Raw genomic sequence first — 80,828 nt, forward strand, 5'->3', positions numbered from 1 at the left:
CCAAAGCCGCCCGCGCCGCGCAGCACCCAGATTTCCTCCATCTCCGCGATCACCAGATCGGTCGGGGTCATCAGGGTCCGCTTGGCGCGCACCAGCGCAGCCTTGCCCGGTCCTTTGTCGGCGACATCGCCAATCTCTATCCGGCCATGCACCAACTGGCCCAGTTCCAACGGACGCAGCAGCCGCAAACTCTGCTCCCCGTGCAGGATGCGCGGCCAGTCCCAGCCCAGTTCGCCCGCCATCGGCCAGAAACCCGGTGTCCCCAGCACCAGCGCCATCGTCGGCAGCACTTCAAGGTCACGCTCGAACAGCAGATGCTGCTCGTCGATCGCACCCAGCCCGGCACCCACGCCCAGCGCGTAAAGGATGGCGCTGCGCGGATCGCAAATATCTTCCGCCGCCGGGACAGCAAAGCCCCGCAAACGATCAAGGTTCAACATCGGCACTCTCCCGGCAATGGCTCAGGACAGCTTGCGCTCGTCCAGACCCAGCCCGCGCCCGATAATTTCACGCATGATTTCGCTGGTGCCGGCGAAGATACGGCTGATCCGGGCGTCGGTATACATGCGGCTGATGCGATATTCTTCCATATAGCCCGCGCCACCGTGCAATTGTACGCACTCGTCCATCACCCGGCCTTCCAGTTCGCTGGTCAACAGCTTGGCCGCCGACGCATCCTCCGCCGTCAATTCGCCGGCGTTGAGCAGCAGGACGCATTGATCGACATAGGTTTGAAGCGCGTCCAGTTCGGCCCGCATCGACGCCATCTTGAACCGGCTGTTCTGGAACGCGCCGATCGGTTTGCCGAACGCCTTGCGCTCCTTCACATAATCTAGCGTGATGTCGAACGCGGTCTGCGCCGTCGCCATGAAGCCGATCGCGGCGACCAACCGCTCTTGCGCCAGGAAACGGGCCAGATATTTGAAGCCCTGCGTCGGATCGCCCAGCACATTGGCCTTGGGCACCTTCACGTCGTTGAAGAAGAGTTCAGCGGTATCCTGGGCTTTCAGACCCATCTTAGCGAGTTTGCGCCCGCGTTCGAACCCTTCCATGCCGCGTTCGACCACGAACAGGCCAAGACCGTGGCGGCTGTTGGGATCGGTGCGCGCGGCGACGATAACCAAATCACCCAATATCCCGTTGGAAATATAGGTTTTCGCGCCATTGAGCAGCCAATGGTCGCCCTGATCGGTGGCGCTGGTGCGCATCCCGGCCAGGTCGCTGCCGGTCGAAGGTTCGGTCATCGCGACGGCCAGGATTTTTTCCCCGCTGACGATGCCGGGCATCCAGCGATCCTTCTGTTCCTCCGTTCCCAGCTTGGCGATATAGGGCGCAACCAGATCATTATGCAGGTTGATGTAGAAGCCTACATCGCCATGCCGCATATTTTCTTCGATGATGATCTGTTCGAAGCGAAAATCGTCTATCCCCGCGCCGCCATATTTTTCGTCCGCCCAGGTGCACAGCAGACCGTTCGCGCCCGCCTTAAGATACAGGTCGCGATCCACCATGCCCTGCTCGCGAAAGCGCTCGGCATGGGCGCCGACTTCGGCGCCCATGAACTTGACCACGCTATCGCGAAACTGCTCATGCTCAGTTTCGAAAATCAGGCGTTTCATGCCGGAACCGGCTCCTTGACCGTGGTTTCGGTGGCGGCGGTGTAGAAATCTTCGCCCCTGGCCGCCTTGTCGCGCAACCAGGCGGACGGCAGGAAACGCGGACCGTAAAGCTGGGCCAGGCGGTCGGATTCCTGCACGAATTTTGCGATGCCGATCGTGTCGATATAGCTGATCGTGCCGCCGGTCCATGCCGGGAAGCCCCAGCCATAAATGGCGCCAAGGTCGGCATCCTGCGGCGTTTCCAGCACATTTTCTTCCAGGCAGCGGGCGGTTTCCATCGCCTGGGCATAGAGATAGCGCTGTTTCAGTTCCTCAATGTCCCAGCCAGCTTTGGTAGGGAAATGATCGGCCAATCCTGTCCACAGATGTTTCTTGCCGCCTTCGGGATAGTCGTAAAACGCTCCGCCCGTCTTGCGACCGGAGCGGCCAATTTCATCCTTCATCCGTCGCATGACGGCAACGCCGGCGGGCGGCGTGTAGGCGTCGCCCTCTTCCGCGATCGCCTGATCGACGATCTTGAGCGGCAGATCGAGCGTCAGTTCATCCAATAGAGCGAGCGGCCCGACTGGCATCCCCACTGCCTTTGCCGCATTCTCGATCACCGCAGGCGGTACGCCTTCGGCCAGCATCGCAGCGCCTTCGTGGATCAGCATCTGGAACACGCGGCTGGTGTAGAAGCCGCGGCTGTCGTTGACGACAATCGGTGTCTTGCGCAACTGGGCGATGTAATCGAGGCCCTTGGCCAGCGTCGCCTTGCTGGTTTGCTTACCCATGATGACCTCGACCAGTCCCATCCGCTCGACCGGCGAGAAGAAGTGCAGGCCGATAAACTGGTCGGGACGTCTGGAGGCCTGTGCCAGTTGGGAAATCGGCAGGGTGGACGTGTTCGACGCGAAGATGGCCGCTTCGGGCAACACCGCTTCGGCCTTGCGCGTGGTTTCGGCTTTGATCGCAGTGTCCTCGAACACCGCTTCGATCACCAGGTCGCAGCCGTCGAGGAGCGCGAAGTCGTCGGTCGGGGTAATACGGGCCAGGATGGCGTCGGCCTTATCCTGCGCTATCTGGCCCTTCTGCACCGACTTGCCCAGCACCTTGGCGGAGTAGTCCTTGCCCTTTTGCGCGGTCGCGGTGTCGCGGTCGATCAGCACGACCTCTATACCCGCATTGGCGGAGACATAGGCGATGCCCGCGCCCATCATGCCCGCGCCCAGCACGCCGACCTTCTTGACCGCGAATTTCTCAAAGCCTTCGGGACGGCGCGCGCCCTTTTCGGCGGCCTGCTTGGAAATGAAGGTCGTGCGGATGATGTTGCGCGCGACAGGATCGGTCAGCAGCCTGGCGAAATATTTGCCCTCGACGGTCAGCGCCTTGTCGAACGGCAGTTGCAGCCCCTGGAACACACAGTTGAGGATGGCGAGCGGCGCCGGCTGATTATAGCCGACCTTCGCTAGGCCGCCAGCCGCCATCATATAGGCGGCGGAGTCTTCCGGGACGGTCAGCCCTTTCTTCTGCGGCGGGGTCCACCCCTTGACGTCCCACGGCTTGACCGGATCGGGACCAGTAGCCAGCCAGGCCTTGCCCGCGTCGATCAGGGTGGCGGCAGGCACGACCTCATCGACGATCTTGAGCTTGAGCGCATCGGCAGGGCCGACCGAACGGCCGGAAAGCAGCAGGTCGAGCGCGGTTTTCATGCCCGCGATCAGACCCAGCCGTACCGTGCCGCCCGATCCAGGGAGCAGGCCCACATTGACTTCGGGCAGGCCGACCAGTGCCTTGGCATCGTCCGCCAGGATGCGCCGATGGCAGGCGAGCGCGAGTTCGAACCCGCCGCCGAGCGCCAGCCCGTTGATAGCCGCAACCCAGGGCTTGCCCGATTGTTCGATCGCGCGGTGCATGTCGGTCGCGCGCTTGGAAAAGGCGTAGGCTTGGCTGGGCGTCAGCGTACCGAAGCCGTTGACCAGTTGCTTGAGGTCGGCGCCCGCCATGAAGCTGGCCTTGGCCGATGTCAGGATGACGCCCTTGATGCTGTCGTCTTCGGCTATCTGCCGGGTCGCCGCTTCCATGTCGGCGATGAAAGCATCGTTGACGACGTTCATCGATCCTTCGGCGTCGAGGGTCAGGATCGCGAAGCCGTCATCGGCCTTTTGCAGTTGCATGGTCTTCATGGAATGTCCCGCTTCATGGTTCGCAAGGGCGCGTTCAGACGCGCTCGATAATGGCGGCCGTGCCCAGGCCGTTGGCGGCGCACAGCGTTATAAGGCCGGTTGACGCATCGCGCCGCTCCAGTTCGTCGAGCACGGTGCCCAGGATCATCGCCCCGGTCGCGCCGAGCGGATGGCCCATGGCGATCGCGCCGCCATTCACGTTGATCTTGTCATCGGGAATGTCGAGGTTGCGCTGGAAGTGCATGACGACGCTGGCGAAGGCTTCGTTCAGCTCCCACAGGTCGATGTCCTTTTCAGTCATGCCGCCGACCTTCAAGGCCTTGCGCGACACGGCGGTCGGCGCTGTCAGCATGATCGTGGGTTCAGACCCGATATTGGCATAGGCGCGGATGCGGCCGCGCGGCTTCAATCCGGCCTTTTCCCCAAATGCCCTGGATCCCACGAGCACCAGACCCGACCCGTCGACTATGCCCGAACTGTTGCCGCCATGATGGACATAGCTCAGCTCTTCGATCTGCGGATATTTCGCCTTCGCCACGGCTTCGAACCCGGCCTTGCCGAACCCTTCGAACGCCGGCTTGAGCTTGGCCAGGCTTTCGACTGTGGTGCCCGGACGCATATGCTCGTCACGGTCGAGGACAACCTCGCCTAAAACATCCGTTACCGGGACGATAGAGCGTTTGAAATAGCCCTGATCCCACGCATGGGCAGCCTTGCGCTGGCTTTCGACCGCGAAGCGATCGACATCTTCGCGGGTATAGCCGTCCAGTGTGGCTATAATGTCCGCACCGATCCCCTGCGGCGCGTAATAATTGCCGTAAGCAACCGCGGGATCGGATGTCCATGCGCCCGAATCATAACCCATCACCGTGCGACTCATCGATTCTACGCCGCCGCCGATTCCCGCGTCGATCATCCCGGCATGAACCTGCGCCGCGATCAGGCTGACAGCGTCCAGCCCGGTGGCGCAAAAACGATGGATCTGCTGTCCGGCGACGGTTTGAGCATAGCCGGCCTGCAATACGGCCGCGCGGGCCAGAACGCCGCCCTGCTCGCCGACCGGCTGGGCCATGCCGATGATGACATCGTCCAGCAACGCGGTGTCCAGATCGTTGCGGGTCTGGAGCGCCTTGAGCAATTGCGCGGCCATTTCGACCGACGTGATTTCGTGCAGCGCGCCGTCCGGGCGGCCCTTGCCGCGCGGCGTGCGAACATGATCGTAGATATAGGCTTCCATCGTAAATTCCCGACCCGTGATCCGATACTTTGCTGTGTCCGCTCTTGGCGCGGGCCGCCCTGTCCGCACCTATCCAACGAAAGGCGCATGGGCGCGCGGGCGCTGCAATCTGATGCCAAGACAGGATCGGCTGAAATTTAGGAGCGGGCTTTCGTGGGCATCAAGGGCGAGGACAGCGCCGCAATTCGCATAACGGCGACGACGCTGGGCGATCTGCTACTGGCAGGGTGGGACAAGGGTCGCGGCAAGGACGCACTGGTCTTTCCAGGCGAACGCAAAAGCTATGACGATCTGGTGGCGAGCGTCCTACGGCGCGCGCGTGGGTTGAAAGCGCTGGGCATCGGGCGGGGCGACCATGTCGGCATATTATTGCCGTCCAGCATCGAATTTGTCGAAACGCTGTTCGCCAACGCCATGTGCGGCGCGGTGTCGGTGTTGATGAATGCCCGCTACAAGGCGCCGGAAATGGCTTATGTGGCGCAAAATGCCGATTTGCGTGCAATCGTGACTAATGATCTGATCAGCGAGCATGTGGATTTCGGCGCGCGCCTGACAGAGGCCTTTCCCGACCTGTCATCGGCGGTCGATCCTGCCGCGCTGACGCTGGCGGAAACGCCCCTGCTTCGACAGATCATCATGCTTGGCGGACGCTCCGCCCCCGGTTTCATCGACCAAGCCATGTTCGATGCAGCGGCAGATGGCGTCAGCGAGATGGACATACATGACGCACGTTTGACGGTGCGTGTCCGCGACACCGCGATGATCCTCTATACGTCCGGGACGTCGGCCAATCCCAAGGGTTGCCTGCTCAGCCATGAGGCGGTGACGCGCGAGGCGAATAATCTTGCCCGCTATCGCTGGGGCTTCCAGCCCGACGAACGCGCCTGGTCGCCGCTGCCGCTGTTTCACATCGCCGCGATGCTGTGCATGCTGGGCGCGATGGATGTAGGCGGCACCTTCATCGGCCAGCCCCATTTCGACGCCGGGGAAAGCCTGCGCCAGATCGAGGCGGAACGGGTGACGATGATGTTTTTGCCCTTCGTCACCTTCCATCAGGCGATGATCGCGCACCCCGATTGGGACAAGACGGATATGTCGTCCGTCCGCCTGCAAAATAGCTGCTTTGCCTTCATGCCGGACCGGGTCGGCCGGGCCTATCGAGACAAGGCGCCCAACATGCTGCAAGTCGGCACCATGGGCATGACCGAAGCGACGGGGATCGTGACGACTGGCGGCCCGGCGATGGACCCTGAAATGGGCTTCAGAAAGCTGGGCTATCCGCTGGCCGGGATCGAGATGAAAATCATCGATCCCGACACCGGCGTGGAACGCGGCGTGGACGAGCGGGGCGAAATATTGATCCGCGGCTATAATCTGTTCGACGGCTATTATCGCGACCCGGAAAAAACCGCCGAAGCGATCGACCCGGACGGATGGTATCATAGCGCCGACATCGGATCGATCGACGCGGAAGGCCATGTGATGTTCCATGGACGTTTCAAGGATATGCTAAAGGTCGGCGGTGAGAATGTCGCAGCAGCGGAAGTGGAGGCCGTCCTGGCCAGCCATCCCGCCGTCCGGCTGGCGCAGGTCGTCGGCCTGCCCGACGATCGGCTGGCCGAGATACCGGCGGCCTATATCGAGTGCGATGGCGACGTGTCGGTGGAGCCGGACGAACTGATCGCCTACACCAAGGCGCGCCTGGCATCGTTCAAGGTGCCGCGCCACATCCGGTTCGTCGACGAATGGCCTATGTCGGCGTCAAAGATTCAAAAGTTCAAGCTGCGCGCGGCGTTGATGGACGAACTGGGCCTGAACGACTGACAGAAAAAAGAATTGGGAGAGCATATATGCGGGTCATCATCACAGGCGCGGCCAGCGGCATAGGGCGCGCCTGCGCGCAACTGCTGGCCGATGGCGGCGCGATTGCGGGCGAGCATCGGATGTTGCTGGTCGATCGGGATGCGGCCAACCTTCAGATCGTCGCCGATGCGATCGGCCCGGCGGCTGCGACGTGCGTGGTCGACCTGGCGCAGCTGGATTGCGGCGACCGGATCGTGGCGGCAGCGCTTGCGCATATGGGCGGGATCGACGCGGTCGTCAGCAATGCCGGAATCATCATGGGTGGCGCGCTCGTCGACCTCCCCGTCGAAGATTTCGACCGTATCTTTGCGATCAATACCCGGTCCGCCTGGCTGCTGGGCAAGGCGGCGCATCCGCATTTGAAAGTCAGCAAGGGCGCCTTCGTGGCCACCGCCTCCATGTCCGCGACCGCGCCGACGCCCGCGCTGGGTTTCTATTCATGCAGCAAGGCCGCCTTGCTGATGATGATCCGCCAGTTGAGCATCGAATGGGGACCGGACGGCATCCGATGCAACAGCGTATCCCCCGGCCCGACCTATACGCCGATGACGGCAGCGGGCTATGACGACAAGGCCCGGCGCGACCAGCGCGAGGCGAGCATACCGCTGGGCAAGCTGGGCATGGCCGAAGATGTCGCCAACGCCATTTTGTTCCTGATCGGGCCTCAAGCGGGACATATTAGCGGGATCGACATATTGGTCGATGGCGGAATGAGCAACATGCTAATGCCCGCCAGTGGCGGCGGAACCGGACAGAAGCGGCAGGACTAGAATGGGGTCAGGCCGCCTTCTCGCCCGGCAGGCGCATCGCGCCGTCCTGCGCATCGACCAGCAGGCGGGCGGTCGCCATCAGGTGATCGCCCAGCAGCGCCACCGCCCGATCGGCGTCGCGGCCGAGCGTCGCGGTGACGATATCGCGATGTTCATGGACCAGATCGCGCTCGCCGGTCGCCAGCGGGACGGTGAGGTAGCGATAGCGCTCCGACTGGGCGTAGAGCCAGTCGCGCATCCGCAGCAGCCAGGGGCTGTCGCAGGCGGCCACCAGCGCATGGTGGAACGCGCCATGGGCGTCGGCATAATCCTCGTTCAGGCGGGCAGGATCGGCGGGATCGCGAGTCGGCGTTTTGCTCAGGCGGTGGGCGGCGCTGACGATCGCGGACTCCCAGTCCAGCCCTCCGCTCATAATGGCGCGGCGCAGACATTGCCCTTCTATATCGCTGCGCACCGTTACCAGATCCATCAGGTCGCCGATCGAAATCGGCGTCGCGCGAAAACCGCGCGCATCATCCTGCGTCACGAAACCTTCGGACGTCAGGCGGGACAAAGCCTCCCGCACCGCGCCAAGGCTGAATCCGCGATTGTCGGACACATCCTTGATGTTGATCCTGTCACCCGGCACCAGCCGACACGTCAGCAGATCATCCCGCAACTGGCGATAGGCCCGCTCGGTCAGGCTCAATTTCTTCATCATCGCAGCAGTCATAGCAGCTTTGAAACCACAGGCAAATGCAGATAGTATATTTTAAATCTCAGAATATATTTCATATTGACCCGGATGGCGGCGGCCGCCACGGTGGCAGGGTATCAGGAGGACAAGAATCATGCGTTTGGCTAAGGTTTCGAAAAATGGGCAGATCGGTTTGGCGGTCGATACCGGGGCGGGCGTCAAGGTGCTGTTCGGCGATGCAGCGCTCTATGATCTGGACGCGCTGATCGCGCAGGGTGGCGATGCGCTGACTCAGGCGGGTGACGCGGTCGCGACCGGGGGCGAGGATGTCGCCATCGACGACCTGACGTTCCTGCCGCCACTGGTCAAGGCGCCCAAGATCCTGTGCCTGGGCCTGAACTATAAGGACCATGCCGCGGAGGGCGGTTTCCAGGTACCCGAATTCCCGACCGTGTTCGGTCGGTTCAATAGCAGCCTGATCGGCCATGGCGCCCCCATCATCAAGCCGCCCTGTTCCGACCAGCTCGACTATGAGGCCGAAATGGTCGCGGTCGTCGGCAAGGGCGGCAAGGACATAGCCAAGGACGACGCGCTGTCGCACATCGTCGCCTATTCGGTGTTCAATGACGGGTCGATCCGCGACTATCAGCTAAAGACACCGCAATGGACCGTCGGCAAGAATTTCGACGATACCGGCGCATTCGGGCCGTGGCTGGTGACGCCCGACGAACTGCCGGCGGGCGGCGCGGGCCTCAAGATCGAGACGCGCCTCAATGGCCAAACTGTGCAAAGCGCCAACACATCCGACATGGTATTCGACGTAGTCGACACGGTGGCGCTGCTGTCGACCTGCTTCACGCTGGAGGCCGGCGACCTGCTGGTGATGGGGACGCCGTCGGGCATCGGCCTTGCCCGCAAGCCCCCGCTGTTCATGAAGGATGGCGATGTGTGCGAGGTGGAGATCGAGAAAATCGGCTTGCTGGTCAACCCGATCAAGGCAGCCTGACAACGGGCGGGCGGCGGCATTGCGTCGCCGCCCAATCAGCCAAGGAGGACAGGATGAACGACAAGAGCATCGTGGGACGGCGCGCCAATGTGCTGGGCGTCCATTCGATCGACCATTTTGCGTTGGACGTGCCCGACCTGGAGGAAGCACGCCGCTTCTATAGCCTGTTTGGCCTTGACGTGCGCGACCGCGATGGCGCAATCGAACTCTATACTCGGGGCAACGCGCACCGCTGGGGCATCATCACCCAGGGGGGCACTACCAGGAAACTGCGCTATGTGAGTTTTGGCGTCTATGCCGATGAGATCGACGCCTTTGCCGCGCATCTCGATGGCTGTGGCGTGACTCAAATCGATGCCCCGGCGGGCGCGGAAGATAATGGTATCTGGTTCTACGGTTTTGACGGCCTGCCGATCAATGTCCGGGCGGCGGACAAGGCGACACCGGCGGAAAAGAGCCAATTTTCCTTTGTCAGTGCGCAACCCGGCAAGTCGGGCGCGATCCTCAACAGCCAGGCGCCCAAAGTCTATCCCCGCCGCCTGTCGCATTTCGCCATTTTCACCACCGACGTGAATGCGGCGATCGACTATTATGAAAAGACGCTGGGCCTGCGCCTGTCGGACAAGAGCGAACCGGCGGTCGCCTTTCTGCATGGGGTCCATGGCAGCGACCATCATCTCCTGGCGCTCGTAATGTCGGATCGGCGCGGAATGCATCATAATAGCTGGGACGTAGGGTCGGTCATGGAAGTCGGCCTGGGCGGTGCGACCATGGCGCGGGCGGGCTATGGACCCAATTGGGGTCTGGGCCAGCATGTGCTGGGCGCCAATTATTTCTATTATGTCCGCGACCCTTGGGGCAGTTTCAGCGAATATTCCGCCGACATCGACTTCATCCCGCATGATGTGGACTGGCCGTCGGCCAACCATGCGCCCGAAGACAGCATGTTCCTGTGGGGACCAGATCCGTTCCCGGAATTCATCCAGAATACAGAAGTTGCGGAGGCTGACCAGTCATGACCACATTCGTTTTACTCCACGGCGGCGGCATGGGCGGCTGGACCTGGAAATATGTCCGTGAACTGCTCGAAACACTGGGGCATAAGGTTTATACGCCGACCTTCACCGGCTTTGGCGAACGGTCGCACCTGATCGGCCGGGATGTCGGCAATGCCACGCATGTGCAGGATGTTGTCAACGTCTTGCGCTATGAGGATTTGCGCGATGTCGTGTTGGTCGCCCACAGCTATGCCGGGACGGTCGCGCCGGGGGTGATTGCGCAGATGGGCGATCGCATCGCCAGCGTGATCTACCTCGACGCCATCGTGCCGCATTCGGGCGAACGTATAGCATCGCTTATGGGCTATGTTCCCGAAGATCAGCTTGCTGGTCTGGACGCCATGCTGGACGCGGGCGAGGGACCAATCGGTTCTGGCGTCGATGCCATGCAGCGCGAGGCAGCCAAGACCCATCCCCATCTGATGGACCCGGATCGCGAAAAATGGCTGCTCGACAATCTGTCGGACCAGCCGATGAAGGCGACCGCCTGCGTCATTCCCGTCGGCGCAGAAACGATTGAGAAGCCAGTCGATTATATCGCGGCGGCGATAACCGTCATGACCGCGATGCACGATCGCGCGCGAGCGCTGGGCTGGACGATCCATAGTCATCCGGGCGATCATGCGCTGCTGGTGGGCGATCCCGAAGGGACCGTCGAACTGATCCTGAAAATCACAGCATCGAAGGGCGCGGCATGAACGTCGATGCGCTTTTTTCAGTCCAGGGTCGGGTCGCGCTGGTCACCGGCGGATCGAGCGGCATCGGTCGCCACATCGCCACCGGCTATGCGGCGGCAGGCGCCAAAGTCTATATCTGCGCCCGTACCGAAACCAAGGTCATGGCCGCCGCGCAGGCGATTAACGAAGCGACCGGCGGCACCTGCATCGGCCTGACGGCCGACCTGTCGACGCTCGGTGGTATCGACGCCCTGGTGGCGCAGATGGCTGCGCGCGAAAACGCGCTGCATATGCTCGTCAACAATGCCGGGACCATGGCGGATGCGCCAATCGACGATTATGGCGAGGATGACTGGGACCAGGTGATCGACCTGAACCTCAAGGCGCCCTTCTTCATACTCCAGAAATTCCTGCCGCTGTTGCGCGCGGGCGGAACGGCGGAGCGGCCGGCATCGCTCATCAACATCGGGTCTGTCGGTGCGCTCAAGGTCGGGCCAAAGGAAAATTACGCCTATCAGGCGTCCAAGAGCGCGATTCACTGGATGGCCAAAGGGCTGGCCAAAAGACTGGGGCGCGACAACATCACCGCCAATGTGATCGCGCCGGGCTTTTTCGAATCCGAAATGACCGTGATCGCGTCGGACGAGATGCGCAAGATGGTGGAAGCCATGGTCCCGCGCGGGCGCGTCGGCACGCCGGAGGATCTCGCCGGGGCCGCCATCTATCTGGCGTCGCGCGCGGGCGCCTACGTAACCGGATCGGTCATCCCGGTCGAAGGCGGCCTGTCGATCTGACGGCAGCTTACCCTATAGGACGATAGGTTCTCAATGCGCCCGACTGGTGCCTAACGGCCGGGCAAAGAGAACAGGAAAGACAATGGATTTTTCGCTCACCGAGGAGCAGCAGGCGTTTCGCGATATCGTGCGCCGCTGGGTGGATGCCGAGGCACCCAAGGACTGGATGCGCACGCTGGAGGCCGACGAGGAAAATTATCCCTACGCATTGTGGGACAAGATCGCAGAGCAGGGTTTCTTCGGAATCGGCATCCCGGAGGAGTATGACGGCCTGGGCGGCGACGTCATGATGCAGATGATCTTCGCGCGTGAATTTGCGCGGACGGCGGGCGGGTTGCTCTGGGTTTGGGGTCTGACATCCTTTGGCGGGGCCAAGACGATCAGTTCGGTCGGCACCGAAGAACAGAAGAACCGCTGGTTGCGGCCGATGGCGCAGGGCAAGTTGCGGGTCTCCCTTTCCATGACTGAACCAGATGGCGGCACCGACGTGCTGGGCGCGATGAAAACCTATGCCGACAAGGTCGAGGGCGGATGGAAGCTCAATGGCGCGAAGATGTGGACGACCGGCGCGAAGGCCGCCGACCGCCTGCTCGTCCTGGCGCGCACCGACAAGGATGTCGAAAAGAAACATCATGGCCTGACCATGTTCTTCGTCGATGCCAAAGCGCAGGGCATCACCGCATCGCTTCTGCCCAAGCTGGGGATGCGCGCGATGGGATCGTGCGAGGTCCATTATGAGGATGTGTTCGTCCCCGATGAGGATGTTCTGGGGGAGCCGGGCAAAGCCTGGTATGCGATGCTGCCGACGCTCAACAATGAGCGGATCATGGTCGGCGCGCAATGCCTGGGTGCCATCGACGGCGTGTTGGAGGACGCTGTGGCCTATATGCTCCAGCGCAAGGCGTTTGGCGGCATCATCGGCCGCTTTCAGGCGCTCCAGCATTATGTCGCCGACATCGCGACCTGGCAGAAAACCACCGAATTGCTGCTCAACAATGTCGCCTGGATGCAGTCCAACGGCATGAATTGCGGCGTCGAGGCAAACATGCTCAAGATGGTCGCGACCGAAAATGCGGTGAAGGCCGCCGACCTTGGCATACAGATCATGGGCGGCATGGGCTATTCGGCGGAAACCGACATGCAGCGTTACTGGCGGGATCATCGCATCCTGCGCATGACCCCGATCAGCAACGAAATGGTGCGCAATTCGATCGCCGAAAGCCTCGGCCTGCCGCGCTCATACTAGGAAACCGCCATGAGCGATCTCGACACCCTGCCCCCCGCCCCCAATGCTGCCGGCACATCGCTGGACGGAACCGCGGTATTTACCATCAATGCGGAGGAAAACGCCGCACTGTGCCGTTCGACGGGCATCGAACCGGCGAGCGACGGCACCGCGCACCCGATCTATTATTATATCGCCACGCAGGTCGCGATGGGCAAGACCGTGGCGGGCGTATGCGAGGCCTGCGAATTCGATGTCGATGACGGCCCGATGATGGGCAGCAGCGGCGTGCAGTTTGACGCCCCGCTGATGGTCGGGGCAAGCTACAAGGTGACGGGGGAAATATTGAGCCTGATCCGCAAGCGTAGCCGCAAGCTGGGCGTTATGGATGTGCTGACATACCGTCTGCGCCTGCATCTGCTGGACGGAACGCAAGTTCTGGAAACCGACAATGTGTGGGTTCTGCCGCGCAAGGAGTTTGCCGCATGAGCTATGCCGTCGGAGACACATTGCCGCCCTTCACGATCGAGAGCGTCAGCCCCGAAGCCATGAAACAATGGGCGATTTTCCTGGCGGACCCCAATCCCATCCATCTGGATGTCGAGGTGGTCAAGGCCAAGGGGCTGGGCGACCGCGTCATCAATCAGGGACCGGCCAATGTCGCCTATATGATGAACATGCTGATGCGCGCATTTCCCGGCGGGCGGATCAAGGCGATGGATTCACGCTTTCTGGACAATGTCTATGGCGGCGACCGCGCAACCGTGACCGGCACGGTCACAGCGATCGATGGCCAGGTGATAAGCTGCGCCTTCGCGCTGGACATAGATGGGCGCGGGACGGTCAATTCCGGCACGGCGACGATAGAAATCTAGAATTTTCGAGGAGAAGAATATGCCAAGCGGACCTTTTGCCCATGTGTGCATGGTCGTGCGTGACCTGGACACGGCGATCGTGGACTGGACCAAGATATTGCGCGTGCTGGACCCCGCCAGCCTGGAAAAGCGCCTCGTCAAATATGACGAATTTTCCAGCGGCGCCGATGCCGGCATGAAATGGGCGACCTTCGTCAACGACGGCGGTACTGAAATCCAGTTCATCCAGCCCGCTCCCGGCACGCCGATGGGCGACCGGCTCGACAAGGTCGGCGAACATGTCCATCATCTTTGCTATGCGACCGACGATGTGCCGGGCGCGATGGAAAAGCTCAAGGCCGAAGGGCTGCACCTGCCCGGCGGTGGCCAGACCTATAATGACCCTGACATGACCTGGCAGAAATGGAGCTGGGTCGGCGCTAAAAGCACGCACGGCGCCCTGATCGAGGTGGCGTCGCCCTATGAGAGCCGCAACGATGGCAAATGGCACCATGCGCCGGGCAAATTCGCCTATACCGGACCGGGCGAACATGAATGTTTCGCCGAGATCGCGCCGCCCATCGCCGCCGAATAAGCCTGACGCGCCCGGCATGATGTCCGCGACCCGGATCACCCTGCCGGGCGACGGCGTGGCGATGGTCGCGGACGCCTATGGCGACCCGGCCGCGCCGCCCGTCTGCTTCTTTCACGGGGGAGGTCAGAGCCGCCGGTCATGGGCAGGATCGGCGCGGCGGGTCGCGCAGGCAGGCTATTATGGCCTGAGCTTCGACCTGCGCGGCCATGGCGACAGCGGGTGGGCCAGCAATGGCGACTATCTGCTGGAAGCCTATGGCCGGGATGTCGAAGCGATCCTGTTCGCGCTCGATCGTCCGGTCGCTCTGGTTGGCGCATCGCGCGGCGGGCAATCGGCGTTGGTAGGCGGATCGCGCCATCCTGATCGCGTGGGGCTGATCATGCTGGCCGATGTTGCCCCCCATATCGATGACGCCGGGGTGGAGGAAATACGCAGTTTCTTCCATGCCAGTGCGGCGGGCTTCGCGTCGCTCGATGAAGCCGCCGATGCGCTGCATCTTCACCTCGGCCAGCCGCGCCTGCCCGACGTGTCCGGCCTGGCCAAGGCGATGCGGACGGATGGCGGGCGGCTGTTCTGGCACTGGGATCCGCGCACCACATCACGGGAATTTCTGCACCCACCCTCGGAAGGTGAAGCGCTGGTCGCCGCAGCGCAGCGCGTGACTGCGCCGGTCGTGCTTGTGAGGGCCGAACTGAGCGAGATCGTAACGGACGAGAGTATTAGCCAGTTTCAGACGCTGACCCCGCAATTGGAGGTCGAGGTCGCCTATGGCGTGGGCCATATGTTCACCGGCGACCATAATGATGCCTTTGCCGACCGGCTGTTGCGCCATCTGGGCAGGCATTTGCCGCTATGAACCGGGGCGCGGCCTTGATTGTCGGCGGCACGGGCGGGCTGGGAAGCGCGATCTGTCGCTGCCTTGCGTCCGATTGGGACGGCCTGGCGATCGGCTATCGCTCCAGCGCGGACAAGGCGCAGGTTGTGATCGACACATTGGAGGAAGGCGCGAAACGCGCCATCGCCGTCCATTGCGACCTGGCTGAAATGGCAAGCATTCAAAATGCGGTCGCTCAAACCAAAGCCCGGTTCGGCGCGATCGGGACGGTGATATTCGCCAGCGGCGTCGACATTGCCCAACCCTTTGTCAGCCAGATCGGCGAGTCTCAATGGCGGCAGGTAATCGAAGTCGAGCTGATCGGCTTTACCCGCGTCGTCGCTGCCGCCCTGCCCCATTTCCGGGCGCAACGCTTTGGCAATTTCGTATCGGTGGTGTCGGTCGCCAACTATTGTTTTCCGCCCGGAGACGCGCTGTCATCGGTGCCCAAGGCAGGGATCGAGGCGCTGGGTCGTGCGATCGCGAAGGAGGAAGGGCGATACGGCATCCGCGCGAACATGGTCGCGCCCGGCATCATCGACGCCGGTCTGGGCGCCGATTTCCTCACCAGCCTTTACACGCCCGACATCTGGGAGGCGCAACGCAAGCGGATCGCGCTCCGGCACTTTGGTGCGGGCGATGATGTCGCGCAGGCCGTCGCCTTTCTGGCCTCGCAGAAGGCGCGCTACATCACTGGCCAGACGCTGATCGTCGATGGCGGTTTCAGCCTCTGATCGCAAGGAACGTCCATGCCGAAGTTCACACTGTCGCTGCCCGTCCAAACCGCCGTCGATTTCGGCGAGCCTATACAGATCGCCGCAACGCTCGCGTTGCCAGACAATGCGCGCCCCGGCCCACTCGATTTGCGCATATGCCTGCATGGCGGCACCTACAGCCGATGGTATTGGGACGCGCAGATTGCGGAGTGGCCGGGATATAGTTTCGTCGATCACTGCCTGGCGCATGGCAAGGCGGTGCTGGCGATCGACGCGCTGGGCATGGGCGACAGCAGCCAGCCGCTCCACGAAGACAGGCTGACGCCGTACTGCGGTGCGCAGGCGCATCATCTGGCGTTGAGCAAAGTGCTGCAACGGATGGACGCAGGGGAATGGGGCGCGGAATTTGCCGGGCGCGCGCGCCGGGTGACGGGGGTGGGTCATTCGATGGGCGGGATGCTGACCATCCTGCAACAGGCAAGATGGGCCAGTTTCGATCAGGTCGCCATCCTTGGATTCACGAATATCGGGCTGGCCATGAGCGACGCGGTGCGCGCGGATCTGGACGCGCGGGTCGCAGGGTCAGGCTATGGCGCGGCCAATCGTGCCGCGATGCGCGGCTATTTCCATGCTGCCGACGTGCCTGACGCCGTCATCGCGGCGGACGATGCGCAGGCTTCCACCACGCCCAACAGCTATGGGCGGCTGGCGATCGTGCCGGGCGGCGTAGCGGGGGAGGCAGCGGCGATCACCGCCCCGGTGTATCTGCATTTCGCCGACATCGACGTCAGTCCCGATCCCCATCGCGAACCGGCCGGCTATCGCGGATCGCGCCATGTCACGATGACGACATTGGCGGATGCGGCCCATTGCCATAATTTCGCATCGACACGCCAGCAAAGCTGGGCGATGCTGGACCGGTGGATCGACCATGTCGGCGCCGTCGACTGACCGCAATGCCGCCCCGATCCGCCAAAGGGGATCGGGGCGTGCACCATCTTATTTGTAGGGATCGACCGGCTGGGGCACTTCGATCACTTCGAGATCCTTGAGCATCGTCAGCACGTCCGAGATCGAATAAATATGGTCGATCTTGTCACCGCGGAAGCGCAGCCACGAGAACCACAGGACGTTGAGTTCGTTGCCGGTCGGCTGAACGCCCATATAGGGTCCGCCGGTATGTTTGCCATGATGGTGGCACAGGACGCAGATTTCGTCTTCACCCCGGCCCCACGCCTTGAGCGTGCGATAGATGCTGGGCGGGAATGTCGTGTACAGACCCTGCGGTGAGGTTTTCCAGACATGATAGGTGCCCAGGTCCGGCCGGTTGGGATTGTCATAGGTCATGGTGTCGGTGTTGAAGAATGCGTCCATGCCATCCCAGTCACCGCGGTTGATGACTTCGTGCAGGTCCATCCAGTGATTGACCATGAACGCCTGGCGATCGGTCAGCCCGGCGGTGATTTCGGCCCGCTTTTCTTTGGACAGGACGAAATCGGCTTCGGTGAACGGGGCGAGACCCATCTAAACTCTCCTTGATGCAAAATTGGCCCGCTGACCTACGCCGGCGGTAACGCCTCATCCCCTCCACAGCCAGGGTCTACACCTACCCAACGAAAGGCGGTCGGCCAACCTGCCTGTGCAATCCATGATTCTATAGAATGGAGGAGAGGTTATGACCATGACCGTGCAGGAGATGTCGGATCGGTTCGAAATACAGGATCTGATCGTTGGCTATTGCTATGCCGTGGACAGCCGCGACTGGGACGGGCTGGACCGATATTTCACCGATGACGCGGTGATCGATTATTCCGAAATGGTCGGGGTGGTCGGCAGCCTGGCCGACATCAAGCGCTTTCTAGCGCAAAGCCTGGCCCCGATCGTGGCGTTTCAGCACGCCATATCGACCACCCAATATCGGATCGAGGGCGACCGGGCGCAGACCAAGACGGTATGCACCAACCCGATGACCGTCAGCGACGGCAGCACCAGCGACACGCTGGTTTTCGGGCTGTGGTATATCCACGATTATGTCCGCACCGCCGACGGATGGCGGATCAGCCGCCTGTATGAGCAGAAATGCTATCGGATGAACGTGCCTGACTGGCTGGCGGCGCAACTACCCGCCTGATCGCACCGATCGATCCTTTGTGCTGCGCCGGGGTGCCATGATGCAACGCTTCCTCAACATCGCATTCCTATCGTCACTGACCATTACGGGCGCATCGCTTGCATGGCTGGGCGGCCGCCTGCTGCTGCTGGGCGGATCGCCATGGTATCTTGCGTCGGGGATCGTGATGGTCGCCGTCGCGCTGCTGGGCTGGCGCAGGCGGTCTGTGTCGATCCTGTTGTTCTGGCTGTATCTGGCCGCCAATCTGGGCTGGGCGACGTGGGAAGTCGGAGCAGACGGATGGGCGTTAGCCCCGCGCATCGCCATGCCGATGGGACTGGGCCTGTATATGCTGACTCCCTTCTATCGGCGGCATGTCGGGAGGATGCAGCCCCTGCCGGGCGCACGGCTGTTGTGGCCCGGTCTGGCGTTGATACTCGCGGGCGGCGTCGGGCTGGCCTTCTGGGCCGATCGGATGCCGGCGCCACGCAGCGAATTATGGGGTCCGCCCCCCGCACAGGCCGGCGATGGCGACTGGATCGCTTATGGCAACGACCGGGGCGGGTCGCGCTTTTCACCGCTGGCGCAAATCACCCCGGCCAATGTCGGCCATTTGCGACCAGCCTGGACCTACCGCACCGGGAAGCTGGGCGATGGCAAGCAGGGAACGGCGTTTCAGGTCAACCCGCTCAAGATCGGCAACCGCCTCTATCTATGTGCGGGCAATAATGACGTGATTGCGCTGGACCCGGAGACGGGGCGGCAATTGTGGCGGCATAATCCCAAGACCGATCTGGCGGGCGTCTATGGCCTGGTCTGTCGCGGCGTCACTTATTATCGCGTGCCGCAGGCGAACGGCCCATGCGCCGAACGAATATATACCGCGACGCTGGACGCACGGCTGATCGCGCTGGACGCGGCCACCGGGCGCCCTTGTCCCGGCTTCGGACGCGGGGGCCAAGTCGACCTGAGATCCGGCCTCGGCACGGTGGACAAGGGTTATTATTTCGTCACATCACCCCCCGCGCTGGTGCGTGGACGACTGGTGCTGGGCGGTTGGGTGACGGACGGGCAGAGGATCGGCGAGCCATCGGGCGTCATCCGCGCCTTCGATGCGGTCAGCGGCGACTTCGCCTGGGCGTTCGATATCGGCCGTCCCGACGATCACGGCCTGCCCGCGCCCGGCGCGACCTTCACCCCTGGCACGCCGAACAGCTGGGCGCCGATGAGTTCGGACGAATCGCTGGGGCTGGTCTATGCGCCGACGGGCAATGCCACGCCCGATTATTTCGGCGGACACCGCACCGCCAATGACGACCGCTTTTCCAGTTCGGTCATTGCCTTGGACGCCGCGACCGGCGCGGTCCGGTGGTCTTTCCAGACCACCCATCACGACCTGTGGGACTATGACGTCCCGGCGCAGCCGACGCTGGTCGATCTGCCCGGTGGGGTGCGCGGCCTGATCCAGCCGACCAAGCGGGGCGAGATTTTCCTGCTGGACCGGGCGACGGGCAAGCCGATCCTGCCGGTCGAGGAGCGCCCCGTGCCCCAAGGGGCCGTCGCGGGTGAACGAATCGCCAAGACCCAGCCCTATTCGACCACCATGCCCAGCTTTGGCGGGCCGCGTCCTACGGAAAAGGGCATGTGGGGACTGACCCCGATCGATCAGGCGATCTGTCGCATCCGTTTTCGGCAGGCGCGATTCGATGGTGACATGACGCCCCTGTCGACGGAGCATCCCACGATCACCTGGCCTGGCTATCTGGGCGGGATCGACTGGGGTGGCGTGTCGGTGGACAAGCTGCGCGGGCTGATGATCGTCAACAACAACCAGGTCGGCAATTATAACCGTCTGATCCCACGCGCGGAGGCCGACCGGCGCGGCATCAAGCCGATGAACGCGGTGCATATGGGCGATGTCGGCGGCCCGGCGGCGCAGCAGGGCGTTCCTTATGCAGCGCAGATCGCGCCATTCCTGTCGCCATTGGCCATACCCTGTCAGCAGCCGCCCTATGGCCGGATCAACGCTGTCGACATCAGGACCGGCAAGATGGTGTGGAGCCGGACTTTGGGCACCTCGCGCGACAGCGGGCCGCTGGCGCTGCCGACGCTCGTCCCCATCCCGATGGGGGTGCCCAATATCGGCGGGTCGGTGGCGACGGCCAGTGGCCTGACCTTCATCGGCGCGACCCAGGAACATGCGTTTCGCGCGTTCGATACGGCGACCGGACAGTTGCTGTGGAAGGCGCGCCTGCCTGCCGGTGGCAATGCGTCGCCCAGCAGCTATTGGTCCAGTGCCAGCGGGCGTCAATTCATAGTGATTGCGGCGGGGGGGCATGGCGCGATGCTGTCGGGGTCCAGCGATCAGTTGGTCGCCTATGCCCTGCCCAGGAAATGACGCGATAGGCGCCGATCCTATCGTTCGACGGGCAAGATCGGCATCCCCTTCCCTATGATCCGTCAGGATATAAGGGAGGATGACTATGGCGGCACATGGCAGCCTGACGCGCAGGGCGCCACTCGCAGCGGATGATGAGCGCGCGATCCATCATTTGCTGCTACGCTATGCGACCGGGATCGACACGCGCGACTGGCCGTTGTTTCGCACCTGCTTCGCACAGGATTGCGAGGCGGATTATGGCAGCTTCGGCCGATGGCGCGGCCCGCGCGCGATTACCGAATATATGGAGAGCGCGCATCGGCAGATGGGCGCGACGTTGCACCGGATCACCAACATCGTGGTGGAAAGCCGGAACGATGAAATCGTCGCACGCAGCTATGTCGACGCGGTGCTGACCGATCAGGCACATGGGGTGACGCATCGCGCGGCAGGCTTTTATGACGACTGCCTGATCCGCACCGCGGACGGGTGGCGGATCGCGCGACGCAAATTCACGATGGTGAAGGCGGGATTGAATGAATGACATTAATCGTCAGGTGATTCTGATCGCCCGTCCAGCGGGCATCGCGCAGGCGGAGCATTTCGCGATCCGGCACAGTAGGGTCGATCAGCCTGGACCGGGCGAAATTCTGGTGCGCAACCATTATCTGTCGGTCGAACCGGCGATGCGTGGCTGGATCGCGGACAGCGACAATTATGCCGCGCCGGTCGCGATCGGATCGGTCATGCGCGCGCTCGCCGCAGGGCAGGTGGTGGCGTCCGGTGACGATGCCTATCAGGTCGGCGATTATGTGACGGGATGGTTCGGGTGGCAGGATTTTACCCGTGTTCGGACCGATCAGGTGGTGCAGCGAACCAATGCGCCGGAGATGCGTGCGTCGCTCGGCATATTGGGGATCAACGGTGTCACAGCCTTTCTGGCGCTGACGCTGATCGGCCAGCCGCGCGCGGGCGATACCGTACTGGTATCGACGGCGGCCGGCGCAGTCGGATCGGCCGTGGGTCAGATTGCGCGGCTGATGGGATGCCGGACGATCGGCATTGCCGGCGGGCCGGACAAGGTGCGCCGCTGCGTCGATCAGTTCGGCTATGACAGCGCGATCGACTATCGCGGGGAAGATGTGGGCGTGGCAGTGGCCCGCCATGCGCCGCAGGGTGTCGACATTTATTTCGATAATGTCGCAGGCGCGATCAGCGACGCCGTGCTGCCGCATCTGGCCATGCGGGGGCGCGTCGTCGCGTGCGGCACCGCGTCGATCGACCGTTGGAACCCCTGGCCGCAAGGTCCGCGCGTCGAACGGCATCTGCTGGTCAAGCGAGCGCGGATGGAGGGCTTCGTCATCTTTGACCATATGGACCGCTATGGTGATGCCGTCGCGCAATTGCGGGCATGGATCGCGCAGGGGCAACTGACTTGGCGGGAGGAAATATTGGACGGGATCGTCGCTTGCCCGGACGCTCTGGCGGGACTGTATCGCGGCGAAAATGATGGCAAGCGGCTGATCCGCCTCGTCTGAACCCCCTGGACCAAATGGAGTGAAGCAATGAGCAAGCTGGCTGGCAGGATCGCGATCGTGACGGGCGCATCGTCGGGCATCGGCGCGGCGACCGCCCATGCCCTGTCGGCGGCGGGCGCAACGCTAGTGCTGGTCGCGCGCAGGGCTGATCGGCTGGCGGCGCTGGCGGCGGAGTTGGGTGGTGATGCGCTGCCCTTCGCCGACGACATGGCTGATCCGCTCGCCCCGCAGCGGCTGCATGATGAGGTGATGGGGCGGTTCGGGCGCGCAGACATCCTTGTGAACAATGCCGGCATCCTTCATGCTGCGCCGGTCGAACAGTTCGATCTGGACCAGTTGCGCCCGATGATCGCGCTGAATTACGAGGCCGTCGTGCGGACCAGCACCTTGTTCGCGCGTTCCATGAAAGCGGCCGGGACCGGCCAGATCATCAACATATCCAGCATCGGGGCCAACATAACCGCGCCGGGCGTGGGCGTCTATGGCGGGCTGAAGCGCGCGCTGGAGGCTTTTACCGATTGCCTGCGCGTCGAACTGGCTGGCAGCGGCGTCAAAGTCGGCATCGTCGCGCCGGGAACGACCAGCACCGAAATTTTCGAGGATATGAAGGCGCGCGGCCAGCCTGCCTGGGACAGCTTCATCCCCGCGATGCAGCCGGGCGACGTCGCTGACGCCGTACGCTATATGGCGGAGCAACCCGACCGCACCAATATGGCGCGGATACAGGTCTATGCCGCCGCCGATTCGCATTAGTCCAGCGTGGCGTATGCCTCCAACCGGAACGGATCGGGCGCGCCGCCGTCGCGCATCTTGCGGACCCATAAAGGGTCCATGAGCAGCGCGCGACCGACGGCGATCAGGTCGAACTCGCCCTGCGCGATGCGGTCCGCCACCAGCGCCAGATTGTCGGTCATCACCGTGGGCTGGGCGAAGGAGGATTGCAGATCCTTGCTGAGGCCGACGCCGCCGACCGCGATGACCGGCTTGCCGGTCAGCCGCTTGATCCATCCGGCAAGACCCATATCCGACCCTTCGAACGCGGGAGTGGAAAAAAGGCGCGTGCTGGCGTCGAAAATGTCGACACCGCCGTCCGCAATGGGAGCCAGCATTGCGGCCAGTTCATCGGGCGTCTGGGCGCTGCGGGCGTCGTAATCCTGCAATTTCCATTGGGAGAAGCGAAAGATGATCGGGAAATCGGGCGCGGTCGCGGCCCGGACGGCGCGGACGACTTCGGCAGCAAAAAGAGCACGGGCGGCCGCATCGCCGCCCCAGCGATCATCCCGCATGTTCGTATGGCCCCACAGAAAGCTGTCGATCAGATAACCATGCGCGCCATGCAGCGCGATGCCATCGAAGCCGACGGCGCGGGCGTTGGCCGCGCTGCGGGCGAACGCAGCAATGATGTCGCCGATTTCGCTGTCGGTCAGCGGTGTCGAAGGATCACGCACGGCCGCCAGATAATCGGGGGGCACCATGGCCTTGTCGGTCGGTCCCCAGATACCCGATGGCCGGGCCGAGGGCGCTTGCGGATGGTAGCCGGTGCCCGGCACCCGGATGACGCCCTGATGCCAGAGTTGCGGCACGATCAAACCGCCTGCCGCATGGACGCCCGTCACGATGTCACGCCAGCGCGTCAGCGCAGCGTCACCATGCAGCACCGGCGAAGCGCCGCCGCCCATCGATTCGCGTCCCAGCGCAGCGGGATGATCGACCCCAATGCCTTCGGTCACGATCAACCCGACATCGGCGGCGGCGCGGCGCGCATAATAGGATGCGACGCCATCGGACGGGATGCCGTCGGGCGCGAAATTGCGCGTCATGGGAGCCATGACGAAGCGATTGCGCAGGCGCAGGCCCGCCGTTTCGAAAGGGGTAAAGAGCTTGTCCCTGTCGCCAGTCGTCATTTCACTCTCCCTTGCCGATCGCCTGTTCCGCGCTGGGTGCAACAGGGGCGAACGCCAACGGACCTACCCATGGACAGGTTCGTTGGGCGCGGAACAGGCAGAGCCTTTCCGCACCGGAAAGAAGGAGCAGCCGATCAGGCGTCGACCACTGCCAATGCCGCTTGGGGACAGGCTTCCGCGCCTTCGCGGGCGAGGTCTTCCATGCCTTCGGGCACAATGGCGTCATCGACATAGACAATGCCGTTCGCATCCAGCTTGTACACGTCGGGGCATATTTCGGCGCACACGCCATAGCCACAGCAGGCTGCCTTATCGATTACGATCTTCAACTTCTGGCTCATCATCCTCTCCTTGTGACGCAACATTACAACTTGAACAGATTTAGTTCAATATGTATAAAGCGACTCACGATGGATTTTCCAAGGAGAGGAAGATGCTACACAAGGCCGGGTTGACTCTGGGCGATGGAACCACGCTCGACGACCTCATCAACCGCGACATGAACGAAGTGTCGCTGCGCGTGATGAACGACAAGGAACTGTACGAACTGGAAATGGAGCGCATCTTTGCGCGCACCTGGCTGTTGCTGGGCCATGAATCGGAAATTCCCAAGGCGGGCGACTATGTCATGCGCGACATGGCCGAGGATAATGTGATCGTGTCGCGGGCACGCGACGGCGAAGTGCATGTCATGCTCAACGTCTGTCCGCATCGCGGGATGAAGGTGTGCACCGCCGAGGCGGGCAACGCCGCCGCGCATCGCTGCATCTATCACGGCTGGGCCTTCCGTTCCGACGGCAGCTTCATCGGCGCGCCGATCGAAAAGGAGCAGATGCACGGCAACAAGCATAGCAAGGACGAACTGGGCCTGAAAAAGGCGCGCGTGCATCTTTATGGCGGTCTGATCTTTGCGACATGGAGCAAGGATCTCTCGTTCGAGGACTATCTGGGCGACGCCAAATTCTATCTCGACCAGCTTTTCTGCCGCACCGACAATGGCCTTGAAATGCTCGGCCCCCCGCAGCGCTTCGTGCTGCCGTGCAACTGGAAGATCCCCGGCGAACAGTCCGGTTCGGACGGCTTCCATACGCTGACGCTGCACCGTTCGCTGATGGAAGGCGGCATCATGGGCGGCACCGCCGAGTCGATCTACGACACTGCGCCGGGCATGTATGGCGTCGATATTTCGGTGCCGCAGGGGCATACGCTGCGTTGCCTGGAAGCGGCGCAGACGTTCAAGATGTTCGCCGACATCAGCTTCGAGGGCAAGACGACCGAAGAGCGGCTGAACCTGCTGACCCCGCCGGGTGTCACCAAGGAGATGATCCCCCAGCTGTTCAGGAACCTTACCGAGGATCAGGTCAACCAGCTGGCGACCATCCCGCCCCAGGTCGGCGGCATGTTCCCCAACATCCTGATCGCCTTCATCTTCGCGCCGCGTATGGATGGCGGCGCGTCGGGTGCTCTTTCGCTCCACACTTATGTGCCCAAGGGACCGGACAAGGTGGAGTTCGTCAATTTCATCTTCGCCGAAAAGGACGCGCCTGAAGATGTGAAGCGCGACATGCTCCAAAATGCGATCTGGTCCACCGGCACGTCCGGCACGATCGAGCAGGACGATGCCGATACCTGGCCGCAGATCATGCGCAATGCGCGCGGGCATATGAGCAAGAGCGTGACGTTGAAATATCAGGCGCTCCATGGTCATGAACGGCCCGAAGGCTGGGTCGGTGGCGGTGACCTCTACCCCGGCTTCACCAAGGACGACACGCAATGGGCCTGGTGGATGGCCTATTACGACCTGATGGCCGACGCCTGAGCGACGCGAACCGAGAGGATCATAGCATGACCGTGAACTACGCGACCGCCGCCATCGACAAGACCAGCGTGATGCGCGGGCTGGTATCCACCCAGCGCGTGCCGTTGGGGTCGGAGGTCTATAACCGCCTGCTCGAAACCCTGTATGATGAAGCGGCGGCGCTGGACGAGCGCCGGTTCGACGACTGGGTCGCCTATCTGGCGCAGGATCTGGTCTATACCGCGCCGCTGCGCCTGACCCGCAACGGTCCCAACAAGGATCGCGACGTCGTGCGGACGATGAAGCATTTTGACGAAAATTATGCGTCGATCCTGATGCGGACCGGGCGGCTGTCGAAAAGCGCCTGGGCGGAAGATCCGCCGTCGCGAACCCGCCGTTTCGTTACCAATGTCCGTGTCGCACAGTGCGACACGGCGGGCGAATATGAAGTTGTGAGCTATCTTTATGTAGAGCGCAGCCGGTTCGATAACCCGGAAAACGAGTCGATCACGGCGGAACGGCGGGACGTGTGGCGACTGGTCGATGGCGTGTACAAGCTGGCCGTGCGCGAGATCATCGTCGATCAATCGACGTTGGGCATGTCCAACTTCGCGATCTTCCTCTGACGGAGTTGGGCAGGTGACAGGCTCCCCGCATATCGTGGTGATCGGCAGCGGCTTGGCCGGCTATGGGGTCCTGCGCGAGTTGCGCAAACTGGCGCCGGACGCCCGGCTTACCTTGGTGACGCAGGATGACGGGCACTTCTATTCCAAGCCCGCTTTGTCCACCGCGCTGGCCAAGGGCAAGGTTGCCGATACGCTAGTCACCACGGCTGCGGGGAAAATGTCGACGCAGTTGAAGCTGGACCTGCGCGCCGGCCGGGTTGTCGAGGCGATCGACCGGCAGGACAAGGCCGTTCTGACCACCGGCGGGCCGATCTTCTACGATCGGCTGGTGCTGGCGCTGGGGGCTGAGCCGATCCGACCGCCGATCGACGGCGATGCCGCGCACCGGGCGATGGCGGTGAACAGCCTCGACCATTATCGCGATTTTCGCGAAAAGTTGCCCGATGGCGCGCGGGTGCTGATTATGGGCAGCGGGCTGGTCGGCACCGAATTTGCCAATGATCTGGCCGCGACGGGCTATCGTCCGGTGGTGGTCGACATGCTGGGACATCCGCTGGCGCAACTTGTGCCAGCGGATGTCGGTGCCAGCATTCGCGACGCGCTGTCGGAGAAGGGCGTGGAGTGGCATCTGGGCCGCAAGGTGATGGCGATCCACAAGACAGATGGCGGCATCCGCGCCGAGCTGGACGATGGCATGGAGATCGAGGCGGCAGCGGTGCTGTCTGCCATTGGCCTGCGCCCCAATGTGCAACTGGCGCAGGACGCCGGGCTGGACGTGGGACGGGGCATCCGTGTCGATCAGACTGGCCGCACCAGCGACCCGGACATTTTCGCGATTGGGGATTGCGCCGAATATCCTAGCGGGCTGGCTGCCTATGTCACCCCGATCATGGCCGCCGCACGGGCGATCGCGCCCAGCGCGCTTGGCACGCCGACCGACATTCGCTTTCCGCCCTTGTCGGTGCAGGTCAAGACGACCGCCTGCCCGGTCGTGCTGCTCCCAGCGCCGCAGGGCGTAGCGGGTAACTGGGAAGAAGCAGCGAACGACTCGATGGGCCTGAAATATCTGTTTCGCGACAGCGATGGCGCTGTCCGGGGTTATGTCTTCACACAGGAATATTGCCAGGAGCGCATGGATATGGACCGCGCCCTGAGCGAACAATTGGCGGGAGTGGCAGCGTGACGGGATTGGTGCAGGATAAGGTTGCGATCGTCACCGGCGGGGCAAAGGGGCTTGGCCACGGCATATCCCGCTGTCTGGCCCGCGAAGGCGCGTATGTCCTGATCACCGGGCGCGACGGGGCCGCGGCGGAAAAGGTTGCGGCGGAGATCAGCACCGAATTTGGCGTGCGCGCGGTCGGCATGGCCGCCGATGTCGGGGTCAAGGCCGATGTGGAGGCGATGATCGATCGTGCGGTCGCCGAATTTGGCGGCATCGACATATTGGTCAACAACGCGTCCCTGCTGTCCGACAATGTCCTGCTGGAGCAGAAAACCGATGAAATGCTCAAGCGCACGCTGGAAATCGGCACCTGGGGCAGTTGGTGGGCGATGCGCGCCGCCTTCCCGCATATGAAGGCGCGCGGCGGCGGGTCGATTGTCAATTTCTATTCCATCGACGCGCAGACCGGGGCGTGGCTACATGCCGATTATAATATGAACAAGGGCGCGATCATGGGCCTGACGCGCAGCGCCGCAGTGGAATGGGGGCGTTTCAACATCCGCACCAACGCGATCGCGCCAACCGGCATGGGACAGGTATTCGCGCAACTGGTGGAGGATGTGCCGGGCTTTCTGGACATGGCCACCGCCAGCAATCCGTTGAAGCGCGCGGGCGACCCCGAACTGGACATCGGGCCGGTCGTGCTGTTCCTGGCGTCGGAAATGTCGCGGTTCGTCAATGGCGAACTGATCAATGTAGATGGCGGACAGCATCTGCCCGGTTATGTGAGCGTTCCGCACAATCTGTCAGAGATGGAAGCCCAGACATGAAGCTGATGCCGCACACCGACTGGAGCGAAATCGTCGCCATCGATCAATCGGGCAGCGTCCAGAAGATCATGGACGGTACGTTGCGCGCGATCGCCAGTATCGGTGCGCGCCGCCTGTCGATGAGCGACATCAGCGAAAGCAGCGGCGTGTCGCGCGGCACGCTGTACCGCTATTTCGCGTCCAAGGAGGATGTGCTGGCCGCGGTCAGCGAATATATTTGCAGCAGCTTCGAAAAGGGGATCGTCGAGGCGGGGCAAAATATTGCCGATCCGATAGAGCGGTTCCGCGCAGTCATGCGCTTCTATGGCCGCTTCACCATCGAACGGTCGCCCGACGGCATATTCGAGGTCGAGCCGGCCTTTCATCTCAATTTTCTGCGCAGTCATTTCGGCCGTCACAAGGCCGCGGTGCAACAGGCGCTCGGCCCGGTGCTCGACCATTTCGAAATGTTAACCGGCAGTCGCCTCGACCGGGATATTTTCTGCGACACGCTGGTACGGCTGCAACTGAGTACGCTCATCATTCCGGCCACGCCGGAATGGCTGGCCATCTGGAATGGCGCGCCCGACCGATTGTGCGAATGGGCGTTGCAGATCGCCGGTCACCATGCCGAACACAAGAGAGGATGAACTGATGGCTACCTTGGCAAAGTTTGAATCCGCCACGAAGATTGGCTTCGCCGACAAAAGCGTCGCCGACGCGATGGTGGAAAAGGCGCGCGGCCTGCGCAGCTTCCTCCAGAGCGAGGCGCCGGCCGGCGAAAAGCGTCGCAGCCCGACCCCTGCGGTCGACAAGATGCTGAAGGACGAAGGGTTCCTGCGCCTGCTGCTACCGCAGCGGCTGGGCGGCATGGGACTGTCGCCGACCGATTTCTGCCGTGTGCAGATCGAAATCGCGAAGGGCGATCCGGCGATCAGCTGGGTCATGCAGATCATCAACGGCACCAGCTGGATCACCAGCCTGGCCCCCGACGGGGTGCAGGACGCGGTATTTGCTGACGGCGCGCAAACGGTGTGCGGTGCATACAACCCGCCCGGCAAGGCGCGCAAGGTCGATGGCGGCTGGATCATCAACGGCAAATGGCCCTATATGTCCGGGTCGCGCCAGTCGAACTGGGCGCAGCAGGGCGTGGTGCTGGAAGATTATGACGGCCCCGTCGTGCCTGGTATCAATATGTGCTATCTGCGCATGGACCAGATGACGATCGAGGACAGCTGGTTCGTGTCCGGGATGCAGGGCACCGGGTCCGACACCGCCATTGCCAAGGATGTCTTCATTCCCGACGCGCAAATGGCGCTGATGACCGAGAGAACCGGCCAGATCGACCCGACAAAGCGCCATTTCGGTGCGCCGTCCGACCTTTTGCCCGCCGTTCCGGTGGTCCGCACGACCGGCATCGCGCAGTTGATCGGTGCGGTTGAGGCCATGCTGGAAATCGTCACCGCCGAAGCGCCCAAGAAGCCGGTGTTGACCACGATCATCGGCCCGCGCACCAGTTCGGGCGCCTATATGCGCGACCTGGGCGAGGCCGCCGCGATGATCGACACGGCCAAGCTGATCCTGTTCGACCTGACCGCCAAGCTGGACCGGATCGGCGTGGGTGAAGAATTTTCGATTGCGGAGAAGGCCAAGCACAGGGCCGCGGGCGCGCAGATGATTGAACTGGTCCATGGCGCCAGCGAATCGCTGATGTTCCAGGCCGGGTCTTCGGCTTTTGCGCTCGACAAGCCGATCAACCGTTACTGGCGCGACGTGTCGATGGCGACCCGGCATATCCAGAATATTCCAACCATTGGCTATGAAATTTATGGCCGCGCCACCACCGGGGCCGATCCGATTTCGCCGCCGGGCGCCTATTGATTTTTCGGGCCGTCCGCCAAGCAAACGGACGGCCCGGTTTTTTCGACGGAGCCTGCATGGCGCAGACAGACGCATCATGCGACGACATGTTGGATCGCCTCTTTCGGCAAGCGCGTACCCATAATGGCTGGACCGACCGTCCCGTCACCGGAGAGATGGTGCGCGCGCTGTATGATCTGGCGAAATGGGGACCGACGACGGCCAATAGTTGTCCCGGGCGGTTTGTGTTCATCCGTTCGGCGCAGGCGAAGGCGCGGCTGATGCCCCACATCAATCCAGGCAATGTCGACAAGGTGACGCAGGCGCCTTGTACAGTCATCATCGCGGGCGATACGCGATTTTACGAGAAATATGACACCCTGTTCCCTTCACGCGACATGCGGAGCGTGTTCGAGGGGAACGAGGCGCTGATCGTCGATACGGTTGCGCGATCTTCGACATTGCAGGGCGCGTACCTTATCATGGCGGCGCGGGCGATGGGGCTGGATTGCGGGCCGATGTCGGGCTTCGACGCGGCGGGCGTGGATGGCGAATTTTTCCCCGATGGGCGGTGGCAGGCCAATTTCCTGTGCAACATCGGCTATGGCCGACCCGAAGCACTGCATCCGCGTAACCCACGCCTGGATTTCAACACCGCCTGCCTCGACCTGTAGGGGCGCCGCCACGAAACGAACGCCCCCTTGCGATCAGGCGGCAGGCGTCCAGACCAGCGGCAGCGCGACCGGCTGGATCATACCGAGATGACATTCGACCTTGTGCCCCGGCGCGATGCGGAATTGCGGGATGCGGGCCAGAAACTCCTCCATCGCGATCCGCAATTCCCGCCGCGCCAGGTGCATCCCGACACAGGTATGTATGCCAAAGCCAAAGCCGACATGGCGCGGTTTGCGGTCCAGCCTTACTTCGGCAGGCGCATCGAATTCGGCCGGATCGCGGCCCGCAAGCGTGGTCGACATTGCCACCTTTTCCCCCGGCATGAAGCGCACGCCGCCGACCTCGGTTGCCTTGATGCAGGTGCGGAAGGTCGTCACCGCGCCATAGGCTCGCATCAATTCATCAATCGCGTGCGGGATTTCGGACGGGTTGGCGCGCAAATAGGCCTGATCGTCCATCGCGCTGCCCAGATGGCGGAAATGCAGCCCCATATTGGTGGATACGGTATCCAGCCCGCCAATGAAAAGGTTGAACATGAAGCCCAGCAATTCATCCTGCGTCAGCGGCCGATCGCCGATCCGGCCCTGCACCCCGAAGCTGATGAGATCGTCGCGCGGATTGGCGCGTCGGTCTGCGATTTCACCACCCAGATAATCCAGCACATTGCGGGTCGCCTCGGCGATTTTCGAAAGGTCGTGATTGTGGAGAAGGTTCATTTCCCACTCCATGAACTCGGCCACCCGGTCATGAGGCAGGCCCATCAGGTCCATGAACACCTTGATCGGAAATTCGAACGCGAAATCGGCCATGAACTCACATTCGCCTTTGCCGGCGAAGGCGTCGATATATTCGACCGCATATTGGCGGATTTTCCCCTCCAGCGCGGCCATGGCCTTTGGCGTGAAGGCGGGGTTGACCATCTGGCGGAAGGGACCATGGGCCGGCGGGTCCAGTTCGGCGGGCGAATTGATCCAATTGCCGCCGACCAGTTTGGAAAAAGGCGAAAAGTCCGTCGAAGAGAAATGTTGCGTGTCCAGATAGATGGCGCGCATATGCGCCATCCGCCGGGGCACCCAGGCGGCAGTTCCGCCCGGATAGGCGTGCGGCGCATAGATGATATCCGGGCCGTCATGCACTGCCATCGCCATGTCGTCGAACGGATCGCGATCGGTCGTCATGCCAAAGATGAAGGGAAAATCGGGTTTGACCAGATCGGCCGGCACATGATCGGGAATGGGCTGGGGCGGAAACATCATGATCTTCTCTTTCCTTGGTCGACAGAGAGGCTGCACGCCTTTTGACGCGTCTTTCAGAATGAACGGGGCAGCCCCAGGCTTTCGGCGATGCCGTTGCGGACCATTTCATTGGTGATCGGACCGATCCGCCACAGACGGCTATCGCGCCAGTAGCGCTGCATGTCGGTTTCCGCGGAATAGCCCATGCCGCCCATGATCTGTATGCCACGATCGGCGGCCGCATTGGCATTTTCCGACGCCATGAGTTTGAGCATATTGGCCTCGACCCCGACATTTTCGCCGCGCGCCTGCTTATCAGCACAGAAATGCAGCATCAGTTCGGTGGTCTTCTGCATGGTCGCGATGTCGGCGACATAATGTTGCAAGCTCTGGAAACGGCCGATGATCCCGCCAAACGCCTTGCGCTGCTTCATATAATCAAGCGCATCCTCCAGCACCCCGTCGATGACGCCCAAGCAGAAGGCGCCGACCATGATGCGTTCATTGTTGAGCGTGGGCAGCAGCATGTACCAGGCCTTGTGCGGCGCCCCCAGCACCTGTTCGTCCGCAACGAAGGCGTCCTCGAAATGCACCGAGCAACTGCCCATCGAGCGCATACCCAATTTGGCCAGCGGGGTGATCTTCACGCCTGCCGTCCTGGTCGGCACCCAGAACAGGGTCAGGCCCTGATGTTTCTTTTCCGTCTCCTTGTCGTTCCGCGCGATCACCAGCAGATAGTCGGCGACATGGGCGGAGGAGGACCATATTTTTTCCCCATTCAGTTTCCAGCCGCCCTCGACCCGATCGGCGGTGGTAGTCATTCCGCCCAGCAAGTCGGTGCCGCCACCCGGTTCGGTAAAGGCGATCGCCGCCTTCAACTGGCCGGTCGCGATCAGCGGAAGATATTTCGCCTTTTGTTCGGGTGACCCATAGAGGCCGATCGACTTCGACCCGGCAAAGCTGGTGATGCCCCATATCCAGGCGAGACCGCCCAGCGAGCGGGCAAGTTCGCGCGCCAGCAGCATCTGCATGACGACATCGCCACCCTGCCCGTCATATTCTTCCGCAATGCCGATGCCATGGAATCCCGCCTGGGTGAATTTATCCCACAGAGCGAATGGATAATTATGTTCGTCCTTTTCCAGTGCGCGCGCCCACTCCTTCGGCACTTCCTTGTCGACCCAGCGGCGCACCATGTCCTGAAAAGACCGATATTCTTCTGGCAGTTCGAAATCCATGTCCTGTGTCTCTTCTTTTATAAGGTCTGATGAGCGATTGACGGTGAACAGCCCGCCTGCGCGATGGCGATCAGGCGTGTGGCCATATGGTCAAGGCAGGCGATTACGCAGGGATGATCGCCGGCCCTGAATGCGGTCAGAATCGCCTGATGCTGGGCCAAGCCGATGGTCGTCAGGGTTTGCAAGCCGTGCAGCAGGATGAAGCGCGCGATCAACCCGCGCCGGTCGAGCGTGGAGCGCAGCAATTCCCGGTTCGCCGATGCTGTGATAAAGATGGTATGAAAATCAAGGCCCGCCGCGATCGCTCCGGCATGGTCCCCGGTGTCGAGCGCCGTGCGATAGCGAAGGATCGCCTGATCGAGCAGCGCATTTTGTTCGACACCGATGCTGCTCATCCCCCAGGCATAGCCCAATCTCCACAATTCCCATTGCACGCGCAGCAGATCGCGCGTCGCGGGAAAATCGATCGGCGTCACGCGCTTCAATCGGTGCGCCTCGATCTCAACCAGCCCTTCGGACGCCAGCGTGCCAAGCGCTTCGCGGATCGGCGTGGCGCTGACGTTCAGGCTGGCGGCCAGCGCGGTTTCACGCAGTAAAGTGCCCGGCGATAGGGCGCCAGACACGATGGCGTCACGCAGGCGATCAACCACCGCCTGCCGCAATGTCGAGGGAGATCGCAATGGCGCGCTGGCGAAGGAGGCGGTCGGGACCGGAAGCGGGCGCATATCGGGCTGGTTCAGAAACGATTCCATAGTCTATAGAATTATGCTGCGCCTTCGCGCTTGCGCCTGTCGGTTGGTAGGGCCCGCACAAAGAGGTGCGCGATAGGGCAAGATCATGAATTGCCCGAAATGCCGCGCGCCGATCAACGGTTTTGGAAAAGGCTGCATCGCGTGCGGTCATAGCGGCAGCGATCTGCGCCGCGCCTTATTATGGACGCTGGTGCCCACCGGAATGATCGCCGCCACGCTGGGGCTGTCGATCGCCATTGCCGAAGCGCATCGCACCGGCAGCAGCCGCAACAGGCACAGCAACGCCATAGAGGCGAGAGACGCGGCGGGACGCACGCAGGCCTTTGCTAAGCTGATGCACGATGCGGGCGAGGTCTGCACATCGACGAATCGGTCGCTGTTTCGCGGCGACATCGGCGCCAACGCGGTATGGGCGATCGGTTGCGGCGACACGGGCGACTGGATGATCCTGATCGCGAACAATGGGACGACGCGCGTGTCGCAATGCGGGCCGATGGAAAAGGCGGGCACGCCTTGCTGGACGCCGCTGGATTCCTAAGCGGCATAGCGACCGCCCTTCCGCACGATAGGCCGCGCGAAGACATTCGCCTTATAGTGTTCCGCCAAAGCCGTGAAAGGCCGCAAAATGGCCGGCGCCAAGAGAGGACTGATACCCGATGCGTAAAATCGACCTGCCCGCTTTCGATTCCGCTGCCTTTGCCGCATCCTATGGTCCCTGGGCCATCATCGCCGGAGCGTCTGAGGGAACGGGCGCCTGTTATGCGCAGCAGTTAGCAGCAATGGGCATCAATCTTGTGCTGGTATCCCGCCGTCTGCCTGCGCTCGAAGCGCTGGGCCAGCAGCTTGCCAACGACCATGGCATCGTATTTCGGGCGATTGCGGCCGACCTTACCGAAGCCGGCGCGGGCGGGCGCCTGGTCGAAGCGACCGCCGATCTCGACATTGGCCTTTATATCTCCAACGCTGGTGCGGACGGCGCGGGCAACAGCTTCTTTGGCGCGCCGGTGGAACGGTCGCTGCGGCTGCTGACCATGAATGCCGCCAATGTGCTGGAGGCGGTCCATGGCTTTGGCAATCGCTTCCTGGCGCGGGGCAAAGGCGGCGTCATCATCATGTCGTCCGGCGCTGGCCTAGGCGGACAGCCCTGGCTTGTCATGTATTCGGCCACCAAGGCGTTCGAACTGAATTTCGTCGAGTCGCTCTGGGCCGAGCTGGATGGCCAGAATATCGACATTGTCGGCGTCGCCGCGCCGATCATGGACACGCCGACCTTGCGCCGCGCGACCGAAGGGCTGGGGATGGACTATAGCATCGCCTATGATCCCTCCGACGTGTGCGCATTGGCGCTGGCCAGCTTGGGCAAGGAACCGCTGGTGATTGTGCCGGACGGGCCGGACGAAGCAAAAATTCCCCAGATTCAAGCCGATCGCAAGACGCGCCTGGTCGCGCTGGCCGAATGGGGCAAGGCCTATACCGCCGCCGCCACTGCCTGAAGCAGCAAAGGACAGAGAGCATGACCGATCAGGTGGACGTCGTCGTCATTGGAGCGGGCCATAATGGCATGGCCGCCGCAGGCTATCTGGCGCGCCAGGGCAAGAAGGTCGTCGTGGTCGAACGCATGGCGAAGGTCGGAGGGATGACCAGTTCGGGCTATATGATCCCGGAAGCGCCCGAACATCTGGTCACGCCCTGCGCGGTGGAACTGCTGTTCGCGCGCAAATCGGGCATAATCGAGGATTTCGAGCTGGCCAAATATGGCCTCAAGACCGTCGATCCCGATCCGACCTATGCCTATCTGCACCCCGATGGCAGTTCCATCGCTTTATTCTACGATTACAAACGCACGGCCGAGGATATAGCCCGGATCAGCCGCAATGACGGCAAGGCCTATCTAAAGTTCATGGAGACGCTGAACGTCATGATGGACATCGGTTTTCCGATGATGATGGCGGAACCGGGTCGCCCGGACATGAAGAACCTGTCCAAGATGATCGGCAGCGCCGTGCGCAACGTACGGTTGAAGGATGAACTGGTCGCCATGTCGAAAGCGACCGCCGATCAGGTCGCGTGCGAACGGTTCGAACATCCCGCCACCATCGCCCTGCTGCTGGGCATCGCGGCAGGTGCCGGGCCAGTCGATGATGATGGCAATGCAGCGGCCTATATGATCTTTGCCGTCACCCATAAATATGGGACCGGCAAACCGATCGGGTCGCTCCAGTCCTTTTCCGACGCGCTGGCGCGCAGCATCGAAGCGTCCGGCGCGACGATACAGCTTAACGCCCCCGTCGCCGAAATCATCGTCGATGATGGTGCGGCCAAGGGCGTGCGGCTGGAGGATGGCCGGGTAATCCGCGCCAAGATGGTCATCGCCACCTGCGACCCGCGCACCGCCATGCGCCTGACGACGCCGGGCGGGGTCGATCGCACATTGATGCAGCGGATCGAACATGCGCCAGCCAATCGCTCGAACGCCGCGCCGTTCCTGGCCAATATCGCCATGTCGGGACCGCTCACATTGAAGAAGCATCAGGATTTGCGGCATGACGATGCGGACCTGAACAAGGCGGTCGGCCTGATCGGCACCCCCGAAGAAGTGCGCGAATCCTTCGCCACCGCGCGGCGCGGCGACATTCCCGACCGGCACGCCATGTCGCTCAGCCCGCTGTCGAACAGCGACCCGACGCAGGCGCCGCCGGGCGGATCGCTGGCCTATGTCTATCTGCCGGGCATGGCGGTGGATGCCCGCGAGGGCTGGTCGCCGGCACTCAAGGACAAGACCATGTCCTCGATCATCAACCATCTGGGCGAATATTATGACGGACTGGACACCGAAGTAGGGCGCTTCGTCGAAACCGCGCGGGAGCGGGAAAAGCGGCTGAACGTCACCAATGGCTGCGTCACCCATATCGATTTCGGCGCGCTGCGGTCGGGCGTGCATCGCCCTGCCACCGGCTTTGGCGGTCCCAAGCCGCCCTTCCCCGGATTTCTGATCGGCGGCGCGGGCGCGCATCCGGGTGGCGGCGTGTCGGGCATTGCCGGCCGCATTGCGGCCAACCGCGCGCTGCGCGAACTCAAGAAAATGAAATAAGGGATGATGCCATGACAAGTCTCGCAAATCCGGTCGGCATCCCCGCCCGGCTGGACGATGTGACTGCCGACTGGCTGACGCAAATCATGCAGTCGCGCTATCCCGGCATTGTCGTCGAGGATATGGAACAGGTTTTCCTGCGCAATAGTCACACGACCAAATATCAGGTGAAGCTGACGCTCAACGATGTCGGCAGGGCGGCGGGCATCCCAGAAAATGTCTGCCTGAAAGCCAATTGGGCGCAGTTCGAAAGCCAGGGCATCTGCCGGCTGGAAGCCCGCTTCTACGAGGATTTTCGCCGTCTCGTCGCCTTCCCCGCGCCCCGTTCCTTCTTCGAGGCGTGGGATCCGCGCGAGGATAGCGGGCAGGGACTGGTCGTGATGGAGGATTTGTCGATCGAGGGCGGCCATTTCGGCGTCTCCACCGACCATATGGGGGTGGAGGAAGCCGCACGCGCCGTCGCCAGCCTGGCGAAAATCCATGGCGCCTTCTGGGACAGCCCGGTGCTGCACGCAGCCGACTGGCTGCCCGTATCGATGGAGACGCCGGTGGACGCGCAGCAACTGCACATGATGTATAGCTTTGCCGAGAAGAACCACGTAAAGCCGGAATATCAGGCATTCCTGCCCGGCTGGATCAAGGGCGACCTGTCGCGCCTGCATACCGTGTTCGACGCGCTAATTGACTTTGCGCAGCATAAGGAACAGGGTCCATGGTGCTTGGTCCATGGTGATAGCCATCAGGGCAACAGCTATCTGCGCCCCGATGGCGAGCGCGTATGGCTCGACTGGCAACTGGTGCGCAAGGGGCGGCCGATCCGCGACTTCACCTATTTCGTTCTGGGCGCGCTGACGATCGAAGAGCGACGCGCAAACGAACGCGACCTGTTGCGCCATTATCGCCGCTGCCTGGTCGAAACCGGGGCGCAAAATGTGCCGGACGATGAGACATTGTGGGAATATTATCGCCGGTGGCCGCCCTATGCGATGCAGGCGTGGATCGCGAATATGGACGAGTGGGGCCAGAAGGGGATGCACATCGTCGAGCGCATCTTCGTCGCTGGCGAGGATCTGCGAACGGTCGAAGCGCTGGGCGTCACCTTCTAACGATCAGGGGAAAGCGCCATGTCGGATTCCATCACGCCCTTTACCGTCGCCGTGCCGCAGGATGCGTTAGACGATCTGCACCAGCGTATCAGCAACACGCGCTGGCCCGCGACGGAGACGGTTACGGACTGGAGCCAGGGCTCGCCGATCGCCGCGATGCGCGACCTGTGCGCCTATTGGGCCAATGGCTATGACTGGCGGCGGTGCGAAGCGGCGCTCAACGCCCTGCCCCAGTTCATGACACAGATCGACGGCCTGTCGATCCACTTCCTGCATGTGCGCAGCCCCCGTCCCGATGCCGTGCCGCTGATCCTAACTCACGGCTGGCCCGGATCGGTGCTGGAATTCATGAAGGTCATCGGGCCACTCAGCAACCCTGCGCCCGACGCGCCCGCCTTCCACCTCGTCATCCCCTCGCTGCCCGGCTATGGTTTTTCCGACAAACCCGCCGCGACTGGATGGGGCGTCGAAAAGATCGCCGATGCCTGGATCACCCTGATGCGGCGGCTGGGCTATGATCGCTTCTTTGCACAAGGCGGCGATTGGGGCGCGGCGGTCACGACCGCCATCGCCATGGCCGCGCCCCCGGAACTGGCGGGCATCCACCTCAACATGCCGCTTGTCTTTCCCGAAGCTGGCGACTTTGCCGACCTGACCCCCGCCGAGGCCAGGACGGTCGAGCGGATGCAATATTATCAGGACCATGATGCCGGCTACGCCAAGCTGCAAGGGACAAGGCCGCAGACGATCGGTTACGCTCTGGCCGATTCCCCGGTCGGGCAGGCAGCCTGGATTTACGAGAAGTTCCAGGCGTGGACCGATAATGAAGGTGCGGCAGAGGACGCGCTGTCCCGCGACGAGATGCTGGACATCATCAACCTCTACTGGCTGACCAACAGTGCCGCGTCATCGGGGAGACTCTATTGGGAAAGCGCTGGCGCATTCAAGGCGCAGCGACTCGACCTGCCGGTCGGCGTCAGCATCTTCGCACAGGAAATCTTCCGCCCGTCGCGCCGCTGGGCGGAACGCAGCTATCCCGATCTGGTCCATTGGAACGAGCTGCCCGTCGGTGGCCATTTTGCCGCGTTCGAGCAGCCTGACCTGTTCGCCGCAGAATTGCGCGCCTGCTTTGGCGCGATGCAGGCCCGCACCTGAAGGCATCAGGGCAGAAAGGCTATCGGCGCGCCCATGGTCGCGCGATAGGACACAGGTTGCTTGCCGTCGGTATCGCGCACGCCATAGCGCTCGCCCAGTTCCGCACCGATCAGCGCCTTACCCGAAAGGGCGGTAAGGCCGGGATCGTCCATCAAGCGATCAAGGACCAAACCGGAAAATTCCGGCGTCTCCCAAGTTGGCAGCATCGCGCGCAAGTCTTCGGGCAGCATGTCGGGCGGCATGGCGCGCACCGCATCGGTCAGGATGAAACCGGGCCATAGCGATATGGCCGACACGCCGTGGGGGGCGAGGTCGATCGCCATGTCAGCGGTCATCTTGTCGGCCCCTGCCTTCGCTGCGCCATAGGCCGGTCCATGGAAATATGACACTGCGCCATAAAAGGATATGGTCGCGATAAGCCCCCGGCCGGCCGCGACCATCAGCGGCGCGGCATGATAGGCAGCGACATAGGATGACCGCAGACCCACATCGATCATGTCCGCCAGCTTGAGCGATTTTTCCCAAAAGCCGCCCGGCGCGATCAGGTCCATGGCATGAACGGCGGCGGCATTGTTGACCAGCAGATCCAGTCGCCCTCCTGTCCTGTCCGCCAGTGTCGCAAAAGCCGCCGCTACCGCATCGTCATCGCGATGGTCGCATGGCAGCGCCAGCCCCCTGCCCCCTGCGCGGTCGATCTCTGCCACCACATCGGCCAGCTGCGCGGTGTCACGGCCGGTGACCGCGACAATATGTCCGCACGCGGCAAGCCCACGCGCGATCCCGCGACCCAGCCCACGCGTGGCCCCCGTCACCAGCACTATCTTGTCGCTCATCCTTATCCCTCTCTCCGTCCAGCCCGATAGAGCGCATAATCAGCGTGTCGCGGGCAACACCACATGGCTCGCCGCCGCCCCCAGCGCGGTGGGACCAAAGAGCTGGAGCCGCCGCCCCTCAATCGTGCCTAGCAGACGAATGAGCGCAGCGTCCTGGTCCGGCTCCACCGCGCTCGCATATCCCTCCAGCGCTGCGGCAGCCGCATCCCAGCCATCGAAGGACTCGCCTAGCAGCGCGGACACATCCGCGATGTTGCGCGCGACCATGTCCGCCCCATGGGCATCGGCGCGCTGTGCCCATTCGATCAATTCGGCGACCTGCGCCTTCTGCATCTGCGCGCCTTCGTCAGACACCGGCACCCCGGCCAGCGTATCGGCGATCTTGGCCATCAAGGGGCAATTGTCGCCCCGCTGTTCGGCCAACGGAGGCAGATCAGGCAGTGCGACACCGGAAAGGGCCGACAGCGCCAGCAGGATGGACCGGCGCAGCGCCAGGTCGAACATCAGATAGACCGAATGGGGATCGCCCGGTTTGGGCACGCCCACCGTGCCGGCAAACTGCATGGTTCCCAGCAGCGAAAATTGCAGCACATGGAACAGCACGACATCATGATCCACCGGCTCCCCGGTCGCTTCCTCATAATAACGGACCAGTTCAGGCAAGGGGGCGCCCAGCGGCTCATAACTGTTGCGCATCCCCATCGTGGCAATATCGACCAAGGGATCGCCGATCATGGAAAATTCGAAGTCGTACAGCTTTGTCATCGCGCCCTGATCGACCAGATATTGCCCGGAATCGAACTGGATGAAGCTGGCCTGGGTGCGATGACGCGGCACATTGCGGCGCAGCCAGCCGATGACGAAGGCCAGCAGCGGTTCGGGACGGCTTTTCGTTCGCTGATAATGCGGCATATAGGCGTCCAGCCCCGCCAGCGCGATCGCCTCCGCGCCTTCGGGGCGATGCAGGCCAGCGGCGACGAATGGCTCGATCGGCAGCCGGTGCATCGCCGCGATCGCGTGCATATAATCACGCCCGATCGCGCTTTTGGTTGTTTCGTCCAGCGCGGAAAAATCGCGCGTGCCCGCAATGGCTTCCATGACGATACAGGGCGGGTCGGCCAGATAACCATGGATTTGCGGCACGGGCAGGCCGTGCTGGTGAAGAATGTCGATCACATCGGCCTCCCGCTTGAGATCGGGAAAGATCGAAACGTCGCCGCCCCGGTCGCCGCGCAGATGCAATCGCGCCACCGCACCGTCGATCGCCACATCGGCAAACCAGGACGGACGCCAGCGCACCAGCCGTTCCAGACCGACGACTTTGCCACCCGTCAGTTTTTCGACAAAATGCGTGATCCGTTCGACGGCGGCATCGTCATATTCGTTCAGAGGGACAGGGCCGCTCATCGTCCGGTTCCTTCCGGCGCGAAGGCTTCAGCGGCTGCGCGCGTATCCATATATTCACGTCCCGACACGATCTGCCCGTCGCGTATAACCAGAAGATTATGATATTCGTTGCGATAGACCCGGTCGGGAAAGTGCATTTCGCCCCGCACCTCGATCGCCACTCTTTCCCCTTCCGCCGTGATGCCCACGACTTGCGCCATCCGTCGATGCGCCGACAGCAAACCGCTGGTCACGCTGGCGATAAAGTCGGCACGGCTCATGTCGCCATAGCCCAATATCCACCACTGGCAGTCGGGATGCTGCAAAGCCTCCAGCGTTGCGATATCCCCGTCCTCGACCGCCTGCATATATTGGCGGGCGACCGCCTTGTTCGCTTCGATGTCCTGCATCATCCTCTCCCGCGATCAGCGCCGCATCCATGGTGCGCGGTCGGCTCTGCTTCTCTGTGCAGGCAGCAGCGGTCGGCATAACCCTATCGGAGGGCGGGTGGCCTGCGCTTCCCGGCTGGCAATTTCACGCCGGGCGCGCAATCCACGCGCCGGGGGAGGAAAGCCATGGGCGGCAACAGCCTGACGATGAAGATATGCACCCTGATGGGCGCGCTGGCCGGAACATTGTTGTTCCTGGGCATATGGCCGCTGGCGCAGATGTTTCCGCCGCTGCCCCCGTCCATGCCCGCCGCCCAGGTGGCCGATTTCTATCGCGCGCACCAGACGGGCATATTGACCGGCGGGATATTGATCGCCGCTTCCTCGCCGCTATTCTTTCCCTTCGCGGCGGCGATCGCGACCTTTCTGAAGAAGATCGAGGGCGAACATGCGCCGCTGACTTTAGCCTTCCTGATGATCTGTGCGGCAGGCTTCGTCACCGTCTTTCTGGCCGGGCTGTTCTTCACCGTCGCAGCCTACCGCCCGGACTATCCCGACACGACGATCGCGATCATGAGCGACATCGCCTTTTTCCTGTTCGTGATGCCCGCCGTTCCGGCTTTCGTTCAGAATATCGTGACCGGCATCGTCATTCTGGGCGACCGACGGGCGCAACCGGTGCTGCCACGCTGGCTGGGCTATATGAACCTGTGGACCGGGGTGCTGTTACTGCCCGGCCTGGCAGTCGGCCTGTTCAAGGTCGGTCCCTTTGCGTGGAATGGCGTTCTGGCTTTCTGGGTGCCGGCGGTGGTGTTCGCCATCTGGTTCAACCTGATGATCGTCGCGATGCTGGGTGCGATCCGGCGTGACGCCTTGACGCAGGCATGAACGAGGAGGCAATCCACCCGCCGCGCCGCGCCGCACGCGGCCATGTGCCGGGCGAAGAAGGCGTCTGGGTCTTCATCGGGGGCGATCTGGTCGCCTTCGCTATTTTCTTCATGACCTACGCAGTCGCCCGGCGTCAGGAGCCGGCCCTGTTCGATCGCGCGCAGGCATTGCTTGATCGAGGGCTTGGCCTGCTCAACACATTGCTGCTGCTAACCAGTAGCCTGCTGGTCGCGCAGGCGTTGGCGGCGGTACGGCGCGATGATCGCCGCGCGCGTCCGCTCCTCTTGGGGGCGATGGCGCTAGGCACCGGCTTCGTTATCGTCAAGGCGTGCGAATATAGCGCGAAGATCGCGCAGGGTTTCACGCTCAACAGCAACGATTTTTCCATCTTTTACTATATGTTTACCGGCATTCATTTGGTCCACGTCTTGATCGGCCTGGGCGTTTTAGCCTTTGCGGTGTCGCGGTTCGACAACAGGGGCGCGTTACGCGGCGGCATCGGCGTGATCGAAGGCGGCGGCGCCTTCTGGCATCTCGTCGATCTGCTGTGGATCATCCTGTTTGCACTGTTGTATCTGGTATGAGCCGCCGTCTCACGCTGATCTGGGCCTTGCTGGTCGCCGCCACGCTGCTGTCTTTTGAAACGATGGGGTTGGGCGACGCCAGGATCGGCGGCGCGCTGATCCTGCTCCTCGCCTTCGCCAAAGTGCTGCTGGTCGGCCGTGAGTTCATGGAATTGCGCCATGCGCCGCTGATGCTGCTCTGGCTGTTCCAGGGCTGGGTGGCGGTCACAGGTGCGGCTCTGGCCTGCCTTCTCATCTTTTAGGACATTGCGCTATTTCGCGCTCCACCCGCCATCGACCGGCAGCACTTGCCCCGTCACCATCGCGGCCGCGTCGGAACAGAGCCACAAGATCGTGGCGGCCTGTTCTTCGGGCGTAATGGCGCGGCGGATCGGCTGGTTCGTCACCAGATCGGCAATGATCGCCTGCGCTATGTCCTCACCGGCTGTCTTATATGCCTCCGTCGGCACCACGCCGGGCGCAATGCAGTTCACTCGCACTCCGCGATCGGCATAGGCGACGGCTGCAAATTTGCTCAGGCGGATCACGCCCGCCTTCGCCGCAGCATAGGCCGCGCCCGCCGCGCCGACATGCAGCAGGGCCGCGAGCGAGGTGATGTTGACGATCGCACCGCCACCATGGTCGATCATATGGGCGATCTGATGCTTCATGCCCAGAAAAACACTGTTCAATGACAGGCGCTGGGTAAAGTCCCAGCCGTCGAGCGGCTGGAGATGCAGGTCGGGGCCCGTCGCGCTGATTGTGGAGCCACCCGCGATGTTGGCGGCGACATGCAGGCCGCCGAAATGATCGACAGCTTCACGAACCAGCGCGGCGACCTCAGCCTCCACAGTGGCATCGGCACGGCGGAACAGAACGTCATGCCCCTGCGCGCGCAAGTCCGCCGCCGTCGCCTCTCCGCCGTCGGCATTGATGTCGGCCATCAATACATGCGCGCCTGCCTGCGCAAAGGCCGTCGCCGTCGCCTGACCGATGCCCCCTGCCGCTGCCGTCACCAACGCAACCTTGCCTGAATAATCGTAGCGGATCACTCTTCTTCTCCCTGCTGCCTGGTCATGGCCAGCGCGGCGCGATGGCCGTAAAGCATCCCGCGCATGTTCGCGATGCCGCTATTATATCCCCCGCCCCAGTCGAGCCACGCGGCCGCATTGCCCGCCGCATACAGGCCGCAGATGGGTTTGCCATGGGGGTCGATCACCTGCCCGTCCATGTCGATCGGCAATCCGGCGGTCGGCACGCCCATCGTCACCCGCATCAGCGGCACGGCATGGAAGGGCGCGCGCGCAATCGGGGCCATGTTGGGATGTGGCAGGCGCGGGTCGCCGGTCATGATCCGGGGCCAAGGCATTTTGCCCCTGCCAAAATCATGATCGACGCCATCTGCGCAAAAATCGTTGAAAGACTCCACGGTAGCGCACAGGCCAGGCAGGGCAATTCCGGTCTTGCCGGCCAATGCCTCAAGCGTCGGCGCGGAAATCGCCATGCCATCGGGCAAGGGCTGGCCGGGCCATGCCGGCAGCAGGCCATATTTGTCGAGCATGTCCTGATCGAAGATGATCCAGGCGGGCCAATTCGCCAGCCCGCCTTCCTGCCCGTCGAACCGCGCCACCCGCGTCGCCAGATCGGGATAGAAGCTGTCGTCGGCGAAACGCTGGCCCTTGCGATTGACGACGATGCTGTGGGGTGCGCCCGGCAACCACATCCGTGTCGAAGCTTGGCCATAGATATTTTCCCCCGGCACCGCATAACCGAGGAAGATAGGGGTTTGCGACGGCGCGCGCGCGGGCAAAGGCAGCGCGCCAGCCGCAGCGGCGAGGGCGAAATGATCGCCAGTGATGCTGGGCGGCGCCATGCTGCCAGCCTGCGGCAGGGCATCGAACGCGCGGACAAGATCGGCGCGCCAGTCATAGCCGCCCGTTGCCAGCACGACGCCCAGCCGTGCCTGAATGGCGTGGTCGCCCAAAGCATCGCGCATGATGACGCCCCGCACTTCCCCATCTTCGACGACCAGCCGCACGACTTCGCTCGATGCGTGCAGTGCCACCCCCCGTTCGACCGCCGCGACCACCTGCGCGGCGGCCAGTCCCGCGCCAGCGCACCGCTCGCCCGCCGCCAGATGTTGCGCCAGACGGTCGCCGATGAACGCGCCACCGTCCTGCATGTCGATCCACTCGTTTGACGTCGTATAGCTATAGCCATCGCCATAGGGAGACGCGAGAACGTCGTGGGCCAGATCGCCCAGCCGATCGGCGGCGAATGGCTTTATCTCGACATAGCGCCCTTGCGCCGCTGAACCGTCGACCAGCGGATAATAATAGTCCGGCAAGCCGCGCACCACCTGCATTTCCAGCCCGATGACGTCGGTAAAATAGCGCAATGCCTGCCGGCTATGTTCGAAATAGACGTCGCGCAGGGCGGGGACGGCGAATCCCTGATTCAAATGTCCCAGATATGCGTTGGCGGCGGCCATGCTGTCGGTCATGCCCGCCTCTTCCGCCAGATGGTTGGGGCCAAGCCATAATTGACCGGAAGAAAGCGCCGACACGCCTCCCAGCTGCACGAATTTTTCGAGCACGACGACACGCGCGCCGGACTGTGCCCCCGTCAGCGCTGCGGAAAGGCCCCCGATGCCCGACCCCACGCACACTATGTCGAAAGAGGAATCCCAGTCCATAATCTCTCCCATCGCCGAAGCTATGATCGGGCATCGGCCCTATGCATCGCGACGGACCGCGAGCAGGATGTTGAACGCCTGGCTGCGTTGCGGGTCAGCGGCGATCCGCGCCGAAAGGCGATCAACCAACAGGTCGAGCAGTTTGGCGGCATCGCGTGACGGATCGACGGCGGCGATCAGGTTCGGGCCATTGGCCGCCCGCATCATCGCAGCCCATTGCCGCCCCAGCAGCGCCGCATCGCCCGTTCTCACATAGGCGTCCCAATAGGGATCTGGCGATTCGACCAGCGAGAGATGGTCGATGACCAGTCCGGGCAATCCATTGGACGCAAAGGGTGCGGCGACTTGTTCGATGGAACGACCCGCCGATGGCGCTGTCATCCGCCACGTTTCCGCCATGGTCAGCCACCCTTCCTCTCGTAGCGAGAGGATCGATTGCCAGAAATGCCCGGCCATCCATTCAAAGCCATGACTGTCGGGACCGCGCCCCATAAATTGGCAGATCAGCTGCCCGCCAGGTCGCAACTCGGCCCGGCGCGCCTCCAGGAACCGCAACCAGTCGTCCGCCAGAACGGCATCAACGGCGGCGCGCGCCTCGGCAGATTGGCTGAATATGGCCCAGCCATGATCGTCCACCGCGACAGGACTGTGGCTCATCCAGTGCAATGCGTTGGACGACCAGCCAATATCCACGCTGGACGCGGGCAATATCTGATCGAAATAGGACCGCCCTATTGCGCTGGGGTAAATGCCGTCCCGCCCCGCCATGTAGCTGGCGGGGTCATGGTCCAGCACCGCGAACAGAGAGGCAAAATCGTTGGAAGGCAGGTCGGTATGAACGATCTGGACTGCGCGCGATCCATCCCCGACTCGCACAAGGTCGATGGCAGACCCCATCGGCACCATCGAATTGCGCCCTTGCGATGCGCCATAGTCGACAATGGTGACCGGCCCGTGCGACCGCGCGCCGATGCTGCGCGCTGCCGCTTCCAGCAAGGGGAGCGCGCTTTGCAGATTGGCCTGTTGTAAACCGGAATGGCGATTATAAAGACCGCCTCCCGCCATGGCCGCGACCGGCCGGTGTGCGACGTCAGTCATAAAAGGCGTCGGCAATGCGCTGACCATATATCGCCGATTTTTCGGGCGACAGGCCATAATGGGGGATAACCGGCGTGATCGCGTCTGCCTGCGCCGCGCGTTGCGCCACGCGATCGCGCACCTCGTCACGCGGACCGATGATGGCGATGCTGTTCACCATGGCGTCCGTGCACGCCGCTGTCATCGCCTGATAATCCCCCCGCGCGAACGCAGCCTGTATCGCCGCCGCCTCTCGCCCGAAGCCGATCTCTTGGAAATAACGCAGATATTGGGGCGATTGACTATAATAAGCGATCGTTGCCCGACAATCGTCCGTCGCCTCGCGCCGGTCATCGGAAATGGCGGTGAAGATCGATATATTGAGCGTGAAAGCATCCCGCGCCCGGCCCGACAGGTCCAGCCCAGCCTTGATGGCGGGCATCACTTCCCGATCAATCCAGGCATCGTTCCACAGGGGGTGACCGAGCAACCCGTCGGCGATCTCGGCGGCCTGGGTGCTGGCCTTTTGAAACAGGGCGGGCAGGATGATCGGGATGTGCGCGCGCAGAGGCGGGTGCAGCAGGCGGAAATGGGACAGGTCCAGCCGATGATAGTCGCCGCCCAGTTCCGTCAGTTCGCCGCTATGTCCCTTGGTCACGATGGCGCGGATCATGCCGACAATTTCCCGCATATGGGCGAGCGGCTTGCCATAGACGCTGCCAAAGGAGCCTTCGACCTGGCTCTGCGCGCTGGACCCCAGACCCAGCACGACCCGTCCATCGCTGACAAGGTCAAGATCGATCGCGCTGCACGCCGTTTCGAGCGGACTGCGCACAAAGGCGAGTGCGATGCCCGTCCCCAGCTTGACCCGCTGCGTCGCCGGCGCCACGGCGGCCAATGTCGTGAAGGGCGCACCGAACATCTGCGGCGCCCACAGCCCTTCCACGCCCGCCGCTTCGAGGGATTGAGCGATGCCGACCAGATCCGCGCCGGGCATCGGCATGATCTGCGCCCAGACTGGCTTGCGCCGTTTCGTCATCCGTCTCTCCCTGAATCGCAAAGCCATACGACCGCGCGGGCCTGACTTTTGCCAGCATTGGCAAGAGAGTTAGAAGACGATCGCCTTTACACAGCCTATCCTTGGAAAGGGCAACCCTGGTTCGCCGCCGACCCGGCCGTCCCGTCGTTATCGTCGAAGGGCGGCTGCATCAGCAAGGCGCAACCGGTGGCGATCAAATCCTCCAGATATTGATCGGACTGCGGATAGCGCCCGCCGGTCAGATTGGCGACACGATCGCCATAGCTGACCCCCATCAGGAAATTGGTCACCGCCACGGAAAGGCGCATGGTGAATACCTGATCCGACATATCGGCGCAGCGCGTGCGAAGCGCCTGATGCACCAGGCGAACCGCCGGCTCTTCATGCCTTGTATCAAAGGCTTCATCGAACGGGTCGTTGAGGATCAGATGCAGGATGAATTGCGAATAGATCCAGCGCTGCCGCCCTGCAAACGCGTCCAGCACGGGCAGCAGGAACAGTTCCAGCAAGCCGCGAATGTCGTCCGGCAACTTGGGCAGACGCTGCATCCTTATCATCCGGCAATCATCCACTTCCGCCTGACGAATGTCGTAGATCGCCCGGATCAGGCGGTCTTTCGACCCGAAATGGCGATAGATGGCGGAATTGTTCCCCTGTTTCGCGACACGCAGGATTTCCCGTATCGACGCCCCTTCGATGCCGCGCTCGGCAATGATTTCCTCCACCGCCAGCAGCAATTTCTGCGCGACGGGGCCATGATCTGCAAATCTCGCTTTCATCCCAAAACGCATGGCAAGCCCTCCCCGCCAAGCCAAGCGGAAATATGGCGACGATGACAGCGCGCACCCCCGCCCCCCTATCACAGGACAGGTGGGGCAATGGACAGGTCTGTGGTCTGTAACGTCATGGCGAGGAACCGGAACAACATGATGCTGCATGGCTATGACTATATCATCGTCGGCGCAGGATCATCCGGCTGCGTCCTTGCCAACCGCTTGTCCGCCGATCCCACCGTCACCGTCTTGCTGGTCGAGGCTGGACCCGATGACAATAGCCCCCTGATCGCAATGCCGCGCGGCATCGGCAAATTGCTGGCGCCGGGCAATGCCCATGTCTGGGACTATGCCGTATCGCCGGGCGGCAACGGGCCGCAGGAAATCTGGTTGAAGGGGCGCACGGTCGGCGGGTCGAGTTCGGTCAACGGCATGGTTTATGTGCGCGGCGCGCCCGCCGATTATGACGCATGGGAAGCGGCAGGCTGCACCGGCTGGGGCTGGGACCGGATGGGTCGTCACTTCGTCGCGCTAGAGGATCATGCGCTGGGCGCGAAGCCATGGCGCGGCACTGGCGGGCCGCTGAAGGTCAGCGTCCATCCAGCGGGCGACCCGCTGTGCGAGGCGTTCCTGGACGCGGCGGCGCAGGCCGGGACGCAGCGGGTCGACGACATGAACGACATCCCCGCCGTCACGCAGGGCGGCATGGGCTATCAGCCAACATCCACCTATCGCGGCAAGCGCTTTTCCGCCGCGCGCGCCTTTCTGAAACCGGTGCGGGGACGCGCGAACCTGACCGTGGCGACCGGCACCGACGTCCAGCGCATCCTGTTCGATGGACAACGGACCAGCGGCATCCTGCTGCGCGACAAGCATGGCGTGCATGAGGTTGCGGTACGGCGCGAGATCATCCTGTCGGCCGGCGCGATTCAGAGCCCCAAATTGCTGCAATTGTCAGGCATCGGCCCCCGCGCCCTGCTAGAATCGATGGCCATTCCGGTGGTGGTCGACGCGCCCGGCGTCGGCGCAAACCTGCGCGAACATCGCTATCTGGGTTTCACCTATCAGGTGCGCGGCAACAGCCTGAACCAGAAGCTGTCTGGCCTGGGCCTCATGGGATCGGTCCTGCGCTACATCTCCGGATCGAAGGGCGCGCTGACCCACGCCGCGCATGAAGTGGGTGGCTTCATCAAGACGCAGGCGTCGCCCGACCGGCCCGATGCGCAGATCGGCCTGGGGCTCTATTCCTTCCATACCAATGCCAAGGGCGCGGTGGCGCTGGACCCCTATCCGGGGATGACCGTCATCGCCTATTATCTGCGGCCCGACAGCCAGGGGCAGGTGCGGATCAGTTCCGCCGATCCCGATGCGCCGCCCGTCATCGACGCCAATCACCTGGCCACCGATACCGACCGGCGGCACTTCGTCGCCCTGTTCCGCTGGCTCCGCGATCTGGCCACGCAACCCGCGCTCAAGGACTGGATCGTCGCGGAGACGGGCAAGACCGTGGGCATAGAGACGGACGAGGACATATTGGCCAATGCGATCGGTCTTGGCGGCACGTCCTTCCACATTTGCGGGACGTGCCGGATGGGCGCGGATGCGGACGCCGTACTCGACCCGCAGTTGCGCGTGCGTGGCGTCACCGGCCTGCGCGTGGTCGACACCTCCATCATGCCGACCATCGTGTCGGGCAACACCAATGCGCCAGCCATGGCGATCGCCCTTAACGCTGCGGAGATGATCCTGCGGCCCGGACAGGATATCCACCCATGACCATCCCCTTCACAACGATCGACAAACTCTACATCGACGGCGCATGGGTTGCCGCAGGCGCAGAGCGAGACGCCATCATCAATCCGGCGAGCGAAGCGGTGATCGGCCACGCGCCCGTGGGCGATGCGGCGGAGGCGGAGGCGGCTATCGCGGCAGCGCGCGAGGCGTTCGACAATGGCCTCTGGCCGCGCATGGCGATGTCGGAGCGCGCGACCTATCTGCGCCGGATGCACGCGGCGCTGGACGCGCGACGGCCGCAGATCGTCGCGCTGATCGTGGCGGAGGTCGGCTGCGCGCAGGGCGTGACCCGTGGGATGCAGGTCGCCAACCCGCTCGACCATCTGCTCGCCGCGCTGGACCATTCGACCCGCGACGACAGCGTCCGCCTGCCGATCGACATCACGCCCAACCCGTTCGATCCCGATGGCCCGCGCAAGATGGGAGGGACAACGGTGGTGCGCGAGCCAGTGGGCGTGGTCGCGGGCATCACCGGTTATAATTTCCCTTTTCTCATCAATCTGGCCAAGATCGTGCCGGCGCTGCTGGCGGGCAATACGCTGGTGTTGAAACCCTCCCCTTTCACACCGTTTTCGGCGCTGTTGTTCGGCGAGATTGCCGAGGAAATCGGCCTGCCCAAGGGGGTGCTGAACGTCATCACCGGCGGGCCGAAGGTCGGCACGATGCTGACCAGCGACCCGCGCGTCGACCTGATCAGCTTCACCGGGTCCGAAGGCGTCGGCGCGGCGATCATGGCGCAGGCCGCCCCGACGCTCAAGCGCGTGCATCTGGAACTGGGCGGCAAGTCGGCGCTGATCGTGCGGCACGATGCCGATGTCGCGCGGGCGGCGGCGATGGCGGTCGCCATACTGTCCGTCAATGCGGGTCAGGGCTGCGCGCTCCTTACCCGCCTGGTCGTCCATAACAGCATCCGCAAGGCGTTCGTGGAAACCGCCTGCGCCGTCGCCAGCCATTTCAAGATCGGGGATCCGATCGATCCGTCCGTGGCGATGGGGCCGTTGATCCGCGAATCGCAGCGGAGCAAGGTCGAAAATCTGATCGCCATCGGCCGCGACGAAGGCGCAAAGATCGTCCATGGCGGCGGGCGGCCTGCGGGCCTGGACAAGGGCTTCTTCACCGACATCACGATTTTCGACGATGTCGACAACGCCATGACCATCGCGCAGGAAGAGGTGTTCGGCCCGGTCGGCTGCATCATCGGCTTCGACAGTGACGAGGAAGCGGTCCGCATCGCCAATGATAGCCGCTACGGCTTGAATGGCGGCGTCGAGACGGCGGACGCGGCCAAGGGATACGAAATGGCCCTGCAAATCCGGTCAGGCAGCGTCATGCTGAACGGAGGCACTGGGCGCATGAGCTATGCGCCGATCGGCGGCTACAAGCGATCAGGCGTCGGGCGCGAATACGGTCCCGACTGGCTGCACGAATATCAGAACCAGAAGTCGATATTCTATCCGGTGGGGATCTGAGCCATGGCAACGATCAGCAGCGCCCATGAATTCCCCGACGCCGATACGCTTCTGGACCGCCATCCCCTGCCCGGCTATCTGCGCGACAATGTGAGGCCCGGCCTGACGATATTGCTGGCGTCGATGGCGGAGGACCGCGACCTCAACGCTAACGGTCATGCCCGCGCCCTGCATATCGTCAACGATGACCTGTCGCGCCTGAAAGCCATCGCCGACGATCGCGCGCGCTATCCCGACATTGCCGATGTGGAGATCAGGCAACCACTGTTCATCCTGGGCCTGCCCCGCTGCGGCACCAGTTTCCTCCATGCGTTGATGGATGGCGACCCGCAGATCCGCACCCCGCTGATGTGGGAAGTAGCCGAACCCTCGCCCCCGCCAGAGGCCGCGACGGCGGACACCGACCCGCGCATCGCCCGCTTCGACGCGCATCTGCGCGCGCAGCTGGGCGCGGATGCCGACGAATTGCTGAAGGCCCATCCGCTGGGCGCGATGATACCGCAGGAATGCGGGTCGTTCATGACCACGTCGTTCCAGAGCAGCAATCCCTGCATGTTCCAGCATCTCCCGCGCTTCTACGACTGGTTCAAGGGGATCGACGCGACCTTCCGCTATGAGGTACACAAGATGTGGCTCCAGCATCTGGGCTGGCGCCATCCCGGCAAGCATTGGGTGCTCAAGATTCAGGAGCATATGTACAAGCTGCCCGCATTGCGCAGCGTCTATCCCGACGCAATCTTCATTCAGCCTCATCGCGACCCTACCACCGTCATCGCCTCCATTTCGCAACTGATCAGCGTCATTCGCGGGCCGTCCTACGATAAGCTCGACCTGCACGCGCTGGGGGCCGAATTTCTGCAACTGTGGTGGGACGGGGTGAAGTGCAGCATGGACTATCGTAAGGCGCATCCCGACCTGCCGATCCACGACATGCGCTACAAGGATCTGGTCGCCGATCCGGTCGCCACCATCCGCGCCGCCTACGACCATTTCGGCTGGGACTTCACCCCGGAATCGGAAGCGGGCATCCTTGGCTGGCTGCACGACAATCCGGCGGGCAAGCATGGCGCGCGCAGCTATACGCTGGCCGATTATGGCCTGACCACCGGTCAGGTCAGTGAGCGGTTTGCCGACTATATCGAGACTTACCGTGCCTATATCTGATCCGTCCGCCTGGCGCGGCTGGCTGGAGACGATGGCCAAAGCGGACAGCGTATTGGACAGCTTGGCGGACCCCGCTGACCCGCAGGCACGGGCGGAGGCGCACCGCCTGCTCTTCGCGGCGCTCGCCACTGGTTATCAGACTGCCTTTGCCGACGCCGACCGGCCGGATTTCGTGCCGTCGGTCAGCAATGTCCTGAACACCGTCGGGGTCAATCCCGACTTCATCTATGGCGCGGCGCGGATCGATGGCGGCGGCGTGTATCGGCTGTCGGGCCAGCGGGGCGACGGGGTGTTCATATTCATCGATCTGGTCGCGGGCGGGCTGGGGCCGATGGAGCAACTGGGGCCATCGGTCGGCATGATCGACTTGGACGCCTGCACGCTGGGACCGGACGGGGCGTTCGACATATTGGTCGGTGGCGAACGGCCGGACGGTCATGCGGGCGACTGGTTCCCGCTCGATCCGCGCGCCGTCACCATCGGCCTGCGCCACGCTTATTATGACTGGGGCGTGGGCCAGGAATTGCGCATCGCCATCGAGAGGGTCGACCGGCCCGTGGGCGGCGCACCCATGCCTGCGGCCGAGATCGTGCATCGGCTCGATCGCCTGTCCGCCTTCGTCGAACGCTATGCCGGTTTCGCGCTGGGCTATGGCCAGCAGCAGCGGGCGCAGGGCTTTGTTAACCGCCTAGAATATGACGACTGGGCCGGGCGTGGCGGCGTGGCCGGGCAGCATTATTATCAGGGCATCTTCCGGCTGGAACCGGGCGAGGCGATGATTATCGACACCGCGATGCCCGATCAGGTCCGCTACTGGAATGTGCAGCTGAACGATCCGCTGTGGAACACGATCGACTGGATCAACCACCAGTCGAGCCTGAATGGCGGCCAGGCCGTTCTGGACAGCGACGGGCGGTTTCGCGCCGTGATCGCGATCGACGATCCCGGCGTGCCCAACTGGCTGGACCCGGCCGGGCGACTGGAGGGGTCGCTGATGCTGCGCTGGACCGGCGCGAGTTCGGGGCCGGAGCCGCTGCTGAAAATCGTGCCGGCGGCCAAGATACGCGCGCACCTGCCCAGCGATACGCCCGTGGTGACGCCAGAGCAGCGTGACGAAGCCCTCCGTCGACGTAGGCGCGGGGCGCAATGGCGGCGGCGCTGGTGATGGAATTTGCCGGCAAGGTCGTCCTCGTCACCGGGGCAGGATCGGGATTGGGCCGTGCCGCCAGCCTGGCCTTCGCGCGGGAGGGGGCGGCGCTGTGCCTGTTGGGGCGCAGCGCAGACAAGCTGGACGAAACCGCGCGGTTGATCGGGGAAGCGGGCGGCCGCAGCGTGGAACTGCCCTTCGACCTGGGCCATGCCGATGATTGCGCCGCGTCGATCGCAGCCGCCATTGCGGCGTTCGGGCGGCTGGACGTGCTGTGCAATATCGCCGCCGATGTGATGTTCCACCAACTGTCGGACGTCACGGCCGACGAATGGCATCGCACCATCGCGTCCAACCTGTCCGGTCCCTTCTTCCTGATGCAGGCGGCGATGCCGCATCTGGTCAAAAGCCACGGCAATATCATCAGCGTGGCGTCCACCGCGGGCTTCATGGGCCAGGCCTATCTGGCCCCCTACACCGCGTCCAAATTCGGCCTTGTCGGCCTGACCCTGTCGCTGGCGATGGAGATGATGGACAGTCCGGTCAGGATCAATGTCCTGGCCCCTGGCCCGATGCGGACGGAAATGTTGCAGGGCATGGCGTTTCCTGACTTCGCCGATCCCCGATTGCTGGCCCGCTACACCGGGATGCGGCCGCCCTGCCCGCCAGAGGATGTGGTGGAACCGCTATTGTTCCTGGCGTCTGACCGCGCGCGCCGGGTGCATGGCGCTTGCTGGGCGGTCGATGGCGGGATCATGGCCGGTTAGCCCCGCCGAGATAATATAGCAGAAAAGGATAGCTTTGTATGGCCGACCCACTGGCGCACCCGACATCGGCGGCGGACATCACGCCCGCCTATCTGACCAGGCTGATGGCGCAGGCCGTGCCGGGCGTGACCGTCACTCATGTCGATATGGTGGAGGCCAAGACCTATGGCGAGCAGTTCGTGTCCACGGCGGGGCGCGTGATCGTCAATGTCCGTTATGGGCCGGGCAGTCCGGCGGACCTGCCTACCCGCCTGGTCGTGAAGGTTGCGCGCGGCGTCGACAAGATATTGGCGCCCTTCTACGAAAATGAAGTCAATTTCTACAATCGCGTCCGTCCCGGACTGGACCTGGAGACGCCGCGCAGTTTCGGCGCGGGCTTCGATGCGGTATCGAGCGACTTTGCCATCGTGCTGGAAGACCTGACCCTGCGCGGCGCGACCTTCCCCAGCGTCCTGTCGCCGGTAACGCTCGACAATGTGCGATCCATCCTGTCGCAGCAGGCAAAGCTGCACGCCCGCTTCTGGGAAAGCCCCCGCCTGCGGCCCGGCGGCGATCTGGCCTGGGCGTGCAGCCATGTCGAGGGCAAGGTGGCGGAACTGATGATGGTGGGGGCCGAGCCGCTGATCCAGCATGAGATCGACACGGTGTCATTCAAGCGCGAAATGGTGCAGCGACTGCGCACGACCGGCCCTGCCCTACGCAACGGCACCTTGGCGCTGCACCGGCACCAGCAGAGCCTGCCGCAAACGCTGGTCGAGGGCGACATGCATATCGGTAACAGCTATATATTGCCCGATGGGTCGGGTGGGCTGCTCGACTGGCAACTCACCTGTCGCGGCCATCATATGCATGATGTCAGCTATCTTGTGACGACGGCGCTGTCGGTGGAGGATCGCCGCGCCCATGAACAGGATCTGGTCCGCTTCTATCTCGATAGGCTGGCGGTCGAGGGCGTGGCCGATTGCCCCTCGTTCGAGGAGAGTTTTACCGAGTTTGGCCGCTGCCTGATGTGGGGCGTCTATATCGGCTGGCTGACGACGCCAGTGGTCAATTATGGCTGGGAGATCACTGTCATGAACCATTTTCGCCTGACCACGGCGTTCGAGGATCACGAAACAGCGCGGTTGATAGCACAGGTAGTGTGACAGATCGAGCTTAGCGACGCGCCCCCCGCTCGTCATTGCAGAGGGCAGCGTCGAGGGGTTCGTAACCACGCCACAACCGCAGAGATCACCAGCATCTTCGAGAGAGAGCGCCTGTCTCCCATTCTCATCGCTATTTGAGATCTAGCGGCATCGACATGAACAATTACCGAATCGCGATCAGAATGGCGACTTCAACCGGCACCTGACGCCAGAAACAGCAGTGCAAATGTGGAAGCTGGCGTTGAACTACGAATTATAGTCGACTTGTAACGGTTTTGTTTCGTGAGCTTGTCCCTGCCTAACGTTTCCCCTGGCTGGTATGAACAGATCAGGGAAGGGGTATCAAACGAAGGACGGAGTAAAGGCGGAGGCTACCGGTCGCCTTCTTGATGTTCACATTAAAGCCGTGAGCCTTGAACAGATGGAGATCGCACGGCTGGAAGCCGCGCTGGTGCGAGTGCGCATGGAGAGCCACATTCTAAAAAACAGCGGTAGATTCGCAAGGAAGTCGCGGTGAGGTATGCCTTGATCGAGCAACGTCGTGGCACCTGGCCGATCGTGGTGCAGTGCCGTGTTTTGCAGGTCAGCGCTAGCGGTTATCGTCATCACCGATTGCTGCAAGCCACCGATATTGGCCCAAACCAGCCGCACCGTCTGCTCAGCGATGCGGCCTTGGCGGTGCATATCAAGGCGGGCTTCGCCAGGATGAAGAATGATTTGACGTTTTCGGTCGTCAGAACATTCAGCACACTTCGCGGCATAAATTAGCGGAGTGGTGGCCTCGTGTGGGGGTAGGTTTAGGCGGCGAGCTTGCGGTGTTGCAAACGCCGATGCTCGATGGTCTGCCGCTTGAACCTTTCGCGCTGCTTTATGATGGCTGGACCCCCCGCCGAAGTAGGCGTCGGCGGACGTCACGTTGCTCAGGCTCTCTTGATACCTCTGATGGTTGTAGTGCTCAACGAAGGCCTCGATCTGCGCCTCAAGGTCGCCCGGCATCCGTCAATTATTAATGTGTCGGCTCCCACGTAGCCTGCCAACGGCAGATCAATGCTTCGACGATATCACGCAGTATGATACAGCCATCTGGGAAATCATCATGATCGCTTCCCCGCGGTAAAAGTACGGCCCCTGATATAGACGCCATCAGGGCACCTACTGCCGATTGAATGTTCGAATTCTGGTGCGAACTGGGTGCCATTACGGAGCTGACCGCCTGTTCGAAAAAGGCATGGATGCGCGCTGCTGCGGGTGCAGTATCACGAATGGGAGCGCCATTCTGCGTGCCAGCGGTGTCGAACCAGAACAGGAACAAGCTATTCATGCCGAAGGCGGCGATCTGGTCGCGTGAAAAATCGAAGGCCCGATCGGCAACGGCGATCAGGCGCTTTTCCGCGTCGTCATATGTGGCGAATTCCATCTCTAGCCTATCAGCGAAATTGGCCAATTCGCTGTCACGGATCGCGAGAAACAGTGAATCGCGATCCGCAAAATACCGATACACGACACCGGAGGAATAGCCGGCATGACGGGCAATTCCACGGAGCGATATCGGTCCTGAGGGCTTGGCCAGCAGCAGATGACGTCCCGCGTCAATCAATGCTTGCCGCACATGATCCTTAGCCTCTGCGCTGCGCGCCCGACTAGGTGATGCCGTGGTGCCAGCGACTAGAATATCTTGATGGCCCTTAGCATTTCTCTCCATTGCGCGCCTTCCTGTCTGATGTCGGGTGCTGAATAGCGCAATCACGGCGCATTGCCCCCCGATAAATTCGCTTGAATGAACAGCGTTACCCTATTAGGATAACGCTGTTCACATAAAGATTGCATCCACGTTGCGGTGTGACGAACATGCATGAGGATGCCTGGTGACCGACCAGCCGAACTTGATAGCTGAGCAAAATATCCAGCGCTGGATCGAAGCGACGATGGGCGATATTGTCGCCATGGATATCCTGCCGGGATGGCGCCCGGCGTGGAACGTATCGGTCCGCACGCCGGAGGGCGTAATCCATATCCATATTCGCGGCGATCGCGGTGCGGGCCAGGAAACGCAGCCGTTGCGCGTAGAACATGATGTCTTGCGGTTGCTGGCGGACGAGGGCATCGCCGTACCGCATATCCATGGCTGGTGCGACAACCCCGCGGCGATTGCCATGGAGCGCATCGACGCGACGGCTTTCGCGGGCGGCGCCGACCGCGACGCAAACCTGCATCGGCTGGTCAGCGATTATATGGCGATCATGGCGTCCGTTCACCGGATCGATACAGTAAAGGCCGCAGGGATCGGATTGCCACAACCGCAAAGCCCGCAAGCCATTGCGCTCGCCTATTTTGATGATGCGGATCAACAGTATCAAAGCCATCGCGATGGTCCCGATCCATTGATCGCCTTTCTACGTAAATGGGTGCTGGGCAATCTTCCGCTGCATCGCACGGAAACGGCGCTGCTGATCGCCGACGCGCCGCAGTTTTTTCATGATGGGGACAGGATCACCCATATTTATGATTTGGAACTGGCGCATTTAGGCGACCCCATGGCGGACCTAGCATCGATCAGGGTGCGCGACATCAACGAACCGATCGGCGATCTGACGTCGTTGTTGCAGCGCTATGTCGTGGAAAGCGGTAACCTGATCGACTGGGTGGCGCTCGATTTTCACACCATCGCGTCTTTCCTTGCTGTGCCGATGCGGATGGAGTCGGCACTCCGCACGCAGCGCCAATTGCCTGCCTATGTCGAATATCTGTCCTGGGATCTTGGCTGTAGGCGCGCTGCTTTGGAAACATTGGCGCAGGTGCGCAGGGTCGATCTGACACCTGTCGCCGATCTTGTAACCGTCGAAAAAGCGACCGACATCATTTATGATAATTTGGTCGCGAGTTGTACCGATCTGCCAGCGGCGCGCGGACGATTGCGCGAACCTCCAGCCTTGTCGCTCGCCCGCTATGTACAGCGCCGCGACGCCATCGGCCACGAGATTGCGCGCCGCGATCGATCGGAGGCAGAGCAGTTGCTGGGCCAAAGTTTCGCAAGCGCGGCAGCGGCCGAGGCGACGCTGGAACAATATGTGCTGGCCGCCGGGCCAGATAAGGAAGCCGATCTGATCGGCCTGTTCCATCGCCGGACGATGCGCGCGCTGCAATTGCTGCGTGGCTACCCTGGACCCATCGTGGATAGAGCGCCCGGCCCTATCGATCGGCTGGCTTTTTCCGATCCGCCTTCGACGACTGTCATGGCGCACGATTCGGCCACCCATATCTAGAAAGAGGATAGGCGCATGGAGCAGGAGCAGGCTTTCAGGGGTGAAATGCTCTATACCGGAATGCTGGAAGGCGCGCTTGTGGACCCGGATTATTCGGTGCGGGTCGACAATGTCCGATGGTCGCAGCCTGGCGAAGCAACAATCCTGTCGGATCAATTCTTCCTGGAATGGCTAATGTACCGGGAGGATGATATCGAATGCGCACGTCCGGGGCGCAACTTCGTGACGTCTCATGCCGTCATCCTCGTGCCGCCAGGGCAGGCGGTGCGGACGCGCTGGAACAGCGGCCGCCTTCGGACCATATCCTGCAGCTTTCGGACCGAATTACTGGCCGACTATCCCGAATTGCTGTCGTTCCTCTCCAGTCTCGACGGGGACCATCAGTTCAATCTCGACAGCCCTTTCCTTCAGGCCGGCCTGACCCGTATCGCTGACGAGGTCGTCACGCCGGGCCTCGACAGCGGGTTCATGGTCCGGTCGCTGCTGTTCGCCATTTGCGGTGAGATACGCCGTGCGACGCTGGGGCAACCGGTGCCGCAGGAGTGCGACGGCGCCCTTTCGCCAGGCCAGATGACGATGTTGCGGCAGGTTCTGCATGAAAGCGGCAAATTGCCTACGGTGGTCGATCTGGCACAACATTGTGGCGTGACGTCGCGTGCCTTGTCACCGCTGGTGAAGCGCGCCACGGGCGTTACGCTGCGCCATTACATCGCGCGGGAGCGCCTGAACCGCGCGAAGGCGCTGCTCGACGACCAGAAATTGATGGTCAAGCAAGTCGCCTATTCCTGCGGCTTTGCCAGCGCAGCGGCGTTTACGGCCGCCTTTCGCAAGACGACGGGCATGACGCCGGTCGAGTATCGGACGCGGTGCTGATCGGCTCCTTCTCCAGATTGAAAGTCACCCACAATGCTGACTGTGCATCACCTCAACGATTCCCGCGCTCAGAAGACGATATGGCTGCTCGAAGAACTAGGCCTGCCCTATGATCTGGTGCCCTATCAGCGGCATCAGGTAACGATGATGGCGCCACCCGCGCTCAAGGCGCTGCATCCAGTCGGCAAATCGCCGATGATCGAGGATGAGGGACGGATCGTCATCGAATCGGGCGCGATTACGGAGCATATCATCGAGCGGCATGGCGATGGTCGATTGGCGCCAGTGCCCGGTACGGATGCGCATGAACGGTATCGGCAATGGCTCTATTATGCGGTGTCGTCCGGCATGAACCCGATCATGATAAAGGTCTATGCCCGCGCCTTCGGTCTGGATGGCAGCCCGATCGATGAGGCAGCCAATGTCGAACTGGCGAAGGCGCTGGCCTATCTCGACGATGCGTTGGCCGACGGCCCCTTTCTCCTCGGCGAAGATTTTTCTGCTGCCGATATCCAGATGAGCTTCATCCCGGAAATCGCGCAAACGCTGATGCCGATCGACGCCTATACCCATATCGTGACTTGGCTGGACAGGCTGCATGGCCGTCCCGCGTTCCGGCAGAGCATCGAGCGAGGCGGCGACTATAGACTAGCGGGCAAGGCGGGACTGCGGGAGCCAGTTGCATGACCAATATACTGTCGGCGACGCCGGAAGGCGGTTTTGATCTGGGACATGGGATGATGATGCCGGACGCCGCGATCCTGCGCGATGGTCGTGTAGCGGCGGACAGCTTCTGGAGCGTGGCCCAGCATGCGGCCGAGCGCGACGCGATATATCGACGATGCTGGCTTTATATGGTGCGCGCGGAGGATCTGCCGAAACCGGGCGATTATGTTGTGCGCGATGTCGAGATTTGCGGCGTGTCTGTGCTGATCGTGCGGGGCAAGGACGATGTGCTGCGCGCCTTCCACAATGTCTGTCGCCATCGCGGGATGCCCGTCGCCGATGGCCCTTGCGGCAAGGCGGAGGCATTTCGCTGCCCCTATCATAGCTGGACCTTCCGCCTGGATGGCAGCTTGAAGGCCATTCCCAACCAGCGGTGTTTTCCGTCGCTGGATGCGGATGATCTGGGGTTGGTGCCGATCGAGATAGACGTGTTTGCCGGGTTCGTTTTCATCAATCTCGATCCGCAGCCCGCCTTTTCTCTCCGGGCGTTTCTGGGTGGCATCGCGCCGCTGCTGGAGACGACCACGCTGGTCCCCTTCACCCACCGGGACAGCCTTTCATACGAAGTCTCAGCCAACTGGAAGGCGGGGCTCGACCCGCAATATGAGGGCTATCATGTCGGCACCGTCCATGCGCTGACGATCCGCGAAATATCGGTGACGCCTGCCAACCCTTTTTCCGAATTTCGCAAGATGGCCTTTGCCGGGCCGCACGCCGCAGGCTGGTCGCAGGGCAATCCGGGCTGGCGACCGCGCGCCGAGCGGCTCGTCCAGTCCTTTGCGGTGCAGACGATGGGGGCGTTAGCCGGACGTGTAGCGGGTGAGGGCTATCCGAGCGCAGAAACGCCTGCGTCGCTGGCGATATTCCCCAATTTCATGATCCATCCCGGTGCAGGCGGCTGGTTCACGCAGCAGCATTGGCCGCTGACGGCGCAGAGCCACCGCTGGACTGCGCATTATTATTATCATGCCCCCGTTACGGCCAGCGAACGCTTGGCGATCGCCCAGGCAACCACATTCGCGCGGGATTCGGGGATGGAGGATTTCATGGTCATGGCACGGCAGCAAAAGGGGCTGGCGTCCGGCGCGACCGAGAGCTTCTATTATGGCGAGGCGGAAATGCTTCCCCGACACCGCGCGGCGGTGATCCGATCCGTTTTGAACGGAGCGCAGGCGAACATGAGGAGCGCGGCATGAGTGCCAACCTGCCCGCGGCCTTCGCCGATCTGGAACAATTCGCCCATTTGTGGATCGGACTGGAGACGATGGAAAGCCGCTATCGCGCGCGGCAGGACATGCCGTTCGATGCACTGAAGCAGTTTTACGATGCTACCGCGCCTCGGCTTGCCGATATGATGGCGCATCTCGATGCGTTCGGATCGGACACTCTGCCATCGGCTGAAGCGCGGCTGTATCGCGTGGCGCTGGGGCTGGTGGAAGCAGCACAGGCGGTGGAGTTTTTCGCGGCCGCCCGACTGCCCGGCGCGCCCTATCCGCACGATGTCGCGGTGGGCGGCCAGGCGGCGCTGTCAGACTGAGGATACGTGCGCGGTCCGGCTCGCGGCGATCAGGATGAGAGCCGCGACGACTTCCGATCCGATTGACGCTGCAAGGATCGGCGCATAGCCATCCATCGCGATCGAAATGATTCGTGCGGCCACGAAGCCTGCAAAGATCACGCCAACGGCGAGTAACAGGGGTTGCCGAAAACGCGGGGTTGCAAGGCCGTAGAGGATAATCCCCCCCATGGCCCAGAAGGAGCCAGCGTAAATCGCGCGGGCTTCGTTGAGGCCTGCCACCCCCCTGGGTTGCAGCGCGGTCATGTCGGTAATGGCGGTCGTTGCGACCAGGGCGTAGACGCCGAATGCGATCAGGGCGAAACCGATCACGCCGGACAAGGAACCCATTATCTTGTTCACGCAGTTGCTCCAATTGTTTCGCGGGGTTGACGATCAGCCTTGCGGACCTGAACCGGGATGCCGTTCAGCACGGCATTGCCCGAAATGACGTCGACCATCGTGCCGGGGCTGAGGATATTGGTGTTGGCCCCGGCGTGCGCCTGAGCGATCGCGATTTGGGTCTGTGGATCGCGATGCCCCCAGCCGTGCGGCATCGACACCACGCCGGGGCGGATGTCGTCGTCAATCTCCAGCGGTACATGGATTTCACCCGATGCAGAGGTCAGCGCGACCAGATCGCCGTTGGCTAGTCCATGGGTGGCGGCATCGACGCTGTGCATTTGCAGGGTGCAGCGATCCTTGCCCTTCACCAGCGTATCGATGTTGTGCATCCAACTGTTGAGCGAGCGGAGATGACGGCGACTGACGAGGACGAGCGAGGGATCATTGGCGACCAAGGCCCGCTCCAGCCGGGGAAGGTCGGACAGGATGAGGGCGGGCGTGAGGTCGATCTTGCCGGATGCGGTTTCGAACCCCTCATGCGCGCGGGGGATAGCGGGCGCGACGATCAGGCCGTTAGGCTGATCGCGGAAACTATCGAGCGTCAGGCCGTTGCCTACCGTGCCGAAGCGATCGCCGAACGGGCCGGTGCGGATCGCCAGATCGAGGATGCGATCCGGTCCACGGTCGGGCAGCGCCGCGATCGCCATGGTAGGATCGATCCCGCGTCCGGTAGCGAGTGCGCGGAAATAGCCATCGTCCATAGCGTCGATATCGGCACCCGGCTGGCCACCGATGATCGCGCCGACGCGGGCGACGACGCGCCAATGGTCCGGGCGATCGGTAACTGGAAAGACTGGTGGCGAATAATGGCCGCCGCTAGTGAGGCAGAAAATCCAGGACCACATGTCATAATGCGCGCTTTCCAAGAAAGATGGGCTGGGCAGGATAACATGGGCGTGGCGGGTCGTTTCGTTGAGATAATTGTCCAAGCTGACCATGCATTCCAGCAGCGGTAGCGCCTGGGCGAGCTTACCTGAATCCGGGGCGCTGAGCGCCGGATTAGCGGCGAAAGTCAGCAGCCCCTTGATCTGGCCTGGTCCCGGCGTAGCAATTTCCTCGGCCATGCAGGAGGCAGGGAATTGGCCCAGCACTGCGGGGACGCCGCGCACCCGGCTCTTGCCCATGACGACCGGCATGTCGGCGGGCAGCGTCGCCAGCATGTCGACCAGCGGAGCGACGGGGCGGCTCCACATGCTGCCGCCCTGCCGGTCCAGATTGCCCGTCAGTATCGCCAGCACGTCGATCATCCAGGACGCCAGCGTGCCGAATGTCTGAGTACAGGTGCCGATGCGGCCGTAGATGGCGGATCGTTCGGTGCGGATCAGTTCGTCGGCCAGGTTTTCGATGACGATGGCATCGATGCCGCAATGATGGGCGACCCATTGGGGGCTGAACCCGGTGACGATCTCCCGCAGCGTCTCCAGCCCGTTAACCAGGCCGTCGAGGTGCCGCAACCGCACAGCGTCGCGGGCGAAGAGGACATGGGCGATGCCGAGCATGAAGGCCGCGTCGCTGCCGGGCTTCAGGCCGATCCACTGGTCGGCCGACCTTGCCGTCTGGGTGCGGACGGGATCGATCACGATGACGCGCCCGCCGCGCGCGCGCAGATCCCGCATCGCACCCATCACATCGCGATGGGAAAAGATGCTGCCCTTCGACGCGGCCGGATTGCCGCCGAAGATGACGAACAAGTCGGTATGATCGAGGTCTGGAATGGGTATTTTCCATTCATTGCCGAACATCAGCATGGCCGACAGATTCTTGGGGTGCTGATCGACCGTGCCAGACGAATAGACCTGTTTAATGCCCGACGTTGCCAGCATCAGACCCGAATAGCGCGACAGCGTGGCGTCCTTGCCCGCCATATTGCCACCATAAGCCGCGAACGCATGGGGGCCGTGGCGCTCGCGCAGCCCTGCGACCAATGTCTCCAGACGATCGAACGCGGCCTCCCACGAGGCGCTTTTCCACTCGCTCCCGTCGCGGATCATGGGCGTGCGAAGCCGGTCGGGATCATGATGGAGCGCGCCGAGCGTCGTGCCTTTGGGGCAGATATGGCCCAGGCTCCAACGATCCTGCTTGTTGGGGCGGACGGTCGCCGCCCGTCCGCCCTCCACGGTCACGGTAACCCCGCACATCCCCTCGCACAGGGGGCAGGTGCGGTGCTGTACGCCATCGTGGGTCATCGTCATGCTGTCCTAGCTGCCAAATCGATAGGTGAGTTGGAGGCCGTAGGTCCGCGGATCGCCATAATAGACGGTGCTGGCCGGAAAGGAACTGAGCAGCACGGCCGGGCCGATCGGATATTGCTTGTCGAACAGGTTGCGGACATAGGCCGCGATGCTGATGCCGCGCCCGCCAATGTTGCTCAGTTCCAGGCGGCTGTTGACGACATCATAGCCGGGCAGTTGCTCACCAAACTGCGCGTCATAGGCCGACGTGTGATACAGGTCCGCGTTGAAGGCGAGTTCCCCATCCATCGGACGGATCGGCAGCACGGCGCGTAATGCGGCTGTCCCCGAGAATTTGGGGGTGGGGAGCGTGACTTCATTCTTGGTCAGCGTCAGTGGGCCGAACGGCTTTACGTCATCGACCTTCTGATCGACATAGGCACCGCCAAAGCTGAACGTCAGCCAAGGCGCAGGTTCGATCACGAGTTCGGCCTCTATGCCGCGCACGGTCGCGTCGGATGCGTTGATGGCGAGAGAGGTCCGGGTCGGCTGATCGGGTGCCGTCGGCGGAATACCGAGCGGGCGGACGTTAAAGAATTGCAGCGCGTCCTTATACTTCGTCTGGAACGCCGATACGTTGAAGCGGCCTTTCATAGCGCCCGCGCGCCAGTTGAGTTTCATGCCCAGTTCGACGTCGGTGACCTGTTCCTGCTTCACCTTCTGATAGGGCCGCAAGTCCGGGCAAGTCGCGCCGCCAAGACACGCGCCAACTCCGCCGGTGGTGAAAGGTGTTTCGAACAGCGGCGTGTTGACGTTGACGCCGCGAATGCCGCGCCGGGACGTGACATAGAGGAACAGGTCGTCGGTCGCCTGATAATCCAGCCCCACGGTCCAGGTGGCATAGTCGCCCTTATTCTTCACGATGCCGGTGCCGTCGGGCAAGCCAAGCGCTGCCTGATCGGCGCATTGCTGCTGGCTGAGCGCCCCTGCGAGGCTGTTGCCTGCGCACGCCTTGACCTTGTCCCAGGTGTAGCGCGCGCCTGCGTTGGCGGTCAGCTTGTCGGTGATCTTGAACCCCAGCTGCGCGAACAGGGCGAAGCTGCTGTTGGTATAATGCGACGTGCTGTAATTCACCGCCGGGCCGTAAAGGTCGATGAAGCTGAACTGCTGCGGGAAATTGACGTTGGTGCCGGTGGGCTTGTCCTTGCTGTAGAAGGCACCCGCAATCCAATTGAGGCGGCCCATGTCGCCCAGCACCTGAAACTCGTCGGTCAGGAAGGATTTATTCGCTTCGGCACCAGTGTGATAGATGACGAGCCGTCCCTGGGGGCCAATCAACTGGCGGGTGCCCTGGGTATTGACGAACTGATAATTATAGACGTCGCGATAGCCGAAAATGTTGCGGATAGTGACGTCGCCCAATTCCAGGCTGGTGGTATTTGTGATGCCCCAGATGCGGCGATCGGCTGCGACTTTCAGGCTGCTACCGTCGTTCACCAATTCGTTCGTGACCTTGTACGGACCGTTGGCCTGTTGCTGCGCGAACAGGCTGGCAAGATCTGCTTCATAGACGGCCGCATCGGCGGGCGCGAAGCCGAAGCCGCCGACCAATATACCCGACAGCACACCGGCATTATAGCGATAGGGAACCTCAGCAGCGGGCTTTTCTCGCGCCCGGAAATAGTCGAAGACCAGCGTGTTAGTCAGATTCTCGGTAGGCTGGAGCAGCAATGACGCGCGAAAGCTCAACTGGTTGGTGTCGTCCAGGTCGGGATTGCCGGGTGTGAGGTTCTTCGTCCGGCCGTCACGGTTGCGATACTGCGCAGCAATGCGAAGCGCCGCCACATCTTTGGCCAACGGCACGTTGAGCGCGCCCTCCAATTCCTTATAATCGAAATTCCCATAGCCGGCCTGGATATAGCCATCGGTATCGAAGGTCGGCTTTTTCGAATTGACCAGCACCGCGCCGCCGATGGTGTTGCGCCCGAACAATGTGCCCTGCGGCCCTTTCAGCACCTGAATATTGGCCAGGTCGAAAGTCGGGATATTGCCACCCTCTTTGGAGAGCGGCACATCGTTGAAATAGGCGACGATTGCGGGCACGCCTTCGCCGATCGGCAATTGGCCAAGGCCTCGCAACGACAGCGTCGGCTGGTTCTTGCCGCCCTCCTGCGAGAAACGGAAGCCGGGGGTGAGGGTGGCGACGTCGCTCAGATCCTGGACCGATTTCTGCTCCAGCATCTCGGCAGAGATAGCGGTGATCGATACCGGCACCGATTGAAGCGATTCCTCGCGGCGGCGGGCGGTCACGACGATATCCTGTAGTCCGCTATTTACCGAAGGCTGGTCGGCAGGCTGCTGTGCCAAGGCCGGTACGGCGGTCGCGATCAGGGTCAGTGCGCTGGTGGCAAGCACCTGGAATTTGACGGATTTCATAGCTATCTCTCCCCTTGGGCACCTTCTGTGTCGATCCACGGATCGCCTGTGGTGCTCCGGTGCAAACTAGCGCAGCCGCCGCCGGGGCACGACCGCCTTTGCTATCGCTGGTTGCAAAGACGCTATCGCTGAGCGCGCCATACCTCTATCTGGCCCAGACCAGTGGAAGCGATTCCACATGGATGATGTTACTGAGATAGAAGGGCACATCGAACCCCGGTTGCACTGTAAAAGCGGGCAGGGTGTTAAGCATTTCCTGCATAGCGATCTGTAGCTCGCGCCGGGCGAGATGTGCGCCGAGGCAGCGATGTGGGCCATAGCCGAAAGTCAGATGCGAAGGGCGGCGATCGAAGCGAATTTGCGTCGGGGCCTCGAACGCTTCGGGATCGTTCGATCCCAATGGGGTCGACATGGCAACCCGGTCACCCGCGCGGATCGTGACATCGTGCAGCATCACGTCTTTGGTGCAGATGCGGAATGTCGTGACAGCGGCATAAGCGCGCAGCAACTCCTCAATGGCTACGGTGGCACTCGCCGGATTTTGCCGCAGAGCGTCCTGATCGGCCGGATGGGTCGCCAGATGCTGGAAATGCAGGCCGATATTCGCCGACACTGTATCTAGTCCGCCAAGATACAGGTTGAAGCAATGGCCGAACACTTCTTCAGGCGTCCATTTGCGCCCCTCATATTCCAGTTGGAGCGCGATGCTGATCAGGTCGTCGCCGGGCTTTTTGCGACGATCTTCGATGGCGTTGAGCAGATAGGCCTTCACCGCGCGCGTGCCCTTGACGCGGTCTTCCATGTCGTCGGTATGCAACAAGGAAAATTCCCAATCGAGAAACTGCTGCATCTCCTCCTGCGGCAGGTCGAGCAGATCGAGGAAGATCGACACCGGGAAAGGGATGGCGAAATCCCGGATGAAATCGCATTCCCCCCGGTCTTTGAACTTGTCGATATATTCTCGCGCGCGCAGGCGGACCTTGCCGTCCAGTTCGCCCATCCGCTTGGGCGAAAAGACGGGATTGAGCGCATTGCGAAAGCCGGTGTGTCGCGGCGGGTCAAGTTCGGTCGGGATGATGTCCCAGCTTTCGCCGATCCCGGCAGCAAAGCCGGTATTGCCGCGTTTGCCGAAACTGTCGGTATCGGCGTAGATTTTCCGCAGGTCTTCCGCGCGCCGCACCACCCAGCCCGGCTGACGCCCAGGAAACACGTCGGTGCCGTAGAAGATCGGCGGGCCTTCATGCAGTCTGGGAATGATGTCGGTATAGGGATTGACCGTCGTCGCCCGACGAGGCGTTAGGGCAAAGGGCATGACGAGTTGGCATGGCACATTGTCGGGAAGGTCGATCACTAGCAGCCTTTCTTGTCCAAGTTTCGATCGGGCACGCTTACTGTCCGCCGAAGCGATAGCGCATACCAATCCCGACCACGCGGGGGTCACCCGCATAGTCGACCGCAACCCCCAGCCCACCGGTCTGGTAGAGATCGGAAAAGCGACGGCTGAGATATTTCTTCGCCGTCAGGTTGCGACCATAGACATAGAGTTCGATATTCGGATCTTTGAGCTGATAGGCGATGCGGCCGTTGAGCAGGCCATATCCTGCCGTTTCACCCAACGCATTTTCCTGGGCATAGGCAGCCTTGACTGCGGCGGTCTGCTCGTCCGACGCTATCACCGGATTGAAATGCTGCTTGCCGACATAGGCGTAATTGACGTGCAGGATCAGGTCGCCAGTCGACAGGGCGATGGTCTGCGTCGCGCCGATGCTAAACTGGATCTTGGGAAGTTGCGTCAGCGCGCGACCGCTGAGGTCAACCGTGCAGTCGTAACGCGGAACGCCAGCGGCGGTCGGCGGCGCGGCGGCGCATCCGGTCAGCGGCGTGGCGCTGGTGATCCGCTGCACTTCGGAAATGCTCCCGGCCTTATATTTGCCATTGAGCAGCGAGAGATTGCCCGAAATCTCCATGCCCGACCATGGTGCCGCCACGACCTCAAACTCAGCCCCCCAGACGCGGGTATCGCCGTTATTCTGGGTATATTGGGTGACGCCCACGCCAGGTGCAACGGCATTGACGATCACCTGCGCATTGCTTTTCCAGGTGTGGAACAGCGCGACGTTGGTGCGCAGCCGATTATCGAACCAGCTCGCCTTGATGCCGCCTTCGACGTCCTTGACCTTTTCCGGCGAGAAGGCGGGAAGCGACCCGGCACGTATATTGAAGCCGCCCGCCTTAGCCGCGCCGCGCGTGGCCACGTAGAGGAAGATGTCCTCGCTCGCCTGCCAGTCCAGACCCAGGTTCCAGGCGGGATAGGAGAAATTTTTCGACTGGGTCTGGTTGCATTGCGTGGCCGTGGGCGTCTGGTCTGGATTGACCAGATTGCAGTTCACGCCGAACGGCGTGCCCGCGACGGGCGCGTTAGGGGCGAGGCCGAGCACCTGCTGGTTGTGCAGGACAACCTCCCGCCCGTCCCACGTGTAGCGAAAGCCGCCCACTGCACGCACGCTGTCGGTCAGATTATAATAGAGCTGCGCATAGGCACCCTTGGTCGTATTCTTCGCGTCGCCGAAGCTGTTGCGGATCAACCCGCCGAAAATCTGCGATTGGGAATATTCAAAGCCTGTTTCGCGCGAGGCGTAGCCGCCCAGAATATAGCTCAGTTTGTCCGTGATGTTGCCGGATAGCTGAAGTTCCTGCGAATAGGATTCCGAATGCGCGCCGCCGAACACGGCAAGGACGGGGGATGGCGATCCATCAAGGTCGATCAGACCGTCGGAATCCGAATAGCGATAGGCGGTGATCGACTTGAGCTTATGCGCGCCGATGTCGATGTTGACGACACCGGAAAAGCCATAGGCAACCAGCCTGTCGAACGGCAACTGGCTGTATCTCGCCTGGATGTCGGCAGGTAGCGTCGCGAAGGTCGGGTTGGTCGTGGGCCGCACAAGCCCACCTGCATAGGTCGTGTACCAATTGTCCTTCGTATGGATCGCGCTGGCCAGTCCGGGTGCAAAGGCTGCCAACGGCCCCTGAAACGACAGCGGATTGAACCCGGCGGTCTGGGCAAGCTGGCCCATGTCCGTGATCTTGTTGTAATCGCCGCTCAGGGTAACGTCGAACCCGTCTCTTTCATATTTCAGCTTGCCGCGCAGGAAGTGGCTTTTCTGATCGCCCACGTCGCGGTTCAGCCGGGCATTGTTGCCATAGCCGTTGCGATCATGGAAATCATAGACGACACGCGCGGCCAGGCCCTCTGCCAGCGGCACGTTCAAAACGGCTTCGACATCCCGATAGGCATAGTTGCCGACTTCGCCCTTCAGGCTGCCTTCCAGCCGATCGACAGGATCCTTGGACAGAATGTTGATCGCGCCGCCCGTCGTGTTGCGCCCAAACAGCGTGCCCTGCGGACCACGCAGCACTTCGAGACGCTGGAGATCGTGCAGATCGGTCAGGCCCTGCGAAGGCCGTGCGATATAAACGCCGTCGATATAGGTCGCGACCGCCGGATCGTTGGCGATCAGCGGCTGGAGATTGCCCTGGCCGCGGATCGACACGAATGCGAAGCCGGACGTCGAGGCAGAGCCGGTCGATATGACGACGCTGGGCGCGACACGCTGCACGTCCTGCACGCTGACGATCTGCGCGCGCTGAATCGCGACATCGCCCAATGCCGTGACGGCCAGCGGGGTGGTTTGCAGGCTTTCCTCGGTCCGCCGCGCGGTGACGACGATATCCTGAATGCCGCTGAACTGTTCCTGCGCCGCTTCCTGTGGTGCGACTTGCCCCCGCGCGGGCTGAGCCATCGCGACAGGCAGGCCCGACAGCATCGTCGCCACCATCAGTTTGGACGTTATCATCATTCTCTCCCACATATCTTTATTGATTGCGGACAGGCGACATTTCGATGGGATGACAACCTACCTTAGGAAAGGGTGGCACGGTTCATCGATAGTGAAACGCGGGTCGGCGATAGCCGCGCCGCTTCCGCGTCACATGATTGTTGCGAAACGATAGCCTATTGCATTCCGGCGATAGCCTGTCGCCTTGCCCGCCCTTTCTCCCATGGTCAGAGATCGTTCCGGCAATCAGAACAGCGGCTGCGGGCCGCTAAAAAGGACATGCACATGGCAACGCTCGATGCAGACCGGATCGAAGCATTTCTCCGGCATCAACTTGATATGTTCAATCAGGGTCAGCGTGACGACTTCATCGCCGCCTACCGTGACATCGCGCCAGGCGGGCTGCTGATCGATGACCCGGTGGGTAGCGATCGTCAGGAGGGGCTGCACCTGATCGGGGAATTGTTCGACCGCTATGTTGGCTGGAAGCTGACATTTGTCGAACTGATCGTGAACGGGCATGAGGCCGCGGCCTGCGTAAGGAACGAAGGCATGATGAATGGCCATCCCGTCACAGTGCACAGCCTTGAGACATATCATTTCGGCGACGACGGCACCTTCCTGGCCCGCTATTTCCATCCGGCGATGTCGGCATGACCGCCGCGGACCAACTCGCGATACACAGCGACAAGATAGAACTGACCGCGACCAGCGCCCTGTCGGTCGAGACTGTCCTGAAAGTCCGCCATTGGAACGACCGGTTGTTCAGCTTTTCGGTGACACGCCCGGCGAGCTTTCGGTTTCGGTCCGGCGAGTTTGCCATGATTGGACTGACGGGCGACGGCGGCAAGCCGCTGTTGCGCGCCTATTCAGTTGCCAGCCCTGCCTATGCCGAGGAACTGGAATTCCTGTCGATCAAGGTGGAGGACGGCCCCCTGACGTCGCGATTGCAGAATATCCGGCCCGGTGACCAGATATATCTTGGGCGCAAACCCACCGGTACTTTGGTGACCGACGCGCTGTTGCCCGGCAATCGGCTGTTGCTGCTGTCGAGCGGCACCGGGCTGGCACCGTTCCTCAGCCTGATCCGCGACCCCGACGTCTATGAACGCTATGAGCGCGTGATCGTCGTCCACAGCGTCAGGCAGGCAAGCGACCTAGCGTTTCGTGCGGAGCTAGAATCCGGCCTGCGGGATGATCCGCTGGTATCGGAACCGGCAATGGCGCAACTATCCTATCTGCCCACGGTGACGCGCGAAGCCTTTACCTGCAACGCGCGTATCACAACGATGATCGAAGATGGCAGCCTGTTCGCGCAGGCTGGACTGAGTGGTGCGCCGCTCTCGGTCCAGACCGATCGCATCATGCTATGTGGCGGCATGGCCATGATCAAGGATATCGCTCACCTGTTGGATGCGCGTGGCTTTATCGAAGGCTCCAACGCGAAGCCGGGCGATTATGTGATCGAACGAGCCTTTGTCGGTTAATAATGGCGGGATGCTGGTCACTTGCCATTTTCATAGATGGGCTTCAGATCGGCCTCGGCTCGGCGGGCATCAGCGGAAAGCGCATTCGCCAATCTATAACCAGGGATCACACCCTGCGCGACGTCAACCACAACGACCTGGACGTTAAGTTTCGGCCTATCAACGGCAGGCTTCAAAGCAGACAGTCGGAAAAGTCGTTGTTCTTGCCGCAAAACGGCCCGCCGTATGAGGCCACTGCCCGCCCAAAGATACAACCGCCGATCCGGCCGCATTACATCATTTCGTTAGAGAAAAAGCGGCGTGTCAACAGCGGTCAGATTCCAGGCCATCGGGGCGGAGTAAAAGCAGGCCACTGTTGATGTGGGCCTGACGATATGGAGAGGCCCCGATCGGGGGCCTCTCCATGTCCTTGTCGTTATTAATAAGAGGGCGAAGTTTCCGAACTGCATGTCGGCCTCAAAGGCACGATGAACGCCCTGTTCCTCAAGGATCTCGCGAATAAGATCCTTCGCGGTCTGCGCGGCCGAGTCGAGAAGGGCAAATCGGGCGGCGGGCTTGCTCCGGCCACGACGTCGTGCGGCGCTTCTCCAGCGAAGGCGAACCAGTCCACAGTGAGCGGAGTGTCAATCGGCGTGCAAACGGGACCCCTTATCGGCGCGCAAAAGGGACCCCCTGTCAGGATGGCGGAGCGTTGATGTGACGGGCTTCCTTGCGCTGCGCGCGGCGTAGGGAGGGCGTAGCCCGACCGGAGGCGCGCGCAGCGCAAAACATCTTCTAATTGATCGGTGCTGGGGGGGATCAGCTGCGGTTTTTGAAGCGCCAGCTGTCATTGCCGGTCTCGACGATGTCGCAATGATGGGTGACGCGGTCGAGGAGCGCGGTGGTCATCTTGGGATCGCCGAACACGGTGGGCCACTCGCCAAAGGCGAGGTTGGTGGTGATGATGACGCTGGTCTGCTCATAGAGTTTGCTGATCAGGTGGAACAGCAGCTGGCCGCCTGATCGGGCGAACGGCAGATAGCCCAGTTCATCGAGCACGATCAGATCGAGGCGGGATAGCTGGGCGGCGAGAGCGCCACTCTTGCCGATCCTGGCCTCCTCTTCGAGGCGGGTCACCAGATCGACCGTGTTGAAGTAGCGGCCTCGGGCGCCGGAGCGCACTACATTGGCGGTGATGGCGATGGCCAGATGGGTCTTTCCTGTGCCTGTGCCGCCGACCAGGACGATATTGCGCCGTGCGGGCAGGAACGCGCCGCTGTGCAATGAACGCACAAGCCCCTCGTTGATCGGGGTACCCTCGAACCGGAAGGCATCGATGTCCTTTACGACTGGCAGCCTGGCAGCGGCCATCCGGTATCGGATCGACGCGGCATGACGATGCGTCGCCTCCGCTCGCAGGAGATCGGTCAGTATCTCCATGGTGGTGCGCTGGCGCTGAAGGCCGGTGGTGACGGCATCGTCGAACGCGCCCGCCATGCCCTTGAGTCCAAGCCCGCGCATGGCCTCGATCATATCATGCCGCTGCATCGAAGGTCCTCAGCTGGTCGTAACGGGCACAGTCGGCGATCGGGGGATGGCGCAGAGCGCTATCCTCGGAGGTGATGATCGTCAGAGGACGCGGCGGTTCCCGGCGTCGTGCCAGGATGTTGAGGATCAGGTCGTCGCTTGCCGTGCCCGTCGCCAGTGCCTCACGCACAGCGGCTTCGACAGGCTCCAGGCCATCGGTCAGTACGGCCGACAACACACGGACGAACCGGCGATCGGCATCGTCGCCATTACCCAGCTTGCGGCGCAGGCGGGCAAGCGCCGGTGGCAGATCCCAGTCCTGGAAGGGGGCACCGTTCCGCAGCGCGCCAGGCTTGCGGGCCAGCACTGGCAGATAATGCCAGGGGTCATAGATCGTGCGGTTGCGCCCAAAGTAGCGAGGATGTTCAGCGACAACCTCTTCGCCGCAGCGAACGACGATGCGATCGGCATAGGCGCGGACCTGCACCGTGCGTCGTGCCACCGTCGATAGCACCGAGTAGCGATTGCGGTCGAAGCTGATCAGGCAGGTGCCGGTCACAGCATGCTCGCTCTCATTGAAGCCGTCGAACGGTCCCAGCATCGGCTGCAGCGCAGATCGTTCGATCTCCAGCATCTGCGCCACGGTCAGCTCTCCCTGTTCGGGATGGGGCTGCCGTTCCGCCCAGCGCCGACACTCGGCCTCCAGCCAGCCATTGAGCTCTTCGAGACTGGCGAACCGCAACCGGGGCTGGAAGAAGCGACCCCGGATCGTCTGCACCTGGTTCTCGACCTGACCCTTCTCCCATCCCGCCGCAGGCGAGCAGGCCGTGGGCTCGACCATATAATGGTCGGTCATGATCAGGAACCGCCGGTTGAAGACGCGTTCCTTGCCGGTGAACACGCTCGTCACAGCCGTCTTCATATTATCGTAGATGCCGCGCCCTGGCACGCCGCCGAAGAAAGCAAAGCCGCGCGCATGCGCGTCGAACAGCATCTCCTGGCTCTCACGAGGATAAGCCCGGACATAGACCGCGCGTGAGGCACACAGTCGCATATGCGCGACCTTCACCCGCATCGGTGCCCCGGCGATCTCAACATCTTCATGGCTCCAGTCGAACTGGTAGGCCTCGCCTGGCCTGAACATCAGCGGGATGAAGGCCGTGACACCATCGCCGGCATCTTTGCGCCGCTCGATCTTCCAGCGCGTCGTATAGCGCCGCACCGCATCGTAAGAACCCTCAAAGCCTTCGCGCACCAGCAGGTCATGGATCCGCGTCATCCGCAGCCGGTCACGCCTGCCGCGCAGCTCGTTCTCTTCCAGCAGCGTGTTCAGGCGCTCCTGAAACGGACCGATCCTGGGCAGCGGCTGAACCTTGCGCTGATAATCAAAGGCGCCCTCCGGCGCTCGGACCGCTTTGCGGATGACCTTCCGCGACACATGCAGATCCCGTGCGATCGCCTTGATCGCCTTGCCTCCGGCATACTCGCGCCGGATCCGTAAAACTGTCTCCAAAACCAACATCCCGATCTCGCCGCCTGAAAATCCAGCCGGCTGCTTAAACCATCGAAATGAGGGGTCCCTTTTAGACGCCGATCACCCCGCTAACGGGGTCCTTTTTGCACGCCGATCCACATATCTGAGCGCTGAACGGCTTGGAAGGGTCGGCAGTTGCCCATTTCTGTCACGATTCTTGGTTTAGCTATAATTTCAGTAACATCGGTGCCAGCAACATTTTGCAAGACTGGGACCGTTGCAAAGCTGAGCATTCCGCAGCATGATAGGATTTGTGGCGGGCAGGCCCTGTTGTGGGTGTGCCAAGTGAACCAAGTGCCTTTTCCCGTCGAACACCGACGGCCCTTGTCTGTTTTAATTACGAGTTCGGCAGATGTCGATCTGCGAGGTAAAAACTCATCGAGCCGCGACGAACTGAGCCCAACCTATCTTGCAATCTGCTGTAATCGGATTCACGATGGCAACCGGTAGCCGTCAGCAGAGACAGAAGTTCCCCCGGCCTGATGAGCCGGTGCTCAACCTTGCCTCCTGCGGCAGCGGCCCCGATCCGCGTCTGGTCAAGCTGGTTCGCCTGCTTGCCCGTCGTGCTGCGCGGAAGGCCTATCTGGAGATGCTGGAGGAGCGCCGCACGACCCGCTCCTGAGACGAGGAGTTCCGTTCCGTGAAGGTTGCTTTATACGCCCGCTATTCTTCCGACAATCAACGTGACGCCTCCATTGCCGACCAGTTGCGCATCTGTCGCCTCCATGCCGAAAAGCAGGGCTGGCAGATTGTCGAGGAATATACCGATCATGCCATTTCAGGCGCTTCGTTGCTGCGTCCCGGCATTCAGGCGCTGATTGCAGACGCCAATCGCGGCCGCTTCAACTTCGTGCTGGCCGAGGCCATGGATCGCCTGTCGCGCGATCAGGAGGATATTGCCGGGCTGTTCAAGCGCATGGCCTATGGCGACGTGAAGATGGTCACCCTGTCAGAAGGCGAGATCACCCATCTGCATATCGGCCTTAAAGGTACGATGAACGCCCTGTTTCTGAAAGATCTCGCCGACAAGACGCGGCGTGGCCAGCGCGGCCGTGTCGAGCAAGGCAAGTCGGGCGGTGGTAACAGCTATGGTTATGACGTCGTCAAACGGCTCGATGCCAACGGCGAACTGATCCGCGGCGACCGCTCCATCAATGACGCACAGGCAAGCGTCATCCAGCGCATCTTTCGCGACTATGTCGCTGGCAAATCGGCCAAACGGATAGCAACCGAGCTGAATAAAGAGGGTATCGAGGCACCAACCGGTGGCACCTGGGGCTTTAGCACCATCAATGGCAATCCCAAGCGCGGCACCGGCATCCTCAACAATGAGCTTTATATCGGAAAGTTGATCTGGAACCGGCAACGCTTCATCAAGGATCCCGATACTGGCAAACGGCAAGCCCGGCCCAACCCGGAATCCGAATGGATCATGCAGGACGTGCCCGAACTGCGCATCATTGATGATGCTCTTTGGCAGCAGGTTAAGGCACGACAAGCATCCTGCCAGGTGGATCAACTAAATCCCGCAGTGGGCTCCGCAAACTTCCGCGATCGCCGTCGCCAGAAATATCTCCTGTCCGGGCTGTTGCAATGCGGTTGCTGCGGCGGTGGATATTCGATGATTTCAGCGATGATGCTGGGCTGCTCGGCAGCCCGGAACAAGGGTACCTGTGACAACCGCCTCAATATCCGGCGCGATCGTCTGGAAGGGCGCGTGCTTCATGCCTTGCGCCATCATTTGATGGACCCGGCCCTGTTCGCAGAATTTTGCGACGAGTTCACCAAGGAGATGAACCGCATGAGGGGCGACGCTGGCGCTGCTATCACAGCGGCGCGGGCAGAGATTGCCAAAATTGACCGTGATCTCGACATGCTGGTGAACCTGATCCTGCGCGGCGGTGCCGCAGACAAGATCAACGCCAAAATGGTAGGGCTCGAAGCGCGCAAGAAGGAACTGGAGCGCGACCTCGCCCAGGCTCAGGAGCCCCCTCCCCTGCTCCATCCCAACATGGCCCACCATTATCGGTCTCAACTCGACAATCTCTATCGAGCGTTGGAGCATGACGACGAGAACAAGCGCTTCGAGGCGGCTGAGGTCATTCGTTCGCTCATCGAGGCGATCATATTGGTGCCTGAAGGCAGCGAACTGAAGATCGATGTGCGCGGCGATCTGGCGGGCATCCTCGCGATCGCGGTGGAACGCAAAAAACCCGCCTCGAGGGCGGGTTCTTCGAAGGCTGCGACCTCCGGTGGGGTATCGCAATTTCAGATGGTTGCGGGAGTAGGATTTGAACCTACGACCTTCAGGTTATGAGCCTGACGAGCTACCGGGCTGCTCCATCCCGCGTCACCAACGGTAAAAGGGCGACCTTTTGGGTCGCCCTTTTATGAGACGTTATGAATGGGTTTTTGTTTCCGATATATGCGCGAGCTTCAATGCCTGGCGACGCCCTACTCTTCCAGTGCTTGAGCAATAGTACCATCGGCGCAGACTGGTTTCACGGCCGAGTTCGGGATGGGATCGGGTGGGTCACAGACGCTATGGTCACCAAGCAATGAAGCTGGCGCATATATGGGTTTTTGATCGATGCCGTGCACATGAGTATTTGCTTGCCAAACACGGCAACAGCCGCGTTTGGTGTATGTTTTGTAAGCGTATATCTGGGCTGGCTTAACAACCTGCGATCGCCGAGCTTTGCTGTTTCCAGCATTGTCGTTGATGGTGGGACTCTGCGGTTCACAAGTGAACCGTTTAAGCGCGAATAGGACAATTAGTATCGGTTAGCTTCATGCGTTACCGCACTTCCACATCCGATCTATCAAGGTCGTGGTCTTCGACCGTCCTGAGAAATCTTATCTTGAGGGAGGCTTCCCGCTTAGATGCTTTCAGCGGTTATCCCGTCCATACATAGCTACCCAGCTGCGCTCCTGGCGGAACGACTGGTACACCAGAGGTATGTTCAACCCGGTCCTCTCGTACTAGGGTCAACTCCTCTCAAATTTCGACGCCCACGGCAGATAGGGACCAAACTGTCTCGCGACGTTCTGAACCCAGCTCACGTACCACTTTAATTGGCGAACAGCCAAACCCTTGGGACCTGCTCCAGCCCCAGGATGTGATGAGCCGACATCGAGGTGCCAAACGATTCCGTCGATATGAGCTCTTGGGAATCATCAGCCTGTTATCCCCGGCGTACCTTTTATCCGTTGAGCGATGGCCCTTCCACGAGGGACCACCGGATCACTATGACCGACTTTCGTCTCTGCTCGACTTGTCAGTCTCGCAGTCAGGCGGGCTTATGCCATTGCACTCTAACAGACGGTTTCCAACCGTCCTGAGCCCACCATCGCGCGCCTCCGTTACTCTTTAGGAGGCGACCGCCCCAGTCAAACTACCCACCACAGAGGGTCCCTGTACCGGATAACGGTACGAGGTTAGACATCAGAAAACAGCAGGGTGGTATTTCACCTATGGCTCCACATCAACTGGCGTCGATGCTTCAAAGCCTCCCACCTATGCTACACAGCTCTTTCCTAATGCCACTCTGAAGTTGCAGTAAAGGTGCACGGGGTCTTTCCGTCTAACCGCGGGTACTCCGCATCTTCACGGAGAATTCAATTTCGCTGAGCATATCCTGGAGACAGTGGGGAAGTCGTTACGCCATTCGTGCAGGTCGGAACTTACCCGACAAGGAATTTCGCTACCTTAGGACCGTTATAGTTACGGCCGCCGTTTACCTGGGCTTCAATTCAGAGCTTGCACTCCTCCTCTTAACCTTCAGGCACCGGGCAGGCGTCAGGCCCTATACGTCGTCTTGAAGCCGACTTAGCAGAGCCCTGTGTTTTTGCTAAACAGTCGCTACCCCCTGGCCTGTGCCCCCCACAAGAGCTTGCGCTTATGTGGGGCCTCCTTCTTCCGAAGGTACGGAGGCAATTTGCCGAGTTCCTTCAGGATACTTCTCTCAAACGCCTTGGTATACTCTACCATTCCACCTGTGTCGGTTTAGGGTACGGTCTATACGGAGGGGCTATTTCCTGGGACAACTTCACAGCCTGGAGCAATCCAATAAGCCCAGACCATTTACGCCATCCGTCACACACCTCCAGGCCCACGAATATTAACGTGGTTCCCATCGACTACCCCCTTCGGGCTCGTCTTAGGGGCCGGCTTACCCTGCTCAGATTAGCTTTAAGCAGGAACCCTTGGAATTTCGGCGACAGTGCATCTCACACTGTTAATCGCTACTCATGTCTGCATTCGCACTTCCGATACCTCCACGGTCGGTTACCCTCCCGCTTCAACGGCCTACGGAACGCTCCGCTACCGCTTGGA

At 62.0% G+C, this 80,828-nt stretch carries 77 protein-coding genes, 1 tRNA gene, 2 rRNA genes and 1 pseudogene (2 of these 81 running past the window's edge); 50 read left to right on the forward strand and 31 right to left on the reverse strand.

Translation table 11 applies throughout. The features are described from left to right. The 4 genes in view from sphantq_RS19320 to sphantq_RS19335 are tightly spaced (at most 34 nt apart) and all read right to left on the reverse strand, a layout consistent with a single transcriptional unit that may run on beyond the window. Positions 1-440, reverse strand: partial view of a MaoC/PaaZ C-terminal domain-containing protein gene (locus tag sphantq_RS19320; RefSeq protein ID WP_272800463.1) — the 5' portion only. Its footprint begins 415 nt before the window's first position; only the first 440 of its 855 coding nucleotides appear in the window; the start codon lies at positions 438-440; its stop codon lies beyond the left edge, outside the window. Between the two features lie 21 nt (positions 441-461). After that, a complete protein-coding gene (locus tag sphantq_RS19325) occupies positions 462-1,619 on the reverse strand; it encodes an acyl-CoA dehydrogenase family protein (protein ID WP_129926245.1) in 1,158 nt (385 codons plus the stop codon). Continuing rightward, positions 1,616-3,784, reverse strand: coding sequence for a 3-hydroxyacyl-CoA dehydrogenase NAD-binding domain-containing protein (locus tag sphantq_RS19330; protein WP_272800464.1), 2,169 nt, complete (start codon positions 3,782-3,784; stop codon positions 1,616-1,618). The genes sphantq_RS19325 and sphantq_RS19330 overlap by 4 nt, the downstream gene beginning before the upstream one ends. A gap of 34 nt (positions 3,785-3,818) precedes the next feature. Then, positions 3,819-5,021: an acetyl-CoA C-acetyltransferase gene (locus sphantq_RS19335; protein ID WP_129926244.1), complete on the reverse strand. Its 1,203-nt coding sequence runs from the start codon at positions 5,019-5,021 to the stop codon at positions 3,819-3,821. A gap of 153 nt (positions 5,022-5,174) precedes the next feature. Between sphantq_RS19335 and sphantq_RS19340 the strand changes: the two genes are divergently transcribed. Continuing rightward, entirely contained in the window at positions 5,175-6,845 is a 1,671-nt protein-coding gene (locus tag sphantq_RS19340; protein ID WP_066607782.1) for a class I adenylate-forming enzyme family protein, read from the forward strand. Positions 6,846-6,871: 26 nt separating this feature from the next. Continuing rightward, positions 6,872-7,654 carry an SDR family NAD(P)-dependent oxidoreductase gene (locus sphantq_RS19345; RefSeq protein ID WP_066607780.1) on the forward strand — a complete coding sequence of 261 codons (783 nt, stop codon included), beginning with the start codon at positions 6,872-6,874 and terminating at the stop codon, positions 7,652-7,654. Positions 7,655-7,661: 7 nt separating this feature from the next. Here the strand turns inward: sphantq_RS19345 and sphantq_RS19350 are convergent, their stop codons facing one another. Then, entirely contained in the window at positions 7,662-8,354 is a 693-nt protein-coding gene (locus sphantq_RS19350; RefSeq protein WP_201785544.1) for a GntR family transcriptional regulator, read from the reverse strand. Positions 8,355-8,484: 130 nt separating this feature from the next. On the opposite strand from sphantq_RS19350, the gene sphantq_RS19355 reads away from it, so the two are divergent. The 11 genes from sphantq_RS19355 (at position 8,485) to sphantq_RS19405 (ending at position 17,080) form a co-directional block, all read left to right on the forward strand. Continuing rightward, positions 8,485-9,336: a fumarylacetoacetate hydrolase family protein gene (locus tag sphantq_RS19355; RefSeq protein WP_272800465.1), complete on the forward strand. Its 852-nt coding sequence runs from the start codon at positions 8,485-8,487 to the stop codon at positions 9,334-9,336. A gap of 53 nt (positions 9,337-9,389) precedes the next feature. Beyond that, on the forward strand, positions 9,390-10,355 hold the full coding sequence (locus tag sphantq_RS19360) for a VOC family protein (RefSeq protein WP_066607768.1): 966 nt from the start codon (positions 9,390-9,392) through the stop codon (positions 10,353-10,355). After that, on the forward strand, positions 10,352-11,092 hold the full coding sequence (locus sphantq_RS19365) for an alpha/beta fold hydrolase (protein ID WP_082679184.1): 741 nt from the start codon (positions 10,352-10,354) through the stop codon (positions 11,090-11,092). Before sphantq_RS19360 ends, sphantq_RS19365 begins: the two co-directional genes overlap by 4 nt. Then, on the forward strand, positions 11,089-11,865 hold the full coding sequence (locus tag sphantq_RS19370; protein ID WP_272800466.1) for an SDR family oxidoreductase: 777 nt from the start codon (positions 11,089-11,091) through the stop codon (positions 11,863-11,865). Before sphantq_RS19365 ends, sphantq_RS19370 begins: the two co-directional genes overlap by 4 nt. 82 nt (positions 11,866-11,947) lie before the next feature. Next, a complete protein-coding gene (locus tag sphantq_RS19375; RefSeq protein WP_066607763.1) occupies positions 11,948-13,111 on the forward strand; it encodes an acyl-CoA dehydrogenase family protein in 1,164 nt (387 codons plus the stop codon). 9 nt (positions 13,112-13,120) lie between these two features. Next, positions 13,121-13,579, forward strand: a complete 459-nt coding sequence (locus sphantq_RS19380) for a hypothetical protein (protein WP_066607761.1) — start codon at positions 13,121-13,123, stop codon at positions 13,577-13,579. Then, positions 13,576-13,965 carry a MaoC family dehydratase gene (locus sphantq_RS19385; RefSeq protein WP_129926240.1) on the forward strand — a complete coding sequence of 130 codons (390 nt, stop codon included), beginning with the start codon at positions 13,576-13,578 and terminating at the stop codon, positions 13,963-13,965. The genes sphantq_RS19380 and sphantq_RS19385 overlap by 4 nt, the downstream gene beginning before the upstream one ends. A gap of 19 nt (positions 13,966-13,984) precedes the next feature. Further along, positions 13,985-14,539, forward strand: coding sequence for a VOC family protein (locus tag sphantq_RS19390; protein WP_242495988.1), 555 nt, complete (start codon positions 13,985-13,987; stop codon positions 14,537-14,539). A 16-nt stretch (positions 14,540-14,555) separates the two neighbouring features. Next, positions 14,556-15,395: an alpha/beta fold hydrolase gene (locus sphantq_RS19395; protein ID WP_082679183.1), complete on the forward strand. Its 840-nt coding sequence runs from the start codon at positions 14,556-14,558 to the stop codon at positions 15,393-15,395. Further along, entirely contained in the window at positions 15,392-16,147 is a 756-nt protein-coding gene (locus sphantq_RS19400; protein WP_066607749.1) for an SDR family NAD(P)-dependent oxidoreductase, read from the forward strand. Before sphantq_RS19395 ends, sphantq_RS19400 begins: the two co-directional genes overlap by 4 nt. Before the next feature lie 15 nt (positions 16,148-16,162). Continuing rightward, positions 16,163-17,080 (forward strand): alpha/beta fold hydrolase, encoded by a 918-nt coding sequence (locus tag sphantq_RS19405; RefSeq protein ID WP_066607746.1) that lies wholly within the window; start codon positions 16,163-16,165, stop codon positions 17,078-17,080. Between the two features lie 48 nt (positions 17,081-17,128). Here the strand turns inward: sphantq_RS19405 and sphantq_RS19410 are convergent, their stop codons facing one another. Beyond that, positions 17,129-17,653 carry an ester cyclase gene (locus sphantq_RS19410; protein ID WP_066607744.1) on the reverse strand — a complete coding sequence of 175 codons (525 nt, stop codon included), beginning with the start codon at positions 17,651-17,653 and terminating at the stop codon, positions 17,129-17,131. A gap of 151 nt (positions 17,654-17,804) precedes the next feature. Between sphantq_RS19410 and sphantq_RS19415 the strand changes: the two genes are divergently transcribed. The 5 genes from sphantq_RS19415 (at position 17,805) to sphantq_RS19435 (ending at position 22,910) form a co-directional block, all read left to right on the forward strand. Then, on the forward strand, positions 17,805-18,260 hold the full coding sequence (locus sphantq_RS19415) for a nuclear transport factor 2 family protein (RefSeq protein ID WP_066607741.1): 456 nt from the start codon (positions 17,805-17,807) through the stop codon (positions 18,258-18,260). A 40-nt stretch (positions 18,261-18,300) separates the two neighbouring features. Further along, positions 18,301-20,637 carry a membrane-bound PQQ-dependent dehydrogenase, glucose/quinate/shikimate family gene (locus tag sphantq_RS19420; protein ID WP_066608672.1) on the forward strand — a complete coding sequence of 779 codons (2,337 nt, stop codon included), beginning with the start codon at positions 18,301-18,303 and terminating at the stop codon, positions 20,635-20,637. 85 nt (positions 20,638-20,722) lie between these two features. After that, complete coding sequence (locus tag sphantq_RS19425; protein WP_066607738.1) at positions 20,723-21,163, forward strand: nuclear transport factor 2 family protein; 441 nt, start codon at positions 20,723-20,725, stop codon at positions 21,161-21,163. Beyond that, on the forward strand, positions 21,156-22,157 hold the full coding sequence (locus sphantq_RS19430) for an NADP-dependent oxidoreductase (protein ID WP_129926237.1): 1,002 nt from the start codon (positions 21,156-21,158) through the stop codon (positions 22,155-22,157). The genes sphantq_RS19425 and sphantq_RS19430 overlap by 8 nt, the downstream gene beginning before the upstream one ends. 27 nt (positions 22,158-22,184) lie before the next feature. Beyond that, positions 22,185-22,910: an SDR family oxidoreductase gene (locus sphantq_RS19435; protein WP_129926236.1), complete on the forward strand. Its 726-nt coding sequence runs from the start codon at positions 22,185-22,187 to the stop codon at positions 22,908-22,910. Here the strand turns inward: sphantq_RS19435 and sphantq_RS19440 are convergent. Continuing rightward, on the reverse strand, positions 22,907-24,061 hold the full coding sequence (locus tag sphantq_RS19440) for an oxidoreductase (RefSeq protein ID WP_066607725.1): 1,155 nt from the start codon (positions 24,059-24,061) through the stop codon (positions 22,907-22,909). The genes sphantq_RS19435 and sphantq_RS19440 overlap by 4 nt on opposite strands. A gap of 134 nt (positions 24,062-24,195) precedes the next feature. Further along, positions 24,196-24,405 (reverse strand): ferredoxin, encoded by a 210-nt coding sequence (locus tag sphantq_RS19445; RefSeq protein ID WP_244884464.1) that lies wholly within the window; start codon positions 24,403-24,405, stop codon positions 24,196-24,198. Positions 24,406-24,494: 89 nt separating this feature from the next. Here sphantq_RS19445 and sphantq_RS19450 point away from each other — a divergent pair, with 89 nt between their 5' ends. Genes sphantq_RS19450 through sphantq_RS19480 form a run of 7 tightly spaced genes read left to right on the forward strand, consistent with a single transcriptional unit; the run spans position 24,495 to position 30,990 of the window. After that, entirely contained in the window at positions 24,495-25,880 is a 1,386-nt protein-coding gene (locus tag sphantq_RS19450) for an aromatic ring-hydroxylating dioxygenase subunit alpha (RefSeq protein WP_066607723.1), read from the forward strand. A gap of 26 nt (positions 25,881-25,906) precedes the next feature. Further along, a complete protein-coding gene (locus sphantq_RS19455) occupies positions 25,907-26,485 on the forward strand; it encodes a 3-phenylpropionate/cinnamic acid dioxygenase subunit beta (RefSeq protein WP_066607720.1) in 579 nt (192 codons plus the stop codon). A gap of 13 nt (positions 26,486-26,498) precedes the next feature. Then, positions 26,499-27,668, forward strand: a complete 1,170-nt coding sequence (locus tag sphantq_RS19460) for an FAD-dependent oxidoreductase (RefSeq protein WP_129926234.1) — start codon at positions 26,499-26,501, stop codon at positions 27,666-27,668. Continuing rightward, positions 27,665-28,477: an SDR family NAD(P)-dependent oxidoreductase gene (locus sphantq_RS19465; protein WP_066607714.1), complete on the forward strand. Its 813-nt coding sequence runs from the start codon at positions 27,665-27,667 to the stop codon at positions 28,475-28,477. The genes sphantq_RS19460 and sphantq_RS19465 overlap by 4 nt, the downstream gene beginning before the upstream one ends. Further along, positions 28,474-29,106, forward strand: coding sequence for a TetR/AcrR family transcriptional regulator (locus sphantq_RS19470; protein WP_066607712.1), 633 nt, complete (start codon positions 28,474-28,476; stop codon positions 29,104-29,106). Before sphantq_RS19465 ends, sphantq_RS19470 begins: the two co-directional genes overlap by 4 nt. Before the next feature lie 4 nt (positions 29,107-29,110). Further along, complete coding sequence (locus tag sphantq_RS19475) at positions 29,111-30,337, forward strand: acyl-CoA dehydrogenase family protein (RefSeq protein WP_201785543.1); 1,227 nt, start codon at positions 29,111-29,113, stop codon at positions 30,335-30,337. Positions 30,338-30,393: 56 nt separating this feature from the next. Then, entirely contained in the window at positions 30,394-30,990 is a 597-nt protein-coding gene (locus tag sphantq_RS19480; protein WP_242495987.1) for a malonic semialdehyde reductase, read from the forward strand. A gap of 33 nt (positions 30,991-31,023) precedes the next feature. Here the strand turns inward: sphantq_RS19480 and sphantq_RS19485 are convergent, their stop codons facing one another. Genes sphantq_RS19485 through sphantq_RS19495 form a run of 3 tightly spaced genes read right to left on the reverse strand, consistent with a single transcriptional unit; the run spans position 31,024 to position 34,189 of the window. Further along, complete coding sequence (locus tag sphantq_RS19485; RefSeq protein WP_129926233.1) at positions 31,024-32,247, reverse strand: cytochrome P450; 1,224 nt, start codon at positions 32,245-32,247, stop codon at positions 31,024-31,026. Between the two features lie 53 nt (positions 32,248-32,300). Then, positions 32,301-33,464 (reverse strand): acyl-CoA dehydrogenase family protein, encoded by a 1,164-nt coding sequence (locus tag sphantq_RS19490; protein WP_272800467.1) that lies wholly within the window; start codon positions 33,462-33,464, stop codon positions 32,301-32,303. 17 nt (positions 33,465-33,481) lie between these two features. Further along, positions 33,482-34,189 carry a GntR family transcriptional regulator gene (locus sphantq_RS19495; RefSeq protein WP_129926278.1) on the reverse strand — a complete coding sequence of 236 codons (708 nt, stop codon included), beginning with the start codon at positions 34,187-34,189 and terminating at the stop codon, positions 33,482-33,484. Between the two features lie 112 nt (positions 34,190-34,301). On the opposite strand from sphantq_RS19495, the gene sphantq_RS19500 reads away from it, so the two are divergent. The 5 genes from sphantq_RS19500 to sphantq_RS19520 all read left to right on the forward strand — a co-directional run bounded on the left by sphantq_RS19500 (position 34,302) and on the right by sphantq_RS19520 (position 39,568). After that, complete coding sequence (locus tag sphantq_RS19500) at positions 34,302-34,754, forward strand: hypothetical protein (RefSeq protein ID WP_242495986.1); 453 nt, start codon at positions 34,302-34,304, stop codon at positions 34,752-34,754. 118 nt (positions 34,755-34,872) lie between these two features. After that, positions 34,873-35,709, forward strand: a complete 837-nt coding sequence (locus tag sphantq_RS19505) for an SDR family NAD(P)-dependent oxidoreductase (RefSeq protein WP_066607700.1) — start codon at positions 34,873-34,875, stop codon at positions 35,707-35,709. Positions 35,710-35,729: 20 nt separating this feature from the next. Further along, positions 35,730-37,307, forward strand: a complete 1,578-nt coding sequence (locus sphantq_RS19510) for a phytoene desaturase family protein (RefSeq protein WP_129926232.1) — start codon at positions 35,730-35,732, stop codon at positions 37,305-37,307. Between the two features lie 11 nt (positions 37,308-37,318). Continuing rightward, the gene (locus sphantq_RS19515) at positions 37,319-38,413 is read left to right on the forward strand and encodes a phosphotransferase (RefSeq protein WP_129926231.1); all 1,095 of its coding nucleotides are present in this window, start codon (positions 37,319-37,321) and stop codon (positions 38,411-38,413) included. Positions 38,414-38,431: 18 nt separating this feature from the next. Next, entirely contained in the window at positions 38,432-39,568 is a 1,137-nt protein-coding gene (locus sphantq_RS19520) for an epoxide hydrolase family protein (protein ID WP_272800468.1), read from the forward strand. Between the two features lie 5 nt (positions 39,569-39,573). Here sphantq_RS19520 and sphantq_RS19525 read toward each other — a convergent pair whose 3' ends face one another. Genes sphantq_RS19525 through sphantq_RS19535 form a run of 3 tightly spaced genes read right to left on the reverse strand, consistent with a single transcriptional unit; the run spans position 39,574 to position 42,200 of the window. Beyond that, on the reverse strand, positions 39,574-40,401 hold the full coding sequence (locus sphantq_RS19525; RefSeq protein WP_272800469.1) for an SDR family NAD(P)-dependent oxidoreductase: 828 nt from the start codon (positions 40,399-40,401) through the stop codon (positions 39,574-39,576). A gap of 39 nt (positions 40,402-40,440) precedes the next feature. Beyond that, positions 40,441-41,808, reverse strand: a complete 1,368-nt coding sequence (locus sphantq_RS19530; protein WP_129926229.1) for a phosphotransferase — start codon at positions 41,806-41,808, stop codon at positions 40,441-40,443. Then, on the reverse strand, positions 41,805-42,200 hold the full coding sequence (locus sphantq_RS19535; protein WP_272800470.1) for a nuclear transport factor 2 family protein: 396 nt from the start codon (positions 42,198-42,200) through the stop codon (positions 41,805-41,807). The genes sphantq_RS19530 and sphantq_RS19535 overlap by 4 nt, the downstream gene beginning before the upstream one ends. Positions 42,201-42,362: 162 nt before the next feature. Between sphantq_RS19535 and sphantq_RS19540 the strand changes: the two genes are divergently transcribed. From sphantq_RS19540 to sphantq_RS19550, 3 genes are read left to right on the forward strand one after another with little or no spacing between them, the layout of a single operon-like run. Further along, positions 42,363-43,064, forward strand: coding sequence for a hypothetical protein (locus sphantq_RS19540; protein ID WP_129926228.1), 702 nt, complete (start codon positions 42,363-42,365; stop codon positions 43,062-43,064). Then, positions 43,061-43,648, forward strand: coding sequence for a cytochrome c oxidase subunit 3 (locus tag sphantq_RS19545; RefSeq protein ID WP_066607654.1), 588 nt, complete (start codon positions 43,061-43,063; stop codon positions 43,646-43,648). Before sphantq_RS19540 ends, sphantq_RS19545 begins: the two co-directional genes overlap by 4 nt. Continuing rightward, on the forward strand, positions 43,645-43,890 hold the full coding sequence (locus sphantq_RS19550) for a cytochrome C oxidase subunit IV family protein (RefSeq protein ID WP_066607652.1): 246 nt from the start codon (positions 43,645-43,647) through the stop codon (positions 43,888-43,890). The genes sphantq_RS19545 and sphantq_RS19550 overlap by 4 nt, the downstream gene beginning before the upstream one ends. 9 nt (positions 43,891-43,899) lie before the next feature. Here the strand turns inward: sphantq_RS19550 and sphantq_RS19555 are convergent, their stop codons facing one another. The 5 genes from sphantq_RS19555 to sphantq_RS19575 form a co-directional block, all read right to left on the reverse strand. Beyond that, a complete protein-coding gene (locus tag sphantq_RS19555) occupies positions 43,900-44,679 on the reverse strand; it encodes an SDR family NAD(P)-dependent oxidoreductase (RefSeq protein WP_272800471.1) in 780 nt (259 codons plus the stop codon). After that, on the reverse strand, positions 44,676-46,322 hold the full coding sequence (locus tag sphantq_RS19560) for an FAD-dependent oxidoreductase (RefSeq protein WP_272800472.1): 1,647 nt from the start codon (positions 46,320-46,322) through the stop codon (positions 44,676-44,678). The genes sphantq_RS19555 and sphantq_RS19560 overlap by 4 nt, the downstream gene beginning before the upstream one ends. A 39-nt stretch (positions 46,323-46,361) precedes the next feature. Next, positions 46,362-47,420, reverse strand: coding sequence for a hypothetical protein (locus sphantq_RS19565; RefSeq protein ID WP_066607646.1), 1,059 nt, complete (start codon positions 47,418-47,420; stop codon positions 46,362-46,364). After that, positions 47,413-48,438, reverse strand: coding sequence for an LLM class flavin-dependent oxidoreductase (locus tag sphantq_RS19570; RefSeq protein ID WP_129926225.1), 1,026 nt, complete (start codon positions 48,436-48,438; stop codon positions 47,413-47,415). Before sphantq_RS19570 ends, sphantq_RS19565 begins: the two co-directional genes overlap by 8 nt. A gap of 95 nt (positions 48,439-48,533) precedes the next feature. Next, a complete protein-coding gene (locus sphantq_RS19575) occupies positions 48,534-49,217 on the reverse strand; it encodes a TetR/AcrR family transcriptional regulator (protein WP_272800473.1) in 684 nt (227 codons plus the stop codon). Positions 49,218-49,364: 147 nt separating this feature from the next. On the opposite strand from sphantq_RS19575, the gene sphantq_RS19580 reads away from it, so the two are divergent. From sphantq_RS19580 to sphantq_RS19610, 7 genes are all read left to right on the forward strand, one after another. Then, positions 49,365-50,987, forward strand: coding sequence for a GMC family oxidoreductase (locus sphantq_RS19580; protein WP_272800474.1), 1,623 nt, complete (start codon positions 49,365-49,367; stop codon positions 50,985-50,987). After that, on the forward strand, positions 50,984-52,474 hold the full coding sequence (locus tag sphantq_RS19585) for an aldehyde dehydrogenase family protein (RefSeq protein WP_066607638.1): 1,491 nt from the start codon (positions 50,984-50,986) through the stop codon (positions 52,472-52,474). The genes sphantq_RS19580 and sphantq_RS19585 overlap by 4 nt, the downstream gene beginning before the upstream one ends. A gap of 3 nt (positions 52,475-52,477) precedes the next feature. Beyond that, positions 52,478-53,638: a sulfotransferase family protein gene (locus sphantq_RS19590; RefSeq protein ID WP_272800475.1), complete on the forward strand. Its 1,161-nt coding sequence runs from the start codon at positions 52,478-52,480 to the stop codon at positions 53,636-53,638. Then, positions 53,625-54,803: a hypothetical protein gene (locus sphantq_RS19595; protein ID WP_272800476.1), complete on the forward strand. Its 1,179-nt coding sequence runs from the start codon at positions 53,625-53,627 to the stop codon at positions 54,801-54,803. Before sphantq_RS19590 ends, sphantq_RS19595 begins: the two co-directional genes overlap by 14 nt. After that, positions 54,785-55,552 carry an SDR family NAD(P)-dependent oxidoreductase gene (locus tag sphantq_RS19600; RefSeq protein ID WP_272800477.1) on the forward strand — a complete coding sequence of 256 codons (768 nt, stop codon included), beginning with the start codon at positions 54,785-54,787 and terminating at the stop codon, positions 55,550-55,552. The genes sphantq_RS19595 and sphantq_RS19600 overlap by 19 nt, the downstream gene beginning before the upstream one ends. Before the next feature lie 38 nt (positions 55,553-55,590). Then, entirely contained in the window at positions 55,591-56,697 is a 1,107-nt protein-coding gene (locus tag sphantq_RS19605) for a phosphotransferase (protein WP_272800478.1), read from the forward strand. Positions 56,698-57,222: 525 nt separating this feature from the next. After that, on the forward strand, positions 57,223-57,465 hold the full coding sequence (locus tag sphantq_RS19610; RefSeq protein ID WP_129927604.1) for a hypothetical protein: 243 nt from the start codon (positions 57,223-57,225) through the stop codon (positions 57,463-57,465). A 29-nt stretch (positions 57,466-57,494) separates the two neighbouring features. On the opposite strand, the pseudogene sphantq_RS19615 reads toward sphantq_RS19610, so the two are convergent. Both sphantq_RS19615 and sphantq_RS19620 read right to left on the reverse strand, forming a co-directional pair. Next, a pseudogene (locus sphantq_RS19615) lies at positions 57,495-57,693 on the reverse strand (IS3 family transposase); the annotation flags it as partial. A gap of 10 nt (positions 57,694-57,703) precedes the next feature. Beyond that, the gene (locus sphantq_RS19620; RefSeq protein WP_129927603.1) at positions 57,704-58,399 is read right to left on the reverse strand and encodes a TetR/AcrR family transcriptional regulator; all 696 of its coding nucleotides are present in this window, start codon (positions 58,397-58,399) and stop codon (positions 57,704-57,706) included. A gap of 163 nt (positions 58,400-58,562) precedes the next feature. Here sphantq_RS19620 and sphantq_RS19625 point away from each other — a divergent pair, with 163 nt between their 5' ends. The 5 genes from sphantq_RS19625 to sphantq_RS19645 are packed head-to-tail and all read left to right on the forward strand — an operon-like array spanning position 58,563 to position 63,096. Next, complete coding sequence (locus sphantq_RS19625) at positions 58,563-59,960, forward strand: phosphotransferase (RefSeq protein ID WP_129927602.1); 1,398 nt, start codon at positions 58,563-58,565, stop codon at positions 59,958-59,960. 15 nt (positions 59,961-59,975) lie between these two features. After that, positions 59,976-60,833 (forward strand): helix-turn-helix transcriptional regulator, encoded by an 858-nt coding sequence (locus tag sphantq_RS19630; protein ID WP_272800479.1) that lies wholly within the window; start codon positions 59,976-59,978, stop codon positions 60,831-60,833. A gap of 33 nt (positions 60,834-60,866) precedes the next feature. Beyond that, the gene (locus tag sphantq_RS19635; protein ID WP_129927600.1) at positions 60,867-61,520 is read left to right on the forward strand and encodes a glutathione S-transferase family protein; all 654 of its coding nucleotides are present in this window, start codon (positions 60,867-60,869) and stop codon (positions 61,518-61,520) included. After that, complete coding sequence (locus sphantq_RS19640; RefSeq protein WP_129927599.1) at positions 61,517-62,755, forward strand: aromatic ring-hydroxylating oxygenase subunit alpha; 1,239 nt, start codon at positions 61,517-61,519, stop codon at positions 62,753-62,755. The genes sphantq_RS19635 and sphantq_RS19640 overlap by 4 nt, the downstream gene beginning before the upstream one ends. Next, on the forward strand, positions 62,752-63,096 hold the full coding sequence (locus sphantq_RS19645; RefSeq protein ID WP_129927598.1) for a hypothetical protein: 345 nt from the start codon (positions 62,752-62,754) through the stop codon (positions 63,094-63,096). The genes sphantq_RS19640 and sphantq_RS19645 overlap by 4 nt, the downstream gene beginning before the upstream one ends. Here sphantq_RS19645 and sphantq_RS19650 read toward each other — a convergent pair. The 5 genes from sphantq_RS19650 to sphantq_RS19670 all read right to left on the reverse strand — a co-directional run bounded on the left by sphantq_RS19650 (position 63,088) and on the right by sphantq_RS19670 (position 71,986). After that, complete coding sequence (locus sphantq_RS19650) at positions 63,088-63,447, reverse strand: DUF4345 family protein (protein WP_242496141.1); 360 nt, start codon at positions 63,445-63,447, stop codon at positions 63,088-63,090. The two genes, sphantq_RS19645 and sphantq_RS19650, sit on opposite strands and share 9 nt — an antisense overlap. 26 nt (positions 63,448-63,473) lie before the next feature. Continuing rightward, positions 63,474-65,711: a molybdopterin-dependent oxidoreductase gene (locus sphantq_RS19655; RefSeq protein WP_129927596.1), complete on the reverse strand. Its 2,238-nt coding sequence runs from the start codon at positions 65,709-65,711 to the stop codon at positions 63,474-63,476. A gap of 6 nt (positions 65,712-65,717) precedes the next feature. Further along, positions 65,718-68,126: a TonB-dependent receptor gene (locus tag sphantq_RS19660; RefSeq protein ID WP_129927595.1), complete on the reverse strand. Its 2,409-nt coding sequence runs from the start codon at positions 68,124-68,126 to the stop codon at positions 65,718-65,720. A 145-nt stretch (positions 68,127-68,271) separates the two neighbouring features. Further along, positions 68,272-69,477, reverse strand: a complete 1,206-nt coding sequence (locus tag sphantq_RS19665) for a cytochrome P450 (protein WP_207212450.1) — start codon at positions 69,475-69,477, stop codon at positions 68,272-68,274. A gap of 37 nt (positions 69,478-69,514) precedes the next feature. Continuing rightward, positions 69,515-71,986: a TonB-dependent receptor gene (locus tag sphantq_RS19670; protein ID WP_242496140.1), complete on the reverse strand. Its 2,472-nt coding sequence runs from the start codon at positions 71,984-71,986 to the stop codon at positions 69,515-69,517. A 72-nt stretch (positions 71,987-72,058) separates the two neighbouring features. Here sphantq_RS19670 and sphantq_RS19675 point away from each other — a divergent pair, with 72 nt between their 5' ends. The 3 genes from sphantq_RS19675 (at position 72,059) to sphantq_RS19685 (ending at position 74,147) form a co-directional block, all read left to right on the forward strand. Beyond that, the gene (locus tag sphantq_RS19675; RefSeq protein ID WP_242496139.1) at positions 72,059-72,622 is read left to right on the forward strand and encodes a hypothetical protein; all 564 of its coding nucleotides are present in this window, start codon (positions 72,059-72,061) and stop codon (positions 72,620-72,622) included. Continuing rightward, positions 72,619-73,452, forward strand: coding sequence for a ferredoxin--NADP reductase (locus tag sphantq_RS19680; protein WP_129927593.1), 834 nt, complete (start codon positions 72,619-72,621; stop codon positions 73,450-73,452). The genes sphantq_RS19675 and sphantq_RS19680 overlap by 4 nt, the downstream gene beginning before the upstream one ends. A 467-nt stretch (positions 73,453-73,919) precedes the next feature. Then, positions 73,920-74,147 (forward strand): hypothetical protein, encoded by a 228-nt coding sequence (locus tag sphantq_RS19685; protein WP_272800480.1) that lies wholly within the window; start codon positions 73,920-73,922, stop codon positions 74,145-74,147. A gap of 103 nt (positions 74,148-74,250) precedes the next feature. Here sphantq_RS19685 and istB read toward each other — a convergent pair whose 3' ends face one another. Further along, a complete protein-coding gene (gene istB / locus sphantq_RS19690) occupies positions 74,251-74,979 on the reverse strand; it encodes an IS21-like element helper ATPase IstB (RefSeq protein WP_272798407.1) in 729 nt (242 codons plus the stop codon). Continuing rightward, the gene (gene istA / locus sphantq_RS19695; RefSeq protein WP_125999130.1) at positions 74,966-76,480 is read right to left on the reverse strand and encodes an IS21 family transposase; all 1,515 of its coding nucleotides are present in this window, start codon (positions 76,478-76,480) and stop codon (positions 74,966-74,968) included. Before istA ends, istB begins: the two co-directional genes overlap by 14 nt. 448 nt (positions 76,481-76,928) lie before the next feature. Here istA and sphantq_RS19700 point away from each other — a divergent pair, with 448 nt between their 5' ends. Both sphantq_RS19700 and sphantq_RS19705 read left to right on the forward strand, forming a co-directional pair. Further along, complete coding sequence (locus tag sphantq_RS19700) at positions 76,929-77,114, forward strand: hypothetical protein (protein ID WP_272800481.1); 186 nt, start codon at positions 76,929-76,931, stop codon at positions 77,112-77,114. An 18-nt stretch (positions 77,115-77,132) separates the two neighbouring features. Further along, on the forward strand, positions 77,133-78,809 hold the full coding sequence (locus sphantq_RS19705; RefSeq protein WP_272800579.1) for a recombinase family protein: 1,677 nt from the start codon (positions 77,133-77,135) through the stop codon (positions 78,807-78,809). Here sphantq_RS19705 and sphantq_RS19710 read toward each other — a convergent pair. From sphantq_RS19710 to sphantq_RS19720, 3 genes are all read right to left on the reverse strand, one after another. Then, a tRNA-Met gene (locus sphantq_RS19710) sits at positions 78,766-78,842 on the reverse strand. The two genes, sphantq_RS19705 and sphantq_RS19710, sit on opposite strands and share 44 nt — an antisense overlap. 91 nt (positions 78,843-78,933) lie before the next feature. Next, positions 78,934-79,048: ribosomal RNA gene (rrf, locus tag sphantq_RS19715) — 5S ribosomal RNA — on the reverse strand. Positions 79,049-79,247: 199 nt separating this feature from the next. Next, a 23S ribosomal RNA gene (locus tag sphantq_RS19720) occupies positions 79,248-80,828 on the reverse strand (it continues 1,242 nt past the right edge of the window).

Origin of the sequence: Sphingobium sp. AntQ-1 (assembly GCF_028538045.1) — a bacterium.
GTDB lineage: Bacteria > Pseudomonadota > Alphaproteobacteria > Sphingomonadales > Sphingomonadaceae > Sphingobium > Sphingobium cupriresistens.

Excerpts from the sequence above, each read along its gene's own strand:
- sphantq_RS19325 (WP_129926245.1), bottom strand. The coding sequence starts at position 1,619 with ATGAAACGCCTGATTTTCGAAACTGAGCATGAGCAGTTTCGCGATAGC.
- sphantq_RS19330 (WP_272800464.1), bottom strand. The coding sequence starts at position 3,784 with ATGAAGACCATGCAACTGCAAAAGGCCGATGACGGCTTCGCGATCCTG.
- sphantq_RS19335 (WP_129926244.1), bottom strand. The coding sequence starts at position 5,021 with ATGGAAGCCTATATCTACGATCATGTTCGCACGCCGCGCGGCAAGGGC.
- sphantq_RS19345 (WP_066607780.1), top strand. The coding sequence starts at position 6,872 with ATGCGGGTCATCATCACAGGCGCGGCCAGCGGCATAGGGCGCGCCTGC.
- sphantq_RS19350 (WP_201785544.1), bottom strand. The coding sequence starts at position 8,354 with ATGATGAAGAAATTGAGCCTGACCGAGCGGGCCTATCGCCAGTTGCGG.
- sphantq_RS19355 (WP_272800465.1), top strand. The coding sequence starts at position 8,485 with ATGCGTTTGGCTAAGGTTTCGAAAAATGGGCAGATCGGTTTGGCGGTC.
- sphantq_RS19360 (WP_066607768.1), top strand. The coding sequence starts at position 9,390 with ATGAACGACAAGAGCATCGTGGGACGGCGCGCCAATGTGCTGGGCGTC.
- sphantq_RS19365 (WP_082679184.1), top strand. The coding sequence starts at position 10,352 with ATGACCACATTCGTTTTACTCCACGGCGGCGGCATGGGCGGCTGGACC.
- sphantq_RS19370 (WP_272800466.1), top strand. The coding sequence starts at position 11,089 with ATGAACGTCGATGCGCTTTTTTCAGTCCAGGGTCGGGTCGCGCTGGTC.
- sphantq_RS19375 (WP_066607763.1), top strand. The coding sequence starts at position 11,948 with ATGGATTTTTCGCTCACCGAGGAGCAGCAGGCGTTTCGCGATATCGTG.
- sphantq_RS19380 (WP_066607761.1), top strand. The coding sequence starts at position 13,121 with ATGAGCGATCTCGACACCCTGCCCCCCGCCCCCAATGCTGCCGGCACA.
- sphantq_RS19385 (WP_129926240.1), top strand. The coding sequence starts at position 13,576 with ATGAGCTATGCCGTCGGAGACACATTGCCGCCCTTCACGATCGAGAGC.
- sphantq_RS19390 (WP_242495988.1), top strand. The coding sequence starts at position 13,985 with ATGCCAAGCGGACCTTTTGCCCATGTGTGCATGGTCGTGCGTGACCTG.
- sphantq_RS19395 (WP_082679183.1), top strand. The coding sequence starts at position 14,556 with ATGATGTCCGCGACCCGGATCACCCTGCCGGGCGACGGCGTGGCGATG.
- sphantq_RS19400 (WP_066607749.1), top strand. The coding sequence starts at position 15,392 with ATGAACCGGGGCGCGGCCTTGATTGTCGGCGGCACGGGCGGGCTGGGA.
- sphantq_RS19405 (WP_066607746.1), top strand. The coding sequence starts at position 16,163 with ATGCCGAAGTTCACACTGTCGCTGCCCGTCCAAACCGCCGTCGATTTC.
- sphantq_RS19410 (WP_066607744.1), bottom strand. The coding sequence starts at position 17,653 with ATGGGTCTCGCCCCGTTCACCGAAGCCGATTTCGTCCTGTCCAAAGAA.
- sphantq_RS19415 (WP_066607741.1), top strand. The coding sequence starts at position 17,805 with ATGACCATGACCGTGCAGGAGATGTCGGATCGGTTCGAAATACAGGAT.
- sphantq_RS19420 (WP_066608672.1), top strand. The coding sequence starts at position 18,301 with ATGCAACGCTTCCTCAACATCGCATTCCTATCGTCACTGACCATTACG.
- sphantq_RS19425 (WP_066607738.1), top strand. The coding sequence starts at position 20,723 with ATGGCGGCACATGGCAGCCTGACGCGCAGGGCGCCACTCGCAGCGGAT.
- sphantq_RS19430 (WP_129926237.1), top strand. The coding sequence starts at position 21,156 with ATGAATGACATTAATCGTCAGGTGATTCTGATCGCCCGTCCAGCGGGC.
- sphantq_RS19435 (WP_129926236.1), top strand. The coding sequence starts at position 22,185 with ATGAGCAAGCTGGCTGGCAGGATCGCGATCGTGACGGGCGCATCGTCG.
- sphantq_RS19440 (WP_066607725.1), bottom strand. The coding sequence starts at position 24,061 with ATGACGACTGGCGACAGGGACAAGCTCTTTACCCCTTTCGAAACGGCG.
- sphantq_RS19445 (WP_244884464.1), bottom strand. The coding sequence starts at position 24,405 with ATGATGAGCCAGAAGTTGAAGATCGTAATCGATAAGGCAGCCTGCTGT.
- sphantq_RS19450 (WP_066607723.1), top strand. The coding sequence starts at position 24,495 with ATGCTACACAAGGCCGGGTTGACTCTGGGCGATGGAACCACGCTCGAC.
- sphantq_RS19455 (WP_066607720.1), top strand. The coding sequence starts at position 25,907 with ATGACCGTGAACTACGCGACCGCCGCCATCGACAAGACCAGCGTGATG.
- sphantq_RS19470 (WP_066607712.1), top strand. The coding sequence starts at position 28,474 with ATGAAGCTGATGCCGCACACCGACTGGAGCGAAATCGTCGCCATCGAT.
- sphantq_RS19475 (WP_201785543.1), top strand. The coding sequence starts at position 29,111 with ATGGCTACCTTGGCAAAGTTTGAATCCGCCACGAAGATTGGCTTCGCC.
- sphantq_RS19480 (WP_242495987.1), top strand. The coding sequence starts at position 30,394 with ATGGCGCAGACAGACGCATCATGCGACGACATGTTGGATCGCCTCTTT.
- sphantq_RS19485 (WP_129926233.1), bottom strand. The coding sequence starts at position 32,247 with ATGATGTTTCCGCCCCAGCCCATTCCCGATCATGTGCCGGCCGATCTG.
- sphantq_RS19490 (WP_272800467.1), bottom strand. The coding sequence starts at position 33,464 with ATGGATTTCGAACTGCCAGAAGAATATCGGTCTTTTCAGGACATGGTG.
- sphantq_RS19495 (WP_129926278.1), bottom strand. The coding sequence starts at position 34,189 with ATGCGCCCGCTTCCGGTCCCGACCGCCTCCTTCGCCAGCGCGCCATTG.
- sphantq_RS19500 (WP_242495986.1), top strand. The coding sequence starts at position 34,302 with ATGAATTGCCCGAAATGCCGCGCGCCGATCAACGGTTTTGGAAAAGGC.
- sphantq_RS19505 (WP_066607700.1), top strand. The coding sequence starts at position 34,873 with ATGCGTAAAATCGACCTGCCCGCTTTCGATTCCGCTGCCTTTGCCGCA.
- sphantq_RS19510 (WP_129926232.1), top strand. The coding sequence starts at position 35,730 with ATGACCGATCAGGTGGACGTCGTCGTCATTGGAGCGGGCCATAATGGC.
- sphantq_RS19515 (WP_129926231.1), top strand. The coding sequence starts at position 37,319 with ATGACAAGTCTCGCAAATCCGGTCGGCATCCCCGCCCGGCTGGACGAT.
- sphantq_RS19520 (WP_272800468.1), top strand. The coding sequence starts at position 38,432 with ATGTCGGATTCCATCACGCCCTTTACCGTCGCCGTGCCGCAGGATGCG.
- sphantq_RS19525 (WP_272800469.1), bottom strand. The coding sequence starts at position 40,401 with ATGAGCGACAAGATAGTGCTGGTGACGGGGGCCACGCGTGGGCTGGGT.
- sphantq_RS19530 (WP_129926229.1), bottom strand. The coding sequence starts at position 41,808 with ATGAGCGGCCCTGTCCCTCTGAACGAATATGACGATGCCGCCGTCGAA.
- sphantq_RS19535 (WP_272800470.1), bottom strand. The coding sequence starts at position 42,200 with ATGATGCAGGACATCGAAGCGAACAAGGCGGTCGCCCGCCAATATATG.
- sphantq_RS19540 (WP_129926228.1), top strand. The coding sequence starts at position 42,363 with ATGGGCGGCAACAGCCTGACGATGAAGATATGCACCCTGATGGGCGCG.
- sphantq_RS19545 (WP_066607654.1), top strand. The coding sequence starts at position 43,061 with ATGAACGAGGAGGCAATCCACCCGCCGCGCCGCGCCGCACGCGGCCAT.
- sphantq_RS19550 (WP_066607652.1), top strand. The coding sequence starts at position 43,645 with ATGAGCCGCCGTCTCACGCTGATCTGGGCCTTGCTGGTCGCCGCCACG.
- sphantq_RS19560 (WP_272800472.1), bottom strand. The coding sequence starts at position 46,322 with ATGGACTGGGATTCCTCTTTCGACATAGTGTGCGTGGGGTCGGGCATC.
- sphantq_RS19565 (WP_066607646.1), bottom strand. The coding sequence starts at position 47,420 with ATGACTGACGTCGCACACCGGCCGGTCGCGGCCATGGCGGGAGGCGGT.
- sphantq_RS19570 (WP_129926225.1), bottom strand. The coding sequence starts at position 48,438 with ATGACGAAACGGCGCAAGCCAGTCTGGGCGCAGATCATGCCGATGCCC.
- sphantq_RS19575 (WP_272800473.1), bottom strand. The coding sequence starts at position 49,217 with ATGAAAGCGAGATTTGCAGATCATGGCCCCGTCGCGCAGAAATTGCTG.
- sphantq_RS19580 (WP_272800474.1), top strand. The coding sequence starts at position 49,365 with ATGATGCTGCATGGCTATGACTATATCATCGTCGGCGCAGGATCATCC.
- sphantq_RS19585 (WP_066607638.1), top strand. The coding sequence starts at position 50,984 with ATGACCATCCCCTTCACAACGATCGACAAACTCTACATCGACGGCGCA.
- sphantq_RS19590 (WP_272800475.1), top strand. The coding sequence starts at position 52,478 with ATGGCAACGATCAGCAGCGCCCATGAATTCCCCGACGCCGATACGCTT.
- sphantq_RS19600 (WP_272800477.1), top strand. The coding sequence starts at position 54,785 with ATGGCGGCGGCGCTGGTGATGGAATTTGCCGGCAAGGTCGTCCTCGTC.
- sphantq_RS19605 (WP_272800478.1), top strand. The coding sequence starts at position 55,591 with ATGGCCGACCCACTGGCGCACCCGACATCGGCGGCGGACATCACGCCC.
- sphantq_RS19620 (WP_129927603.1), bottom strand. The coding sequence starts at position 58,399 with ATGGAGAGAAATGCTAAGGGCCATCAAGATATTCTAGTCGCTGGCACC.
- sphantq_RS19630 (WP_272800479.1), top strand. The coding sequence starts at position 59,976 with ATGGAGCAGGAGCAGGCTTTCAGGGGTGAAATGCTCTATACCGGAATG.
- sphantq_RS19635 (WP_129927600.1), top strand. The coding sequence starts at position 60,867 with ATGCTGACTGTGCATCACCTCAACGATTCCCGCGCTCAGAAGACGATA.
- sphantq_RS19640 (WP_129927599.1), top strand. The coding sequence starts at position 61,517 with ATGACCAATATACTGTCGGCGACGCCGGAAGGCGGTTTTGATCTGGGA.
- sphantq_RS19645 (WP_129927598.1), top strand. The coding sequence starts at position 62,752 with ATGAGTGCCAACCTGCCCGCGGCCTTCGCCGATCTGGAACAATTCGCC.
- sphantq_RS19655 (WP_129927596.1), bottom strand. The coding sequence starts at position 65,711 with ATGACGATGACCCACGATGGCGTACAGCACCGCACCTGCCCCCTGTGC.
- sphantq_RS19660 (WP_129927595.1), bottom strand. The coding sequence starts at position 68,126 with ATGAAATCCGTCAAATTCCAGGTGCTTGCCACCAGCGCACTGACCCTG.
- sphantq_RS19670 (WP_242496140.1), bottom strand. The coding sequence starts at position 71,986 with ATGATGATAACGTCCAAACTGATGGTGGCGACGATGCTGTCGGGCCTG.
- sphantq_RS19680 (WP_129927593.1), top strand. The coding sequence starts at position 72,619 with ATGACCGCCGCGGACCAACTCGCGATACACAGCGACAAGATAGAACTG.
- sphantq_RS19685 (WP_272800480.1), top strand. The coding sequence starts at position 73,920 with ATGAACGCCCTGTTCCTCAAGGATCTCGCGAATAAGATCCTTCGCGGT.
- istB (WP_272798407.1), bottom strand. The coding sequence starts at position 74,979 with ATGCAGCGGCATGATATGATCGAGGCCATGCGCGGGCTTGGACTCAAG.
- istA (WP_125999130.1), bottom strand. The coding sequence starts at position 76,480 with ATGTTGGTTTTGGAGACAGTTTTACGGATCCGGCGCGAGTATGCCGGA.
- sphantq_RS19700 (WP_272800481.1), top strand. The coding sequence starts at position 76,929 with ATGGCAACCGGTAGCCGTCAGCAGAGACAGAAGTTCCCCCGGCCTGAT.